This window comes from Streptomyces scopuliridis RB72, assembly GCF_000718095.1.
Taxonomy (GTDB): Bacteria; Actinomycetota; Actinomycetes; order Streptomycetales; family Streptomycetaceae; genus Streptomyces; species Streptomyces scopuliridis.
In genome coordinates this window covers 1-113,545 of record NZ_JOEI01000036.1, presented here as the reverse complement: position 1 = coordinate 113,545, position 113,545 = coordinate 1, and the positions used below count along the sequence as shown (strand labels likewise).

Sequence of the window (113,545 nt, the reverse complement as noted above, 5' to 3'; positions counted from 1 at the left end):
CGGACGCCGGGACGGTGAACCGGTCCGGGACGTCGGAGGCCATCGCGCCCACCCGGTGCACCACCGGCGTGAGCGTGCTGCCCGGCCTGCGGTAGAGGGTGAGCCGCAGCCGGTACGAGGCGAGGCGCAGCCCGCTGGCCGCGTCGTCCACCGAGAAGGTGTCGGTCCAGATACTGCTGCGCCCGTCGCTCTGGCCGTCGACGGACGTACGCCGGATGTCCCCCTCGCCGTCGCCCGCGGTCCAGCGGCCCATCACGTACCAGGGGGTCTCGGTGCCATCGGCGTACTGGCCGCGCAGTTCGATCTGGAGCCAGGTGCCGGCCGGGGTCCGTGCGTTCCAGGAGGCGATCACCTCGGTGGCGGGGACCTTCGAGCGGTGCAGCGGTGAGGTCCAGGTCCCGTATTCCCAGGTGGTGGTCGTGCCGGTATGCGGATCGGCGTAGTCGGTACGGCCCGCCGGGGCGCCGATCACCAGTGAGGGCCGGGCGCCGGGCAGCGCGCGGGTGCCCTTCGCGGTACCGGCGCGCCAGTCGGCGTACGAGGTCCAGAAGGCGTTGTCCACGAGAGGGTTCGCCCTGGTGGAAGCCGTGGAGGGGGGTGAGGCGGGGGCCGGGTCCCGCGTCGGGGCGGAAGCGGCGGCGGCCGGGACCGCGCCCGCCGCTCCGGTGCCCGCGACGGCCGCGAGTGCGGCGGCCAGCACGGTTCTGCGCGAGGTGGGGCTGGTCATGAGAACCTCCGGTCGAAGGCGGAGAGAACAGGGGAATGAGCGGGGAGAACGGTGGAGATACGGGAGAGCGCGGAGAGATGACGGCTGTTCGACAGTCGTCCACTATCGCGGTTCGCGGTGGGCCTCTGCCAGCGATTCGGCCCGCGTCGGCCCACCAATATTGGTCTTCACCAGTGGCGTGACCTGCGGCAGCGGCCACCTCCGGACGCGTGGGGCGCGGCCTCGTAGGGTGGGACGGGTGAACGACCTGACCGAATCCGCCGCGGCGCTGCGCACTCTGCCGCCCTCCTGCGGTCCCGTCCGGCTGATCGCGGTCGACGGGCACGCGGGCTCCGGCAAGAGCACCTTCGCGACGCGGCTGTCGGCGGAGCTGGCCGGGGCGCCCGTACTGCGGCTCGACGACCTGGCGACCCACGAGCAGTTCTTCGCGTGGGGGGAACGGCTCGGCGCGCAGGTCATCGAGCCGTTCTCGCGCGGCGCGAGCGCGCGCTACGCGCCGTACGACTGGACGCTGCGGCGGTTCACCGCGCCGCGTCCGCTGCCGGCCGCCCCCGTGGTGATCATCGAGGGCGTGGGGGCCGGGCGGCGGGCGCTGCGGCCGTATCTCGCCCGGCTGTTCTGGATGGACCGGGGCGCGGAGGAGTCCTGGGAGCGGGGCCGCCTGCGCGACGGGCTCGCGCTGTCCTCCTTCTGGGACGCATGGACGACGGCGGAGACACGCCATTTCGCGGCGGACCCCTCGCGGCCCTTCGCCGATGCCCTGGTAACCGAGCGGCAGATGGGGTACGTGATACGCACGGGACCTCTGACGACCGCGAGGGCGGACCGGACCGTCACACAGGGTGATCGGCTTCGGCCTCCATACTGAGCAGTCGGAAATCGACCCCCGGAGAGTGTCCAACTCGGCTTGACCGAGGGGCGGGACAGGTCTTACGTTCTTAATGTGCGGCTTTTCGGAGCCGCCGCGGACGCGAAGCCCCCGGTTGTTCCCCCGTGATCGGGGGCTTCGTTCTGCCCTTCGCACCTGCCCGCCGCCTCCCTCCCCCGCGCCGTACCCCTCCCGTGCTCACCCTGGGTCACTGGTCCGCGCACGCTCCGGTGCCCTTAGTCGCACACCCTCTGCGCAGGTACGATGCCTCTCGGTGCGGTCAATTCCCGTCCGCGACAAGGTGGTTCGGCACGCTGCCGGCGGGCGCCCGCCCGGCGGGACATTCCGGGGGCACGGTTTGTGGGGGACCTGATGGATATCGGCACGCAGGGCACGCAAGCCCCGGCCGACCTCGCCTGGGTGCGCGGTGTGGACGCCTACACGATGGGGGCCTATCCCCAGGCGGAGGAAGAGTTCAGGGCCGCCGTACGGCTCGATCCCGGGATGGCCGACGGCTGGCTCGGGCTGCACGCGCTGCGCGTCGACACCACCACCGCCCTGCTGCGGATGTACCGCCACCGCGACCGCTTCGGCGAGCAGCGCTCCCGCCACCGCCGTACCCTCAACTCCTGGTACTGGCTCGGCTGGTGGGTGCAGCCGGTGCTGGAGAGCGGGCGCGATCTGCTGCTCGCCCATGCCTCGCACTGGCTGGACGGCCGCCATGTGCCGGAGCTGGACCGGGCCCTCGCGGGGCTGCCGCCGGTGGACGCCGATCCTCAGGTGCGCTTCCTGCACGCCTGCCGCGCCTATCTGGTCAAGGACTGGGACCAGTTGGTGCGCCACACCGAACCGCTCGTCCATGATCCGCTGCTGGGGATCGAGGCCGGGCTCTTCGGCGGGATGGCGCGGGTGCGGCTGGAGATGTACGGACAGGCGGAGCCGCTGCTGTCCACCGCGCTGATGCGCTGCCGCAGCGAGCAGCCGCAGCGCAAGGAGCTGCGCTACTGGCTGGCCCGCGCCCATGAGGGCACCGGACGCAGCGCCGCCGCGCTGCCGCTCTACCGGGCCGTGCACCGGCTGGATCCGGCGTTCATGGACACCGCGGCCCGGCTCGCCGCGATCACCGATTCCGACGGGTACGAAGGACCGGACGATCCGGTGGGGATCGCCTCGGTCGCGCGGGCGGGTCTCGGCCAGGACGTGGCGGACACGGCGGGCGCGACGGAATCCGGGGGCGAGCCGGAGGGCTCGGCCGGCTCCGACGTACGGCTCGGCAACGAGGCCCAGCCCCAGGTGGGCGGTGTCACCCCGCCCCCGGCGCCCGACAGCGTACGGGAGAAGGCGCCGCCGCCCGTGTCACCCGCTCCGCCGCGCTTCCCGGACGGCCCGACGGATCCGGCGCTGCTCGCCGAGGCCCTTGCCGAGCTGGAGCGGATGGTGGGTCTGGAGCCGGTGAAACGGCAGGTCAAGGCGGCGACGGCACAGCTGCACATGGCGCGGCTGCGGGCCGGCCAGGGGCTGCCCGTCCAGCCGCCGAAACGTCACTTTGTCTTCTCGGGCCCTTCCGGCACCGGCAAGACCACCGTGGCCCGGATTCTCGGCCGGATCTTCTATGCCCTGGGGCTGCTCGGCGGGGACCATCTGGTCGAGGCCCAGCGGGCCGATCTGGTGGGCGAGTTCCTGGGCCAGACCGCCGTCAAGGCGAATGAGCTGATCGACTCGGCGATCGGCGGGGTGCTCTTCGTCGACGAGGCGTACAGCCTCTCCAACTCGGGCTACAGCAAGGGTGACGCGTACGGCGACGAGGCCCTTCAGGTGCTGCTGAAGCGCGCCGAGGACAACCGCGACCATCTCGTGGTCATCCTGGCCGGCTATCCGGAGGGCATGGACCGGCTGCTCGCCACCAATCCGGGCCTCTCCTCGCGCTTCACCAGCCGGGTCGACTTCCCCAGCTACCGGCCGCTGGAGCTGACCGCCATCGGCGGCGTGCTGGCCGCGGAGAACGGGGACGTCTGGGACGAGGAGTCCGCGGACGAGCTGCGCTCGATCAGCGGGCATGTGGTCGACCAGGGATGGATCGACGAGCTGGGCAACGGCCGGTTCGTCCGGACGCTGTACGAGAAGAGCTGCGCGTACCGCGATCTGCGGCTCTCCGGCTACAGCGGCACGCCGACCCGCGACGATCTGGCCACGCTGCGGCTGCCGGATCTGATGCAGGCGTACGGCGAGGTGCTCTCGGGCCGCGGCCCGGCGAACCGCGGCCCTCAAGACATACCCCCTCTTTGAGGGCTCGGTTCGCCGGGCGGAGCCTGAGCGTCCTGTCAGCGCGCCAGGACCTGATCCGCCTGGTCCGTACGCTGTTCACCCACCAGGGCCGCCTTGGGCGCCGTCGCGCGGTGGGACGGGTCGCGTACCTCACCGACCAGCATTTCCAGTACGTCCTCCAGCGCCACCAGCCCGAGCACCCGGCCGGACGCGTCCGCGACCTGCGCCAAGTGCGTGGCCGCGCGGCGCATCACGGTGAGCGCGTCGTCCAGCGGGAGTTCCGCCCGCAGCGTCGCCATCGGCCGCCAGACATGCTGCGGCACGGCCCGCTCACCGGCTTCCAGATCGAGGACGTCCTTGACGTGCAGATAGCCCATGAAGGCGCCGCCGCCCTCCGCGCAGACCGGGAAGCGGGAGTAGCCGGTGCGTACCGTCAGCTCCTCGATCTCGCGCGGGGTGACCGCGGGGGTCACCGTCACCAGGGAGGCGCGGGTCAGGAGCACGTCCGTGACCGGGCGGCTGCCCAGCTCCAGGGCGTCCTCCAGCCGTTCCTGCGCCTCCGGTTCGAGCAGTCCCGCCTGGCCCGAGTCCTCGACGAGCCGGTTGAGCTGCTCGCTGGTGAAGACCGCCTCCACCTCGTCCTTGGGCTCGACATGGAAGGCCCGCAGCACCAGCCGGGCGCAGGCGCCCAGTCCGGCCGTCACCGGGCGGCACAGCCGGGCGAAGCCGACCAGACCGGGGCTGAACCAGAGCGCGGTCTTCTCGGGCGCGGCCATGGCGAGGTTCTTCGGGACCATCTCGCCGATGACCAGATGCAGGAAGACGACCAGCGCGAGGGCTATGACGTAGCCCAGTGGATGGATCAGCCCCTCGGGCATATGGGCGGCGTGGAAGACGGGCTCCAGCAGATGCGCCACCGTGGGCTCGGCGACCGCGCCGAGGGTCAGCGAGCAGATGGTGATGCCGAACTGCGCGGCCGCCATCATCTGCGGCAGATTCTCCAGACCGTGCAGCACCTGTCTGGCCCGCGCGGAGCCGCGCGCGGCGTGCGGTTCGATCTGGCTGCGGCGTACGGAGACGAGGGCGAACTCGGCGCCGACGAAGAAGCCGTTGGCCAGGACGAGCAGCAGGGCGAAGACGAGTTGCAGGGCGCTCATCGGGGGCCCTCCGCCATCGCCGGCACGCCGGTCCGCTGCTCGGCCGGGGCGCCGGCCGGAAGCTCGGCGGTGCGTACTAGCCGGACCCGTTCGGCCCGGTAGCGGTCCACCTGGCGTACGGAGAGCCGCCAGCCCGGCAGCTCCGCCCGGTCGCCGGGGGCCGGGATACGGCCCAGCAGATCGGCGACGAGGCCCGCGAGGGTCTCGTACGGCCCCTCGGGTACGTCGAGTCCGATCCGCCGCAGGGTGAGGACCCGGGCGCTGCCGTCCGCGTCCCACGCGGGGCGGCCGTCCTCGGACGCGACGGGGGCCAGTTCGGGCCGTCCGTCGCCCTCGGCGTCGTGCTCGTCGCGTACCTCGCCGACCAGCTCCTCGATGATGTCCTCCAGCGTGACGACGCCGGCCGTACCGCCGTACTCGTCGACCACGATGGCTATCGGCTGCTCGCTGCGCAGCCGCTCAAGGAGCTGCTGCACGGGCAGGGTCTCGGGGACCAGCAGGGCCGGCACGGCGATCCGTCCGGCCGGGGTGCGCAGCCGCCGCTCCACCGGCACCGCGAGCGCGTCCTTGAGATGCACCATGCCCACGATCTCGTCGATGCGCTCCCGGTAGACGGGGAAGCGGGACAGACCGGTGGCGCGGGTGAGGTTGAGGACGTCCGCGGCGGTCGCGTCGGACTGGAGGGCGCTCACCTTCACCCGGGGGGTCATCACATGCTGCGCGGTGAGCCGGCCGAGCGAGAGGGTCCGTACGAACAGATCGGCGGTGTCCTGTTCGAGGGTGCCCGCGCGGGCGGAGTGGCGGGCCAGGGAGACCAGTTCGCCGGGGGTACGGGCCGAGGCGAGTTCATCGGTCGGCTCGACGCCCAGCAGCCGGACGAGCCGGTTGGCGACGGTGTTGAGCAGGGAGATCACCGGCCGGAACACGCTGGCGAAGAGATGCTGGGGGCCCGCCACGAACCGCGCGACCTGGAGCGGCCGGGAGACCGCCCAGTTCTTCGGGACGAGTTCGCCGATCACCATCTGGACGGCGGAGGCGAGCAGCATGCCGATCACCACCGCGATCCCGGAGACGGCCCCTTCGGGCAGTCCGGTCGCGGAGAGCGGGGCGTCCAGCAGCTGGGCGAGCGCGGGCTCGGCGAGCATGCCGACGACCAGCGAGGTGATGGTGATGCCCAGCTGGGTGCCGGAGAGCTGGAAGGACAGTTCCCGCAGGGACTTGACGACCGTACGGGCGCGGCGGTCACCCGCGGCGGCGGCGCGTTCGGCGTCGGGACGGTCCACGGTCACGAGGCCGAACTCGGCGGCCACGAAGAATCCGTTGGCGAGGATCAGAAGGAATGCCGCGGCGAGCAGCAGAAGGGGGATGGTCATGCCGCCGCCTCTTCGAAGGGGGCGGCGCAGGTACTACCGGACGATCCGTCCATTGCTGGAGGGAGTCACTCCTCGGGTCGCAGGTGCCCCGCGGGCCGGATACGGCCGTCTGATGCGGAGCGGGGCGCACTCGGCGCCTCCGGCACCAGAGTAATCAAGACAGCGGCGAAGAGGGCAGTGCTGTACGGCGGTGGATGGAGCGCCGTACGGTCAGCCGTGGCCGGCGGCGGTGGAGCGGGAGTCGGCGAGCGCGCGCAGGGCGCGGGCGTCACGAATGGCGTGTGCCCTGGCGATTCCGGGCTGGATGGCCAGAACGGGCAGGCTGCTGCCGTCGCTGAGGTCGAGGAAGACCCAGGGGTCACCGGGCCGCAGATTGACGCGCAGGATCTCGGCCCACTCCAGCCGGCGGCTGCGCGTGATATTGACGACAGTCACTCCTGTGTCATCGGCCACGACCTTGGGGCGGCTGAGCAGCGCCAGCACCCCGAGGAACAGCAGGGCCGTGAAGATGAAGCTCATCCGCTCCCCCGCGCTCAGCTGGTCCAGTGCCAGGCCGATGGCCGTGATGACGGCGAACATGACCACCCCGACGGTCAGCAGCACGGCCCGGGTACGGTTCGGCCGGAAGGTGACGGGAAGGGCGGGCGGACCGGGCTGACCGGACGGACCGGGCTGGGGCGCGGGGTCGGACATACGTTCTCGGACTTCCGGGAGTGGGTGCGGGGCCGGGTGACCGGCGGGGGATCAGAGGCGGCAGGCGTGGATGGCCGTGGTGAGGATGGCGCGGGCGCCCAGCTCGTACAGATCGTCCATGATCCGCTGTGCCTCCCTGGCCGGGACCATCGCGCGGACGGCGACCCAGCCCTCGTTGTGCAGCGGGGAGATGGTCGGCGACTCCAGGCCCGGGGTGAGGGCAACGGCGCGCTCCAGGTGTTCGGCGCGGCAGTCGTAGTCCATCATCACGTACGTGCGGGCCACGAGAACGCCCTGGAGCCTGCGCAGGAACTGCTGCACCTTGGGCTCCTCGCCGTCGGCGCCGCTGCGGCGGATGACGACCGCCTCCGAGGTCATGATCGGCTCGCCGATCACTTCCAGGCCCGCGTTGCGCAGCGAGGTGCCGGTCTCCACCACATCGGCGATGACCTGCGCGACGCCCAGCTCGATGGCGGTCTCGACGGCGCCGTCCAGGTGGACGACGGAGGCGTCGACGCCGTTGTCGGCGAGGTGCTTGGCGACGATGCCCTCGTACGAGGTGGCGACGGTCATGCCGCCGAAGTCTGCGACGCCGCCTGCGGTGCCGGGCTTGGTGGCGTAGCGGAAGGTGGAGCGCGCGAAGCCGAGCGGAAGGATCTCCTCCGCGTTGGCGCCGGAGTCCAGCAGCAGATCGCGGCCGGTGATGCCGATATCGAGCCGGCCCGAGCTCACATAGATCGCGATGTCGCGCGGACGGAGGTAGAAGAACTCCACCTCGTTGTCCGGGTCGACCAGGACGAGTTCCTTGGACTCCTTGCGCTGCTGGTAGCCGGCCTCATGGAGCATCGCCGACGCAGGTCCTGAGAGTGAACCCTTGTTGGGAACGGCGATGCGCAGCATGAGGTCGGATTCCTTTGTGCGAAGGGGTTGTTGTACGGAACGGGGCGATACGGGACGAAACGGAACGCGTGTGCTGACTGGAAGTGGGCGTATCAGAGATGGGCGTACACGTCGTCGAGGGAGATTCCGCGCGCGACCATCATCACCTGGACGTGGTAGAGGAGCTGGGAGATCTCCTCGGCGGCGGCTTCCTTGCCCTCGTACTCGGCGGCCATCCACACTTCGGCCGCCTCTTCGACGACCTTCTTGCCGATGGCATGGACACCCTTGCCCACCAGTTCGGCGGTGCGGGAGGTGGCGGGGTCGCCCTCGGCGGCCTTCTGCTGGAGCTCGGTGAAGAGCTCCTCGAACGTCTTCTTGGACATGGTGAGGGTCACTTTACGCGGCCGGAGGCGGCCCCCTGGCGCCAGGGTTCGGCGATGGTGCGCAGGGTGGTCGCGGTGGCGACGGCGGCGGTGACCGCCTCGTGCCCCTTGTCCTCGTGGGAGCCCTCCAGACCGGCCCGGTCGAGCGCCTGCTCCTCGGTGTCGCAGGTCAGCACGCCGAAACCGATCGGGACGCCCGTGTCGACGGAGACCTGGGTGAGGCCCTGCGTGACGCCCTGGCACACATACTCGAAGTGCGGGGTGCCGCCCCTGATGACGACGCCGAGGGCGACGACCGCGTCATAGCCGCGGCCGGCCAGCACCTTGGCGACGACCGGCAGCTCGAAGCTGCCCGGCACACGGAGCAGGGTCGGCTCGTCGATGCCGAGGTCCCGCAGGGCCCGCAGGGCGCCGTCGACGAGACCGTCCATGACCTGCTCGTGCCACTGCGCCGCGATCACGGCTACCCGGAGGTCTCCGCAGTTCTTCACACTCAGTTCGGGTGCGCCCTTGCCGCTCACGTGTCTCCTCGAAGCTGTTCTCTGCTGGTGTTCTCTGCTGGTGTTCGCTTGTGGTTACTGGTTGTCGCAGGTGGACGCGGTGGCCGCGTCCAGCCAGGGCAGGTCGTGCCCCATCCGGTCGCGCTTGGTGCGCAGATAGCGGAGGTTGTGCTCCCCCGCCTGGACGGGCATCGGCTCGCGTCCGGTGACCCGCAGGCCGTGCCGGACGAGCGCCGTCGTCTTCTCGGGGTTGTTGGTCATCAGCCGCAGCCCGCGGACTCCGAGGTCATCGAGGATCCGCGCGCCCGCCGCGTAGTCGCGGGCGTCGGCGGGCAGGCCGAGTTCGAGATTGGCGTCCAGCGTGTCGTGGCCGCGCTCCTGGAGCTCGTACGCGCGCAGCTTGGACAGCAGCCCGATGCCCCGGCCCTCGTGACCGCGCAGATAGACGACGACGCCGCGGCCCTCCTTGGTGATCCGCTCCATGGACGCCTGGAGCTGGGGGCCGCAGTCGCAGCGCAGCGAGCCGAAGATATCGCCGGTGAGGCACTCGGAGTGGACCCGTACGAGCAGGTCCTCGCCGTCACCGATGTCGCCGTGGACGAGGGCGACATGTTCGACGCCGTCGACCGTGGAGCGATAGCCGTACGCGGTGAACTCACCGTGGGCGGTGGGGAGGCGTACCTCCGCTTCGCGGCGGACCGTGGGCTCGGAGGTTCGGCGGTAGGCGATCAGGTCCTCGATGGAGATGATCGTGAGGCCGTGCTTACGGGCGAACGGGATCAGCTCGGGCAGCCGCAGCATCACCCCGTCCTCGCCCGCGATCTCCACGATCGCGCCGGCCGGACGCAGACCGGCGAGGCGCGCCAGATCGACGGCGGCCTCGGTGTGACCGTTGCGTACGAGCACGCCGCCTGTCTTGGCGCGCAGCGGGAAGACATGGCCCGGCCTGACGAAGTCGCCGGGCTCCGCGTCTCCCGCGGCGAGCAGCCGGAGGGTGGTGGCCCGGTCGGCGGCAGAGATACCGGTGGTGACGCCGTGGGCGCCCGACGCGTCGACGGAGACGGTGAAGGCCGTCCGCATCGATTCGGTGTTGTGGCCGACCATCTGCGGCAGTTCGAGCCGGTCCAGCTCCGCGCCCTCCATGGGGGCGCAGATCAGTCCGCGGCACTCGCTCATCATGAAGGCGATGATCTCGGGGGTCGCCATCTCGGCCGCGATGACGAGATCGCCCTCGTTCTCGCGGTCCTCGTCGTCGACCACCACGACCGGGCGGCCGGCGGCGATATCGCGTACGGCCTGCTCCACGGGGTCGAGCGAGAGGTCCTCGACATTGTCGGTGGAGTACCAGGTGGGCTGGGTCGGCAGTGCGGTCATGCTGCTGCTCCTTCCAGAGCCGGGGTGTGTGCGCGGGAGCGGAGCCACCAGTCGCGCATCCCCCAGAGGACGAGGGCGAGGTAGATGACGTACACGAGTCCGGAGAAGGCGAGTCCGCTGCTGAAGGCGAGCGGTACGCCGACGATGTCCACGAGCAGCCAGGCGAACCAGAACTCGACCAGACCACGGGCCTGGGCGACCATCGCGGCGAGCGTGCCGACGAAGATGTACGCGTCGGGCCAGGGGTTCCAGGACAGTTCGGGGACGGCGACGAAGAGGCCGCCCACGGCGAGGGTGCCCAGCGCCGTACCGCCGAGCAGCACCCCGCGCTCGCGCCAGGTGGCGAACCGTACGGCGATCGAGCCGTCCTGCGCCTGCTGCCTGCCGCGCTGCCACTGGCGCCAGCCCCACAGGGCCACCCCGATGACCAGCAGTTGCTTGCCGACACCGCCGCTGAGGTGGGCGGAGGCATACGCGCCGACGAGGATGACGCCGGACAGGAACTGGGCGGGCCAGGTCCAGATCGAGCGCCGCCAGCCGAGCGCGAGGGCGGCCAGCCCGATGGTGTTGCCGATCATGTCGGACCACAGGATGTGCTGACCGAAGGCCGTGAAGGCCTCGCCGTTCAGCCAGGACAGGGTGTTCACCGGTCGGACTCCTCGGTCTGCTCCGTCTTCGGGGCCGCCTCGGGCCGCGCCGCGTCGGCGCCCAGCAGCCGCTCCACGTATTTCGCGAGGACGTCGACTTCGAGGTTGACCGGGTCGCCGGGGCCCTTGATGCCGAGCGTGGTCAGGGCGAGGGTGGTGGGGATGAGGCTGATGGTGAAGTAGTCGGGCCCGGCGTCCACGACCGTGAGGCTGACGCCGTCGACGGTGATCGAGCCCTTCTCGACGACATAGCGCGACAGGCCGGCCGGGAGCGCGATCCTGACCAGCTCCCAGTGCTCGGACGGGGTGCGCTCGACGACGGTGCCGGTGCCGTCCACATGGCCCTGGACGATATGTCCGCCGAGCCGGCCGCCGACGGCCACGGGCCGCTCCAGATTGACGCGGGAGCCGGTCGCCAGCGCGCCGAGGCTGGAGCGTTTCAGTGTCTCGGCCATCACATCGGCGGTGAACTCGCCGTCCTCGAAGTCCACGACCGTGAGACAGACACCGTTGACGGCGATCGAGTCGCCGTGCTTGGCGTTCTCGGTGACGACGGGCCCGCGGAGGCGGAAGCGGGAGGAGTCACCGAGGTTCTCGATGGCGGTGACCTCACCCAGTTCTTCGACGATTCCGGTGAACACTCAACGCTCCTTCGTGGTGGGGACTTTGGTGGGGACATTCATGGCGGGTTCCGACGCCGGTCCCGGTCCGGGCTCGGGGATCGCGGTGATCCGCAGGTCGGGGCCGATCCGTACGGTCTCCGTCATCCGGAGTCGCAACGCCTCGCCGAGGGTGCTGATTCCGGCGTCACCCAGGGCGGTACGGCCGGCGCCGAGCAGGACGGGGGCGAGATAGCCGACGACCTTGTCGACGGCTCCCGCGGCGACGAAGGAGCCGGCCAGGGCCGGGCCGCCTTCGAGAAGTACGGAGCGGACGCCGCGCTCGTGCAGGGCGGCCAGCAGGGCGGGGATGTCCAGACCGCGGCCCGCCCGCGGCAGCCGTACGACCTCGGGCAGTTCGCCCGCGTCGGCGTCCTCGGCGATCGCGATCAGGGTGGGCGCCGCGCCGTCGAGCACCCGGGCGCCGGGCTTCACGGCGGTCGCTTCGGTGTCGATGACGACCCGCAGCGGCTGGACGGCGCCCTCGATGCCGCGTACGGCGAGATGCGGATCGTCGGCGCGCGCGGTGCCCGAGCCGACCACCACCGCGTCGGACTCGGCGCGCAGCCGGTGGACATCAGCGCGCGCTTCGGCGGAGGTGATCCAGCGGCTGGTGGAGTCGGCGGCGGCGATCCGGCCGTCGAGCGTGGCCGCGTACTTCCACAGGACGTGGGGGCGGCCGTGCCGTACGGAGGTGAGCCAGGCGGCGTTACCCGCCTCGGCCTCCTCGCCGAGGAGCCCGTGGCTGACGGTGAGTCCGGCCGCGCGCAAAGTGTCGGCGCCGCCCGCCGCCTGGGGGTTGGGGTCGGCTACCGCGTAGCTGACCCGGGCGACACCGGCGTCGATCAGCGCTTGGGCGCAGGGTCCGGTGCGGCCGGTGTGGGCGCAGGGTTCGAGGGTGACGTAGGCCGTACCGCCGCGGGCCCGCTCACCGGCCGCGCGCAGGGCGTGGATCTCGGCGTGCGGGCCGCCCGCGCGCCGGTGGAATCCCTCGCCGGCGAGGTGTCCCGAGGCGTCGAGGATCACGCATCCGACGACCGGATTGGGGCTGGTGGAACCGAGTCCACGAGCGGCGAGCGCGATGGCGCGACGCATGGCGTCGGCGTCGCTCACGACGTCGGTTTCCGTGGCCACCGGGTCCTCCTGCCTCTTCGGGCACGGACTCCGGGGCCTGTCGATGACGACAGAGAAACGGGAACGCACAGGGGACCGCCGAGGCCGAAGATCCGGCTCGTCCAAGGACGAACCGCCAACGACGGCGTACCTGTGAGGGCCCGCCGCGCACTGCCTCCCATCCGGACTTTCACCGTCGGTCCAGGAATCTCACCTGGTCAACCGGCCGCTGGATGCGGACGGGTCGCGGACTATAACCGCCGGTTCGGAATTACACCGACCCCGGAGTGCGCTGCTTCTGGTACCCGACCAGTGTGCCATGACCGCTCGCGGGGCAACCGGGCGAGGGTTGTGGGCTGACTCACAGGACGGACCGCCGGGACTCCTCGTGGGGGGCGAACAGCACGTCCTGCGCCGCGTCCCGGGCCGTCAGCAGGGCGCCGCGCAGGACGGCCGCGCCGCCGAGCGCCCCGGCTCTGACCTCCGTACGCAGCGGGGACATCGCGGCCAGCCGGTCCTCGACCCGGACAGCCAGCGCCTCGCCGCCCGCGTGGCCCGCCTCGCCGGCCAGCACGATCCGGCCGGGGTCGAGTACGGCACTGACCGCCGCCGCGCCGAGCGCGAGCCGGTCGGCGAGGTCGTCGAGAAACGCCGCCGCGGATCTCACCTCATCCGGCGACGCGCCCCCGACGGCTCCCACCGCGGTGCGCACCAGCGCGGCGGAGGGCGGTTCCTGTGGTGCGGGGACGGCCGAGATGCCGTACCGCTCGGCGAGTTCGGTGACGCCCGCCGACCCCGCGAGGGTGTGGAAACCGCCGTCACACGCGACCGCCGAGGGCAGTCGCGACGTACCGGGCACGGGCAGGAAGCCGATTTCGCCCGCTCCCCCGGAAGCGCCCCTGCGCAGCTTGCCGTCGAGTACGACGGCCGCGCCCACCCCGTGGCCGAGCCAGAGCAGGACGAAGGTGTCCTGGCCACGGGCCGCGCCGAGGCGCTGTTCCGCGAGCGCGGCGAGATTGGTCTCGTTCTCGACCAGGACGGTGGCGGGCAGCCGTTCCTGGAGCGCGGCGACGAGCCTGCGGTGCCAGGCGGGCAGTCCGCTGGTGTCGCGGAGTTCGCCGGTGACCGGGTCGACCAGGCCCGGGGCGCCGATGCCCACGCTGTGCAGGGGGACGGTGCCCGCCTTCCCGGCCGTACGCTCCAGCAGAGCCACGGCCCGTTCGACGGCGGCCTCCGTGGCGGTGTCGCTGCCGATGGGCAGGACCGCCTCGGCGAGGGTCTCGCCGAGCAGATCGGCGACCACGACGGAGACGCTGTGGGTCCGTACGTCGAGGGCCGCGAGATGGGCGCGGTCCGCGACGATCCCGTACAGCCGCGCGTTCGGGCCACGACGCCGGTCGCCCGTCTCGCCAACCACCCTGACCAGTCCGGAGTCCTGGAGCCGCTCGACCAGATCGGCGACGGTGGGCCGGGAGAGCCCGGTCAGCGTCTTCAGCTGTCCCGCCGTCAACGGGCCTTCCTGCTGGAGCAGTCGCAGGGCGAGCCGGTCGTTGATGGCTCGGGCGGTGCTCGGGGACGCGGCCATGCCGGAATCCTTCCAGATCGCCGGGGCGGCCCGTGCGCGCCCAGCTCATTAAGGCCTATTTATCAGGCAGGGTTCCTGATAATTTACTCCGGCACCGACGAAGGTGCGTCACCGGGTGGTCGGGGTACGGGCACCTCTCAGGGGAGGAACAGGACGCTGATGCCGGCTGAAGTGGTCTACGACAAACAGAGGTTGCGGCGGGCCAGGTTCGCCGTCGCCGCGGTCTTCTGCGTACACGGAGCCGTCACCGGCAGCTTCGCCACCCGTATCCCGTGGATCCAGGATCACGCCGGGATCAGCGCGGGACAGCTCGGGCTCGCGCTCGCCTTCCCCGCGATCGGCGCGTCCGTCGCGATGCCGCTGGCGAGCGGGATCAGCCACCGCTTCGGCTCGCGCAACGCGCTGCGCGTCCTGCTCGCCCTGTGGACCCTCGCGCTGACCCTGCCGTCGCTGGCGCCGAATCTCGTCGCGCTGTGCGCGGCCCTGTTCGTGTACGGCGCCGCCTCGGGCCTGTCCGACGTGGTGATGAACGCCCTCGGGGTGGAGGTCGAGAACCGGCTCGACAAGTCGATCATGTCGAGTCTGCACGGTATGTGGAGCACGGGTGCGCTGATCGGCTCCGCCGCCGGCACCCTCGCGGCCCATCTGGGCAGTGACGCAAGGCTGCACCATCTGCTCGCCGCCACCGTGCTCACGGTGCTGGGCCTGCTGGCCTGCCAGGCCGTACTCGACCTGCGCAGCGCGCCCGAGGAGGACCCGCCGCCGCGGTTCGCGCTGCCGCCGAAGTCCGCGCTGCTGATCGGCGCTATCGGGTTCTGCGCGGTCTTCGCCGAGGGCGCGAGCCTCGACTGGTCGGCGGTCTATCTCCGGGACGTGCTGGACACCTCACCGGGTGTCGCGGCGGCGTCGACCACGGCCTTCGCGCTCACCATGGCGGTGGCGCGGCTCGCGGGCGATCGGGTGATCGACCGGTTCGGCGCGGTACGGACGGTGCGGACGGGCGGCGCGCTGGCCGTGGTGGGCGGCCTCCTGGTGGTCACCGCGCCGCAACCGGTGGTCGCCATGGGCGGGTTCGCGTTCCTCGGGCTCGGCGTGGCCGTGGTCGTCCCGCTCGCTTTCGCGGCGGCGGGCCGTGCGGGGCCCAATCCGAGCCAGGCCATCGCGGGTGTCGCCACCATCACGTACACCTCGGGCCTGATCGCGCCCTCGGCGATCGGCGCGGTCGCGGACGCGACGTCGCTCGTGGTCTCGTTCGGCCTGGTGACGCTGCTCGCCTGCGGCCTGATGGTGGGCGCGGGCGTGCTCCGCACGGGCGACCGCCGCACCGTAGCGACCGCCACCGACCCCACCACCACACCCGCACCGGCCCCGACACCCGAGGCGTAGCCCCCCGGGTGCTCCAGCCATTCCGGCCGCAGACGTCCGCCCCCGGGGTGCCCATACGTTCCGGGTGCCGTCTTTCCGGCGGCGAACCGAGCCCCAGAAAAAGAGGGGCAATCAGCCTGCGATCGAGTCCAGTTGTTCGGCTGCGGGCCGCAGCGCCCAGAGGTCACCCCCCGGCGGCGTCTCCAGGCGCGGGACCGCCGCGCGGGCCTCGCGGTCACCCGCGTCGGCCGCCGCGTGGACGATGTCGCTCGCCGCGAAGCGTTTGAACTCCAGCTCGGGGTGCGGCCAGGGGGCGGCGCCAGTCGCGGCCGGCAGCAGATAGTCGACGGCCTTGAACAGGCTCTGCCCCTGCGGCCCTTCGTACGCCCAGAGGTTCACCCCGACCTGTTCACCGATGGCGGCCAGGCGCGTGTAGGCGACCAGGTCGAACGTCGAGTAGTGCCAGCTGCGCGTACGCGTCAGTTCCTGGGGCTGGCTGCCGTCCGCCGCGATCTGCGGGTCGATTCGCTTCGTACGGGCATCGAGGACGGTCTTCCGCGCGAGGCTCCGGTCACCGGTGGCGAGCGCGAGACCGGCGACCTGCATGTCCATGAACGTGCCGTGGTTATTCTTGGCGGCCGACTCCTCCTTGCCGAAGGGCGAGTTGACCAGCCAGTCCAGGAAGTCCTTGTTCCAGGTCCGCATCCCCGCGCGGTCACCGCTGGTCCAGCCCGGGGCTCCGGTGCCGAGGATCGCGAGGGCGTCGAGGACGCTGGTGTACTGCTGCGAGAAGTCGATGATCCCGATGGCACGGCCCTCGTACTTGCAGGGGATGAACTGCCCGTGGTTGAGGTTCGGGTTCATCCGGGTCGCGGGGTCGACGAACCAGGTCCGCAGAATCCGCGCCGCGTGCTCCGCGTACTCCTTCTTGCCCGTGTAGTACCAGGCCAGGCTGAGCGTGGTGGTGGAGTTGAAGACCTTCCCGATGTCGGGACGGTCGGTGCCGGTGTCGACCTCGGGATTCCGCTCGCCGTCGCGCTGGACGTACGGGCAGCCCCAGGGGTTGGCGTCGGTCTTCGGCTGTGACGGCCACCAGTACGGGGCCTGGCTGAGGTAGTCGTGCGGGTCACCGCTGGGGGCCGGTTTCGGCTTGTCGGTGACGGTCCAGGGCCCCTTGCCGAGCCAGGAATCCGCTTGCGCGGTCAGGGACTTGACCGTCGCGCGGAGGGCGGGGTCACCGCGGTCGAGGGCGATACGGGCCTGCCGCATCCGCTTGCCGTCGATCACCACGGTCTGGGGAGCCACGGGAGCCGCGCGGTGGTGGCCGGAGGGCTGGGCAGAGGACGCGGCGGAGGACGCGGCCGGGACGAGTACGGCGGCGACGGTGGCCAGGACGGCGATCAGGACGGCTGGACGCCGTCGGGTGGTTCCACTCACTGGGCGCTCCTGTCATGTACGTGAACGTCATTCATGAACGAGGCCGTGCGAGCGTAGAGGCGGCCGGTATCGCTGACAATGGTGTGCGCATGATTCATGGATGAGGACGATGGTCGCCATGAACGCGACAGCTGCCCCCGCGATCCGATCCGGCCCAGGCCCTGTCAAATAGCGCCGTCCGACGCGTGCGATCGCAAGGCGGAGGGTCGGCGTTATGGATGGCCCGGCCGCACTTGGACGAGCCCGGCAACGCGGCGAGCGTGCGCGCCAGGTGCCGCGAGCCAGGCGGGATTCCGTTCGCCCGTTCCGGGGAAGCCCCGCCCGGACCGCGCCCCCGGGACCCGGCGACTGGGACCCTTCCCCCATGACACAGACCGAGCTGACGCAGACGGAGCGGTTCGCCGCCCGCACCGGAGCCGGCCCACCCTCCCCCGACCCGGCGCTGGAACTGACGCTTCGACGGATGCGGGCCGTCCGCTCCGCCTGGCCGGCCGGCGACGGGGTCACGGTCTTCCACCGGGTCTTTCTCGCGGTCCTGGAGTCGGCCGGCCCGGCCGTCCCTCCGCCGAACCCCTTGGGGATCCGCCTCACCGAGCGCTATCTCTCGGCGGTCGAGACCGCGGCCGACGGCGGCCGGGCCCCCGCCTGCTGGCGCCCGCTGTTCCACTACCGGCGGCATCCGGACGTACGACCGCGGCAGTTCGCCCTGGCCGCTATCCACGCGCTCACCGCGCACGATCTCGCGCCGGCCGTGGTGGACATCTGCCGTACGGCGGGCTGTGAACCACCCTCCCTGGAAGGTGAGTTCGACCGGGTGGGCGACCTGCTCACGCTCCTGGAGGAGCGCATCCGCGAGGAAGTGGCGCCGGGCCCCGAGCTGCTGAGGGTCACCGATCCGCTCACCCATCTGCTCGGCAGCTGGAATCTGGAGCGGGCGCGCGAGGCGGCCTGGTCGTCGGCCCGGGTGCTCTGGGCGCTACGGGACGCCCCGCCACTGGCCGAGGAGTTCAGGGAGCGGATGGACGAGGCCGCCGGACTGGCGGCGCGCTGCATGCTGACTCCCTGGCGGCCGGAAACAGACCGTACGGAGCCCCAAAAGTTGAGCGCTCAACAAGGTAGTGGCCTACGGTAGTTGTCCCATCGTCCGCACGAAGGAGTGCACATGCCGGTCACCCTCGGTCTCAGCCTTCCGCAGATGAAGCAGTACGACATCGGCCGCGATGTGGCCACCGTGGCGCGGGCCGCGGAGGAGGCCGGATACGAGAGTCTCTGGGTCTTCGAACGCGTTCTCTTCCCCGAGCCCGCCACCCAGGGGCTGTACGGCGTACCTGGACTGCCCTGGCCCGACACGTACCGGAGCGTCGCCGACCCGCTGATCACCCTCACGCTGGCCGCCGCCGCCACCGAGCGGGCCCGGCTCGGCACGAGCGTCCTGATCGCGCCGCTGCACGTACCGTTCCAGCTGGCCCGTTCGCTGGCCTCGCTCGATGTCGCGAGCGGTGGCCGGGTGATCGCCGGTCTCGGCACGGGCTGGTCGCTCGACGAGTACGCCGCCTCCTCCGTCGCCCCCTTCGAGAAGCGCGGCGCGGTCCTGGACGAGGTGCTCGATGTCTTCGCGGCCGTCTGGGGCCCGGACCCGGTCTCGTACGAGGGCGAGCTGACCACCATCGCGCCGTCCGAGGTCGGCCCCAAGCCGGTCCGCCCCATCCCGGTCTATCTGCCCGCGAACAGCCCGCGCGCCACCCGGCGCCTGGTGGACCGGGCGGACGGCTGGGTGCCCGTGGCCATGGGCGCGGCGCAGCTGACCGAGCAGTGGCGGCAGCTGCGGGAACTGGCCGCCGAGCGCGGCCGGGAGCGTCCGCTCGACGCCTGCGCCCGTGCCAACGCGCTCTACAGCGCCAAGCCGTTCGAGGGCGAGGGCCGGCAGCCCTTCCAGGGCAGCGTGGCGCAGATCGTCGAGGACCTGGTGGCGCACGCCGAGTCGGGCGTACCGGAGATCATGCTGGACCTCCAGAGCACGACGCGTGACGCGGCGGAGCTGGCCGATGTGGCGGCCGAGGTGTACGCGGAGGCGCGCGCGGCGGGCGTCTGACAGACACACGACAGGAGCCTGTCGGAGACGACGACAGGGCCCGTTCCTCCCCTCCCGGAGCGGGCCCCGTCGCCGTCAGTCCTCCGGCAGTTCGACCGGCGCCAGCTCGTCGTACAGATCACCGGGCCCCGGGTTCGTGGCGTCCGTGGCACCCCCGAAGTGGCTCATCACGCCCCACACCGCGTTGAGCGCGGTCTGTACGGCGCCCTCCGCCCACCCCGCGGTCCACGAGATGTCGTCGCCCGCCAGGAAGATCCCCCGCTTGTCGGCGGGCAGCCGGTCCTGCATGAAGTGGGTGAACAGCCGCCGCTGATAGCGGTAGTGCCCCGGCAGATTGGCCTTGAACGCGCCCATGAAGTACGGCTCGTTCTCCCACGAGACGGTCACGGGGCTGCCGATGAGGTGCTTGCGGATGTCCACCTTGGGATAGATCTCGCGCAGCGAGTTCAGCATGACCTCCATCCGCTCCTCGGCGGAGAGCGGCAGCCACTTGAGGCTGTCGTCGCACCAGGTGTACGAGAGGCAGATGACGGCGGGCCGGTCGGGGCCGTTGTCCAGCAGATACGTGCCCCGGGTCATCCGGTCGGTGAGCGTCATGGACATCGTGTCGCGCCCGGTCGGCACGCCCCGGTCGTCCACGGCCGGATCCAGCCAGAACGGCCGGTCGACCGGCACGAACAGCTTGGACGACTCCATGTAGTGGGTGCGCTCCATCGCCGTCCAGTGGTCGATCGGGAAGAGCGAGTCGTCGCAGGCGATCTTGGAGAGCAGCAGCCAGGACTGCGCGGTGAAGATCGCGGCGCGGTAGGTACGGATGCGGCCGGAGGCGTCCGTGACGGTGATCCGGTTGCCCGAGGTGCGGTGCAGCCGGGTCACGGCCGGCAGCGGCGCCCCCTCGTGCAGGGACGACAGCGAGGTCCCGGCCGGCCAGTGCGTGATCTTCCGCGGCTCGTCCTCCCACAGCCGCAGCGGGAGCTGCTGGCTGCCGCCGACGATGGAGCGGTGGTGGTCGTCGGCCTCGGTGTAGACGACCCGCAGGATCTCCAGGATGGAGTTGGGGAAGTCGGTGTCCCAGCCGCCGGTGCCGAAGCCGACCTGGCCGAAGATCTCCCGGTGGCGGAAGGACTTGAAGGCCGGGGAGTCGCAGAGGAACCCGTAGAAGGTCTGGTTGTCGAGCTTCTCGACCAGCCGCGCCCAGATCTCCCGGATCCGCGGCACATCGCGCTCGCGCAGGGCGCGGTTCATGTCGGAGAAGTCCGCGCCCTCCTCCAGACAGCTGGTCCAGGCGTCCATCACCTCGCGGTAGACCGGCGGCAGATCGTCCACGGTCTTCGCGTAGTGGGACTCGCCCTTGAGATCGACGACGGTCGACGGGGTGCCCGGGGCCAGTGGATTGGGGAACGGCCGGGTCTCCAGACCCACCAGATCGATGTAGTGCCGCAGCGCGGTGGAGGAGGGCGGGAAGCGCATCGCGCCCATCTCGGCGGTCAGTTCCGGGTCGCAGCCCTCGAAACCGACCGTACGCAGCCGGCCGCCGATCCGGTCGGCCTCGTACACGACGGGCTTCAGGCCCATCTTCATCAGCTCGTACGCGGCGACGATGCCGGAGAGCCCGCCGCCGATGACGGCGACCTCGGCGCCGTGCTCGGTCGCGGGTATCTGGCCGAGGCCGGCGGGGTGCGCCAGATAGTCGTCGTACGCGTAGGGGAAGTCCGGTCCGAACATGGTGATCGGCGGCTGTACGCCGGCGGGCTGCGCGTCGGCGTGCGGGACGGCGGTGGGCACCGTGGACGTCATGGGGTACGGACTCCTTGCGGATACGGCGGGTACGAGGGCGGGCGCGGGAGGGTTGACCGAGATCGGCTCAGGAGTGGCCGGCTCAGGAGTGGCCGGCTCGGACGAGCGAGGTGTACAGCCCGGGACGGCGGTCCCGCAGATACGGATTGGCCGCGCGGGAGGCGCTCAGCAGCTCCCCGTCGACCTCTCCGAACACCAGCTCCTCGCTCCGTCCCGCCCGGGCCCTGGCAGCCCCGTCGGGTCCGGCGAGACAGCTCAGCCCGACGAACTCGAACTCGCCCTCCTGGCCGGTCCGGTTCACATACGCCACGTACATCTGGTTCTCGAAGGCGCGGACCGGCACGACGGATTCGGGGACGAACTGGAACGGATGCATCTGGGCGGTGGGCACCAGCAGCAGATCGGTACCGGCCAGGGCGTGCGACCGTACGTTCTCGGGGAACTCGACGTCGTAACAGATCATGATCCCGATCCGCAGCCCGGCCAGCTCGGCCTGGACGACGGGCCGCTCCCCAGGGGTGAACCACTCGCGCTCGAAGCCGCCGAAGAGATGGGTCTTGCGGTAGTTGGCGAGCCGCGCGCCGTCGGGGCCGATCAGCTGCGCGGCGTTGTAGATCCGCTCGCGGTCGCGCCCGGGTCCGTCCCCAGGTCCGTCCCCGGAGTCGGGGTCGGAGTCGGGGTCGGAGTCGGGGTCGGAGTCGCGTTCCGGGTAGCCGTACAGCACCGCGAGCCCATGGCGTACGGCGATCTCGGCCACGGCCGCGGCCCCCGGACCGTCCGCCGGCTCGGCGAGCCGGGGCACCTGGTCGCCAAGGGCATAGCCGGTCAGAAACATCTCGGGACAGACCAGCAGCCCCGCGCCCGCGTCGCCGGCACGGGCCGCAGCCTCGTCGAGCACCTTGAGATTCCCGGCGACGGAACCGGGTCGGCCGGAGCTCTGGAGCAGGGCGGTACGCAGCGGCGGCATGGCTGACCTCGGACGGTGCGAAGGGGGTGGGAGTGACGGCATTGACGCTACGGTCCGGCCGCCGCCCCGGACAAGACGCGACCGTTGCGCGCCGACCACCGATCCATTGCGCGCTCGTCGGCTCCCTCGGCGATTCGTTGCGCTCAGCGGCGGGCGCCGCTCCCGGTCTCCGCAAGCCCCGAGTAGCGCCTCAGCAGCGGGGACAGCACGAGCACGGACTTCGTGCGTTCCACATAGGGCTCGCCCGCGATGCGTTCGAGCACCTGCTCGAAGTGGCGCATGTCGGCGGCGAAGACCTGGGCGATCGCGTCCGCCTCTCCGGTGACGGTGGAGGCGGACACCACCTCCGGCAGCCGTTCGAGGCCCCGTTGGATCGCTTCGGGCGAGGTCTTGCGGCGGCAGTAGATCTCGATGAACCCCTCGGTCTCCCAGCCGAGTGCCGCCGGGTCCACCCGTACGGTGAAGCCGGTGATCGCGCCCTCGGCGCGCAGCCGGTCGACGCGCCGCTTCACCGCGGGCGCGGACAAGCCGACGACGGAGCCGATATCGGCGTAGGAGCGGCGGGCGTCCGCGGCGAGGGCATGGACGATGCGTTCGTCGAGATCGTTGAGTCGCACGGCTGGTGGTTCACTTCTCTGCGGTGGCCGGAGGGGCGGCGGGGGGCCGTCACCGAAGTAGAACACGGGCCCGCGGGACCCGGTGACGTGTGTCCGTCGGGCCGGGCTCACAATGAGGCCGATGCCGGTGAAAGACCGACAACGGGGTAGATGAGGCCAGTGATGAGCAACGAGGCGCGTGTGGTGGTCGTGGACTCGCCGTACCGGGACAGCGCGGCGGCCCGCGGCGCCGCAGCCGAATTCCTTCAGCTGCACTGTCCGTGGGCCGATCTGGACGCGGTGCTGCTCGTCGTCTCGGAACTCGTCACGAACGCCGTCCGGCACACCCCGGGGTGGTGGCGGCTCCATCTCACGGCGGAGGACGAGACGTTGACGGTGGAGATGGACGACTCCAGTCCGGAACCGCCGGTCGCGCGCACGCCCGACTTCTCCGGGGGCGGCGGGTTCGGCTGGCACATGGTGCTGAGGCTCGCGGGCCATGTCGAGGTCCGGCCGCTGCCGGACGGCAAGCGTGTCCAGGCGGTCTGGCAGCGGCCGGCGGTCACCGCCCCCGTCTGACCGGGCACTGGCACCACACCAGGCGATATACGAGGGGGCGCTCCGCGCCTGCGGAACGCCCCTCGTATATCGCCTACGCGCGACTCACTCCACCACCAGCAGACCCGCCCTCAGCCGCCCGGTGATCCGCGACAGCAGCCGGGACACATGCATCTGGGAGACGCCCAGTTCGGCGCCGATCTCCGACTGGGTCATCTCGTCGCCGAAGCGCATGCGCAGGATGCGCCGCTCCCGCTCGTCGAGCTCCTCGATCAGCGGCTTGAGCGCCTGGACGTTCTCCGCCGCCTCCATCCCGGCGTCCGGTGCGCCGATCCGGTCCGAGAGCGGGGCCGGGGAGCCCGACGCGTCATCCGTCGGCATGTCGATGGAACCGGCCGTATAGCCGTTGCTCGCGACGACGCCCTCGATGACCTCGTCCTCGTCCAGGCCGAGATGCTCGGCCAGTTCGGGCGTGGTGGGCGCGCGGTCGAGCTGCTGGGACAGCTCGTCGGTCGCCTTGGCCAGATCGATCCGCAGCTCCTGGAGGCGGCGCGGAACGTGCACGGCCCAGCTGGTGTCCCGGAAGAACCGCTTGATCTCGCCGACGATGTACGGCACGGCGAAGGTCGCGAACTCCACCTCGCGGCTGAGCTCGAAGCGGTCGATCGCCTTGATCAGGCCGATGGTGCCGACCTGGACGATGTCCTCCATCTGGTCCGCGCGATTGCGGAACCGGGTGGCCGCGTAGCGGACCAGCGCGAGGTTCAGCTCGATCAGCGTGTTGCGTACGTACTGGAATTCATGGGTGCCTTCTTCCAGCTCCGCCAGCCGGACGAAGAAGAGTTTCGAGATTTCGCGCGCGTCCTTGGGTGCCACTTCCGCCGGGCACTCCACGTAGGGAAGTTCCAGCTCCGCCGCCTCCGTGCGCTGCTGGGTTCCGTACTGCGTGCTTCCGGTCGGGACCGTGCTCGCCGTGGACACTTTGTCCTCCCCTGCTCCGTGGTCAGTGCACAGCGCGTGTACCCGCTCCCGACGCACTCATGCCTGTCCGCTGTCGGATCGGGAAAAGCGGCGTCCGGCCGCCGCACACAGCGACGGCCGGACGATGAGCCGCTACGAGCCGACCGGAGCCGGACGCGACCTAACTCCAACTGGCGTGCAGCGGCTTGCCCTCGGCGTATCCGGCGGCACTCTGCACGCCGACGATCGCCTTCCGCGCGAACTCCTCCAGCGAGTCGGCACCGGCGTAGGTGCACGAGGAGCGCACGCCCGCGATGATCGAGTCGATCAGGTCCTCCACACCGGGGCGGGACGGGTCGAGGAACATCCGCGAGGTGGAGATGCCCTCCTCGAACAGCGCCTTGCGCGCCCGGTCGTACGCCGACTCCTCGCTCGTACGGTTGCGTACGGCGCGGGCGGAGGCCATGCCGAAGGACTCCTTGTAGAGCCGTCCGTCGGCGGCCTGCTGAAGGTCGCCCGGGGACTCGTACGTCCCGGCGAACCAGGAGCCGATCATGACGTTCGAGGCGCCGGCGGCGAGCGCCATGGCGACATCGCGCGGATGCCTGACCCCGCCGTCGGCCCAGACGTGCTTGCCGAACTTCTTGGCCTCGGCCGCGCACTCCATGACGGCGGAGAACTGGGGCCGGCCCACACCCGTCATCATGCGGGTGGTGCACATGGCGCCGGGCCCGACACCGACCTTGATGATGTCCGCGCCGGCCTCGATCAGATCCCGTACGCCCTCGGCGGCGACGATATTGCCCGCGACGACCGGCACCTTCGGGTCGAGCGCGCGGACGGCCCTGATCGCGGCGAGCATCGACTCCTGGTGGCCGTGCGCCGTATCGACGACCAGCGTGTCGACGCCCGCGTCGAGCAGCTGCCGGGCCTTGCCCGCGACATTGCCGTTGACCCCGACGGCGGCGGCGATCCGCAGCTTGCCTTCGGCGTCGGTCGCGGGCGTGTAGAGGGTCGCGCGCAGAGCGCCCTTGCGGGTGAGGACACCGGCCAGCCTGCCGTCCGCGTCGATGGCGGGGGCGATCTTGCGGTTGGCGTTGTCGAGGGTGTTGAACGCCTCGCGCGGGTCCATGTCCGCCGAGATCAGCAGCAGGTCCTTCGACATCACCTCGGACAGCTGGGTGAAGCGGTCGACACCGGTCAGATCGTGCTCGGTGACGACACCGACGGGCCGCCCCTCGCCGTCGACCACGACGCCCGCGCCGTGCGCCCGCTTGGGCAGCAGGGACAGGGCGTCGCCCACGGTCTGGAGGGGTGCGAGCACGATCGGGGTGTCGAGTACGAGATGGCGCGTCTTGACCCATGAGATGACGTCGGTGACGACCTCGATGGGGATGTCCTGCGGGATGACGACGAGACCGCCGCGCCGGGCGACGGTCTCGGCCATCCGGCGGCCCGCGATCGCGGTCATGTTCGCCACGACGAGGGGGATGGTGGTGCCGGTGCCGTCCGGGGCGGAGAGATCCACCGCCAGGCGGGAACCCACGGCCGAACGGCTCGGCACCATGAACACGTCGTCGTACGTCAGGTCATACGGCGGCTGCAGGTCATTGAGGAAACGCACGTGCAGAACATCCCAGTCGATCGGAGTTGGCCCCGGTCGGTGGAGCCGGGGAAAACGCACGTACTTGATTCTCCCATGCCGGACCGGCTACCCGGCCGGGGAGGAACGTCCAGCTCAGAAGGGGTGCCCTCATACGATGATCCAAAATTCCCCGGCACCGGACACCGTCCAGGAGAGGTCGGTTCGGGTCAGGTCTCGTCCGGGTCGACGCGCTCCAGCGCGGGCCGCGGCCCCGGAGTGAACTCCGTCAGCAGGAAGTCCGCCGCGGCCGTGTCCGTGACCAGGCTGGTGACCAGCCCGGAACGGAGGACGGCCCCGATCGCCTCCGCCTTGCGCAGCCCGCCCGCGATCGCCACGACTTCCGGGATCCGGCGCAGCCGGTCGGCCTCGACCGTGATGCAGCGCTCGCCCAGATCGCGGCCGACCCGCCGGCCCTCCGCGTCGAAGAGATGCGCGGACATCTCCGCGGCGACACCGAGCGAGGCGTAGTGGGTCCGCTCCTCCTCGGTGATCATGTCGTGCACCGTCGAGATACCCGGCTCCCAGGAGCCGATGGAGACGGCGGCGACGGTCACCTTGTCGAAGTACTCGAAGGCGCGCGCGATACCGGTCTGACTGCGCAGCGCGGCCGCCGTCGCCGGGTCGGGAAGCAGCATCGGCGCGTAGATGGGGTGCGCCTCTCCCCCGGACACCTGGGCGGCCCGCCGTACGGCCTCGACCGAGCCGCGCTCGGCGGTGCCCGCGTCGTACACGCCCGTCAGCTGGACGACCGTGCACGGCGGCAGCCGGTCGAGCGCGGCGGCCATGTGGATGGTGGACCGGCCCCAGGCCAGGCCCAGCACATCGCCCTCGACGACCAGCTCGCCGAGCAGATCGGCGGCGACCTCGCCGAGGTTCTCCGGGTCGGGCGACTCGTCCTCGGCCTCCGTGGGCGACTCGACCACCACCGCGTGCCGCAGTCCGTAGCGGGCGCGCAGCGCGTCGGAGCGCTCGGCGTCCAGCTCGGACGGGACGCGGATCTCGATCCTGACGAGGTCGCGCTCCAGCGCGGTCTCCAGGACCCGGGCCACCTTGAAGCGGCTGACGCCGAACTCCTCGGCGATCTGGATCTTGGACTTGCCCTCCAGGTAGAAGCGGCGGGCCATGGCCGCCGCCTGCACCAGTTCCGCGGGTCCCATCCGCAGGGCTGGCCGACCCGCCGACATACCAGACACCGCGATCTCCTCACTGCTGTTCACACTCTGGACTCGCTGTTCATCCTGTCAGATCCAGCGATCCTTGATCAGCCCCAAAGGGCGCCGTTCATTTTCCCGTGGCGCACTGGTCCACCGGATTCCGGCCCGCTCGGCACGGGTCAGTGACCGCATGTCCAAGAGGCGGCGGCGGTGGCCTCGGCCGCCTGCTCCCGGAGCATCCGTACCGCCGCGGCCGGATCATCCGCCCCGTACACCGCGGAGCCCGCGACGAAGACATCGGCGCCCGCCTCGGCGCAGCGTTCGATGGTGGTGGCCGAGACCCCGCCGTCGACCTGGAGCCACAGTTCAAGACCGTGCTTGGAGATCAGCTCACGGGTACGGCGGATCTTGGGCAGCATGATGTCCAGGAACGCCTGGCCGCCGAAGCCCGGCTCCACCGTCATGATCAGCAGCATGTCCAGCTCGGGGAGCAGATCCTCGTACGGCTCGATGGCCGTCGCTGGCTTGAGCGCCATGGACGCCCTGGCGCCCTTGGCGCGGATCTCGCGCGCCAGCCGTACGGGTGCGGCGGCGGCCTCCACATGGAAGGTCACCGAACCGGCGCCGGCCTCGACGTACTGCGGAGCCCAGCGGTCGGGCTCCTCGATCATCAGATGGCAGTCCAGCGGGGTGTCCGTCGCCCGTCCGAGCGCTTCGACCACCGGCACGCCCAGGGTCAGATTGGGCACGAAGTGGTTGTCCATGACATCGACATGAAGCCAGTCGGCGCCTTCCACCGCCTTCGCCTCATCGGCGAGTCGGGAGAAGTCGGCGGACAGGATGCTGGGGTTGATCTGGGCCATGTGCCAAGCCTGCCATGTTCCGGACCACTTCCGGACCGCACGGCGAACCTCGGTACGGACCAACGACTCGCGACGCGGTGCGAGAACGGCACAGTCCACGCAATCCGCACGTCCTGCCCCGCCGACAGCGGCCCGGTCGGCCGCCCCGCACCAGCGTCAGCCGGTACGCCGCAGCAGCGCCAGGTACATGGCGTCCGTCCCGTGCAGATGCGGCCACAGCTGAACATCCGGACCGTCCCCCAGCGCCGGCACGCCCGGCATGAGCGGCCTGGCGTCGACCCACTCGGCCTCCACCGCCGGGCCGCCGCGCCCCCTGAGGACGTCCTCGACGACCGCCTTGGTCTCGGCGGGGTGCGGGGAGCAGGTCGCGTACCCGACGACGCCGCCGACCCGTACCGCGTGGAACGCCTCGCGCAGCAGTCCGCGCTGGAGCGGCGCGAAGCCCTCCAAGTCCTCCGGACGGCGCCGCCAGCGCGCCTCCGGCCTGCGCCGCAGGGCACCGAGGCCCGTGCACGGCACATCGACCAGGACCCGGTCGAAGGAGCCGGGGACCCAGGGCGGCCGCGTGCCGTCGGCGGCGAGCACCTGATAGGGGCCGGGGTTCCCGGCGAGCGCGCGGGCGACGAGCCTGGCGCGGTGCGGCTGCTTCTCGGCGGCCAGCAGCGAGGCGCCGCGCCCGGCGGCCAGCGCGGCCAGCAGCGCCGCCTTGCCGCCGGGACCGGCACACCCGTCCAGCCAGCGCGCGTCGGCCCCCTCCAGCGGTGCGTCGGCCAGGGCGATCGCGACCAGCTGACTGCCCTCGTCCTGAACGCCGGCCCGCCCCTCCCGTACGGCGTCGAGCGCGCCCGGTTCACCGCCCTCGGTGAGCCGTACGGCATACGGCGACCAGCGGCCGGGCAGTCCGGAGTCCTCGCCGAGCACATCGAGCAGTTCCTCGGCGGTCGAGCGGCCGGGCCGGGCCACCAGCGTCACCTCGGGCCGTTCGTTGTCGGCCTCCAGGAGATCCTCGATCCCTGCGCGGCCACCGCCCAGCGCGTCCCAGAGCGCGGAGACCACCCAGCGGGGATGCGAGTGGACGACCGCGAGATGGTCCTCGGCGTCCTCGTCGTACGGCGGAGCGACCCGCTGCAGCCAGGTGTCCAGATCGTCCCGGGAGATCTTGCGCAGTACGGCGTTGACGAACTTGGCGCGGCCGTCGCCGAGCACCACCCGGGCCAGCTCCACACTCGCGGAGACGGCGGCGTGCGTCGGGATCCGCGTCCCGAGCAGCTGGTGCGCCCCGAGGGCGAGCACATCCAGGACGGGCGGGTCGACCTCACGCAGCGGCCGGTCGATGCACGCCGAGATGATCGCGTCGTACGTGCCCTGGCGCCGGAGCGTCCCGTACACCAGCTCGGTGGCCAGCGCCGCGTCCCGCGCCTCGAATCCGCTGTTCTCACGCGCCTTCTTGAGCAGCGGCGGCAGGACGAGATTCGCGTACGCGGCCCGCTCGTCGACGGCCCTGAGCGCCTCGAAGGCGAGGAGCCGCACGGGGTCCTTCTTGGGGCGGCGGTAGGGCTTGGAGGGGCGGCGAGGGGCCTGCTCGTTCAAAGGTGCTCCGCGGTGAGAAGAATTGATCCCTCCCAGACTAATGCTCCTGCCCGAGCCGCTCGCCCGGGGCGATCCGCACCCCGCGCGCCCAGTCGGCGGCGCGCATCGGCTTCTTGCCCTGCGGCTGGACCCAGAGCAGCTCGGCGTCGTGCGATCCGGTGCCCACGTACACATGGTTCTTGCCGACGGCGAGCACCCCGGGCGCCAGCTCCGTACGCCCGGGCTCCAGCCCCACGTGGATCAGCTTGAGCCGCTCCCCGCGGAAGACCGTCCAGGCGCCGGGCGCCGGGGTGCAGGCGCGCACGACCCGGTCCACGCGCAGCGCGGGCGCGGACCACTCCACCCGCGCGTCCTCGACCGTGATCTTGGGCGCGAGCGTGATGCCCTCGGCGGGCTGCGGTACGGGCTTGAGCGAGCCGTCCTCGATCCCGTCCATGGTCGCCGCGAGCAGCCCGGAGCCCGCGAAGGCCAGCCGGGTCAGCAAATCACCACTGGTGTCGGTGGGCCGTACATGCTCCGTGATCACGCCGTACACCGGCCCGGAGTCCAGCCCCTCCTCGATCTGGAAGGTGGACGCGCCGGTCATCTCGTCACCCGCCATGACGGAGTGCTGCACAGGCGCGGCACCGCGCCAGGCGGGCAGCAGCGAGAAGTGCAGATTCACCCAGCCGTGGACCGGCACTTCGAGGGCGGTCTTCGGCAGCAGCGCACCATACGCGACGACCGGACAGCAGTCCGGCCCGATCTCACGCAGCCGCGCCAGGAAGTCCTCGTCGCGCGGCCTCGCCGGCTTGAGCACCTCGATGCCGGCCTCCTCCGCGCGCTCGGCGACGGGACTGGCGACAAGCCTGCGACCGCGCCCGGCCGGGGCGTCGGGCCGGGTCACGACGGCGACGACCTCATGCCGTTCGGAGGCGATGAGTGCGTCCAGGGCGGGTACGGCGACCTCGGGGGTGCCGGCGAAGACGAGCTTCATCGGTGGCTGACTGCCTCTCGGGCTGAAAGTGCGGTGATCGAGCGGCGCACCAGTCTAGGCGCCAGGGGGCGTACGACGGCCCACGCGCCCCGCGCATACGCGCATACGCCCCCCGCAGCGTGACCACAACGACAGGTGGCGCGTTGTCAAGAGAGATTGACCACACGGGCCGCACCTGTGCGGCCCGGATCCTTTTCAACGCCGGTTCGAGAGGCTTGTTCATGGCCGACCACGCAACCCACGACGCACAAGCCCGAGCAAGTCTGCACCTGTTGGTGCGGGACATCGAGCGGGTCCGGCGGCAGGTGGACGCATTGCGCACCCTCACCGCCCAGTTGGGCAATGTCTACCGCCCGCGACGATCGGGTCCTTCCACGGGCTTCGTGGTGTACGGCAGGGCACCCGCGCCGACCGTACGGCTCGCGCAGGAGCTGAGGGACAGCGTAGAGACCCTGGTGACCGCCGCGGTGGACTTCGACCGCTCGCTGGGCTTCTCCTGGGACGCGGTGGGTTCGGCGCTCGGCGTCACCAAGCAGGCGGTGCACCGCCGTTACGGCACGCGCCGCACCACCCAGCAGCCGAGCACCCCCGAGGCGGACAGCACAACGCCCCGCCCCGCGGTACCGGCCGCGGTCCCCGCGGCCCGATCGATGCCACCGCAGCCGACGGCAAGCACCCAATCCCTCCGCGAGGACCCCCGCCCGAACGTCTTCCCGGGCCCAAGGGGCGGCTGATCACGGGCTCACCGGGACGGCAAACCAACAATGCCGTCCCGCACCCGCCCCAACCGCCACCGGGGCGACGAGTACCCGGAACCCACCCGGGCCCGCACCCACCCCCCACCAGGTGCGTGTCCGGACGTAAAGCGTCGCAGCTCGCGCGAAGCGCGGTGAGGAAAGCAGTCCGGACACGGACCTCCGGAGGCCCCGGCACCCGGCACCACCCACCGCGCCCCGCACCACAACGCACCCCGCCGGAGGCGCACCGCACCCCGCACCCACGCCCCCGCCGGAAGACGCACCGCAACCTCACCCAATATCCGGCGGATCAATCCGCACCCGCACCGGATCCCCCCCACCCCGCGCCAACCTAGCCGCCTGCGCCCCCTTCAACGCCCCGGCAAGCGCCGCCCCACTCCCCGGCGGCACCCGCACCAACGCCCTCTCCCACCGCTCCCCCGCCGGCGCATCCCCCGCCCGACGCGGCCTGCCCGGATCCGTGACCGGCATCGGCACAGGTCCCAGCACCTCCGCGTCGGCCGGCAGCTCCGCAGCCGCCGCCGCCAGAAACGCGGCCACCACCTCCCCCCGCCCCAGCACCGCCGCCATCCGCGACACCGGCGGAAACCCCAGCTCGGCCCGTTCCGCCAGCTCGCGCTGCGCGTGCCCCACCGGATCCCACCGCACCAGCGCCTGCACGGGCCGTAGCGTCGGCTCGGCGACCACGACCACCGTGCCGCCCTCGCTCTGTCCGCGTACCAGCGACCCCGCCTGTATCCAGCGGCGCAGCGCCTCCTCCCCCGCCCGCAGATCGGGCCGTCCGAGCATCGCCCAGCCGTCGAGGAGCAGCGCCGCCGCGTAACCGCCCTCCGCCACCGGCTCGGCGCCGGGGGTGCTGACCACGAGGGCGGGACGGCCGGGGACGGAATCGAGCACGTGGTCGCGTCCCGACGTACGGACGGGGACGGCCGGGAACGCCCGCCCCAGCTCCTCAGCCGTACGCCGCGCCCCCACGATCTGCGCGCGCAGCCGGGTGTTTCCGCACTCCACGCAGTGCCACGCCGGTTCGTCCCGGCCGCACCAGCCGCAGTGCAACTCCCGCTCCCGCGGCGCCTCCAGCGGCCCCGCGCAGTGCCGGCAGCGGGCGGGCGTACGGCACCGTTCGCACGCGAGCCGGGGCACATAGCCGCGCCGGGGCACCTGCACCAGCACCGGCCCGGTCTTCAGTCCTTCCCTGACGGCCTGCCAGGCGAGGCTGGGCAGCCGCGCGGCGCGCGCCGCCTCGTCCCGCGCCAGCTCGCCGTCGCCGATGGTGCGCACGAGCGGCGCGGCCGTACGCACCTGCTCGCGGCCGGCCGCGAGGGGCAACGCCCAGCCGGTGCCGACCAGTTGGGCCGCCTCGACGGTGCAGGACGTACCGCCCAGCAGGAAGCCGCACTTGTCGTGCGCGGCCCGCAGCAGCAGTACCTCGCGGGCGTGCGGCTGGGGTGCGTGCTGTTCGCTGTGGCTGCCGTCGCCGTCGTCCCAGATGACCACGAGCCCCAGATCCCGCACCGGCGCGAACATGGCCGCGCGGGTCCCGACGACCGCTCGTACCGCTCCGCGCCGTACGGCGAGCCACTCCCGGTAACGCTTCTCGGGCCCCGCCTCGGCCGTGAGGAGCGCATGCCGCCCTTCTCCCAGCAGAGCCGTCAGCGCCGTATCGACCCGCGCGGCGACCCGCCCGTCCGGTACGACAACGAGCGCGCCCCGCCCCGAGGCCAGCGTCGCCACCACGGCGCGCGCCAGCTCGTCGGCCCAGTGCGGTCCCGGCAGGGCGGTCCACACGGCCCGAGGCGCCCCGCCCCCGGCGAGCGCGGCGAGGAACGCGGGCCCGTTGACGTACCGATCCCAGGTCCCGGCCTCCGGCGCGGCGGGCGGTGGCAGCGGCTCCGGAGAGGCCTTCGACTCGGCCCGCGCGTTCCGCGGCGGGATGGCGAGCTGGAGCACATCCGCCAGGCTGCCCGCGTACCGGTCGGCGACGGCACGGGCCAGCCCCAGCAGCTCCGCACTGAGCACGGGCTCGGGCGACACCACATCGGCGAGCGCGGCGAGCGGCCCGGAGTAGTCCGACTCGGCCCGCCGCTCGACCACGAACCCGTCGATCAGCCGCCCGCCCTCACGCCGCCCGCCCCGCACCTGATGCGCCCCGGCCCCGAACCGCACCCGCACCCGCACCCCGGGCTGCGCCGCCTCGTCCAGCTCCTCCGGCACGGCATAGTCGAAGAACTGATCAAGATGCAGCACGCCCTTGTTCACCACCACCCGCGCGACAGGCAGCTCCCCGGCCAGCGCGGCCCCCCGCCACGTCCGCGGCTTCGCCCGCGGCACCTTGGCCTTCCGCACACTCTCCCGAATCAGCGCAAGCTGCTCAGGCCCACCACCCTCGGCGGAACCCTCGGCCTGCTTGTCGTCGCTGCTCACAGCTTCATACCTACCAGACAGCACCGACACCCCCGCCCTTCGAGCCGTCCGAGGTGGACCGGGCACACGCGAAAGCCCCGGACCGTCATGCGGTCCGGGGCCTCGACGTCAAGCCTGAAGGGTCAGACCCCCGCGGCCTTGCGCAGGGCGTCCACGCGGTCCGTGCGCTCCCAGGTGAATTCGGGCAGCTCGCGGCCGAAGTGGCCGTACGCCGCCGTCTGGGCGTAGATCGGGCGGAGCAGGTCGAGGTCGCGGATGATCGCGGCCGGGCGGAGGTCGAAGACCTGCGCGATGGCCTGCTCGATCTTTTCCGTGTCGACCGTGGCCGTGCCGAAGGTCTCCACGAAGAGGCCGACCGGCTCGGCCTTGCCGATCGCGTAGGCGACCTGGACCTCGCAGCGCGCAGCCAGGCCCGCCGCGACGACGTTCTTCGCGACCCAGCGCATCGCGTACGCCGCCGAGCGGTCGACCTTGGACGGGTCCTTCCCGGAGAAGGCACCGCCGCCGTGGCGGGCCATGCCGCCGTACGTGTCGATGATGATCTTGCGGCCGGTCAGGCCCGCGTCACCCATCGGACCGCCGATCTCGAACCGGCCCGTCGGGTTGACCAGCAGACGGTAGCCCTCGGTGTCCAGCTTGATGCCGTCGTCGACGAGCTCCTTGAGGACGTGCTCGACGACGAACTCGCGTACGTCCGGGGCGAGCAGCGAGTCCAGGTCGATGTCCGAGGCGTGCTGCGAGGAGACGACGACCGTGTCGAGACGGACGGCCTTGTCGCCGTCGTACTCGATGGTGACCTGCGTCTTGCCGTCCGGGCGCAGGTACGGGATGGTCCCGTTCTTGCGGACCTCGGAGAGACGGCGCGAGAGCCGGTGCGCGAGGTGGATCGGGAGCGGCATCAGCTCGGGCGTCTCGTCGCAGGCGTAGCCGAACATCAGGCCCTGGTCGCCGGCGCCCTGCTTGTCCAGCTCGTCCTCGTCGCCCTCGACGCGCTTCTCGTACGCCGTGTCGACGCCCTGCGCGATGTCGGGCGACTGCGCGCCGATGGACACCGAGACGCCACAGGAGGCGCCGTCGAAGCCCTTCTTCGAGGAGTCGTAACCGATCTCCAGGATCTTGTTCCGCACCAGCTGGGCGATCGGCGCGTAGGCCTTGGTGGTCACCTCGCCGGCCACGTGCACCAGACCGGTGGTGATCAAGGTCTCCACGGCGACCCGGGAGGACGGGTCCTCCTGCAGGAGCGCGTCAAGGATGGTGTCGCTGATCTGGTCAGCGATCTTGTCGGGGTGACCTTCGGTCACTGACTCCGAGGTGAACAGACGGCGGGACACATCGCTCCCTGTGGTTGCAGCGGCTGCTGGCTGATCATTGGCGGACCGGCGGAGGGCTGCAGCCCCGCGACGGTCCACGACCACTTTATCGGTCGTATCGGGCCACGGGGGCAAGTGTCTCGATCTGTGGGAGTCCCGCCGCCCGCGGCTCTGCATTATGCGATACGCCGATCGACCCTGGCCAGGGGGTGCTACGCCGGGATTCTTCGGTTTTCTGCTCTCCACCGCTGCGATTCCCCGGAAACGGGACGGCGGCGGTGCAACAAAGAATTCACGCGCACCACGGTTCACGTTCAGCTCGCGGGCTCACGGCCACGGCCGGGCCCCCCGCCCCCAGAACCTCGCCCCCAGCCCTCAGGTCCCCAGCCTCGGCGCCACCAGGTCCCAGACGACATCCGCCAGCGCCTCCTTCAGCCCGTACGGCACCGCCGTCTCGCCGCCGTCCGCCGCGAGAACGACCGCCTCGTTCTCCTCGGCGCCGAAGGTCTTCCGCTCCCCGACCTCATTGACCACCAGCAGGTCGCACCCCTTGCGCCGGAGCTTCTTCCTGCCATTGGCCAGCACGTCGTCCGTCTCCGCCGCGAAGCCCACGATCACCTGTCCGGGGCGGGCCCGCTCGGCCGAGATCTCGGCGAGGATGTCCGGATTACGGACGAGCGCCACCGGCGCGGGCTCCTCGCCGTCCTTCTTCTTGATCTTGCCCTCGGCGTAGGACGCGGGCCGGAAGTCGGCCACGGCCGCCGCCATGACCACGGCGTCGGCCTCCGCGGCCGCCTTCAGTACCGCCTCACGCAGCTGTACGGCCGTCCCGACATGGACCACCTCCACGCCCGCGGGGTCCGCGAACCCGGTATTGGCCTCGATCAGGGTGACCCGCGCGCCCCGCGCCGCCGCCGTACGGGCCAGGGCGTACCCCTGCTTCCCGGAGGAGCGGTTCCCCAGATACCGCACCGGGTCGAGCGGCTCGCGCGTACCGCCCGCGCTGATCACGACATGGTGTCCCGCCAGGTCGGGCACGGAGTCGGGTACGGACACGCCGCGCGCCAGTACGCGCCGGCAGAGCTCGAAGATCTCTCCCGGGTCCGGCAGCCGCCCCTTGCCCGTGTCGACTCCGGTGAGGCGGCCGACGGCGGGCTCGATGACGATGGCGCCGCGCCGGCGGAGTGTCGCGACGTTCTCCTGCGTGGCGGGGTGCTCCCACATCTCCGTGTGCATGGCCGGCGCGAAGACGACCGGACAGCGCGCGGTCAGGAGCGTATTGGTCAGCAGATCGTCGGCGAGTCCGTGCGCCGCCTTGGCGAGCAGATCGGCGGTGGCCGGGGCGACGACGACCAGATCGGCGGACTGCCCGATCCGCACATGCGGCACCTCGTGGACATCGCTCCAGACCTCGGTGGAGACGGGGTGGCCGGAGAGGGCCGACCAGGTGGCCGCCCCGACGAAGTGCAGCGCCGAGTCGGTCGGTACGACCCGTACGTCATGGCCCGATTCGGTCAGCCGTCGCAGCAGCTCGCACGCCTTGTACGCGGCGATCCCGCCCGCGACCCCCAGAACGACCTTCGGCTTGTCCACCGTGTCTCCCCTCTCTCGTCCGTCCCCGGCTCTCTCGTCCGTCTCCGGCCCTACGGACATGACACACCACAGGCCCGGCGGTCGTACCGCCGGGCCTGTGCTGAAGAGCTTGTGCTGAGAACCTGTGCCGAAGAGCGCGTACGCCTACTGGGCGGGGCCGTCGATGGCCTCGGAGGTCAGCAGACCCGCGTTGATCTCACGCAGGGCGATCGAGAGCGGCTTCTCGTGGACGTGGGTGTCCACCAGCGGACCGACGTACTCCAGCAGGCCCTCACCGAGCTGCGAGTAGTACGCGTTGATCTGGCGCGCGCGCTTGGCCGCGTAGATCACGAGGCTGTACTTCGAGTCCGTGGCCTCAAGCAGCTCATCGATCGGCGGGTTGATGATGCCCTCGGGCGTGGTGATGGAAGAGGACACTCTCTAGCCTTCCGAAGAAAATTCAGGGAGAAACCGGTAATTGCGGGATTCACGATGGAAGGAAAGCCCACAAAAGATCATGCAACTGCCATCAAGGCTAGCAGCTCGCGCGCGACGTCCTCGACCGAGGTGTTGACCAGCGTCGTATCGAACTCCGACTCGGCGGCCAGCTCCACCTTGGCGGCCGCCAGACGGCGCTCGATCACCTCGGGCGATTCCGTGCCCCGGCCGGTGAGCCGGCGTACCAGCTCGTCCCAGCTCGGGGGCGCCAGGAAGATCAGCCGGGAGTCGGGCATCGACTCCTTGACCTGCCGCGCGCCCTGGAGATCGATCTCCAGCAGTACGGGCTCGCCGGCGCCCAGCCGGTCGAGGACCGCCTGGCGCGGTGTGCCGTAGCGGTTGCCCGCGAACTCCGCCCATTCCAGCAACTCACCATTGGCGACCAGCTTGTCGAATTCATCGTCGGTGACGAAGAAATACTGGACGCCATGGCGCTCGCCGGGGCGCGGCTTTCTGGTGGTGGCCGACACCGAGAGCCATACCTCGGGGTGGACCTTGCGCATATGGGCGACGACCGTGCTCTTGCCGACCCCGGAGGGGCCGGAGAGCACGGTCAGCCGCGGTCGTACCTCTGCTGCCATGCAGCGATTATCCAGGTTCCCGGGGGTGCCCGGGAACGTCAGGCGGCCTTGCCGCCGAACTCGCGCTCCAGGGAGGCGATCTGGTTGGAGCCAAGACCACGCACTCGGCGGCTCTCGGAGATCCCGAGCCGCTCCATGATCTGCTTGGCGCGGACCTTGCCCACGCCGGGCAGGGACTCAAGCAGTGCGGAGACCTTCATCTTCCCGATGACGTCGTTCTCCTGACCCTGCTTGATGACGTCATGGAGGGAGGCGCCGGAGTGCTTGAGTCGATTCTTGACCTCGGCCCGCTCCCGGCGAGCCGCGGCGGCCTTTTCGAGCGCGGCTGCGCGCTGTTCAGGGGTAAGGGGCGGAAGAGCCACGCCTACGTCACCTCGGATGTCGAACTGTCGGATACGGACCGGTGAGGAACCTAATCGCCCCACACCAGGCGAGCAACGGGCAACGCACTGCACGTTGGCTCTCGACGGAGACTAGCGGCCATGGCCGCCGGAGTCAGCGAGAACAGACGAAAAGTCCTGGTCAACGTCGATCGGGCCGTACATTTCAGGCATATTGCCCAGCTTTTCGGCCAAGAACCTCTTCATCGGCGTCCCAGCGGCGTCCCATCCGCGTCCCAGCGATGTTCCCCTGGTGTTCAGGGTCACCTCCTCAAGCCTCCCGACACGCCCCCGGCGCACGCCCTACGCGCCCCCGATAGCCGCCCTCACCTCATCGGCGAAACGGTCCGCCGCCTCCCTCAGCGCGCCGAGGTCCGGACCGTGCCGCAATACGCCCCGGCTGACGCTCGGAACCACATTGCCGACCGCCGCGCCGAACACGCCGGGCAGATCCGCCGGGGTCGCGCCCTGCGCGCCGATGCCGGGCGCGAGGAGCGGCCCGTTGATCGCGAGATCGACCCCCGCGTCCCCCAGGGTGGCGCCGACGACCGCGCCGACGGAGCCGAGCGGGGTCGCGCCCGCGTTCTCCGCGGCCATGTGGTCCAGCATCAGCTGCGCGACCGGCCGGCCGTCGGCGGCGGTGGCGCGCTGCACCTCCGCGCCCTCGGGGTTGGACGTCAGGGCGAGTACGAAGACACCCGAGCCGGAGAGCGCCGCCGCGTCCAGCGCGGGACGCAGCGATCCGAAGCCGAGATACGGGGAGACCGTGACCGCGTCCGAGAAGAGCGGCGAGTCCTTGTCCAGATAGGTCGCCGCGTACGCGCCCATGGTCGAGCCGATGTCGCCGCGCTTGGCGTCCATCAGGACCAGCGCCCCGGCCGCGCGCGCCTCCGCGACGGTCTTCTCCAGGACGGCGATCCCGCGCGACCCGAAGCGCTCGAAGAACGCCGACTGCGGTTTGAGTACGGCCACCCGGTCCGCCAGGGCCTCCACCGTCGTACGGGCGAAGCGCTCCAGGCCGACGAGGTCGTCGCCCAGGCCCCAGTCCGTGAGCAGCGAGCCGTGCGGGTCGATGCCGACGCAGAGCGGTCCGCGGGCGTCCATGGCGCGCCGCAGCCGCGCCCCGAAGGGCTCTTCCGGGGTCGGGGCGGAAGTGGTGGGGGTCATGCGGTCACCTTCCGGGTGTCGGCGCCGACGGCCTCGGCGAGCGTGGCGTACGGGCTGACGGCCAGCCGGGCGGCGAGCCCCTTGTGGATCGCGCGGCTCCAGAACGGGCCCTCGTAGATGAAGGCGCTGTAGCCCTGGACGAGCGTGGCGCCCGCGAGGATGCGCTGCCAGGCGTCCTCGGCGTTCTCGATGCCGCCGACCCCGACCAGCGTGATCCGGTCGCCCACGCGCGCGTACAGCCGGCGCAGCACCTCAAGCGAGCGTGCCTTCAGCGGCGCGCCGGACAGTCCGCCCGTCTCCGCGACCAGGGCCGGGTCCGAGACCAGGCCGAGCCCCTCGCGCGCGATGGTCGTGTTGGTGGCGATGATGCCGTCGAGGCCCAGTTCCACGGCCAGGTCGGCGACGGCGTCGATGTCCTCGTCGGCGAGATCGGGCGCGATCTTGACCAGGAGCGGCACCCGGCGGTGCGTGACAGTACGGTCGGCGGCCTCGCGTACGGCGGTGAGCAGCGGCCGCAGCTGGTCGACGGCCTGGAGGCTGCGGAGCCCGGGGGTATTGGGCGAGCTGACGTTGACCACGAGATAGTCGGCGTGTCCGGCCAGCCGCTCCGTCGAGAGCACGTAGTCGCCGATCGCCTCACTCTCGGGGACGACCTTGGTCTTGCCGATGTTGACGCCGACGGTGGTCCTGAAGACCGGCCTGCGCGCCGCCAGCCGGGCGGCGACGGCGGCGGAGCCCTCGTTGTTGAAGCCCATCCGGTTGATCAGCGCGCGGTCGGCGACGAGCCGGAAGAGCCGTGTCTTCGGGTTGCCGGGCTGCGGCTCGCCGGTGACCGTACCGATCTCGATGTGGTCGAAGCCGAGCATCGTCATGCCGTCGATGGCCACGGCGTTCTTGTCGAAGCCCGCGGCGAGCCCGAAGGGGCCGTGCATCCGCAGTCCGAACGCCTCGGTGCGCAGTGCGCGGTGGCGCGGTGCCAGGGCGGCGGCGACGAACGTACGCAGGACGGGGATACGGGCGGCGAGCCGGATCCAGCGGAACGCCAGGTAGTGGGCGCGCTCCGGATCCATCCGGCGGAAGACCAGCCTGAAGAAAATCTTGTACATGGAGTGGTGTGTCCTCGAAGAGACCTCATGAAGAGGGGGACACCGGATTCGGTGTCCCCCGTCCTCGGACCGGCTAGTTGTCTCGCGCCGCGGTCAGATGTTCCGCGTGTTCCTGGAGGGAGCGGACGCCGACCTCGCCGTGTTTGAGGGCGTCGATGCCCTGGACGGCGGCGGCCAGCGCCTGGACCGTCGTCAGACAGGGAACGCCGCGCGCCACGGCCGCCGTGCGGATGTCGTAGCCGTCGAGCCGGCCGCCGGTGCCGTACGGGGTGTTGACGATCAGGTCGACACCTCCGTCGTGGATCAGCTGGACGATGGTCCTCTCGCCGTCCGGGCCCTCGCCCTCGCTCTGCTTGCGTACGACGGTGGCGTTGATGCCGTTGCGCTTGAGCACCTCGGCGGTGCCGGAGGTCGCGAGCAGCTCGAAGCCGTGGGCGACCAGCTCACGCGCCGGGAAGATCATCGAGCGCTTGTCGCGGTTGGCGACGGAGATGAAGGCGCGCCCCTTCGTGGGCAGCGGGCCGTACGCGCCGGCCTGCGACTTGGCGTACGCCGTGCCGAAGACGGAGTCGATGCCCATGACCTCACCGGTCGAACGCATCTCCGGGCCGAGGACGGTGTCCACCCCGCGCCCGTGGATGTCGCGGAAGCGCGACCACGGCATCACGGCCTCCTTGACGGAGATCGGCGCGTCGAGCGGCAGCGTGCCGCCGTCGCCCTGGGCCGGCAGCAGTCCCTCGGCGCGCAGTCCTGCGATGGTGGCGCCGAGCGAGATACGGGCCGCCGCCTTGGCGAGCGGTACGGCCGTCGCCTTGGAGGTGAAGGGGACCGTACGGGAGGCGCGCGGGTTGGCCTCCAGGACGTACAGGATGTCGCCGGCCATCGCGAACTGGATGTTGATCAGCCCGCGGACCCCGACCCCCTTGGCGATGGCCTCGGTCGAGGCGCGCAGCCGCTTGATGTCGAAGCCGCCCAGGGTGATGGGGGGCAGCGCGCACGCCGAGTCGCCGGAGTGGATCCCGGCCTCCTCGATGTGCTCCATGACGCCGCCGAGGTACAGCTCCGTACCGTCGTAGAGCGCGTCCACGTCGATCTCGATGGCGTCGTCGAGGAAGCGGTCCACCAGGACCGGCCGGGTGGGGCTGATCTCGGTGGACTCGGCGATGTACGAGGAGAGCCTGGTCTCGTCGTAGACGATCTCCATGCCGCGCCCGCCGAGGACGTACGAGGGGCGGACCAGCACGGGGTAGCCGATCTCGTCGGCGATGGCCTTGGCCTCGGCGAAGGTGGTGGCGGTGCCGTGCTTGGGCGCCGGCAGCCCCGCCTCGGCAAGGACCCGGCCGAAGGCGCCGCGGTCCTCGGCGGCGTGGATCGCCTCGGGGGGCGTGCCGACGACCGGTACGCCGTTGTCCTTGAGCGCCTGGGCGAGGCCGAGCGGGGTCTGCCCGCCGAGCTGGACGATGACGCCCGCGATGGGCCCGGCCAGCGTCTCGGCGTGCACGATCTCCAGGACGTCCTCCAGGGTGAGCGGCTCGAAGTAGAGCCGGTCGGAGGTGTCGTAGTCGGTGGAGACGGTCTCCGGGTTGCAGTTGACCATCACGGTCTCGTAGCCCCCCACAGGATTCGGCGCCGTGCTGAGCGCGAAGGAGGCGTGGACACAGGAGTAGTCGAACTCGATGCCCTGGCCGATCCGGTTGGGGCCGGAGCCGAGGATGATCACGGCGGGCCTCTCGCGCGGCGCGACCTCGCTCTCCTCGTCGTACGAGGAGTAGAAGTACGGGGTCTTCGCGGCGAACTCGGCGGCGCAGGTGTCGACCGTCTTGTAGACCGGGCGGATCCCGAGCGCGTGCCTGACCTCGCGGACCACGTCCTCGCGCAGCCCGCGGATCCCGGCGATCTGGGCGTCGGAGAAGCCGTGCCGCTTCGCCTCGGCGAGCAGCTCGGGGTCGAGCTTCGGGGCCGAGGCCAGCTCGTCCGCGTACTCCTTGATCAGGAACAGCTGGTCGACGAACCACGGGTCGATCTTCGTCGCGTCGAAGACCTCCTCGGGCGTGGCACCGGCCCGGATGGCGCGCATGACGGTGTTGATCCGGCCGTCCGTGGGAACCTTGGCGGTCTCCAGCAGCGCGTCCTTCTCGGCGGGACCGCCCGCCTCGCCGGTGAAGTCGAACTGGCTGCCCGCCTTCTCCAGCGAGCGCAGCGCCTTCTGGAGCGCCTCGGTGAAGTTACGGCCGATGGCCATCGCCTCGCCGACCGACTTCATGGTGGTGGTGAGGCTGGCGTCGGCCGCCGGGAACTTCTCGAAGGCGAAGCGCGGCACCTTCACGACGACATAGTCGAGCGTGGGCTCGAAGGACGCCGGGGTCTTCTCGGTGATGTCGTTGGGGATCTCGTCCAGCGTGTAGCCGACGGCGAGCCGGGCGGCGATCTTCGCGATCGGGAAGCCGGTGGCCTTGGAGGCGAGCGCGGAGGAGCGGGAGACGCGCGGGTTCATCTCGATGACGATGACCCGGCCGTCCTCGGGGTTGATCGCGAACTGGATGTTGCAGCCGCCGGTGTCGACCCCGACCTCGCGGATCACGGCGATGCCGATGTCCCGCAGGATCTGGTACTCGCGGTCGGTGAGCGTCATCGCGGGCGCGACGGTGATCGAGTCGCCGGTGTGCACGCCCATCGGGTCGAAGTTCTCGATGGAGCAGACGACCACGACGTTGTCGTGCTTGTCGCGCATCAGCTCCAGCTCGTACTCCTTCCAGCCGAGGATGGACTCCTCAAGGAGCACCTCGGTGGTCGGGGAGAGCATCAGGCCCTGTCCGGCGATCCGGCGCAGGTCCTCCTCGGTGTGCGCGAAGCCGGAGCCGGCGCCGCCCATGGTGAAGGAGGGACGTACGACGACGGGGTAGCCGCCGAGTTCGTCGACACCCTTGAGCACGTCGTCCATGGAGTGGCAGATGACCGAGCGCGCGGACTCGCCGTGGCCGATCTTGGCGTGGACGGCGTTGACGACGTCCTTGAAGAGGTCGCGGTCCTCGCCCTTGTTGATCGCCTCGACATTGGCGCCGATCAGCTCGACGCCGTACTTGTCGAGCGTGCCCGCGTCATGGAGCGAGATCGCGGTGTTGAGCGCGGTCTGCCCGCCGAGGGTGGGCAGCAGCGCGTCGGGGCGCTCCTTGGCGATGATCTTCTCGACGAAGTCGGGGGTGATCGGCTCGACATAGGTGGCGTCGGCGATCTCCGGGTCCGTCATGATCGTGGCGGGGTTGGAGTTGACCAGGATGACGCGCAGGCCCTCGGACTTGAGGACGCGGCACGCCTGGGTACCGGAGTAGTCGAACTCAGCGGCCTGGCCGATGACGATCGGTCCTGAACCGATGACCAGGACGGACTGGATATCGGTGCGCTTAGGCACGCTGGCCCTCCATGAGCTCTGTGAAGCGGTCGAACAGGTACGCGGCGTCGTGCGGGCCCGCGGCCGCCTCGGGGTGGTACTGGACGCTGAAGACCGGCCGGTCGAGCAGCCGGAGCCCCTCGACCACGTTGTCGTTGAGACAGACGTGGGAGACCTCGGCGCGGCCGTAGGGGGTGTCGGAGACCCGGTCGAGCGGTGCGTCGACGGCGAATCCATGGTTGTGGGCGGTGACCTCGACCTTGCCCGTCGTACGGTCCTGCACGGGCTGGTTGATGCCCCGGTGCCCGTACTTCAGCTTGTACGTGCCGAACCCGAGCGCGCGGCCGAGCAGCTGGTTGCCGAAGCAGATGCCGAAGAGCGGGGTGCCGCGCTCCAGCACGCCCTTGACGACGGTGAGGTCGGCGGTGGCCGGGTCGCCGGGGCCGTTGGAGAGGAAGACTCCGTCGGGCCCGGTCGCGTACACCTCGTCGAGGGTGGCGGTGGCGGGCAGGACATGCACCTCGATGCCGCGCTCGGCCATCCGGTGCGGGGTCATGCCCTTGATGCCGAGGTCGAGCGCGGCGACGGTGAAGCGCTTCGTCCCCTGCGCGGGGACGACGTACGTCCGCTCGGTGGCGACCTCGGCGGACAGGTTGGCACCCGTCATCTCGGGGGCCTCCTGGACGCGGGCGAGCAGCGTCGCCTCGTCGGCCAGGGAGGCGCCGGAGAAGATGCCGACACGCATCGCGCCGCGCTCGCGCAGATGTCGGGTGAGCGCGCGGGTGTCGATCCCGCTGATGCCGACGACGCCCTGGGCGACCAGTTCGTCGTCGAGGGAGCGCCGGGAACGCCAGTTGGAGGGGGTGCGCGCGGGGTCGCGTACGACATAGCCGGAGACCCAGATCCGCCGCGATTCGGCGTCCTCGTCATTGACGCCGGTGTTGCCGATGTGCGGCGCGGTCATCACGACGACCTGGCGGTGGTACGACGGGTCGGTCAGGGTCTCCTGGTAGCCGGTCATGCCGGTGGAGAACACCGCCTCGCCGAAGGTCTCCCCCACGGCCCCGTAGGCACGGCCGCGGAAGCTGCGGCCGTCCTCCAGGACGAGTACGGCGGGAGTCGCCTTGTCGCGGGCGGTTCCCGGGGTGGAGGTGGTCATCGTGCGGGGCCTTCCGTCGTCGTGAACTGGTTGGTGAGGTTGATGGCCTCGACCCATGCGGTGTGCTCGGCGGAGCGGTCGGAGCGGAAGCCGGAGTCGATCAGCTTGTCGCCGTGCTGCCAGGTGACGATCAGCAGCCCGCCCTCGGCCAGGACCTTGCCCGCGATGCCCTTGTCGAGCCGGGCCTCGCGCAGCTGGGCGGCCGGGATGAAGAAGTCGTTCGCCCCGGGGCGTACGACATCCAGCCCCGCGTCCGTGAGCGTCAGCTCGACGCGGCTGCGGGAGCCCAGGCCATGGGCCACGATCCGGTCGAGCCACTGCCCGGCGGTCGTGGAGCCGTGGTAGCGGCCGCTCATGCTCAGCTTGGCCTCACCGGGCGTCTCCGGCGCGCCGGGCAGCTCCGGCAGATCGGACTGGAGGCTGCCGCGCCACTTCCAGCCCTGGCGCATCAGCCAGTACACGAAGGCGATGAAGAGCAGCAGACCGAGGACCCAGCCGATGCGGGCGGCCCAGTCGGTCACCTCCGCCGATTTCTGTTCGGCGGCCAGAGGAAGCAGAAGGTTCGCAGTTGTCACGCCAGATTCCCGTCGACGACCGTGGCACGGCCCCGCAGGAAGGTGTGGGTCACCCGCCCCGGCAGCTCACGCCCCTCGTAGGGGGTGTTACGGCTGCGGGAGGCGAACCCCGCGGGGTCCACGGCACCACGGTATGCCGGATCCACCAGCGTCAGGTTGGCCGGCTCACCCGCCGAGACGGGACGGCCGTGGCCGTCGAGCCTGCCGATACGGGCCGGCCGGAACGACATCCGGTCGGCGACCCCGGCCCAGTCGAGCAGCCCGGTCTCGACCATCGTCTCCTGGACCACCGACAGCGCCGTCTCCAGCCCCACCATGCCCATGGCCGCGGCGGCCCACTCGCAGTCCTTGTCCTCGTGCGGATGCGGCGCGTGGTCGGTGGCGACGCAGTCGATCGTGCCGTCCGCGAGCGCCTCGCGCAGGGCCCTCACATCGGCCTCGGTGCGCAGCGGCGGGTTCACCTTGTAGACCGGGTTGTACGACCGTACGAGTTCGTCGGTGAGCAGCAGATGGTGCGGGGTGACCTCGGCGGTGACGTTCCAGCCCTTGGACTTCGCCCAGCGGACCAGCTCCACCGATCCGGCGGTGGAGAGATGGCAGATGTGAACGCGGGAGCCGACATGGGCGGCGAGGAGGACATCGCGGGCGATGATGGACTCCTCGGCCACGGCGGGCCAGCCGCCGAGCCCCAGCTCGGCCGAGACGATGCCCTCGTTCATCTGGGCGCCCTCGGTCAGCCGCGGCTCCTGGGCGTGCTGGGCGATGACCCCGTCGAAGGCCTTCACGTACTCCAGCGCGCGGCGCATGATCACCGCGTCGTCCACGCACTTGCCGTCGTCGGAGAAGACCCGGACGGCGGCGGCCGAGTCGTGCATCGCGCCGAGCTCGGCGAGGTGCTTGCCCTCCAGGCCGACCGTGACGGCGCCGACGGGCTGGACGTCGCAGTAGCCCGACTCCTTGCCCAGCCGCCAGACCTGCTCGACCACACCGGCGGTGTCGGCCACCGGGAAGGTGTTCGCCATGGCATGGACGGCGGTGAAACCGCCCACGGCCGCGGCCTTCGTACCGGTCAGTACGGTCTCGGAGTCCTCGCGGCCGGGCTCGCGCAGATGGGTGTGCAGATCGACCAGACCGGGCAGCAGGATCCGGCCCTCGGCCTCGATGACGGTCGTCGCGCCGTCGGCGGGCAGTCCGGTGCCCACCTGGGCGATCGTCTCGCCGTCGATCAGTACGTCCTGTGCCTCGCCGCCGAGTACCCGCGCGCCCCGGATCAGAATCTTGCTCATGGTTACTTGTTCTCCTCGGCGTTCAGGCGGGAATGGGTGACGGCGGGCTCGTTGCCGCCCAGCAGCAGATAGAGCACGGCCATCCGGATCGAGACACCGTTGGCGACCTGCTCGACGGCCGTGCAGCGGTCGGAGTCGGCGACCTCGGCGGTGATCTCCATGCCGCGGTTCATCGGCCCCGGGTGCATCACGATCGACTTCCCGGGCATCCGGCCCATCCGCTCACCGTTCAGCCCGTAGCGGCGGGAGTACTCCCGCTCGGTCGGGAAGAAGGCGGCGTTCATCCGCTCGCGCTGCACGCGCAGCATCATCACGGCGTCGGATTCCGGCAGCACCCGGTCCAGATCGTACGAGACCTCGCACGGCCACCGCTCGACCCCGATCGGTACGAGCGTGGGCGGGGCGACCACGGTGACGTGGGCGCCGAGCGTGTGCAGCAGCAGGACATTGGAGCGGGCCACCCTGCTGTGCAGCACATCACCGACGATGGTGACGCGCCGCCCGTCGAGATCACGCCCTATGCCCGCGTCCGCGCCGACCAGCCGGCGCCGCAGGGTGAAGGCGTCGAGCAGCGCCTGGGTGGGGTGTTCGTGCGTACCGTCGCCCGCGTTGACGACCACGCCGTCGATCCACCCGGAGGTGGCGAGGCGGTACGGGGCGCCGGAGGCGCCGTGCCGGATGACGACGGCGTCGGCGCCCATCGCCTCCAGGGTCAGCGCGGTGTCCTTGAGCGACTCGCCCTTGGAGACGGACGAGCCCTTGGCGGAGAAGTTGATGACATCGGCCGACAGGCGCTTGGCGGCGGCCTCGAAGGAGATCCGGGTGCGGGTCGAGTCCTCGAAGAAGAGATTCACCACGGTGCGGCCGCGCAGGGTCGGCAGCTTCTTGATGGGCCGGTCGGCGACCCGCGCCATCTCCTCGGCGGTGTCGAGGATCAGCACGGCCTCGTCGCGGCTGAGGTCGGCGGCGGAGATGAGATGGCCGGGTGTGCGGGGGCCGGCCCCCGGGAGGCGCAGCATCTGGAGAGTGCTCCGTTGTCTGGGTGTGCGGGCGTGCGGGCGCGCGAAGGCATCCGTACGGGATGGGTGGCGTACGGAGGCGGGCTAGTGCCGCGACCGGCAATGTCCGCGACGGGGCAAACATGGCCGGGAGGGGCACTAGCGCTCGCCGGACGCGGCGGGCTGTTTGAGGCCGAGCAGCACGGTGTCCCGGCCGTCTTCCTCAGCGAGCTGGACCTTGACCGTCTCGCGCAGTGAGGTGGGCAGGTTCTTGCCCACGTAGTCGGCGCGGATCGGCAGCTCGCGGTGGCCCCGGTCGACGAGGACGGCGAGCTGGACGGCGCGCGGGCGCCCGATGTCGCCGAGCGCGTCGAGGGCGGCCCGGATCGTACGGCCGGAGAAGAGCACGTCGTCGACGAGGACGACCAGCCGTCCGTCGACGCCGTCACCGGGGATGTCGGTACGGGCCAGCGCGCGGGCGGGCCGCAGGCGCAGGTCGTCGCGGTACATCGTGATGTCGAGGGAGCCGACGGGGATCGAGCGGCCGGTGATCTCGGCGAGCTTTCCGGCCAGCCGGCGGGCCAGGAAGACTCCGCGGGTCGGAATGCCGAGCAGCACCACATCGTCGGCGCCCTTGGCGCGTTCGACGATCTCGTGGGCGATACGGGTCAGGGCCCGTGCGATGTCGGGGGCCTCCAGGACGGGGCGTGCCGCCTCGCCCGCGCCTTCTGTCCGGCCGGTCTCGCCGATACGGCCGGTCTCGCTGGTGTCACTGGTGTCCATATGAAACGGACCTCCTTCTCCGCCTCACGGGACGGATCTTAAAGGACGTCGAAATTACGCCACCCAGGCTAGCAGGAGGCCCGCGCCCTACCTGGTCGCACCCCTGTCGTGGCACGGCGGAAAGCCCGTTGCGGACGGAGGGGCGACTCCTTCGGCTTGACGCATCCAAGTAACGCTGCGTAACCTCACAGTGAGTTACCAGACTTCGTCCGGGGAGCTATATGTCCAGCGAATACGCAAAGCAGCTCGGGGCCAAACTCCGCGCCATCCGCACCCAGCAGGGCCTCTCGCTCCATGGCGTGGAGGAGAAGTCCCAGGGCCGTTGGAAGGCAGTGGTGGTCGGTTCGTACGAGCGGGGCGACCGTGCCGTCACGGTGCAGCGCCTCGCCGAGCTGGCGGATTTCTACGGGGTCCCCGTGCAGGAGCTTCTTCCCGGCACGACCCCCGGCGGAGCCGCCGAGCCGCCGCCGAAGCTCGTCCTCGACCTGGAGCGGCTGGCCCATGTGCCGCAGGAGAAGGCGGGCCCCCTCCAGCGCTACGCGGCGACGATCCAGAGCCAGCGCGGCGACTACAACGGCAAGGTGCTGTCGATCCGCCAGGACGACCTGCGCACGCTCGCCGTGATCTACGACCAGTCGCCCTCGGTCCTGACCGAGCAGTTGATCAGCTGGGGCGTTCTGGACGCCGACGCGCGCCGTGCGGTCGCCCACGAGGAGGGCTGACCGAACCCGTCACAAACCAGCAGAAACGTCACCTCCGGAGGGCGGTCCCGTATGCCTACGGGACCGCCCTCCGGCGCGTTGCCAGAGGCCCGTCCACGCCCCGGGAAGCGGCGCCCCGAAGCGGCAAAGCGCCGGACAGAGCTGGGACAGCCCGTCCGGCGCTTTCGCGGTACGCCGGCCATGTCCGTGATCCGGAGCATTTCCGTGACCCGGAGGCCGCTCAGACGCGGCGCAGGCTCGGCTTGAGGTCCTTGAAGCGGCCGAGCAAACCGTTCACGAAGGACGGGGAGTCGTCGGTGGAGAACTCCTTGGCGAGCTGTACCGCCTCGTCGATCACCACCGCGTCCGGGGTCTCGTCCACCCACACCAGCTCGTACGCGCCGAGCCGCACGATGTTCCGGTCGACGACCGGCATCCGGTCGAGCGTCCAGCCCACCGAGTAGGTCGAGATGAGCTCGTCGATGCGGTCCGCGTACTCCGCGTACCCCTCGACCAGCTCCATCGTGTACTCGCCCACCGGCGGCTGGCGGTCGTCGGTCCGGGCATGCCGTATCCAGTCCGCGAGGACCGTCTGCACGGACGCCCCGCGCTGGTCGGCCTCGAAGAGAATCTGGAAGGCGCGCTTACGGGCCTTGTTCCGGGCAGCCACGGTTAGCTGTTCACCCGGCCGAGGTACTCACCGGAGCGCGTGTCGACCTTGATCTTCTCACCGGTGGTGATGAAGAGCGGGACACCGATCTCGTAGCCGGTCTCCAGCGTGGCGGGCTTGGTGCCGCCGGTGGAGCGGTCGCCCTGGACGCCGGGGTCGGTGTGCTGGATCGTCAGCTCGACGGCGGCGGGCAGCTCGACATAGAGCACCTCGCCCTCGTGGGCGGCGACGGTGGCCGTGAAGCCCTCGATCAGATAGTTGGCGGCGTCCCCGACCGACTTGCGGTCGACCATCAGCTGGTCGTAGGTCTGCATGTCCATGAAGACGAAGTACTCGCCGTCCATGTACGAGAACTGCATGTCGCGGCGGTCAACGGTGGCCGTCTCGACCTTCACGCCGGCGTTGAAGGTCTTGTCGACGACCTTGCCGGAGAGCACGTTCTTCAGCTTGGTGCGCACGAAGGCCGGGCCCTTGCCGGGCTTGACGTGCTGGAACTCGACGACGGACCAGAGCTGGCCCCCGTCGAGCTTGAGCACCAGGCCGTTCTTGAGGTCGTTCGTGGAAGCCACGGTTGCGGAATCTCCTGGACTGAAGCTGGTGGACGACCGAGGGTGCGCGCTAGAGCGCGAGCAGCTCCTTGGTCGTGATGGTGAGTAGCTCGGGTCCGCCGTCCGCCTCGGGGCGGACGACGAGCGTGTCATCGATCCGGACACCGCCCCGGCCCGGGAGGTGGACCCCCGGTCCGACGGTGACCGGCACACAAGCGTCCAGTTTACCCATGGCCGCGGGGGCGAGCTGCGGGTCCTCGTCGATTTCGAGTCCGACACCATGTCCCGTACGGGGTGCGAGCCCCTCGCCGTGCCCCGCGGCCTCCAGGGGGTGCCGGGTGGCATGGTCCACCTCGCGGTAGCCGGCGCTCGGCACAAGGGCCTCCCGACCTGCCCGTTGTGCCGCGAAGACCAGCTCGTACAGCTCGATCTGCCAGTCGGCCGGGGAGGTCCCGATGACGAACGTGCGGCCGATCAGACACCGGTAGCCGCGGTAGTCGGCACCGAGGCTGACGGAGAGGAAATCGCCCTCCTCGACCCGGCGGTCCGAGGGATGGTGCCCGCAGCGGCCGGAGTTGGGGCCGGTGGCGACGGCGGTCGGGAAGGCGGGGCCGTCCGCGCCATGGTCGACGAGGCGCCGCTCCAGCTCCAGCGCGAGATGGCGTTCGGTGCGGCCCACCAGGATCGACTCCAGCAGCTCGCCCAGCGCCTGGTCGGCGATCTCGGCCGCGATCCGCAGGCAGGCGATCTCCTCCTCGTCCTTGACGATCCGCTGCTGCTCGACGGCGCCGCCCAGATCGGTCAGCCGCAGCCGTGGCGCCACGGAGCCGATCGCGCGGTGGCGGGCGACGGTCAGATGGTGCTCCTCCACGGCGAGGGTCCCGGCGGCCGACGAGCCGAAGGTTCCGGCGGCGGCGATCGCAGGGTCGCCGGTGGTGTGGGACAGGACGGTGAGCCGGAGGTGTTCGTCGATCCGGCGCCCCCCGGCGTCGTCGTCGGCGGGGGGACGCGGGCAGTACAGCATGTCCCCGTCGGGGCCGGGGCCGAGCAGCAGTACGGCGCCGGGGGGCGTCCCGCCCGCGAGGTAACGCACGTTGGCGGGGCGGGAGACCAGGGCCGCCGCGTCGCCCGCCGCCGAGCACCGGTCACGCAGCCGCGCGCGGCGGGCCGCATACACGTCTGACATGACCCGAGCGTATGAGCGAGGACGTCACCCGGCCGGTTCAGCGCGTCCGACCGGGGGGCGCGGCTCACGGCCGGGGGCGCCGCTCATGCCGGGGGGCGCGGCTCGCGTCCACGCGCGCGCCGCTGTCGGCCGCCGGCCGTCACCAGCTGGGCGGGCTCGTGAGGGAACGGGCGAGCGCGTCGTCCAGGACCCGGGCCGTGGTCTCCACGTCGTACTTGGAGTTGTCGATGATCGGCAGTCCCGAGCCGTACCAGCCGGCCATCCGGCCGTGGATGCTGGCCACCTCCTCGTCGGAGAGCCGGCGGTTGCCGCTGCGCTCGGCATTGCGCTCCAGCACGATCTCCAGACCCGGCAGCAGCACCACCGGCAGCAGGCCGGGGCCGACATGGCGCTTCCAGCCGCCGAGGCCGACGACCGGCCGGTCGGGGAAGACCGCGTCGTCCAGGATGCAGGAGATGCCGTTGGCCAGGAAGTTGCGCGCGGCGAAGCCGCAGGTGCGGCGGGCCAGCCGGTACTGCGCCTCGGAGTGGTCGTTCCATCCGGACTGCGGATCCGCGAAGCCGGAGCAGACCCATTCGCGGACGTCATCGAGGCTGATGTGCGCGGTGGGCACGCGGCGGCTCATCGCCCAGTGCCTGGCCACGGTCGTCTTGCCCGCGCCGGCCGGGCCGATCAGCAGGACGGCGAGGGTCGCCGCGCCGGTGCCGCCGTCGGGGGCGGGGGGCGTGGCGGGTATGGGCACCGGGCCACCGGGCGGCAGCTGGATGTGCCCGGTGGAGTCCGCGGGGGGCGGCCCGGCGGGCGGCCCCTGCGGCGGTACGGGCGCACCGTGCGGCGCGTGCGCCGGATGCGGGCCGGGTGGCTGGTGCGGGCCGGGCGACTGGTGCTGCGTGGGCACGTGGTGAGGCCCCGGAGGCTGATGGGGCACGGGCGGTTGCCGCGGCCCCTGGTGCGCCCATCCGCCGGATCCGTACCCCGGTCGCTGGGGAGGCGGCAACGGAGCCCCCGCTGAGTGCTGCATCCGGTGCCACTCCGTCTCGTGCGACTGACGCTGGTCGGCGGCTCCCTGCCCTGTCGGCCGCGCGCTACCGAACGGTACCGCCCCCGGCCGCCACACTGGCAACGGCCGGGGTGCGGCAACAGTGCCCGGTCAGCCGGACACTTCCTCCGCGAGCGCCCGCAGGGCGAGCCGGTACGAGCCGATGCCGAAGCCCGCGACCGTACCGCTGGCGATGGCCGCGACCACCGACGTGTGGCGGAATTCCTCCCGTGCGTACGGATTCGAGATATGCACCTCGATGAGCGGCGCGGTGCGCTGAGCCGCCGCGTCCCGCATTCCGTACGAGTAGTGGGTGAACGCGCCGGGGTTGAGAACGACCGGAATCGAACCGTCCGCGGCCTCGTGCAGCCAGCGGATCATCTCCCCCTCGTCGTTCGTCTCACGGACGTCGACCTCGAAGCCGAGCTCCTTGCCGAGCTCACGGCAGGCGTCCACCAGACCCGCGTACGAGGTCGCGCCATAGACATCGGGCTCACGCGAGCCGAGCCGGCCGAGGTTGGGGCCGTTGAGGACGAGGACCCGTCGGGTCACGCCGACACCTCCCCGTACGCGGCGAGCAGCACCGCCGGGTCGGGGCCCTCCAGGACAGTCGGCTTGGCGAGCCCGTCCAGCACGATGAAGCGCAGCAGATCGCCGCGGGACTTCTTGTCGACCTTCATCGTCTCCAGCAGCTTGGGCCACTGGTCACCGCGGTAGGTCAGCGGCAGCCCGACGGACTCCAGCACGGAGCGGTGCCGGTCCGCGGTCGCGTCGTCCAGCCGCCCAGCGAGCCGGCCCAGTTCGGCGGCGAAGACCATGCCGACGGAGACGGCGGCGCCGTGCCGCCACTTGTAGCGCTCGTTCTTCTCGATCGCGTGGGCGAGGGTGTGGCCGTAGTTCAAGATCTCGCGCAGCCCGGACTCCTTGAGGTCGTTGGAGACGACCTCGGCCTTGACCCGGATCGAGCGCTCGATCAGCTCGGCGGTGTGCGGGCCGGAGGGCGTACGGGCGCCCTCGGGATCGGACTCGACGAGATCGAGGATGGCCGGGTCCGCGATGAAGCCCGCCTTGATGATCTCGGCCATGCCGCTGACGTAGTCGTGGACGCCCAGCGAGTCCAGCGCGGCGAGGTCGCAGAGCACCCCGGCGGGCGGGTGGAAGGCGCCGACGAGGTTCTTGCCCTCGGCGGTGTTGATACCGGTCTTGCCGCCCACCGCCGCGTCGACCATGGCGAGGACGGTCGTCGGTACGGCGATCCAGCGCACCCCGCGCAGCCAGGTCGCCGCGACGAACCCGGCCAGGTCGGTGGTGGCCCCACCGCCGACACCGATGATCACATCGGTACGGGTGAAGCCGGTCTGTCCGAGCGCCTTCCAGCAGTACGCGGCGACCTCGACGGTCTTGGCCTCCTCGGCGTTGGGCACCTGGATCGCGACGGCCTCGTACCCCTGGTCCGCGAGGTCCTGGCGCAGCGCCTCGCCCGTACCCTCCAGCGCCTCCGGGTGCAGGACCGCGACCCGCTTGGCCTTCGGGCCGACGAGCGCGGGCAGCTCCCCCAGCAGCTGCCGGCCGACCAGCACCTCGTACGGGTCGTGCCCGGCGGTGCCGCCGACCTGGATACGGGTGACTGTCTGGTCCGTCATGCGGGGTTCTCCTTGCCGGGGGTCCGGAGTTCTTCTGCCGGGAGGTGCTTGAGCTCCAGCGCGTCGAGGACGGCCTCGGCGACCTCTTCGGGGGTGCGGTCGTCGGTCGGGACCACCACCCGGGCCACATCCGTGTAGTGATGGCGGCGGGCCTCCATCAGCGTCTTCCACTGCTGGCGGGGGTTGACGGCCAGCAGCGGGCGGGCGACGTTCAGCCCGACCCGCTTGACGGCCTCACCGACCTCCATCGAGAGATAGACGACGGGGAGCCCGGCGAGCAGTTCACGCGTGGCGTCGTCGAGGACGGCGCCGCCGCCGAGGGCCAGTACGCCCCGGTGCTCGGCGACCGCACGCCGTACCGCCTCGCGCTCCAGCTCACGGAAGCGCGGCTCGCCCTCGTCCACGAAGATGTCCGCGATCGACCGTCCCTGGGTGGCGACGATATCGGCGTCGCTGTCGCGGAAGCCGGTGCCCAGACGCTCGGCGAGCAGCCCGCCGACGGTGGACTTGCCGACCCCCATCGGCCCGACCAGCACGATGACCGGTGCGCTCACCCGTTCTGCCTCCTTCACCGGATCTGCCTTCTCCACCGGATCCGGCCCGCTCACCGGAACCGCAGATTGTCGAGGTACGAGCGGACATTGCGGCGCGTCTCGGGCACGCTGTCGCCGCCGAACTTCTCGGCGACGGCGTCCGCGAGGGTCAGCGCGACCATGGCCTCGGCGACGATGCCGGCGGCCGGCACGGCACACACGTCGGAGCGCTGGTGGTGCGCCTTCGTGGCCTCGCCGGTGACCACGTCGACGGTGGCCAGCGCGCGCGGCACGGTCGCGATGGGTTTCATCGCGGCCCGTACCCGCAGCAGTTCACCGGTCGTCAGCCCGCCCTCGGTGCCGCCGGAGCGGCCGGACGCGCGCCTGATGCCGTCGTCGGTCGCCACGATCTCGTCGTGCGCCTGCGACCCCGGCACCCGCGCCAGGCCGAAGCCGTCGCCGACCTCGACGCCCTTGATCGCCTGAATGCCCATCAGAGCGGCGGCGAGGCGCGCGTCGAGCCTGCGGTCCCAGTGCACATGCGAGCCGAGCCCCACGGGCACTCCGTACGCCAGCACCTCGACCACGCCGCCGAGGGTGTCGCCGTCCTTGTGGGCCTGGTCGATCTCCGCCACCATCGCCTCGCTCGCGTCCGCGTCGAGGCAGCGCACGGGGTCCGCGTCCAGCTTCGCCACATCGGACGGGACTGGGTACACCCCGTACGGAGCCTTGGCCGCGGCCAGCTCGACGACATGGGACACGATCTCGATCCCGGCCGTCTCCTTCAGATACGAACGCGCCACCGCGCCGAGCGCGACCCGCGCGGCGGTCTCGCGCGCGCTGGCCCGCTCCAGGACCGGCCGGGCCTCGTCGAAGCCGTACTTCTGCATCCCGGCGAGATCGGCGTGGCCGGGCCGGGGGCGGGTCAGCGGCTCGTTACGGGCGAGTCCCGCCAGCACGTCGGGGTCGACCGGATCGGCCGCCATGACCTGTTCCCACTTGGGCCACTCGGTATTGCCCACCATGATCGCGACGGGCGATCCCATGGTCAGACCGTGCCGTACACCGCCGAGGAAGGTGACCTCGTCGCGCTCGAACTTCATCCGGGCACCGCGCCCATAGCCGAGGCGCCGCCGGGCCAGGTGGTCCGCCACCATCTCCGTGGTGATGGGCACGCCGGCGGGAAGTCCCTCCAGCGTCGCCACGAGTGCGGGGCCGTGGGACTCCCCCGCGGTCAGCCAGCGCAACCTGCTCAACGGTGCTCCTCATGCTCGCGCCCTCGACTGCTAGTGGCGCGACCGGTGCGCGGCCCTGGCCCGCCATGTCCGATCCTCCCACGGCCGGGAGGCCGACCGCCGACACGGTCCGATACGCGGACAAAGACGCACGGACAAAGACGCGCGGAGAGGGCCTGCCGGTGGGGCCGCCCGCCGTCAGGACGAGAACGAGGACGAGCCGGCGGCGTCCGCGTTCCCGCCGATCGCGGCGATTCCCGCCGCCCGCATGACGGCGAGCGGTGCGGGCGAGCGGCCCGTCATCAGTTCCACCTGGAGCACCGCCTGGTGCACCAGCAGATCGAGCCCGCTGATGACCGCCCCGTCGCGCTCCGCCCAGGCCGCCGCCAGCGGTGTCGGCCAGGGCTCGTACAGCACGTCGAAGAGCGTCCCCGCCCCGGCGGGGACGGCCGCGGTCAGTTCGTCGGTGGCCCCGGCCGGGGTGGTGGCGATCACCAGAGGGGCGCGCAGAGCCCGGCCCGCCTCCGCCCAGTCGGCGATCCGGACGTCGACGGCGAGCCGCTCGGCCCAGCCGCGCATCTCGGCCGCGCGGGTCTCGCTGCGTACGTACGCGGTGACCGGGCCCGTACAGATCAGGGCGAGCGCCGCGACGGCGGACGAGGCGGTCGCGCCCGCGCCGAGGATCGCCGCGGACTCCACCTTCTCCACACCACGCTCACGCAGCGCGGCGATCATGCCGGGGATATCGGTGTTGTCGCCGGTACGCCGGCCGTCGTCACCGAAGACCACGGTGTTGACCGCCTCCACGGACGCGGCGGTGTCGGTGATCTCGTCCAGCAGCGGGATGACGGCCCGCTTGAGCGGCATGGTCAGCGAGAGACCGGCCCAGGTCGGATCGTCCCGCAGCGTCTCGAAGAAATCGGGCAGCCCGGCCTCTCCGACCTCGAACCGGTCGTACGACCAGCCGTCGAGGCCCAGCGCGTCGTACGCGGCGCGATGCAGCACCGGGGACAGGGAGTGGGCGATGGGCGATCCGAGGACCGCCGCCCGCCGACGTCGGGTCACGGTTTCTTGTTTTCCTTCTCGTACTGCTGGCGGTTCTCTTCGTGCTCCTCATTCGTGACGGCGAAGAGCGTCTTGTCCGAGGTCACCGAGACGAAGTAGTACCACGGACCCTCTGCCGGGTTGATCGCCGAATTCAGGGCGTCCGCACCCGGATTTCCGATCGGTCCCGGGGGCAGACCCTTGATGTCGTACGTGTTGTACGGATCCTTGATCTTCCGGAGATTGTCGACCGCACCGAGATCCAGTCTGCTCTGGCTCTTGATGTAGTTGACCGTGGAGTCGAACTCAAGACGTCCGACCGTCTCCGTGTTGTCCGGCTGAAGGCGGTTGTAGACGACTCGCGAGACCTTGTCGAAGTCGTGCTTGTACTTGCCCTCCGCCTGGACGAGGCTCGCGACCGCGATCAGCTGGAGCGGTGATTTCAGTCCGAGCTTCTCGGCCTCGGCCTTGAGGTCCTGCTTGCCGTATTCGGCGTTCGCGCGGGCAACCATCTTCTTGAGGACGGCCTCGGGCTTCATGCCCTTGGCGACCGGATAGCTCGCGGGGAAGAGGAAGCCCTCCAGCGGGTCCTTGATCTCCCTGTTGTCATTCGCCCACTTCGGCAGACCGAGATTCTTCGCCTCGGCCTTCGCGACAGCGGCGGTCTCGCCCTTCTTGAGTTCGAGCCGCTTGTCGATCTCCTCGTAGACCCAGACATTGCGCCTGCCCTCGGGAATGACGAGCGCATTACGGCTGCTCGGGCTGAGCATGGTCTTCACCGCGTTCGCCGCGGACATTTTCTTGCTGAGCCGGTAGACGCCCGCCTGGATGGTATTGCCCTTGGGATTCGCCTGCTGCGCGGAGACAAAGGCGCGCTGGCTCTTCACCACGCCCTTCTTCACCAGGAGTGCGGCGATCTCATAACCGCCCGCACCCTGCGGGATCTCCACCTCCACCGTGCCCGATCCGGTGCCGACGAAGTCCGGCGGGGGGCCGAATTTCTGCTGCCAGTACTGGTAGCCGACATAGCCGACGCCACCGACACCGCCGACCAGCACCACGGCCACGACCATGCAGGCGACGCCGTTGCGGCCCTTCTTCTTCGTCTTGCCGCGCCGGTCCCGGCCGCCACCGCCCCGGCGGCCCTCGCCCGGTTCGGCGTCCCCGTCGTCGCCGTCACCGGTGAAGAAGGGGTGGGTCTCCTTCTGCTGCTCGTCCTCCCAGCCGTTTCCCTGATCGGGCGCGGGCTCCGGCTCGGCGCGTCGCTGAGCGGGCGGCTGGGGTGGCGGATACGCGTCGGGGGTGGCGTAGTAATCCTGGTTGTCGCCGTAGCCGGCGAGCTGCTGGGCGTCGTAGGACGTCCCGGGCTGTCCGCCGTACGGCATGGTGGCCTGCTGGCCGTTGTCCCAACTACCGTTGTACTGCGGGTCGTTGTACTGCGGCTGTGGATGCTGCTGGGGGTGCTGTTGCTGCTGATGGGGCTGGGGCTGCTGCTGTTGGCCGCCGTACTGCTGGGCCTGGTGCGACTGCTGCGGGTCGCCGTACTGGGGGTTGTGGTACTGCTGCCCGTCGTACTGCGGCTGCTGTGCCACGTAGTGCGGCTGCCCACCCTGCTGCTGCGGGTGGTACTGCTGCTGGTACGGGTCCTGACCGCCCCCGTACTGGGCCTGCCCCTGCGAGTGCGGCTGCTGCGCGTACTGCTGCTGAGGCTGCCCGGCATAGGGAGCGCTGCCGTCGGTGGCCTGCTGTGCCGCCCACCCCTGGTCCCCGTACAAGGGGTCCTCGGGGTGCCACGGTTCGGAGCCGGGGCCCCGGCCATAGTCAGTCATCGATCCCCTAGAGCCGCGAGGAGATGGCCGCGGAGCGCCGTGGCGCCGCGTCCGTTTCGCCTCTTTGCTGTGCGGCAGCTGTTCGAACACTGCCGCATCGCGCGGAACGTTACCGTATCGCGATCAGATGACCACTTCGACGCCCTCGCCGGGAGGATTACCTGATACCCGTTCGGCCTCAAGCGCGCTCTGGAGGATGACGACCGCCGCCACTTGGTCGATCACGGACCGGCCCTTCTTCGCCTTCACGCCCGAGGCCCGCAAGCCCTGACTGGCCGTCACTGTGCTCATCCGCTCATCGACCAGTCGTACGGGCAGCGGCGCGATGGACCGCGCCATCTCCTCGGCGAACGTACGTACCTTCGCCGCGGCCGGTCCCTCGCCCCCGTTGAGGGAGCGCGGGAGCCCGATCAGCACCTCGATCGGTTCGTACTCCTCGACGATCTGGCGCAGCCGCCGGTGGGCGGCCGGGACATCGCGTCCCGGCACGGTCTCCACCGGCGTGGCGAGGATCCCGTCGGGGTCGCACGAGGCGACCCCGATCCGGGCGTCCCCGACGTCGATCGCGAGCCGGCGTCCGCGTCGCATACGGCGTCAGGCCGTTTCGGCGACGAGGCGTTCCACGGCGGCGACGGCGTCCCCGATGGCGTCCGGGTTCTGGCCGCCGCCCTGGGCGACGTCCGGCTTGCCGCCACCGCCGCCGCCGAGGGTCTTGGCGGCGGTACGGACCAGGTCACCGGCCTTGAGACCGCGTCCACGGGCGGCCTCGTTGGTGGCGATGACCGTCAGCGGGCGTCCGTTGGCCGTGGTGAACAGGGCCACGACGACCGGCCGGTCGCCCTGGATACGGCCCCGGACATCGAGGACCAGCTTGCGCAGATCGTCGGCCGAGGTGCCGTCCGGGACCTGTCCGGTGACCAGCGCCGTGCCCCGTACGTCCTTGGCGCTCTCGGCGAGTCCGGCGGCGGCGGCGAGCACCTTCTCCGCGCGGAACTTCTCGATCTCCTTCTCGGCGTCCTTCAGCTTGGCGAGCATGCCGGAGATCTTCTCGGGCAGTTCCTCGGAACGGCCCTTGACCAGCTCCTGGAGCTGGGCGACGACGGTGTGCTCCTTGGCGAGGAAGTTGTAGGCGTCCACGCCCACCAGAGCCTCGATACGCCGCACCCCGGAGCCGATCGACGACTCGCCGAGCAGCTTCACCAGACCGAGCTGGGCGGTGTTGTGGACATGCGTGCCGCCGCACAGCTCCTTGGAGAAGTCGCCGATGGTGACGACGCGGACCCGCTCGCCGTACTTCTCGCCGAACTCGGCGATGGCGCCCTGCTTCTTGGCCTCGTCGATCGACATGACCTCGGCCTGCACATCCAGCTCGCGGGCCAGGACCTCGTTGATCTTCTGCTCGACGTCGAGGAGGACCGTGCCGGGTACGGCGGCGGGCGAGCCGAAGTCGAAGCGGAAGCGGCCCGGCGAGTTCTCCGAGCCGGCCTGGGCGGCCGTCGGACCGAGGGCGTCACGCAGCGCCTGGTGCGTGAGGTGCGTGGCGCTGTGGGCGCGGGCGATGGCGCGGCGGCGGTTGATGTCGATGGCGGCGTAGGCCGAGGAGCCCACGGTCACCTCGCCGACCTGCACGGATCCCTTGTGCACGGAGACCCCGGGGACCGGCTGCTGGACATCGCGGACCTGGATGACGGCGCCGGTGTCGAGCTTGATCCGGCCCTGGTCGGCGAGCTGGCCGCCGCCCTCGGCGTAGAAGGGCGTGCGGTCGAGGACGATCTCGACCTCGTCGCCCTCGGTGGCGGCGGGCGACGGCACCCCGTCGACGAGGAGGCCGACGATGGTCGACTCGCCCGCGGTGGAGGTGTAGCCGGTGAACTCGGTGGAGCCGCTGTTGTCGGCGACGGCGCGGTAGGCGGAGAGGTCGGCGTGGCCGGACTTCTTGGCCTTGGCGTCGGCCTTGGCCCGCTCCCGCTGCTCCTTCATCAGCCGCCGGAAGCCGTCCTCGTCCACGGAGAGGCCCTGTTCGGCGGCCATCTCCAGGGTGAGGTCGATCGGGAAGCCCCAGGTGTCGTGGAGCAGGAACGCCTTGTCGCCGGAGAGGACCTGACCGCCGGCGGACTTGGTCTCGGTGACGGCGGTGTCGAGGATGTTCGTACCGCCCTTGAGGGCCTTGAGGAAGGCGGCCTCCTCGGCGAGGGCCACGGTCTCGATGCGCTTGCGGTCGGTCTCCAGCTCCGGGTACTGCTCGCCCATGGTCTTGATGACCACATCGATCAGATCGGCGACGACCGGCTCGGTGGCGCCGAGGAGCCGCATATTGCGGATGGCGCGGCGCATGATGCGGCGCAGCACATAGCCGCGGCCCTCGTTGCCCGGGGTGACGCCGTCGCCGATGAGCATGGCGGACGTACGGATGTGGTCGGCCACCACACGCAGGGAGACGTCCGAGCCGTGGTCGGCGCCGTAGCGCACGCCGGTCAGCTCGGTGGCCTTGTCCATGACGACGCGCAGGGTGTCGGTCTCGTACATGTTCTGTACGCCCTGGAGGATCATGGCGAGACGTTCGAGGCCGAGGCCGGTGTCGATGTTCTTGGACGGCAGCTCGCCGAGGATCTCGAAGTCCTCCTTGCCCGTCCCCTCACCGCGCTCGAACTCCATGAAGACCAGGTTCCAGATCTCCACATAGCGCTCGTCGTTGACGGCGGGGCCGCCCTCGACGCCGAACTCCGGGCCGCGGTCGTAGTTGATCTCCGAGCAGGGACCGCAGGGGCCCGGCACGCCCATCGACCAGTAGTTGTCCTTCTTGCCCAGCCGCTGGATGCGCTCGGCCGGTACGCCGATCTTCTCGCGCCAGATCTGCTCGGCCTCGTCGTCGTCGAGGTAGACGGTGATCCACAGGCGCTCCGGGTCGAGCCCGTAACCGCCGTCCGCCACGGAGCTGGTCAGCAGCTCCCAGGCGTAGGTGATGGCGCCTTCCTTGAAGTAGTCGCCGAACGAGAAGTTGCCGCACATCTGGAAGAACGTGCCGTGCCGGGTGGTCTTGCCGACCTCTTCGATGTCCGGTGTGCGCACGCACTTCTGCACGCTGGTGGCGCGCTGGTACGGCGGCTTGACCTCGCCGAGGAAGTACGGCTTGAAGGGCACCATGCCCGCCGGGACCAGCAGCAGAGTCGGGTCGTCCGCGATGAGCGACGCCGAAGGGACGACGGTGTGACCGCGCTCCTCGAAGAAGCTCAGCCAGCGGCGACGAATTTCAGCCGACTCCATCAGTGGTCCTCATTCCGGTTGTGCGGGTCGTAGTGACGCGGGTGGTGGTTCTGCGGGTGGGCGGAGTACACGGTCCGGGGCTGTTCGGTGTACTCGATGGCGGCGAGGCGCCGGGGGGCGGGAAGCGCGGGATCGGCCGGCGCTTCGAGGCCGAGCGCCTCGCCGAGCTCCGCCTCGCGCCGTACCATCCCCGCCTTGACGTCAACGGCGAATTCCCTGACTTTGTGCCCGGCGTCGATCGCCTTGTTCGCGGCCTGGGCCGCGAGGCTCTCCGGGGTCAGCTGCTTGAGCTTGCGGTGGACCTTGGTGGTGGCCCAGACACCGGCGGCCGCGCCCGCGGTGAACCAGAACGTACGGCGGAACATCGCTGCGTCAGCCCTTCTTCTTCCTGCGCCGGGCGGACGGCAGCGTGCGCCCGGCGATGACCGTGCGCCGGACGGCCGGCTCGGGCGCCGCGCCGGCGTCCGGTGCTCCTCTGCGCCCGAGCGCCTGGCGTACGCCGTAGCCGAATGCCGCGACCTTGACCAGCGGTCCGCCGAAGGTCGAGGCGACCGTCGTGGAGAGCGCCGAGGCGTTGGAGGTGACTTCCTGGACGTCGGTCGCGATGGCGTCCACCCGGTCGAGCTGGGTCTGCGCGGAGCGGACCGTCGCCGACGCGTCCGCCAGCAGCGGCACGGCCTGTTCGGTCACCTCCGCCACCAGTCTGGTGGTCGCCTTCAGGGTCTGGGCCAGCCTCACCAGCACCACGGCCAGGAAGGAGACCAAGATGGCCCAGAACACGGCCACCAGGATCCCGGCAACCTCTCCACCGGTCACGCCGCACCGCTCCCTGATCGTCGACGGTCATCTGGAAAGCGACTGGAAAGTCGTCCTCCGACCCTATCGCGCCGGGGGTCGCGTCCCGTACCGGATTAGCGGGGGCCGGGGCGGCGGTCAGCGAGAAAGATTGTACGGAGTGCGTCCGGTTGAGTACTCTGCGTGTCCCATGCGACGCCCCTTTCGCTCCGGCCCTCCGTCGGCCGTACCCGCCCCGGCTCCGGGCAATCTCCCCGCCGAGCTGAACCGCTTCGTGGGGCGCGACGACGAACTGGCCGCCCTGACGCACCATCTCGGGGAATCCCGGCTGGTCACGGTGGTGGGCGTGGGCGGAGTCGGCAAGACCCGGCTGGCCCTGAAGGCTGCGGATGCCCTGAAGAAACGCTACTGCGACGGCATCTGGGTCGCCGAACTCGCCGCGCTCCGCGACCCCGAGCTGCTCGAACACGCGCTGGTGGAGGCGCTCGGACTGACGGACCACAGCAGCAGGCTCACGCGTCAGGTGCTCGTCGGCCAGCTCGCCACGCGCCAACTGCTGCTGGTCATCGACGGGTTCGAGCAGCTCGTCGACGCCTGCGCCACGCTCGTACGGGAACTGCTGTGCCGGGCACCGGAGTTGCGGGTGCTCGCCGTCGGCAGGCGACCGCTCAGGGTGGACGGTGAACTGACCTTCTCGCTCGCCCCGATGACGGAGACGGACGCGGTCCGGCTCTTCACCGAGCGGGCCGCCGCCGTGTTGCCCGGCCCGCCCGTGACTTCAACATCCCCCGGCCCGGCGCCGGCCGACGCCCGGTCCGCCGCCGTACAGGAGCTGTGCCGGCGCCTCGACGGGATCCCGCTCGCGCTGGAACTGGCGGCCGGACGGCTCCATGTCCTCTCCATCGAGCAGATCCTCGACCGCGTCGGGGACCGCTTCCGGGTACTGACCGACGGCAGACGGGGTGCGCCACCGCGCCATCAGACGCTCAGGACCGCGATCGGCTGGAGCCATGAGCTGTGCACCCCGGCCGAACGGCTGCTGTGGGCGCGGCTGTCGGTCTTCGCCGGACCGTTCGATCTGGAAGCCGCCGAGTATGTGTGCGGCGGCCCCGAACTGCCGGACGAGGAAGTCCTGGACGTGCTCGCCGAGCTGATCTCGCAGTCCCTCGTCGTCCGCGAGGAGACCCCGGCGGGGACGCGCTACCGAATGCTGGACACCGTCAGGGCGTACGGCGCCGAGTGGCTGGAGGCGCTGGAGGACACCGAGCGGATGCGCCGCCGGCACCGCGACTGGTACATGGGGCTGGCCACCTGGTACGAGCTGGACTGGTTCAGCCCGCGCCAGGCCGATGTGGCGGCCGGTACGGAGAGCGCGCTGCCCAATCTCCGCGCCGCGCTCGAACTGTGTCTGGAGAGTCCCGAGGAAGCGCATCTGGGCCAGCATCTGGCCGGCACGCTCTGGTTCTACTGGGCGGGATGCGGCCGGCTGACCGAGGGGCGGCACTGGCTGGGCCGGGCCCTCGCGCTGGACACCCCGTATGACGAGTCGCGGCTCAAGGCCCTGTGGGTGCTCGGCTATGTCGCCGTTCTCCAGGGGGACAGCACGGCCGCGGTGGGCGCCCTGCACGAGTGCCGGGAGGAGGCCGCGCGTACCGGCAACGCGCTGGCGCGCGCCTATGCCGTGCACCGGCTGGGCTGTCAGGCGCTGCTCACCGACGACATGCCGCGCGCCGAACGGCTGCTGCGCTCGGCGCTCGACGCGTACCGGGAACTCGGCGAGCTGAACAGCAATGTGCTGATGGGCCAGGTCGAGCTGGCCATGGCACTGGTCTTCCAGGGCGATCTGGAGGCGGCCGTCGCCCTGTGCGAGGAGGTCCGTGAGATCTGCGAGGACAGCGGCGAGCGCTGGACCAGGGCGTACGCGTTGTATGTGCTGGCCTACGCGGCCTGGACGCGCGACGCGCACGCCGAGGCGCGCGCGCTGACCGCGGAGTCGATCACCATCCACCATGGGTTCAACGATCTGGTGGGTCTGGTGCTGGCCGTCGAGCTGATGGCGCTGGTGACGGCGAGCGAGGGCGATCCGGCGGAGGCCGCGGTGCTCCAGGGGGCCGCGACCCGGATATGGGAGTCGGTCGGCCCGCCGCTGTTCGGCTCCGGTTTCTTCGGTGCGCCGCGCGCGCTGTGCGAGCGGCGCGCGAGCGAGGCGCTCGGTACGGAGCGGTACGCGGCGTACGAGGGCGAGGGGCTCGGGCTGTCGATGAGCGCGGCCGCGGCGCGGGCGCTCGCCGAGCGCCGGCCGGCCGCCGCGCTGCCGCACCAGCAGCCGGAGGCGTCCCGGCCGGTCCGGAAAACGCGGAAGCCCGCCGGCTCCCCCACCGCGCGGGGCGGGGAAGCGGCGGGCTGAGGCCTCGTGTCCGCGTCAGCGGGCGTAGTACTCGACGACCAGCTGCTCGTCACAGATGACCGGGATCTCCTTGCGCTGCGGGTCACGGTCCAGGCGGAACGCCAGGGCCTTCAGGTTGACCTGCAGGTAGCGCGGGGTCTCGCCGTCCGTGTCGTAGCCACCCTCGCGCGCGACCTGGAAGGGGACCTTCTCGCGGCTGCGCTCGCGGACCATCACGACGTCGTCGGGACGGACGCGGAACGACGGCTTGTCGACCTTGCCACCGTTGACCTCGATGTGGCCGTGGACGACCATCTGGCGGGCCTGGTAGATGGTGCGGGCGATGCCCGACCGCAGGACCAGCGCGTCGAGGCGGCGCTCCAGCTCGACGACCAGGGCCTCGCCCGTCTTGCCCTCGGCCTTGCGGGCGCGGTCGTAGGCGCGGGCCATCTGGCGCTCGCTGATGTCGTACTGGGCGCGCAGGCGCTGCTTCTCCAGCAGACGGACCTTGTAGTCACTGTTCTGCTTGCGTCCACGGCCGTGCTCGCCCGGCGGGTAGGGACGGGCCTCGAAGTACTTGACAGCCTTCGGCGTCAGCGCGATACCGAGCGCGCGTGACTTCTTGACCTTGGGACGCGACTGGTTAGGCACGTTCTCCAGACCTCCGTTGTAGGTTAGGTTAGGCTCACCTTACTTAAGGAGATCGCATGTCTCGCCCTGGGAACACCACGCGCATCACAGACAGCCTCGGCGCACAGAGCGACGATTCGACGGAGGTCCGATCAGCTCATGGTCAGCCGCGTCCCAGCGGGCTTGAAATCGATCGGATGCCGTCAGCAGCCGAGCGCACACGAACTCTCGTACAGAGTACATGCTCGGCGGTACTGATCATCCCGGGCCTGGACGGCGCCAAGCCCTACCAGCTGATGCCCGACACACGGAGCGTCGGACCGGACGGTGAGGTGTTCCTCGCGTTCCCCGCCGACTCCCCCGCCGTACGCGCCGCGGCGCACGCGCAGCACGACGAGCTGAACGCGGTGCTGGAGATCACGGACGTCGCGCCCGTGTCCGTACCCCACCGTATCCGGGGCCGGGCCTGGCTCTCCGGCTGGCTCACCCGCACACCGGGCGGGGCGGAGCCCGGGCGGATGACGCTGCGGCTGGAGGTCGGCGAGGCGTGCGTGGACGATCTCTGGGGCGCGGAATCGGTGGAGCCGGAGGACTTCGCGACGGCCGCGGCCGATCCGCTGGTGGAACACGAGGCGGAACTGCTCCAGCATCTGCACTCCGCCCACAGCGCGGAGGTCCAGTCGCTGGGCGGGCTTCTCGGCGAGCGGGCCATGGGCTCCTCGGAAGCCGGGACCGCCGCCGGAACCGCCGCGGGGGCCGTCGCCGTACCTGTCGCGCTCGACCGTTTCGGGCTACGGGTGCGCTTCACCGGAGTGCGGTGCTTCGACGCCCGCTTCGACTTTCCCGAGCCGGTGCGGAACGTCAACGAGCTGCGGTACGCGATGCACACGCTCTTCGACGCGGCCGCGGGATAACGGGCTCAGGCGCCGTCCCCGCGCAGCCGTTCACGCACCTTGTCGACCACATCGGCGTACCGCGCCTCCGCGCCGTACCGCGTGGGCTCGTAGTAGCGCCTGCCCCGCACCTCGTCCGGGGCGTACTGCTGGGCCGCGATCCCGCCCGGCACATCGTGCGGATAGATATAGCCCTGGGCATGGCCCAGCTTGGCCGCGCCCTTGTAGTGGCCGTCGCGCAGATGCGCCGGGACCGGCCCCGCCAGCCCCTTCTTCACATCCTCCAGGGCGGCGGAGATGGCGGTCGTGGCCGCGTTCGACTTGGGGGCCAGTGCCAGCGCGATGGTGGCATGGCTCAAGGTGAGGGCGGCCTCCGGGAAACCGATCATGGCCACGGCCTGGGCGGCGGCGACCGCTATCGGCAGGGTGGTGGGATCGGCGAGACCGATGTCCTCGCTCGCCGAGATCATCAGCCGTCTGGCGATGAACCGGGGGTCTTCCCCCGCTTCGATCATCCGGGCCAGATAGTGCAACGCCGCGTCCACGTCGGAGCCCCGGATGGACTTGATGAGCGCGCTCGCCACGTCGTAGTGCTGATCGCCGTCACGGTCGTAGGCCACCGCCGCCCGGTCGACGGTCTCCTCCACCGTCCGGAGGCTGATCTCCTTCTCGCTCTTGTCGATCGCGGCGCCGGCCGCCGCCTCCAGGGCCGTCAGCGCGCGCCGGGCGTCACCGCCCGCGATCCGCAGCAGATGCGCCTCGGCGTCGTCGGGGAGCGTGACCGCGCCGCCGAGACCGCGCTCCTCGGTGAGCGCCCGCCGCAGCAGACCGCGCAGATCGCCATCGGTGAGCGGCTCCAGCGTCAGCAGCAGGGAGCGGGAGAGCAGCGGGGAGATCACCGAGAAGTACGGATTCTCGGTGGTGGCGGCGATGAGCGTGACCCAGCGGTTCTCGACCGCGGGCAGCAGGGAGTCCTGCTGGGCCTTGCTGAAGCGGTGGATCTCGTCGAGGAAGAGGACGGTCTCCTTGCCGAAGCCCCCGGAGGCGCGGCGGGCCCCGTCGATGACGGCCCTGACCTCCTTGACGCCCGCGGTGATCGCGGAGAGCTCCACGAAGCGCTTGTTGGTCGCCTTGGAGACGACATACGCGAGGGTCGTCTTGCCCGTGCCCGGCGGGCCCCAGAGAATCACGGACGAAGGGCCGGCGGGGCCTCCGTTGCCCTCGCCCACCAGTCTCCGCAGCGGGGATCCGGGCTTCAGCAGATGGCTCTGGCCGACGACTTCGTCGAGGACGCGCGGGCGCATCCGTACGGCCAGGGGGCTGCTGGACGGGTCCTTCTCCTGGCGGTCTTCCGCCGCTGCGGTAAAGAGGTCGGGCTCCACGCGTGAAGCCTATGCCAGACCACTGACAACGCCGGTCCTGTCAGGGATCCCCGGTCGCCGACGCGGTCCTCAGCCGGTCCAGAAGTCCCACCAGCGGGTCAGGATGAGCATCCCGATGATCCCGATGTGCAGCACCGGCAGCACCCAGGTGAACTCGCTCAGGAAGCCGCGCAGCCAGGACGGCGCGGGCAGCACGCCCTCGCGGATGTTGTGGGACGTGACGTACCAGAACATCAGGATCGTGGCGACCCAGGCCAGGCAGCACCACAGGCAGAGCGAGTTGATGCTGTAGAGCGACTGGTACTGGAGCCAGGTGCAGAAGCCGACGCCGAAGAGCGTGCCCGCGTTCAGCCCGAGCCAGAACCAGCGCCGGTAGCGCGCCCCGGCGAGCAGTCCGACCCCGATGAAGATCACCACGGCGTACGTGACGAGCCCGAGCATCGGATTCGGGAACCCGAAGGCCGACGCCTGGTCGCTCTTCATGATGTTGCCGCAGGAGACCACCGGGTTGAGGCTGCATCCGGGGGTGAAGTTCGGGTCCTCCAGCAGCTTGAACTTGTCGAGGGTGATCACCCAGGCCGCCAGCAGGCCCGCCGCGCCCGTGATGACCAGCAGGAGCGCGAACGCCCGGCTGCCGCCGACCGTGCCCGTAGCCGTCCCCTCCTCCCGGTCGGAGGAGACGTCGTCCACCACTGCTCTCGTCATCATCGCCGTTCCATCACTCAGGGAGATCACTCAGGGAGTTCCCGTGTTCGGGGACCCGAGGGGCAGGCTCATTGTGCCGCACGGGCCCCGGGGTCCACCGTTCGCCCGGCATAAGGAAAGCGGGGCCCGGACGGTCTCCGTCCAGGCCCCGCACCGTCTCCGCGCGGTCAGCCGAGCCGCTGTGTAAGCTCCGTCACCAGATCGTCGAGAGCCACCGCCGACTGCTCGCCGCTCTCCATGTCCTTGAGCTGCGCGACACCCTCCGCGAGATCGCGCTCGCCCGCGACGATCGTGTAGCGGGCACCGGACCGGTTCGCGTTCTTCATGGCGCCCTTGAGGCCCTTCGCGCCGTACGAGAAGTCCGCGGGGATCCCGGCCCTGCGCAGCTCCGTGACGACGGCGAACAGCCGCCGCCGCGCCTCCTCGCCGAGCGGCACCGCGAAGACGCTGGTGGCGTTCGGGAGGTCGAGCTGGATCCCCTCGGCCTCCAGCGCCAGCACCGTACGGTCCACGCCGAGCGCCCAGCCGACCGACGGGAGCGCCGGGCCGCCGATCATCTCGGAGAGCCCGTCGTAACGGCCGCCGCCGCCCACCGCGGACTGCGCGCCGAGCCCGTCGTGGACGAACTCGAAGGTGGTCCTGGTGTAGTAGTCGAGGCCGCGTACGAGCTTCTCGTCGTCCTCGTACGCCACCCCGGCGGCCGCCAGCAGCTCGCGCACCTCCTCGTGGTACGCCTTGCACGCGTCGCACAGATAGTCGCGCAGCATCGGCGCGCCGACGAGCTGCTTCTGTACGTCGGCGCGCTTGTCGTCGAGCACCCGCAGCGGGTTGATCTCGATGCGCCGGCGGGTGTCCTCGTCCAGGTCGAGCCCGCGCAGGAAGCCCTGGAGCGCCTCGCGGTAGACGGGGCGGCACTCCTTGTCACCCAGCGAGTTGAGCAGGATGCGGAAGTCGCGCAGCCCCAGGGAGCGGTACGCCTGGTCGGCCAGGATGATCAGTTCGGCGTCGAGCGCGGGGTCCTCCGTGCCGATCGCCTCGGCCCCGACCTGCGAGAAGTGGCGGTAGCGGCCCTTCTGCGGACGCTCGTAGCGGTAGTACGAGCCGGAGTACCAGAGCTTGACCGGCAGATTCCCGGCCTTGTGCAGATTGGCCTCCAGCGCGGCGCGCAGTACGGAGGCGGTGCCCTCGGGGCGCAGCGCCAGCTTGTCGCCGCCCTTGGTCTCGAAGGCGTACATCTCCTTGGAGACGATGTCGGTGGACTCGCCGACACCGCGGGCGAACAGCTCGACGTTCTCGAAACCGGGCGTCTCGACATAGCCGTAGCCGGAGTTCTTGAGCGGCGCGGAGATGGCCTCGCGCACCGCGAGATAGACCGCCGAGGCGGGCGGGATCAGATCGTAGGTGCCCTTGGGGGCCTGGAAGGTGCTCATGGAGATCGGTGCTTCACATTCCTCGTCGCGGAGCGGCGGCAGGGCCGCTTCCGTGGCCGGCGGCCAGTTCCCTGAGATAGGGGTTGGTGGCGCGCTCGCGGCCGATGGTCGTCTGGGGGCCATGTCCGGACAGCACCACGGTCGAGTCGTCGAGCGGCAGGCACACCCGTGCCAGGGACTCGATCATCTCGGCGTGGTCGCCACCGGGCAGATCGGTGCGTCCGATGGAGCCGGCGAAGAGCAGATCGCCCGAGAAGAGGACCGGCGGGATATCCGCGCCGCCGACCGCCTCGGGCGTTCCGAACGTCACCGACCCCTTGGTATGGCCCGGCGCGTGCGCGACGGTGAACTCCAGCCCCGCCAGCGTCAGTTCGGCGCCGTCGGTCAGCTCCTGGACCTCGTCCGGCTCCCCTACGGTCAGCTCGCCCATCAGCGGCATCCCGATCGAGCGGCCGAGTGCTTTCTCGGGGTCGCTCATCATGTAGCGGTCCGCGGGGTGGATCCACGCCGGTACGTCATGTGCTCCGCACACGGGGACGACCGAGGCGACATGGTCGATATGCCCATGGGTCAGGATGACGGCGACGGGCTTGAGCCGATGCTTGCGCACCGCGTCCTCGACGCCCTGTGCGGCCTGGTGGCCCGGGTCGATGATCACGCACTCCTCGCCGGCGGCGGGGGCGACCAGATAGCAATTGGTCCCCCAGGCCCCGGCGGGGAACCCGGCAATGAGCACGATCGTCCTTATATGTCGTCCGTCGGGAGAATGCAGCAGTTCAGAGACTACCGGCGGTCCTCAATCCACAGCGAACCCATATACCGTACGCGCTAGATCAGGCCGGACAGGATCACATACAGATACGAGGAGTGGACCCGGTGGTCAACAGCGATCAGCGGCGGCGGCAGCTCGCCCGGGAGAAGTTCGAGCGGCAGCAGCAGCGCCGGGCCGAGGCCCGGAAGAAGGCGAAGCGCCGCAATGTCATCATCGCGTCCGTGCTGGCCGTGGTGGTGCTCGCGGGAGCCGCGGCGTACGCCTCGGTCGGTCTGTCGGACGGCGACAGCAGCGACAAGGCCGCCACCCCGGAGTCGAGCGACTCCGCCTCGCCCTCGCCGAGCGAGAGCAGCGAGCCCGAGCCGAAGATGACCATCGACAAGAACGCCACGTACACGATGGCGCTCAAGACGAGCCAGGGCGATATCTCCATCGCGATGGACGCCAAGAAGACACCGCACACGGTGAACTCGTTCAAGGCGCTCGCGGACAAGAAGTACTTCGACAACACGAAGTGTCACCGGCTGACCACCGAGGGCATCTTCGTGCTCCAGTGCGGCGACCCGAAGGGCGACGGCACCGGCGGTCCCGGCTACACGATCGAGGACGAGAATCTGACCGCTCTGGGCAAGGCGGGCGCCGACGGCTCGGTCACGTTCCCGGCCGGGACGGTCGCGATGGCCAATACCGGCCAGCCGCACACCGGCGGCAGCCAGTTCTTCCTGGTCTACAAGGACACCAAACTCCCGCCCAGCTACACGCCGTTCGGGACCATGGACGACGCCGGCCTGAAGGCCGTGGAAGCGGTGGCGAAGGCCGGAGTGGACGGCGGCACGGGCGACGGCGCGCCCAAGAAGACCGTCACCGTGGAGAAGGGCACGGTCGACAAGGCGTGACCCTGTGAATTTCGGCCGTGCTGAGTGCGGACAGCCGGGCGGCCGGTCGCCTAGATTGGCGTTGTGCAGGGCGGGCGCAGCCCGTCCCAGGAAACTGTGGATGATGCCCGGGGGCCACACCCCTCACGGGCATCAGGTGGAGGAGGCGCTGTGAGCAGCGACCCGTGGGGCCGCGTCGATGAGACGGGCACCGTGTACGTGCGTACGGCCGAGGGCGAACAGGTCGTCGGATCGTGGCAGGCTGGCTCTCCGGAGGAGGCTCTGGCCTATTTCGAGCGCAAGTACGAGGGCCTGGTTGTCGAGATCGGCCTCCTCGAACGGCGGGTGAAGACCACCGATCTGTCCGCGAAGGATGCGACGGCGGCCATCGAGCATCTGCGCGGCCAGGTCGACGAGCACCACGCCGTGGGCGATCTCGAAGCGCTGCGCAAGCGGCTCGACGCGCTGGTGGCGACGGTCGATTCGCGTCGTGAGGAGCGCAAGGCGCAGCGGGCGAAGCAGACCGACGAGGCGCGCCACGCCAAGGAGGCGCTGGTCACCGAGGCGGAGGAGCTGGCGCAGAGCGACCAGTGGCGGTCGGCCGGTGAGCGGCTGCGGGCGCTGGTGGACACCTGGAAGGGCCTGCCGAGGCTCGACCGGAAGTCCGACGACGAGCTGTGGCACCGCTTCTCGCATGCCCGCTCGGCGTTCTCCAAGCGCCGCAAGGCCCACTTCGCGGCGCTCGACGCGCAGCGCGAGGAGGCCCGTAAGGCCAAGGAGAAGCTGGTCGCGGAGGCCGAATCGCTGTCCGGCTCCACCGACTGGGGCGGTACGGCCGCCCGCTACCGCGAGCTGATGACGGAGTGGAAGGCGGCGGGCCGAGCCCAGCGCGAGGCCGAGGACGATCTGTGGAACCGCTTCCGCGGCGCCCAGGACGTCTTCTTCGCGGCGCGCGGTGAGGTCTTCGCCGAGCGGGACGCGGAGCAGACCGAGAACCTCAAGCTCAAGGAGGAGCTCGCGGTCGAGGCCGAGCGGCTGCTGCCGGTCACGGACCTCAAGGCGGCCAGGGCGGCGTTCCGGGCGCTCAACGAGCGCTGGGAGGCCATCGGCCACGTACCGCGCGACGCCCGGCCCAAGGTCGAGGGCCGGATGCACACGGTGGAGCGGGCGCTTCAGGAGTCCGAGGAGAACGAGTGGCGCCGGACGAACCCGGAGGCGCGTGCGCGCGCCGCTGGTCTGACGGGTCAGCTCCAGGGCGCGGTCGACAAGCTGCGTACGCAGATCGACGCGGCGCGCGCGGCGGGCAACAACGCGAAGGCGGACAAGCTCGCCAAGGAGCTGGAGGGCCGCCAGGCCCTGCTGGACCAGGCGCTGAAGGGTCTCCAGGAGTTCGGCGGCTGATACCGGGCCCGGCGTCGCTGGGCATCTGATACACGAAGGGGCTCCCCGCATCCGCTGCGGGGAGCCCCTTCGTTGTCGCCCTTTACGGCCTGCGCGTTTACGGCCTGCGCGTTTACGGCCTGCGCGCCGAGGTGACCCGGTAGACGTCGTAGACGCCCTCCACGCCCCGTACCGCCTTCAGTACGTGTCCCAGGTGCTTCGGATCGCCCATCTCGAAGGTGAAGCGGGACGTGGCGACCCGGTCGCGGGAGGTCTGGACGGCCGCGGACAGGATGTTCACATGCTGGTCGGACAGGACGCGCGTGACGTCCGACAGCAGCCGCGAGCGGTCCAGCGCCTCGACCTGGATGGCCACCAGGAAGACCGACGACTGCGTCGGCGCCCACTCGACTTCGAGGATCCGCTCGGGCTGCTGGGAGAGCGAGTCGACATTGACGCAGTCGGCGCGGTGCACCGAGACGCCGCTGCCGCGCGTGACGAAGCCGATGATCGGGTCGCCCGGGACCGGCGTACAGCAGCGGGCGAGCTTGACCCAGACGTCCTCGACGCCCTTGACGACCACGCCGGGGTCGGCGTTGGCGCGGCGCTTGCTGCGGCCGCGCGAGGGCGGTGCGCTCTCGGCGATGTCCTCGTTGGCTGCCTCCTCGCCGCCGAGTGCCTGCACCAGTTTCTGTACGACGCCCTGCGCGGCCACATGGCCCTCGCCGATCGCCGCGTACAGGGACGAGATGTCGGGGTAGCGCATCTCGTGCGCGAGCGTGACCAGCGAGTCGCCGGTGAGGATGCGCTGGATCGGCAGGTTCTGCTTGCGCATGGCCCGCGCGATGGCGTCCTTGCCCTGCTCGATCGCCTCGTCGCGGCGCTCCTTGGAGAACCAGGCGCGGATCTTGTTCCTGGCCCGCGGCGACTTGACGAAGCCCAGCCAGTCGCGCGAGGGGCCCGCACCGGACGCCTTGGAGGTGAAGACCTCCACCAGATCGCCGTTGTCCAGCGTCGATTCGAGCGGTACGAGCCGCCCGTTGACCCGGGCTCCTATGGTGCGGTGGCCGACCTCGGTGTGCACGGCGTACGCGAAGTCGACAGGGGTGGCGCCGGCCGGCAGCGCTATGACATCGCCCTTGGGCGTGAAGACGAAGACCTCGTTGCGGGACAGGTCGAAGCGGAGCGACTCCAGGAACTCGCTGGGGTCCTCGGTCTCCTTCTGCCAGTCCAGCAGCTGGCGCAGCCACGCCATGTCGTTGACGGTGTCCTGGCCGGCGCCCTTGCCCGCGTTCCTGGGCACGTCCGTACGCACCTTGGAGGCGCCCGCGACGGCCTCCTGCTTGTACTTCCAGTGCGCGGCGATGCCGTACTCGGCGCGGCGGTGCATGTCGAACGTACGGATCTGGAGCTCGACGGGCTTGCCGTTGGGTCCGATGACCGTCGTGTGCAGCGACTGGTACATGTTGAACTTGGGCATCGCGATGTAGTCCTTGAACCGGCCGGGGACCGGATTCCACCGCGCGTGGACGGTGCCGAGCGCCGCGTAGCAGTCACGGACGGTGTCGACGAGGACGCGAATGCCCACCAGGTCGTAGATCTCCGCGAAGTCCCGGCCTCGGACGATCATCTTCTGGTAGACGCTGTAGTAGTGCTTCGGCCGGCCAGTGACGGTGGCCTTGATCCGGGCGGCGCGCAGATCCGACTGGACCTCGTCGGTCACTATGGCCAGATACTCGTCCCGCTTGGGGGCGCGCTCCGCGACGAGCCGGACGATCTCGTCGTACATCTTCGGGTAGAGGATCGCGAAGGCGAGGTCCTCCAGCTCCCACTTGATGGTGTTCATGCCCAGCCGGTGGGCCAGGGGCGCGTAGATCTCCAGCGTCTCGCGGGCCTTCTTCTCCTGCTTCTCCCGCTTGAGATAGCGCATGGTGCGCATGTTGTGCAGCCGGTCGGCGAGCTTGATGACCAGGACCCGCGGGTCCTTGGCCATGGCGACGACCATCTTGCGTACGGTCTCGGCCTGCGCGGCCTCACCGAACTTGACCTTGTCCAGTTTGGTGACGCCGTCGACGAGCAGCGCGACCTGGTCGCCGAAGTCGCGGCGCAGGGTGTCGAGCCCGTATTCGGTGTCCTCGACGGTGTCGTGCAGCAGACCCGCCATCAGAGTGGCCGGGTCCATGCCCAGCTCCGCGAGGATCGTCGTCACCGCGAGGGGATGGGTGATGTACGGGTCGCCGCTCTTGCGCTTCTGACCGCGGTGCCAGCGCTCGGCGACCTGGTAGGCGCGCTCGATCTGGCGGAGCGTGGCGGTCTCGATCTTGGGGTCGTTGCCCCGCACGGTCCGCAGGAGCGGTTCGAGCACCGGGTTGTACGGCGACGAGCGCTGCACCCCGAGCCGGGCGAGCCGGGCCCGTACGCGGTTGGAGGACCCACCGGAACGCGGCGCGGCCGCGGGGCCGGGCTTGGGGGCGCTGACGGGCGTGGAGGGGCGCTCCGGGGGCGCGGGGGGCAGGGGCACGGGAGGCACGGGCGCCGGGGGCGCCTCCACGGGGCGCGCGTCCGAGGTCTCCGCGGACGCGCGGGCGGCCTTCTCCTCCGCCGCGACCGCGGCCTTGTGCCGCGACACGGCCGATGCCGCCGCGGCCTGCTCGGCAGAGTGATCGGGCGTTGCGGCGGCCAGTGGCTGGACCTCTTCTGGCAAGAGCGCTCCTCGTGCGGATCCAGGTCCCCCGGTCAGGCCCGGAGGTTCCATGGTATCGACCTCGGGCGTCCCTCTCGCCCCAGGACCTAGGAGCCCAGACAACGCGGGACGGGCACCCGGTTGTTCCCGGGTGCCCGTCCGTATGCCTCGAAAGGCCGCTCAGAGCGTGATCAGAGCCTCCAGCGGGGCCCCGCGCAGGGCGGGCTCCAGCCGGGCCCGGCCGCCCAGGAAACCCAGCTCCATCAGGACCGCGACGCCCACCACCTCGGCGCCGGCCCGCCGGACCAGCTCCAGCGACGCCTCGGCCGTACCGCCGGTGGCCAGCACGTCGTCGATGACGAGGACCCGGTCGTCCTGGTCCAGGTCCTCCGCGTGGACCTCGATCTCCGCGGAGCCGTACTCCAGCTCGTACGCCTGCGACAGCGTCGCGCCGGGGAGTTTGCCCGCCTTGCGTACGGGGATGAAGCCGACGCCCGCCCGGACGGCCACAGGAGCCGCCAGGATGAAGCCGCGGGCCTCCAGGCCGACGATCTTCGTCGCGCCGTGCTTCGCGCACAGCTCCGCGAGCGCGTCGGTCAGCGCCGTGAAGGCCTTCGGGTCGGCCAGCAGCGGTGTGATGTCCTTGAAGACCACGCCCGGCTTGGGGTAGTCCGCGACATCACGGATACGGCTGAGCAGCAGCTCCCGCGTACTGGTGTCGGTCACCGACGCCTCCCCGAACCCGACGGGCGGCCTCGGCCGCCCCGGCCGCGCTGACCGGCCACCGCGGCGGCCGGCGCTCCGGGAACCACGTCCGCCGGACCGTCCTCGAAGGCGTCGTCGCTGTCCGAGGGGCCGTCGGCCGGCTCACCCTTGGCGGCAGCGGCGGCCCGCTTGGCGAGCACCCGCTTCTTCAGCGCCTTGATCTGCGGGTCGCGTTCCTTCAGGTCGGCGACGAGCGGCGTGGCGATGAAGATCGAGGAGTACGCACCGGCGGCGAGGCCGACGAAGAGCGAGAGCGAGATGTCGTTCAGCATGCCGGCGCCGAGGAAACCGCCGCCGATGAAGAGCAGACCGGCGACCGGCAGCAGCGCGACCACGGTGGTGTTGATGGAACGCACCAGCGTGCTGTTGATCGAGCGGTTGGCGACCTCGCTGTAGGTCCACCGGGTCTGCTTGGTGATCCCCTTCGACCCCTCCTTGAGACTGTCGAAGACGACGACGGTGTCATAGAGGGAGTAACCGAGGATGGTGAGCAGACCGATCACCGTACCGGGGGTGACCTCGAAGCCGACCAATGCGTACACACCGACGGTGATGGTGAGGTCATGGATCAGGGCGACCAGTGCCGCGACCGCCATACGCCATTCGAAGGCGATCGCCAGATAGATCACCACCAGGACCATGAAGATCCCCAGGCCCATCCAGGCCTTGTTGGCGATGGTCGCGCCCCAGCTCGGACCGACGAGTTCGGCGTTGATCTTCGCCTCGTCGACCTTCAGGTCCTTGGCGAGCTGCGTCCGCACGCCGTCGGCCTGCTTGGTGTCCAGTTCGGTGACCTGGATGCGCATGCCGCCGTTGCCGAGCTTCTGGACGATCGCGTCGTGGCCCGAGGCCTTTTCGGTGTCCGTCCGGGCCTGCGTCACGGAGACGCTCGTGCTCGGGATGGTGAAGACGGCACCGCCCTTGAACTCGATGCCCATGTTGAGGCCGCGCACCGCCACGCCCGCGATGGCCGTGATGGTGATCAGGATCGAGAGCGCGTACCAGAACTTGCGCTTCCCGATGAAGTCGTAGCCGACTTCACCGCGGTAGAGCCGGGCGCCGAGTGCGCCGAGTCGCGACATCTCACGCCTCCTTCGGGTCGGTGGGAGCGCTGACACGGCGGGAGCGGCGCAGCGGGGGCTTGGCGCCGAGCCGCTTCGGGTCCAGTCCGGACCAGGGATGACCGCTGGCGAAGAACTTCGTGCGGGCCAGGAGCGTCATCACCGGCTTGGTGAAGAAGAACACCACGACCACGTCGAGGAGCGTGGTCAGACCGAGGGTGAACGCGAAGCCCTGGACCTTGCCGACCGTGACGAGGAACAGCACGGCGGCGGCGAGGAACGAGACGAAGTCGGAGACCAGGATCGTGCGCCGGGCGCGCGGCCAGGCGCGCTCGACGGCGGGCCTGAGCGTGCGGCCCTCGCGGATCTCGTCGCGGATGCGCTCGAAGTAGACGATGAACGAGTCCGCAGTGATACCGATGGCGACGATCGCGCCGCACACGGCGGGCAGGTTCAGCGCGAAGCCGATACCCGGGCCGAGCAGCGACATGATCGTGTACGTCATGATGCCCGAGGCGCCGAGGCTGAGGATCGCGATGCCGGCGAGGCCGCGGTAGTAGGCCACCAGGTAGATGATCACCAGACCGAGGCCGATCGCGCCGGCGATCAGACCCGCCTGGAGCTGCTCACCGCCGAGCGCGGCGGTGACCGTCGTGACGCTCTGCTCCTGGAAGGAGAGCGGCAGCGCGCCGTACGACAGGATGTTGGCCAGGTCCTGGGCGGACTGCTGGGTGAAGCTGCCGGAGATCTCGGCGCTGCCGCCGAGAGTCTGGCTCACCGAGGGCGCCGAGACGACATTGCCGTCGAGCACGATGGCGAACTGGTTCATCGGCGGCTGCTGCTGGGAGAGCTTGCCGGTGATGGACTGGAACTTCTTCGTACCGCCACTGCTGAAGTCCATCGTGACGATCCACATGCCACGCTGCGGGTCGAGAACGCCCTTGGCGTCGTCGACGTCCGTGCCCTCCAGCTCGGCGGGGCCGAGGATGTACTTCTCCCACTCGCCGCCGGAGTTCGTGCCGCAGGCCACGATCGTGTCCTTGGGCGCGGCTCCCTGGTTGGCCTTGGTGCGCGCGGCCTGGTTGGTGCAGTCCAGCTCCGTGAACTTCTTCTCCAGCGCGGCCGTGGCCGGGTCGGCGGAGGGCGTCGCGGAGGGATCGGGGCTCGGCGTGGAGCCGGGCTTGTCCGAGGCGGACGTGCCCGGAGAGGGCGTCGCGTCCTTCTTCAGGGCGTCCGTTACGGCACGGCCCTGAGCGGTGGAGCTCGCCGAGGGGTCGGGGCTGCCGGCCGACTGGTCGCTCGACGGGGTGCCCGCGGAGGGAGAGGGGGAGCCGCTCGGAGAACCGCTCGGGGAGCCGCTGGTGGAGGGCTGCGGGGCGGCCGGGCCGCCCGCGGCCACCGTCAGTACCGGCCGGAAGTACAGCTGGGCCGTGGTGCCGACCTGATCACGGGCCTGCTTCTCGTTCGTCCCCTTGGGGATGTTGACGATGATGTTGCTGCTGCCCTGGGTCTGGACCTCGGCCTCCGAGACACCAAGACCATTGACACGCCGCTCGATGATGCTGACGGCGGTGTCCATGTTGGTCTTGTTGATCGCGTTCGGCTTGCCCGGCGTGTTCTTCGCCTGGAGCGTGATGCTCGTGCCGCCGGCGAGGTCGATTCCCAGGCGTGGCGTGACATGACCGGACCAGAACATCCCGCCCGTGAGGGCGACCATGGCAATCAGGAACAGTGCCAGGGTGCGCCCTGGTCTGCCTGGGGACCCCGCTTGCCTGCGGCCCTTATTAGGTGCTGCCACCTTCTCGTTTCTCCCTGTCCAACCGCCCCACGCCGGGTGTGCGCCGGAGCGGCCACGAAGTGTTGTGGGGACCTGCCCCCGCAGAATTCCAGCGCAACCGTACGCCGCGACGGGCCGCTGAGCGGCCCGTCTGCACGGTCGGGACTACTTCGCGCCGGCCTCGCCGTCGGCCTTGCCGTCCTTGGGCTCGGCGTCGTCGGCCTCGGGCTTCTTGCCCAGGTCGATCTTGGCGTCGTCCGGGGTGCTGTCGGTCTCGGTCAGCGAGGAGGCGTCGTCCGGGACGACCGGAGCGTCGAGGTCGCTCTTGAGGTCGTCCTCGCCGTGCACGATGCGGTTGTACTCGTCGTCGTCCAGGACGGCGCCGATGGCGTTCTTGGCGTAGACGGCGTGGACGCCGGGAGCGACCTCCAGAAGAACCATGTCGTCGTGCACCTCCTTGACGGTGGCGTACATGCCACCGATGGTGCGGATGCCGGTGCCGGGCTGCATTTCGTTGCGCATCTGCGCAGCTGCCTGCTGCTTCTTCTTGGCGGACCGGGTCATCAGGAACATGGCCCCGATGAGCACGATGAAGGGGAGGAGGGTCACGAGACTCACGGGAGGGAACTTCCTTCGCACGACCGCGCTGTCGAGCGGCCTGGTATACGGGGGTGGGCACGCCGACCCGGAAGGGCGGCATCGGCGGAGTCTAAGCGAGTCCGCTTCGTTGGAACAACGCCCAGCATCGCACCGGGGTTCCTGACCTCGCGAGTGTCGTTGCCCTCACGCCCCGAACAGACCCGGTTGTCCGCTTGCGCCGGGGGCCTGCTGAGGGGGTACGAGTCCCAGGTGGGCCCAGGCGGCGGGGGTGGCGACCCGGCCGCGCGGAGTGCGGGCGAGCAGTCCCTCCCGTACGAGAAAGGGCTCCGCGACTTCCTCCACCGTCTCACGCTCCTCCCCCACGGCCACCGCCAGGGTCGACAGACCGACGGGGCCGCCGCCGAACAGCTTGAGCAGGGCTTTCAGTACCGCGCGGTCGAGCCGGTCCAGGCCACGGGCGTCGACCTCGTAGACCCCGAGGGCCACGGCGGCCACCTCGCGGTTGATGACGCCGTCCGCCTTGACCTGCGCGTAGTCGCGTACGCGGCGCAGCAGCCGGTTGGCGATACGGGGCGTGCCGCGGGAGCGTCCCGCGATCTCCGCCGCGCCCTCGGTGTCGATCTCCAGGTCGAGGAGGTGGGCGGAGCGGTGGATCACGCGCTCCAGCTCGGCGCTCTCGTAGAACTCCATATGACCGGTGAAACCGAAGCGGTCGCGCAGCGGGGGCGGCAGCAGCCCTGCCCGGGTGGTGGCGCCCACCAGCGTGAACGGCGGCAGCTCCAGCGGGATGGCGGTGGCGCCCGGGCCCTTGCCGACGATGACGTCGACCCGGAAGTCCTCCATCGCCATGTAGAGCATCTCCTCGGCGGGCCTGGACATCCGGTGGATCTCGTCCAGGAAGAGGACCTCGCCCTCCTGGAGGGAGGAGAGGATCGCCGCGAGATCGCCGGCGTGCTGGATGGCGGGGCCCGAGGTGATCCGGATCGGGGCGTTCATCTCGGCCGCGATGATCATGGAGAGGGTGGTCTTGCCGAGCCCCGGGGCGCCGGAGAGCAGTACGTGGTCGGCGGTCGCGCCACGCGCCAGGGCCGCCTTCAGCACCAGGTCGAGCTGCTCGCGGACGCGCTCCTGGCCGACGAACTCACCCAGCGACTTGGGCCGCAGCGCCGCCTCGACGGCCTGGTCCTCGCCGTCGGCGGACGAGCCGACGAGCCGCTCGGCGATGTCGTCCGGCGGCGTCCCGCCGCTGGTGTCGTCCCAGTTCACTCTGTTTCACCTCGGGAAAGGGGCGCGTCGCTGGACGGCGCCTCGGAGTACGGCACGGAGGAGCAGCCTGCGCCGGCTCAACGCGTTCTGTTCAGGCTCTGGAGCGCGGCCCGCAGCAGCCGCGGCACGGGCGGCTGCGCTCCCTCGGCGAGCGCGGCCTCGGCCTGCGGGGTGACCAGCGCGACCGCGTCGTCGGCCTCGCGGGTGGCATAGCCGAGACCGATCAGGGCGGCGTGCAGCTGGTCGCTCCAGGAGGCGGAGACGGCGGCGCCGACGCCCTGCCGCCCGGCCGCGCCGACCGGCTCGCCCAGCCGGTCCTTCAGTTCGAGCAGCAGCTTCTGGGCGCCCTTCTTGCCGATGCCGGGAACCGCGGTCAGAGCCTTCTCGTCGCCCGTGGAGACGGCGATACGCAGCGCGTCCGGGCTGTGCACGGCGAGCATGGCCTGCGCCAGCCTCGGGCCCACCCCGCTCGCGGTCTGCAACAGCTCGAAGACCTGGCGCTCGTCGTCGTCCGCGAAGCCGTACAGGGTCAGGGAGTCCTCCCGTACGACCAGGGAGGTGGCGAGCCTCGCCTCCTGGCCGACGCGCAGCCCGGCGAGCGTGCCGGGCGTGCACTGGACGGCCATGCCGACGCCGCCGACCTCGACCACCGCCGTGGTCGGGGCGAGGGCGGCGACCGGGCCGCTGACGAAGGCGATCATCGCGTGACCTTCCGTACGGATGCGGTGGTGGGGATACGGGAGGGACGGGCCGCCGCCTGCGCCTGCTGGAGCCGGTTCAGCGCGGGGGCGCGCCAGATATGGCAGATGGCGAGCGCGAGGGCGTCGGCGGCGTCGGCCGGCTTCGGCGGGGCGTCCAGGCGCAGCAGCCGGGTCACCATCGCGCCGACCTGGGTCTTGTCCGCACGGCCGCTGCCGGTGATGGCCGCCTTGACCTCGCTGGGGGTGTGCAGGGCCACGGGGATGCCTCGGCGCGAGGCGCAGAGCATGGCGACCGCGCTTGCCTGCGCGGTGCCCATGACCGTACGCACATTGTGCTGGGCGAACACCCGCTCCACCGCGACGAGTTCGGGCCGGTGCTCGTCCAGCCAGGCGTCGATGCCCTGCTCGATGGCGACCAGCCGTTGGCCGGTCTCCGCGTCCGCGGGCGTACGGACCACGCCGACGCCGAGCATGGCCAGCGGACGGCCCGCGACCCCCTCGACGACGCCCACACCGCACCGGGTCAGCCCGGGGTCAACTCCCAGCACCCGCATGGCGCCCCCTCCCTCGGTCAAATGTTCCCGCTGATCAGCACAGTATCGGTCGTCACTGACAACGCGACGGGCCGACGGGAGGGCGTGTCCCGTCGGCCCGTCAGGTGAAGCCGTGTCAGTCGTGACCGTCAGGCGTCGACCTTCTCCATCACATCGTCCGAGACATCGAAGTTGGCGAAGACGTTCTGCACGTCGTCGCTGTCCTCCAGGGCGTCGATCAGCTTGAAGATCTTGCGCGCGCCCTCCTCGTCCAGCTCGACCTGCATGGTCGGGACGAAGTTGGCGTCGGCGGAGTCGTAGTCGATACCCGCCTCCTGGAGCGCGCTGCGGACCGCGACCAGGTCGGTCGCCTCGCTGAGCACCTCGAAGGACTCACCGAGGTCGTTGACCTCCTCGGCGCCCGCGTCGAGGACCGCGCCCAGGACGTCGTCCTCGCCCAGCTCGCCCTTGGGGACGATCACGACGCCCTTGCGGTTGAAGAGATACGAGACGGAGCCCGGGTCGGCCATCGAACCACCGTTACGGGTCATGGCCACGCGGACGTCGGAGGCGGCGCGGTTGCGGTTGTCGGTCAGGCACTCGATGAGCACCGCGACACCGTTCGGGCCGTATCCCTCGTACATGATCGTCTCGTAGTCGGCGCCACCGGCCTCCAGGCCGGCGCCGCGCTTGACGGCCGAGTCGATGTTCTTGTTCGGCACCGAGCTCTTCTTCGCCTTCTGGATGGCGTCGAAGAGGGTCGGGTTACCGTCGACATCGGCACCGCCGGTGCGGGCCGCGACCTCGATGTTCTTGATCAGCTTCGCGAAGAGCTTGCCGCGCTTGGCATCGATCACGGCCTTCTTGTGCTTCGTCGTAGCCCATTTAGAGTGGCCGGACATCTGCCTGTCTCCTTCGCGTAACCCATCCTGCTCCGTTCGGCAGCGATCCTACCGGGATCCGGTCACCGTGCGGAGCGCACCATGTCGGTGAAGAACCGGTGCAGCCTGTGGTCGCCCGTCAGCTCCGGATGGAACGAGGTCGCGAGGGCGTTGCCCTGCCGTACGGCGACGACATGGCCCCCGTACTCCGCGAGCACCCGCACTTCGGCGCCGACCGATTCGACCCAGGGGGCGCGAATGAAAACGCCCTCCACGGGACCGCCCTCGACACCGTCGACCTCGACCGCCGCCTCGAAGGACTCGTTCTGCCGGCCGAAGGCGTTCCGGCGGACGATCATGTCGATCCCGCCGACCGTCTCCTGGCCGGAGCGCGGATCCAGGATCTTCTCGGCGAGCATGATCATCCCTGCGCAGGTGCCGTATACGGGCATCCCGGCCCGTACGCGCTCCCGCAGCGGCTCCAGCATGCCGAAGAGCGCGGCCAGCTTGGACATCGTCGTGGACTCGCCGCCCGGGATCACCAGCCCCTCGACGCCGTCGAGTTCCGCCGGGCGCCTGACGGTCCTGGCCTCGGCTCCCGCCGCCGCCAGGGCCGTCAGATGTTCCCGGACGTCGCCCTGGAGCGCCAGGACGCCGATCACAGGGGTGTTCATCGCCGGTTACCAGCCACGGTTCGCATAGCGCTCGGCCTCGGGAAGGGTGTCGCAGTTGATGCCGACCATGGCCTCGCCCAGATTGCGGGACGCCTCCGCGATGACCTTCGGGTCGTCGTAGAAGGTGGTGGCCTTCACGATCGCCGCGGCGCGCTTGGCCGGGTCACCGGACTTGAAGATGCCGGACCCGACGAAGACGCCCTCTGCGCCGAGCTGGCGCATCAGCGCGGCGTCGGCGGGGGTGGCGACACCGCCCGCGGAGAACAGCACCACCGGCAGCTTGCCGAGCGCCGCGACCTCCTTGACGATCTCGTACGGGGCGCGCAGCTCCTTGGCGGCGGCGTACAGCTCGTTGTTGTCGAACCCGCGCAGCCGGGCGATCTCGTTCTTGATCTGCCGCAGATGCCGGACGGCCTCCACGACATTGCCGGTGCCCGCCTCGCCCTTGGAGCGGATCATCGCCGCGCCCTCGCCGATCCGGCGCAGCGCCTCGCCCAGGTTGGTGGCACCGCAGACGAAGGGCGTCGTGAACGCCCACTTGTCGGAGTGGTTGACCTCGTCGGCCGGGGTCAGCACCTCGGACTCATCGATGTAGTCCACGCCGAGCGACTGCAGGACCTGGGCCTCGACGAAGTGACCGATCCGGGACTTGGCCATCACCGGGATCGAGACCGCGTCGATGATGCCCTCGATCATGTCCGGGTCGGACATCCGGGCGACGCCGCCGTCCTTACGGATATCGGCGGGCACCCGCTCCAGCGCCATCACGGCGACCGCGCCGGCGTCCTCGGCGATCTTCGCCTGCTCCGGCGTGACGACGTCCATGATCACACCCCCCTTGAGCTGCTCGGCCATACCGCGCTTCACGCGCGCGGTGCCGGTCTCGGGGGACTGGGGAACGGTGGGAAGCGTGGTGGACACGGAGCGACCTCACTGGCTGAAAAGGATGGGGAAGTGACACCCCAGAAAACGCCCCGGAACCAGTCCACAGCAAGGGCCAATGAAGAGGCGGTGGCTCGTTTCGCGTGCTCAGGAACCCGGCCGGTCGGCCAGCGCGACCGGCGGCTCGTCGTCCATCTCGAACGCGAGCGGAAACGGCGCGTGGCCGGCGAGCCGGAACCAGCGGACCTTGCGGTGCCGCCGCAGTGCGCGGGCCGCGCGTACGGAGTCGTTGTGGAACCGCCGCGCCATGGGTACGCGCCGTACCGCGGCGGCCAGCTCCCCGGCGGCGTCCTCGCCCCCGGGGGCGGCCTGCACCGCCTCGACCTGCGCGGTCTCCCCGAAGACGGCCCGCAGCGCCTGACTCAACTCGCTCTCGGCGACCTCGCGCTGCTCCTCCTCGGCCTGCCGGGCGGCGTGCGCGGCCTGATACAGGACGATCGACGCGGCGGGATCGAGCACGCCGGATGAGGCCAGCTCCTGAGTGACCGAGGCGCGCCGCAGCAACTGGGCGTCGAGGGCGGCGCGGGCGGCGTCGATGCGGGCGTGGAGGCGGTCGAGGCGGCCGGCGGTCCAGCTGAGGTAGAGGCCGATCGCGACGACGGCGACGACGATCCAGATAAGGGTCTCGATCACGGCGCCACGGTATCGCCTCCCGGCTGGGGGTCGTGGTGGGGTGCGGTGCGCCTCCCGGCGGGGGGTCGTGGTGTGGGGGTGCGGTGCGCCGTCCGGCGGGGTGCGGGGTGCGTTGTGGTGCGGGTCGCGCCGTGCTGGTGTCCGGACTGCTTTCCTCACCGCGCTTCGCGCGAGCTGCGACGCTTTACGTCCGGACACGCACCTCCTCCGACCCCGACCCCCTCCCGCCGGTGGTCCCCCGCGACCCACCGCCCAGCTGGGGGCAAGGGGTTGGTGCGCACGAACGCCCGAACCCATCGTCAGGCCAGCTGCGCGCCGTAAATCATGCCGTCCCGGGCGCGAGCCCCGGAGCGCCACCCGGCAACAACCCGCACCCGGACCACCGGCCCCAGCCAAAACGCACCCAGGACCACGACCCCCCGCCGGAGGCGCACCGCGCCACCCGGCAATAACCCGCACCCGGAAACCGGGCCCCGCCGAAACGGACCCCTACCCGCCCGAGAAGAGCGCGTCGCTCGACCCCGAGGTCGGGCCACCGCTCTCGCCCCGACGCCACAGGCGGCCACGCAGCCCCGTGCGTTCGTCCGTTGCCACCGACGCCGCCCCGTCCGTCACCGTCTCGTACACCGCCAGAATGTCCGCCCCCACCGTCGACCAGTCGAAGCGCCGCACATGCGCACTCCCCCGCTCCCGCAGCTCCGCGCGCCTCTCCGCGTCGCCCAGCAGCCGTACCGCCGCCCCCGCCAGCGCGTCCGCGTCCTCGTTGGTGAACAGTTCGCCCGCCGCGCCCTGGTCCAGGACCTGGGCGAACGCGTCCAGGTCGCTCGCCAGTACCGCCGCGCCCGCCGAGAGCGCCTCGACGAGGATGATGCCGAAGCTCTCGCCGCCCGTGTTGGGGGCGACGTACAGGTCGACGCTGCGCAGCAGCCGCGCCTTGTCCTCGTCGCTGACCATCCCGAGGAACTCGACGCGCTCCCGCATCTCCTTGGGAAGCGACTCCACGGCCTCCTTCTCGTCCCCGCGCCCCGCCACCAGCAGCCGCGTCTCCGGGTAGACGGCGAGGATCTTCGGGAGGGCGTTCATCAGCACCGGCAGGCCCTTGCGCGGCTCGTCGATCCGGCCGATGAAGCCGATGGTGCGCCCCTGCCAGGCCGGATTGGCCTCGGCCTTGGCGAAGAAGTCGACGTCGACGCCGTTCGGGATGACCACGGCGTCGCCGCCCAGATGCTCCACCAGCGTCCGCCGCGCGTACTCGCTCACGGCGATCCGCGCGCTGATCTTCTCCAGTGCCGGCTGGAGGATCGGGTACGCCGCGATCATCGCCCGCGACCGCGGGTTCGACGTGTGGAACGTGGCGACGATGGGGCCCTGCGCGGCCCAGCAGGTGAGCAGCCCCAGTGACGGCGCGGTCGGCTCATGGATATGGATCACGTCGAAGGCGCCGTCGTGCAGCCAGCGCCGTACCCGCGCGGCCGAGAGGAAGCCGAAGTTCAGCCGGGCGACCGAGCCGTTGTACGGGACGGGTACGGCGCGGCCGGCCGAGACGACGTACGGCGGGAGCGGGGTCTCGTCGTCCGCGGGGGCCAGTACGGACACCTCGTGTCCGAGCCGGATCAGATGTTCCGCCAGGTCCCTGATGTGGAACTGGACGCCGCCCGGTACGTCCCACGAGTACGGGCAGACGATGCCGATCCTCACTCGGGCCCCCGCTCCAGGTCCTTGAGCCACAGCCGTTGCAGCATGTGCCAGTCCTCCGGGTGTTCGGCGATTCCGTCGGCGAAGGCGTCGGCCATCGCCTGTGTCATCACAGACGTCTTCTCGGCGCGGGTACCTGTCTCCGGCACCTCGATCGCCGGGTACACGCGTCCCCGCATGACCGTCGAATCGTCGAACCAGAGCGCCGCCGGCATCAGCAGCGCCCCGGTCTGCTGGGCGAGCAGCGCGGGTCCCGCCGGCATCCGCGTGGCGTCCCCGAAGAAGTCGACCTCGACACCGGACGACGACAGATCGCGGTCGGCGACCAGGCAGACCAGACCGCCGCTCCGCAGCCGGCGCGCGAGCCGGCCGAAGGCGGAGCCGCCGGTGTGCGGCAGGACCTCCATGCCCAGGCTCTCGCGGTAGGCGACGAACCGGTCGTACAGCGTCTCGGGCTTGAGCCGCTCGGCGACCGTCGTGAAGGGCACCCCCTGCCCGCGGGTGAGCCACGCTCCCGCCAGGTCCCAGTTGGCCATGTGCGGCAGGGCCAGCACAACGCCGCGTCCGGAGGCGAGTCCGTCCATCAGCAGGTCGATGTCCTTGATCTCGACGCCCGCGCGCACCCGTTCCTTGCTCCAGGCCGGCAGCCGGAAGGACTCCATCCAGTAGCGCATGTACGAGCGCATCCCGGCCTTGGAGAGCGCGGCGAGCCGCTCGGGCCCCGCGTCGGGCACCACACGCGCGAGATTGGATTCGAGGCGCAGCACGCTCGGCCCGCGCCGCTTCCACACGGTGTCCGCGATGGTCCGGCCGAGGGCCGTGGCCACGGGCTCCGGGAGCTTCTTGACCGTGCCCCAGCCGAGCCCGTACAGCGCGTCGGTCACGCGGTCGCGCGCCCCGCTCATGAGGTGGCCCCGCTGCCCCGTGAGCCGGCCGCGGCGTCGGCCTCGGCGGACTCGCGGCGTACCGTGACGACGCGCTGGCCGAGTGTGACCAGGCTGCCCACGGCGACGATCCACAGAGCGATCGGCAGCAGGATCTCGATGCCGGGGACCCCGAAGCCGTGCAGTCCGGCGAGACCGGCCGCGACCAGCGAGATGACCAGCCGCTCGGCGCGCTCGACCAGTCCGTTGACGGCCACCGGCAGCCCGATGGACTCGCCCCGGGCCTTGGTGTACGAGACGACCTGGCCGCTGGCCAGACAGAAGATCGCGACGGCGCACAGCGCGTTGTTGTCGCCCGTGCCCGCGTACCAGAGCGCGAAACCGGCGAAGATCGCGCCGTCCGCGACCCGGTCGAGGGTCGAGTCCAGGAAAGCGCCCCAGCGGCTGGAGATCCCGGCCTGCCTGGCCATATTGCCGTCGATGAGATCGGAGAAGACGAAGACGGTGATGACGATGGTGCCCCAGAAGAACTCCCCGCGAGGGAAGAAGACCAGCGCACCCGCCATCACTCCGGCCGTACCGATGAGCGTGACCGCATCCGGACTGACTCCGCGGCGGAGCAGAAATGCGGCGAACGGTGTGAGGACACGCGTGAAGAATGCACGCGCGTACTTGTTCAGCATGGCCTTCCCGAGGTTCGGTGGGCCGAGTGGCCCCGACGGCCACCGGCTGGGCCCTGTCCGGTGGGTCTCCGTGGGCCTTTGGACAGGACCTGGCCCATCGTAGCCAGGACCCCGGCGCCGTACTCCCGGGCACCCACACCATGCGGCCGGGTACGACGTATGGACGCACCATGGCCGGAGTGCGAAGCTCGAAGGACCACCGCGGGCCTCGCCGGAGCTGCCGCGCGGCTCACCCGGCCCGCTCCTCTCTCCATCCCCTCACCGTGGACGATCGGGAGGCAGGAATCATGGGCGACAAGGCGCATATACACCCCGGGGCCGCCGGAAGGGCGCCGGCGGCCGACCGGCCCGCGTCCGTACGGAACGTGGTGCTGGTGGGCCACAGCGGTTCGGGAAAGACCACCTTGGTCGAGGCTCTGGCGCTCACCGCGGGTGCGGTGAACCGGGCGGGCCGGGTCGAGGACGGCGCGACGGTCTCGGACTACGACGAGATCGAGCACCGCCAGCAGCGCTCCGTACAGCTCTCTCTCGTACCCCTGGAATGGGGTGGATACAAAATCAATCTGCTGGACACCCCCGGCTACGCGGATTTCGTCGGGGAGCTGAGGGCGGGGCTGCGGGCCGCGGACGCGGCCCTCTTCGTTGTGTCGGCCGCCCAGGAGGCGGAGGCCGTGGCGGGGACGACCCGTACGGTCTGGGACGAGTGCGCGGCGGTCGGGATGCCGCGCGCGATCGTCGTCACGCATCTGGACACGGCGCGCACCGGCTTCGACGAGATGACCCGGATCTGCGCGCGGATCTTCGGCGGGGACGACCCGGACGCCGTACTGCCGCTCTATCTGCCGGTGTACGGCGCCGAGGGCCCCGACGGGCACGCTCCGGCCACCGGGCTCGTGGGGCTGCTGTCGCGGAAGATCTTCGACTACGCCTCCGGGGAGCGCCGGGAGAATCCGCCCGGCCCCGGCGAGCTGCCGCGGATCGAGGAGGCCCGCAACCGGCTGATCGAGGGGATCATCGCGGAGAGCGAGGACGAGACCCTCATGGACCGCTACCTCGGTGGCGCGGACATCGACGTCAAGACGCTGATCGAGGATCTGGAGAAGGCCGTGGCGAGCGGCGCCTTCCATCCGGTGCTCGCGGCGGCCCCCGCGCCGCCCGGTGCCAGGCAGGGCCTGGGTACGGTCGAGATGCTCGATCTGATCGCCAGCGGCTTCCCGACCCCGCTGGAGCGGCCGGCCCCCGCCGTGACGACCCCGCGGGGCACCCCGCGCCCGGAGATCCACTGCGATCCGCAGGGCCCGCTGGTCGCCGAGGTGGTCAAGACCGCCTCGGACCCGTACGTCGGCAGGATCTCTCTCGTACGGGTCTTCTCCGGCACCCTGCGGCCGGACGAGATGGTCCATGTCTCGGGCCATGGCCTCACCGACCGGGGGCACGAGGATCACGACGTCGACGAGCGGATCGGCGCGCTCTCCTCCCCGTTCGGCAAGCAACAGCGCGTGCTGGCCCACTGCGTCGCGGGTGATCTGGCCTGTGTCGGGAAGCTGTCCCGCGCCGAGACCGGCGACACGCTGTCCGCTCAGGACGATCCGCTCCTGATGGAGCCCTGGACCATGCCCGATCCGCTGCTGCCGCTGGCCGTCGAGGCGCACAGCAAGGCCGACGAGGACAAGCTCTCGCAAGGGCTCGCGCGGCTGGTCGCGGAGGACCCGACCATGCGGCTCGAACAGAACCAGGACACCCATCAGGTGGTGCTCTGGTGTCTGGGCGAGGCCCATCGGGAGGTCGCGCTGGACCGGCTGCGCAGCCGGTACGGGGTGCAGGTGGACGCCGTACCGTACCGGGTCGCGCTGCGGGAGACGTTCGGCGAGAGCTCCGCGGGGCGCGGCCGGCATGTGAAGCAGTCCGGTGGCCATGGCCAGTTCGCGATCTGTGAGATCGAGGTGGAGCCGCTGCCTCCGGGGTCCGGGATCGAGTTCGTCGACAAGGTCGTGGGCGGCGCGGTGCCGCGGCAGTTCATTCCCTCCGTCGAGAAGGGCATCCGCCTCCAGGCGGCGCGCGGGGTCGCGGCGGGTCATCCGCTCGTCGATGTCCGGATCACGCTGCTGGACGGCAAGGCCCACTCGGTGGACTCCTCCGACGCCGCGTTCCAGACGGCGGGCGCCCTGGCCCTGCGCGAGGCGGCGGGCGACGCGTCCATCCATCTGCTGGAGCCGGTCGCCGAGTTGGCGGTCCTGATCCCCGACGAGTACGTGGGTCCGGTGATGAGCGATCTGTCCGGCCGGCGCGGCCGGGTGGTCGGCACCGAACAGGCCGGTCCGGGAAGGACGTTGGTGAAGGCCGAGGTCCCGGAGCTGGAGATCGGGCGGTACGCGGTGGACCTGCGGTCGGTTTCGCACGGCACGGGCCGCTTCAGCCGGTCGTACGCGCGCCACGAGCCCATGCCGCCCGCGGTCGCGGACAGGCTGCGCGCGCAGGAGGAGGCGAGCGTCTAAGTCCATTCCGGCGCTGGAGAGTTGCCCCGTTCCAGGCTTTCGGGCTCCGCGTGTGGCGAAAGAGCGCCAGGTCTCCTGACGCGGAGGGTGCGGCCCGGTTACGCTGAGGTGCCCAGCTCCAGCAGGTGTGCGGGGCACGCGCGCCGGGATGCCGGCCGCGGCAGCGGATCCTTGTGGCGAAGGGGCGTCAGTGGCGGACGACGTATTCGACTTCAGCCCGGGGGCGCAGGTCCCGCTCCTGGGTTCGGCGGGACAGACCGCGGCGACGCATGCCCTCGCCTCGGCCGCGTACCGGGACAGCCCGGTCGAGGAGATCCTCAAGGCCGACAACGAATGGCACAAGTCCACTGTCTCGAAGGGCAAGTTCTCGCTCTTCGAGCCGAATCTGGGCGAGGCGTTCTCCCGTGCCGTACAGCTCCGGATGCTCGGCGGCGGCCGTAACGCGCTGATCCAGTCCTTCGGCATGGAGCCGCAGACCGTGGTGGAGCACGCCCTCGCGGCGACGCGTATCCGTAAGGAGCGTGACTCCAAACTCACCGCCGTCACCGTGGTGTTCGGGGTGCTGTTCCTGCCCGGACTGCTGCTCTGGCTCGGGGTGTTCCAGCTGCGCCGCACACTGGCGGGGGCCAAGGACAAACGGGCCGGCATGGTGGGCGGCGCCCTGCTGCTCGCGGTGGCGGTCCTGGCCGTGATCGTTCTGGTCGCGCTGCCGTTCAACGGCATCCTCGGCTGGTATCTGCGCGGCATGATCATCGCGCCCGTCGCCGGCTGGCTGGTGGCCAGGCGGATCTGCGAGGCGACCGCGAAGGATCTGCGTACCCGCTGGGACGATCTCCTCTCGGGTGGCGGCGTGGGAGCCAAGATCCCCGAAGCCGTGCCGGGGAACCCGGGCGACGCCACCCGCGAGGCGCTCCGCCAGGGCCTGCAGAAGCTCACCGCCGAGCAGCGGTCCAATGTGGTCTTCTACGCGGGGCCCAAGGGCATATTGGGCATGGGCACCCGCTGGGGCAGCTGGCAGCTCGCCGAGGCGCTGGTCCCCAAGGACGCGGGCAAGGAGATCCACCAGTTCCGCGCCTACGACGTGATACGGGCGATCCACGACCAGATGAAGCTGCTGGAGCGCGGCCCGCTCAACTCCGGTGGTTTCCCGACGCCTTCGGTGAAGCACTGGATCGTGTCGCCGGTCGGTGAGGGCGCCGGCTCGGTCTCCAGGCCCGAGGGCCAGGACGTCGAGGCGTTCCAGGTCAAGAGCCATGAGATACAGCGCATCTGCAACCACCAGCAGTTCGGCAGTGGCAACCGGCACTATCTCGGGGTCCAGTTCACCCTGTGGGACGGCCAGTTGGTGATCACGATGATGATCACGGTCACCGTGCTCCACGAGACCTTGCGTATCGAGGTCACGGGCCATGCCCTGGGCCCGGTGCACTCCCTGTTCACCACGAAGTCGTCGCCCAAGACCGTCACGGTCGCCAAGACGGTCCGGTTCTGGGAGACCACCTCGCGGACGCTGCCGCTGGTCGAGCCGCGCGAGGTGGTGCGGCTCGCGGTCCGCGCGCCCCTGAGCTGGTATCCGCCGGTCCTGGACTTCCTCGGCGGCAAGCTGTCGCTGCCCGAGCCCTTCGGCCTGCGGCACGCCTGGGCCGATCAGCCCTGGCGCCACCGCTTCATGGCCGACGACGCGATGCGTGCCGCCACGCCCGTGCTGCGCGTGGCGCACAACGCGGCGATGCGGGTGCTTGAGGAGCACGGCGTGGACATCGAGCGCTTCAGCAGCCGCGCGTCCTCGCTCCTCGGCGCGGTGCAGGACCTGTCACCGAAGAAGGTCGACGCGTACGACGCGTAGCGGCGCCCAGGTCCTGTCCGGTCGATCTTCGCGGACCCGCAAGGATCGACCGGACAGGACCTACGGGCTGTGCGGCCAGGCGTCGGCCAGCATCGCCCGGGTGTCGGCGAGCAGCTGCGGAAGCACCTTCGTATGTCCGACGACGGGCATGAAGTTGGTGTCGCCGCCCCAGCGCGGCACGACATGCTGGTGCAGATGGGCGGCGATCCCGGCTCCGGCCACCGTGCCCTGGTTCATCCCGATATTGAAGCCGTGCGCCCCGGACGCCGTACGGAGCGCGGTCATCGCCCGCTTGGTGAACAGGCCCAGCTCGGCGGTCTCCGCCTCGTCCAGCTCCGTGTAGTCGGCGACATGACGGAACGGCACCACCATCAGATGCCCGCCGTTGTACGGATAGAGGTTGAGCACCGCGTACACCCGCTCGCCGCGCGCGATCACCAGTCCGTCCTCGTCGGACTTGGACGGGATGGAGCAGAAGGGACAGCCGTCCTCGGCGCCCGGCCCGGTGGGCTTGTTCTCACCCTGGATATAGGCCATCCGATGGGGCGTCCACAGGCGCTGGAACGCGTCCTGGGTCCCCACTCCGATCTGCTGCTCCGGCTCACTCGTCATGCTGTGCAGCATATGACTTCGGCCCCGCGGAGCGTGTCGCCGGGCCCGTGCCCGACGGGCCCCCGCGATGCTGGGGCGATGCATGTCCGAAATGGGCCCGACCGGCTGCTCGGCTGGGAGCGGCGTACGGAGTTACCGCTGCTCCTGGCCTCGATGCTGTTCCTCGTCTGCTACGCGGTGCGCGTCCTGAACCACAGTCCCGACCCGTTCTGGCGCGACCTCGCGCTGGCCCTGGCCCTGCTGATCTGGCTGCTCTTCGTGGTGGACTACGGAGTGCGGCTGGTGCTCAGCGGCGAGGGTCTCCGATTCGTGCGTACGCACTGGCTGGACACCGTCGTACTGGTGCTGCCGCTGCTGCGTCCGCTGCGGATCGTGAACACGTATGTGACGCTCCAACGGCGCCGGGACCGCCCCCGGCTCAGTCTGTACGGGCGGGTCATGGCGTACGCCGGGATCACGTCCGTCCTGCTGAGCTTCGCCGCGGCCCTCGCCGTCTATCAGCAGGAGCGTGACGCGCCGGGGGCCACGATCACCACGTTCGGCGACTCGGTCTGGTGGGCCTGCTCGGCGATCACCACCGTCGGCTACGGCGATGTGACGCCCGTGACGCCGCTCGGCCGGGTGTACGCGGTGTTCCTGATGGCGTGCGGGCTGGCGCTGCTCGGCGCGGTGACCGGTTCGTTCTCGTCCTGGCTGATCCAGGTCTTCGGCAAGGAGGACAAGGAGGGGCCCCCGGGGAGCGATCGCTCCCCGGGGGCCCCTTCCTGATGTCCCGGACCTGACCGCGGCCTCAGATCTGGGCGCGCTCGTCCACGACCTTGGCGATCTTCGCGATGGCCTCGTCGACGGGGATCCCGTTCTCCTGCGAACCGTCGCGGTAGCGGAAGGAGACGGCGCCGTTGGCCATGTCCTCGTCGCCCGCGATGATCATGAACGGAACCTTCTGCTTCTGCGCGTTCCTGATCTTCTTCTGCATACGGTCGGACGACGAGTCCACCTCGACCCGCAGCCCCCTGGCCCGCGCCGCCTTGGCGAACTCCTGGAGGTACGGGATGTGCGCGTCGCCGATCGGGATGCCCGTCGCCTGCACCGGCGCCAGCCACGCCGGGAACGCGCCCGCGTAGTGCTCAAGGAGCACCGCGAAGAAGCGCTCGATGGAGCCGAACAGCGCGCGGTGGATCATGACGGGACGCTGCTTGGACCCGTCCGGCGAGGTGTACTCCAGGTTGAAGCGCTCAGGCAGGTTGAAGTCCAGCTGCACGGTCGACATCTGCCACGTACGGCCGATGGCGTCCCGCGCCTGCACCGAGATCTTCGGACCGTAGAACGCGGCGCCGCCCGGGTCGGGGGTCAGCGGCAGGCCCTGCTTCTCGGCCACCGCGCGCAGGACCTCGGTGGCCTCTTCCCACGCCTCGTCCGTGCCGACGAACTTCTCCGGGTCCTTGGTGGACAGCTCCAGATAGAAGTCGGTCAGACCGTAGTCGCGCAGCAGGTTCAGCACGAAGGTGAGCGTCGAGTCCAGCTCGTCCGCCATCTGCTCCTTGGTGCAGTAGATGTGCGCGTCGTCCTGGGTGAAGCCGCGGGCCCGGGTCAGTCCGTGCACGACGCCCGACTTCTCGTACCGGTAGACCGTCCCGAACTCGAACAGCCGCAGCGGCAGCTCACGGTAGGACCGGCCCCGCGCGTCGAAGATCAGGTTGTGCATCGGGCAGTTCATGGGCTTGAGGTAGTAGTCCACGCCCTCGTCGAGCTGCATGGGCGGGTACATGCCGTCGGCGTACCAGTCCAGGTGCCCGGACTTCTCGAAGAGCTTCCCCTTGGTGGCGTGGGGCGTGTAGACGAACTCGTACCCTTCCTCCTCGTGCCGGCGGCGCGAGTAGTCCTCCATCGCCCGGCGGATGACGCCGCCCTTGGGGTGGAAGACCGCGAGGCCCGAGCCGACCTCGTCGGGGAAGGAGAACAGATCCAGCTCACTGCCGAGCTTGCGGTGGTCGCGCTTCTCGGCCTCGGCGAGGAACTCCAGATGCGCCTTCAGCTCCTCCTTCGACGGCCACGCGGTGCCGTAGATGCGCTGGAGCATCGGGTTCTTCTCGCTGCCCCGCCAGTACGCGGCGGCGTTCCGCATCAGCTTGAACGCCGGGATATTGCGGGTGGTGGGCAGGTGCGGGCCCCGGCAGAGGTCCTTCCAGCACAGCTCGCCGGTCTTGGCGTCCAGGTTGTCGTAGATGGTCAGCTCGCCGCCGCCCACCTCGACATCCGCGCCGTCGTCGGTGGAGGCGGCGCCCTTGATGCCGATGAGCTCCAGCTTGTACGGCTCGGCCGCCAGCTCCTCGCGGGCCGCCTCGTCGGTGACGACACGGCGCGAGAAGCGCTGCCCGCGCTTCTGGATCTCCTGCATCTTCTTCTCGATGGCCTTGAGGTCATCGGGGGTGAAGGGGGTCGCGACGTCGAAGTCGTAGTAGAAGCCGTCCTTGACCGGCGGGCCGATGCCCAGCTTGGCCTCGGGGTGCAGCTCCTGCACGGCCTGCGCCATGACATGCGCGGTGGAGTGGCGCAGGATGGCCAGGCCGTCCTCGGAGGAGATCTCGACGGGCTCGACGACCTCGCCCTCACCGATCTCGTACGCGAGGTCCTTCAGCTCGCCGCCCACGCGCGCGGCGATCACGGTGCGCTCACCAGGGAAGAGCTCGGCCGCCGTAGTGCCCGTCGTCACCACGCGCTCTTCCCGCTCGGAATCGCGTTGGATGATCACACGGACGTCTGACACCGGTCTCTCCTGACTCACGGGGCGCGACAGCGGATACTGCGCGTTCTGAATCGTACCGAGCCCGGAGGACCGCGCGCGAAACGGTTTGCCGGGAGGCCGGCGGACGGCCCGGGGCGGTCCCGTCGGCGGTCCGGTCACCGTACGGCGCCCACTGGACACGGCGCGTACCGCACGACCTGTCCGGGTATCCCCTTTTCGGGCAGAGCTGGAACATCTGCCGCTCATGCGCGAGGAGTTCGGGAATGACGTGTTGGTACGAAGGGCCGCTGGCCGCATTCGACACCGAGACGACGGGGGTGGACGTCGAGGAGGACCGGATCGTTTCGGCCGCTCTGGTCGTCCAGGACGTGGCGGGCGCCCGGCCGCGGGTGACGCGCTGGCTGATCGATCCCGGTGTGCCCGTGCCCCCGGCCGCCACCGAGGTGCACGGGCTCACCGATGACTTTCTGCATCGCAACGGCCGCTGGCCGGCGCCGGCGCTGGACGAGATGGCGCGGGCGCTGGCCGGGCAGTGCGCGTCGGGCCGGCCGCTCGTGGTGATGGACGCGCCGTTCGATCTGACGGTCCTCGACCGTGAACTGCGCCGCCACCGCGCCTCGTCCCTCGCCGAGTGTTTACAGAACGTACCGCTGTGTGTGCTGGACCCCTTGGTCCTCGACAACCATCTGGACCGTTACCGCAAGGGCGGCCGTACGCTCGCGGATCTCTGTGCCCATTACGAGATCGAGCTGGACGGGGTGCGCGACGCGACCGGTGGCGAACTGGCCGCGCAGGCGGCGCTCGACGTCGTGCGCGCGGTCGGACGGCGCTTCTCCGCGCGGATGGAGCGGCTGAGCGCCACGGAGCTGCACACGCTCCAGGCCGTCTGGCACGCGGCGCAGACCCGGGGCCAGCAGACCTGGTTCTCGCGTGGCGGCGAGGAATCGACGGATCCGGCCTGGCCCCTGCGGCCCGAACTGCCCGCCGAGGCAGCCTGATCCGGAAGGTCGTCCCCATGGAGGCCGGAACGCGCGAAGGCCGGTCCGTCATCGACGGACCGGCCTTTCCCGGTGGGCGATACTGGGTTCGAACCAGTGACCTCTTCGGTGTGAACGAAGCGCTCTCCCACTGAGCTAATCGCCCGGGAACGGACTGAACCATACAGGCCCTCGCGGGCTTCCTTCAAACCGAATGCGGCGTACTCACCCCCGTATCTGAGTACGCGCACCGATGGCGGACCGTGTGGCGCCGGACACACTCCCTGTCCATGGAGAACATTCCGCCGCCCGCCCAGGAGCTGGCGATGATCGACCAGGAGCTGGTCCGACTCGACGCGCGCAGGGGCCAGTTGCTGGCACGCAGGACGCAGCTGCTGAGTCTTCTGGCGCGGTCCGCGCCGCCGCCGTGGCCGTACGCGCCCCCGGTCCCGCCCGGCTCGGAGCCGTCACCCGCCCCGCTCCCCGCCGAGGAGATACCCCCGCCGAGTGCGCAGAATGTGCTGCTCGCGCTGGGCGGGATGCTGCTGACCGTCGCCGCGATCGCGTTCACTCTGGTCAGCTGGGGTCATCTGAGCGTGGGCGGCCGGGCGGCGGTGCTGACGGTCATCACGGTCGCGGCGCTGGCGGTTCCGGCGGTGCTGCTGCGCCGGGGGCTCGCCTCGACCGCGGAGGCGGTGGCCGCGTTCGGACTGGCGCTGATGGTGCTCGACGCGTACGCGCTCCATGAGGTGGCGCTTCCCCGGACGGACGGCCTCCGCTATACGGCGGGCGCCGGCGCCGTGCTCGCCGCGCTCTGGGCCGGGTACGGATCGGCGCTCGGCCGGCTCCGGCTGCCGCTGCCCGTAGCGGTGGTGACGGCCCAACTCCCGCTGTTCCTCGGCTCGCTGGCCATCGAGGCGTCCGCGCTGACGACGGCCTGGGCGCTGCTGACGACGGCCGCGCTCGACACGGCGCTCGCCCTGCGGCTGAAGCCGGGCGCCGTACGGACCGTCGCGGTCGTCGCCGCCTGTGTGACGGCGGGAGCGGCGCTGCTGACGGGTGGTTCGCTGTCGTTGACGGCCGGGACACCACTCGCCGCGGCCGGGCCCGGCGGGCTGCTGCTCGCGGCGTCGGCGCTCGGGCTGTTCGTGGCGTGGCGCGCGAGCGACATGGCGCCCGCGTGCGCGGTGGTGGCGGGCCTGGCGGCGGTCGCGGCGGCCGGCGGTGTGATCCGTGCGGCCGTGCCGGACGGCTGGGCCGTGCTCGGGTATCTGCTGTGCGGGGTCGCGCTGCTGACGGTCGTACGGACCCGGCTGCCGCGCGCGGTGGTACGGGGTCTGGCCGGCGCGGCGGGGGCGGTGACGGCGGCCTCGGTCCTGTGGACGCTGCCTGCGCTCGCCGTGGTGCTGCTGGGCGCGCTGAGCCGGATCAGCGCGATCTGGACGGGCGCTCCGGGCGGCGCGCGTGCGGCGTTCGGTGTGGATCTTCCCTGGCCGGAGCAGCCGACGGCCCCGCTGGTGCTGCTGATCGCGGCCGGAGTGGCGGCGACCGCGTACCGCCTGCTGCCTTCCGGCGGCGGGCGGCAGTGGCGCGTTCCGGCGGTCTGCGGTGCTGTCGCCCTCGGCTGGGCCGCCGTTCTGGTGGCGCCGCCCGCGCTGGACCTGGGGTATCCGGCGGCGGTGGCGGTGCCCCTGGTGCTGACGGCGGTCCTGCTGGCGGTCGTCGTGCGCCCGCGCGCTCCGGTGGGCAGCGTGGTGACGGTCACCGCGCTGGTCTGCGCCCTGGCGGGCTCGGTCTCCGTGGCGCTGCTGTCCCTCGCCACCCGGACCGCGACGGTGACGGCGCTCGTGGCGCTCTGCGCGCTGTTCACGGGGACGGCCGTAGCCGTGGAGACCGTACGCGCGCGAGGCGCCGCAGCGGGCACCCAGGGGGCTTCACGCCCGGTGCGCGCGCTCCTCGCCTGTGTGGCTGTCGGGTACGCGACCGCGCTGGTGGCCGCGGCCTGCTCGGCGGCCGGGCTGCCCGCCGAGCACACCGCCCTGGCACTTCTCGCCGTACCCGCCGCCGTGGCGCTGCTGGGCGCCCGGCTGCGCCGTCATCCGGTGGCGCCCCCGATCGAACTGACCGCCGCCGGTGCCGGAGTCCTCGCCGTGGTCCTCGCCTCGGGCCGGGCGCCCGTGCTGGCGCTGGTGCTCGCGCTGTGCGGGGTGATCGCGGCGGGCACGGCGGTACGGGCCGAGCGGCGGCGGGTGGCCGGGTACGCCGCGACCGCGCTCTTCGTGCTCGCCACATGGGTACGGCTGGCCTCGTCCGGCGTGTCGGCGCCCGAGGCGTACACGCTGCCGGTGACGGTGCCCGCTCTCGCCGTCGGGCTGCTGCGGCGCCGGGGCGACCCGGAAGCCTCGTCGTGGACGGCGTACGGCCCGGGGCTGGCGGCGACGCTGCTGCCGAGCCTGCTGGCGGCCTGGGGCGACCCGGACTGGCCGAGGCCGCTGCTGCTGGGTCTCGCGGCGCTGGCGCTCACCCTCGCCGGGGCCCGGCTGCGGCTCCAGGCGCCGCTGGTGCTGGGCGGTGCGGCGCTCGCCCTGGACGCGCTGCACGAGCTGGCGCCGTACGTCGCGCAGATGGTGGGCGTACTGCCGCGCTGGCTGCCGCCGGCCCTCGCCGGGCTGCTGCTCCTCGCGGTCGGGGCCACGTACGAACAGCGTCTGCGGGAGGCCCGCCGGCTGCGCAGAACGCTGGGCCGGATGCGGTGAACGGGGAAACGGCCGAGGCTCCGAAGACCTTGCCGGTCTTCGGAGCCTCGCTTCCGGGTGGGCGATACTGGGTTCGAACCAGTGACCTCTTCGGTGTGAACGAAGCGCTCTCCCACTGAGCTAATCGCCCGGACGCACCGCACACATTACCCCATGTCAGCGGCGTCCCCGGACGCGTTCCGGGTCACTGGTCGATCTTCCAGGGCATGACGATCCCGAACTTCCAGAGGTAGATCCCGACCAGCACGGCGATGATCACCAGACCGACGGTGGTGAGGATGATGTTGCGCCGCCGGACCTTCGGGTCCAGGGCCTTCTGGGCCGCCTCGGTGACCTTGCGCCGGGTCCAGCGCAGCACCAGCTGCGCCCAGACGAACTCGGTCGCCCAGATCGCCATGCCGCCGAAGATCACCAGCCAGCCGGGCCCCGGCAGCACGAGCATGAAGACGCCCGCGACCACCACCGCCAGGCCGACGACGAACACGCCGACCTGCCAGCTCAGATGGAGCGTCCGCGACGCCTTGATGAACCGGGGCGCACGGGACCCGAGCTCACGCTCCGGATCCTCCGTCACACCCTCCGCCACGTCCCCCGGCACGGGGCGCTCGGCCGTCGGCACCACGACATGCCCCCGCTCGTCACTCTGCGCATGCATGGGCCCCAACCTACCGGAATCGCCCGCATCACTGGAATGGCCGTATAACCCGAAGTCACACACCGCCGTACGAGCTACCCGAAGAATCACAAAACAGACAGAGGGGTTTACAACGGCACCGTAGGTGGCATGTCGATTTCGCCGACGTGCGAATCCCCGAGCGCACACTGAGCGAAAGGCCCTGGCGCTTATGAACACCACGGTCAGCTGCGAGCTGCACCTGCGCCTCGTTGTATCGAGCGAGTCCTCACTGCCTGTACCCGCGGGCCTCCGGTATGACACGGCCGATCCCTATGCCGTGCACGCCACCTTCCACACCGGAGCCGAAGAGACGGTCGAGTGGGTCTTCGCCCGCGACCTTCTCGCCGAGGGGCTGCACCGGCCCACCGGCACCGGCGACGTCCGAGTCTGGCCGTCCCGCAGTCACGGTCAGGGCGTCGTCTGCATCGCTCTGAGCTCCCCAGAGGGCGAAGCCCTGCTCGAGGCCCCGGCGCGGGCCCTGGAGTCGTTCCTCAAGCGGACCGACGCCGCGGTGCCACCCGGCACCGAGCATCGTCACTTCGATCTCGATACGGAGCTCTCACACATCCTGGCCGAGAGCTGAGCCAGGCAGAGAGCTGCACGGCGCCGTCCGACTCGGGGAGACGGCGCCGCGCGGACAACCGCATACGGAGGACACCGGCGCCGTCGCCGCGGAACCCACCGCGACGACGGCGCCGGTGCGTCCCGACCGTGCCCCGTCCGGCGCGGGCAGGGACTAAAGTCGGCGGGATTCGGCGGGCACCGGCCCGCGGCAGGCCAGGGAGCGGATCGTGCTGATTCCACACGACACCCGGATCGCACTCGACACGGTCGTCGATCTGGTGAACACCGCACCGCAGGAGGATTCGGGCGGCGTCGGCGGTACGGACGGGCTCGGGGACGTCGAGGCGCTGTACGGCTTCGTACGGAGCCATGACATCAGCGGGGTGGGTGATCTCGGCAACCGCGATCTGCGGGCCGTACTGAACGTACGGGCCCGGTTCGCGGAGGTCTTCGCGGCGCCGGACGCGCGCTCCGCCGCCGATCTGATCAATCAGCTGGTCGCCGCCGCGGGGACGACGCCGCAGCTGACCGATCACGACGGCTACGACTGGCATGTGCACTACTTCGCTCCGGGCGCCTCCGTGGCCGATCATCTCGCCGCCGACTGCGGCATGGCACTGGCGTTCATGGTCGTGGCCGGGGAACAGGAACGGCTGCGCCGCTGCGAGGCCCCGGACTGCGGGCACGCGTTCGTCGACCTGTCGCGGAACCGCTCGCGCCGTTACTGCGACAGCCGCACCTGCGGCAACCGACTGCATGTGGCCGCGTACCGGGCCCGCCGCAAGGAAGCGGCGGCCGGCTGACGGCGCTCACAGCAGAAAGAGATCGTGCACGGCCGCCATCAGCAGCAGCGAGCCGATCACCGCCAGGAAGATCATCAACGGCGGCTGGGAGAGCGCGTACAGACAACCGCGCTGCTCATCGGTGGGTGCGGGGGGTTCACCCCGTGAGGTATCGAGCATCTCGGGGCGATCATGACGTACCCCGAACCGGGCTGTTGACCAACACGCGTTCTCGGGGCGGGAGTTCATCATATTCCGTGGAAAACATCCCCGAAATCCCGCCGAATCCCGTCTCACCTGCGATGCTGCCCCGCACTCGCGGAAACGGGGAGAGCGCTCCGGTCGGCCGCGAGAGACGGCCGCAGGGCTCAGATGCCGTGCTTCTTGGCTCAGATGCCGTGCTTCTTGAGGATGGCCTCGATGTCGCTGAAGTCGTCGGCCGGCTTCGCCGCGGGCTGCTTGGCCTTGGGCTGAGCGGCCGGCCGGGCGCCGGGGCCCAGTGAGGGCGCGGACGCGGCGGGTTCGACCGCGGCTCCCTGGCGCGCGGCCTTCGCCGCGGCTCTGCGCTCCTTGCGCGTGCCGCCGCGCCGGCGCTCCACGGCCCGGGTGGTCATGAAGAGCAGCCACGCCACCGCGAGTACCCCGAAGCCCGCCCACGCCATCGGGCTGAACGCCGTGTTGGCGGCCCACTTCACGATGCCCGTCATCGCCAGCGCGACCGGCACCAGCGAGTAGGCGGCGATGCGCGCCGCGGCGAGGAAGCGCTTCCGGTACGCCGTGATCGCGGCGATGCCCAGGCCCGCTGCTGACACCGCGGAGCAAATGGTCTCGGCAATCATCAGGTCCTCCAGGCAGGGCGCGTCATCGGCCGAACACTTCTCGCTCTCTATCGTGCACCTCGCGACCGGGTCGGGGCCACGGTGCGGGGCGGGGCCGGGCGGATCTGGGGGAGATCTCGGGGACGGTGTCCTCCCCAGGTCCCGGTCGGCCGGGGGTACGGCGGGCTGGAAGACTGGCCCCATGAACGACTCCACCACCACCCGCCCCGTCGTCCTCGACGTCTGGTGCGACCTTGAGTGCCCCGACTGCCACCGGGCCCTGGACGATCTGCGCGCGCTGCGCGCCCGCTACGGGGACCGGCTGGAGGCGCGGCTGCGGCACTTCCCCCTGGAGAAGCACAAGCACGCGTACGCCGCCGCGCAGGCAGCCGAGGAAGCCGCGGAGCAGGGGCGCGGCTGGCCGTACATCGAAGCTGTACTGGCCAGGGCGGCAGAGCTGTCCGCCAAGGGGGAGCCGGTCCTACTGGAGGTGGCGGGCGAGCTGGGGCTGGACGCCGAGGAGTTCGACACCGCGCTGATCGACGGCCGGCATCTCCTGGCCGTCGACGCCGACCAGGCCGAGGGCAAGGCGATCGGGGTCACCGGCACCCCCACGTACGTCATCGGCGACGAGCGGCTGGACGGCGGCAAGAGCCAGGAGGGGCTGCGCGGGCGCATCGAGGAGATCGCGGACCGGCTGCTGGCGAGCGCTTAGTGTCGTCCTGGGCGGCGCTCAGAGCAGCTGTTTGAAGAAGTTGCGGCTCGTGGTGGCGTACTGGAGCGATTCGTACAGCCGGACCGCCGGGGTGTTGTTCGCGAACACATGCAGCCCCAGCAGGCTGTCCCCGGTCTCCAGCGCCGCCCGCTCGGCGAGCAGCATCAGCGCGCGGCCGTAGCCCTTGCCACGCTGGTCCTCGGCCACCGCCACGTCGTACACCCACGAACCCCACTCGCCGGGCCGCACCTCGCGCGGGGCGACCCATACATGGCCGACGACGGTTCCCGCGTGGACCAGGACGCTGATCGAGACGCCGGGGGTGGCCAGGCCCTCGGGGAGGTTCTCGCGGCGGCTGGCCTCCGCCTTGGCGCGGGCCTCCTCCGCCGACGCGCCCCGGGCCATCCAACTGCGCACGTAGTCGTCGAAGGCTTGTGCCTCCCAGGTCTCGTACTCCGCTTCGCTCATCGGACGGCCCTCGACATCCGCCGGGAGCTCCGGAGCGCGGGGCGGCACCGCCTTGTCCATGTTGCGGCTGCGCTCGGTGTAGCCGAGGGACTCCAGCAGGCGGAGCGCGGGCTCCGCGTCGGGCGGTACGGAGGCCAGCACCTGGCCGCAGCCCCAGCCGCGCAGCACCTCCTCGGCGGCGAGCGCGGCGACGGTGCCCCGGCCGCGCCTGCGGTCGGGTTCATCGATGCGCAGGGCCTGGATGATCCCGGCCCTGTGCCCGAAACCGGGGTCCGTGGCGAGCTCGATCGTGCCGACGCGGCGGCTGTTCACGCAGACCTCGTAGGAGCGTGACTTCTCGCCGTCGTCGGCCTGCTGAAGCGGCCCGGTCGGCCGCAGAGTGGTGGTCATCAGGGGAGTTGTACCCGTCGTGCGGCGCGGAGTCATCCGTTTTTCGGACCGGTCGCGCCGCCCACCGGGCCTCAGGGATCCAGGTCGGCGCCGGCCCGCTCCTCGAAGACGCGCATCGCCTTGGTGGTCACCGGCCCCGGGGCGGCGGGCAGTTGACGGTCGTCGAGACGGTGGACGGCCTGTACGTCGCGCAGCGTGGAGGTCAGGAAGATCTCGTCCGCGCGCTCCAGGACGTCCAGCGGCAGATCCGTCTCATGGGCACCGCACCACTCGGCCGTCAGGGCCCGGGTGATGCCGGCGAGACAGCCGGACGCGAGCGGCGGGGTGTGCAACTCGCCGTCGAGGACGACGAAGACGTTGGAGCCCGTGCCCTCGCAGAGCGCGCCGACCGTATTGGCGAAGAGCGCCTCGCTCGCGCCGTGCTCGCGCGCCCGCGCGAGGGCGACGACATTCTCCGCGTACGAGGTGGTCTTGAGGCCGGTCACGGCGCCGCGCTCGTTGCGCGTCCACGGGACGGTGATGGCGGCGGTGGTGTCGGGGCGGCGCTTCGTCCCGCCGACGGCGACCACCAGGGTCGGCCCCGCCTCGCCCCGGTCGGAGCCGAGCGGGGAGAGTCCGCCGGTGTAGGTGATCCGCAGCCGCCCCAGGTCCACCGGGTTGGCGTCGAGCACGGCCGCGCAGGCGCGGCGCACCTCGTCGAGATCCGGTTCGGGCAGCCCGAGCCCGCGGGCCGAGCGGCTCAGCCGGTCCAGATGGCGGGTGAGGGCGAAGGGCCGGCCGTGGACGGTCTTGACCGTCTCGAAGATGCCGTCCCCCACGGTCAGTCCATGATCGAGCACGGACACCAAGGCGCCTTCGGCCGCGTGCAGTCCACCGTTGACCCAGATCTTCATCTACCCGGTCCTTCCGCTCGCTTCGTACGCACCCGACGCTATCGCGAGCAGCCGGGCGGCCTTCAGCTCGGTCTCCGCCCACTCCCCCTCGGGATCGGATCCCCAGGTGATGCCCGCTCCGGCGCCGAAGCGCAGGACGGGTCCGGGGGCCGCGTCGCGGTCGATCCAGAAGGTACGGATCCCGACGGCCAGCGCGGCCGTGCCGCGGTCGGCGTCGACCCAGCCGATACCGCCGCAGTAGGGGCCGCGCGGGGCGGTCTCCAGCTCCTCGATGATCCGCAGGGCGCTGGACTTGGGGGCGCCGCTGACCGAGCCGGGCGGGAACGTGGCGGGCAGCAGCTCCGGCCAGCCGGCCTTCTGGGCGAGCTCGCCCCGTACGGTCGAGACGAGATGGACGAGGCCGGGGTGCGGCTCGACCGCGCAGAGCGCGGGGACCGTCACGGAACCGGTGGCGCAGACGCGGCCGAGGTCATTGCGGACGAGGTCCACGATCATCACGTTCTCGGCGTGGTCCTTCTCCAGCAGTTCGTCCTCGGTGCGGGCGGTGCCCTTGATCGGACCGGACTCGACGGTACGGCCGGCCGTGCTCAGATACAGCTCGGGCGAGGCGGTCGCGATCTCCACGCCATGCGCGGGCAGCCGGATCGTTCCGGCGTACGGGGCGGGGTTGTCGCGCGCGAGCAGCGCCGTCAGCGCGTCGACATCGGCCGCGTCCGGATCGGGCAGCGGCGCGGAGAGCACCCGGCAGAGATTGACCTGGTACACATCGCCCGCCGCGATGTACTCGCGGATCCGGCGGACACCCTTGGTGTACGCCTCGCGGTCGAGCGACGACGTCCAGTCACCGGCGGCGGGCCCACGCCACTGTCCCGGGACCGGGCCGGGCACCGGCTCGGCGCGTACGTCATCGAAGCGCGCGCAGGTGAGACGGCCCTCGAAGTCCGCGGCGACGGCCCAGAACCCGGCGGAGTCGAGCGCTTCCGGATCATGGGTGACATCCCGCAGACCCGAGGCGACAAGGCCGCCGAAGCGGGCCAAAGGAGCGAGGTCGTGCACGCTTGCGAGTCTAGAACAGCCGCCGTTGAGCCGCTCCGGGCTGAACGTACGGCGAACGCACCCCAGCACGCTGCGGAAACGCGTTTTTGTGCTGGCCCCGGAATCCGCTAGAGTTCAACACGTCGCCGGGCCGTACGGGTGGGCCCGGAAACGATACGCGGACGTAGCTCAGTTGGTAGAGCGCAACCTTGCCAAGGTTGAGGTCGCCAGTTCGAACCTGGTCGTCCGCTCGAATATGGGGGATCCTTCCCGAGCCCCCGTACTCCTGGTGGAGTGGCCGAGAGGCGAGGCAACGGCCTGCAAAGCCGTCTACACGGGTTCAAATCCCGTCTCCACCTCCAAGGACGATTAGCTCAGCGGGAGAGCGCTTCCCTGACACGGAAGAGGTCACTGGTTCAATCCCAGTATCGTCCACTGGATCCTTCTGGATTCCCGCGCGATTAGCTCAGCGGGAGAGCGCTTCCCTGACACGGAAGAGGTCACTGGTTCAATCCCAGTATCGCGCACGCAGCACACGCAGGACCCACCCGCGCGATTAGCTCAGCGGGAGAGCGCTTCCCTGACACGGAAGAGGTCACTGGTTCAATCCCAGTATCGCGCACCGCCCGAAGCCCCCGGCCGTCTCCATGGCCGGGGGCTTCGTCGTGTGCGTCAGCGGTCGTGCGCCTGAGTCGTGTCTCAGGAGGAGAAGAGCATCCGTCCGAAGCTCTTCTGGCGGTGGTGCCCGCCGTGGTGACCTCCGTAGTGGCCACCACCGTGCTGCGGCGCGCCCCAGGCGGGGGCGGGGGCGGCGGGGTACGCCTGCGGAGGCGGGGGCGGGGCCTGCTGTACGGGCGGCGCCTGCTGCGACCACTGAGACTCCAGGCGGGTCAGGGACTCCAGCTCGCCGTAGTCGAGGAAGATCCCCCGGCAGCCGCTGCACTGCTCTATCTGGACACCGTTGCGGTTGTATGTGTGCATCGCCGCGTGGCACTTGGGACACTGCATGGTCGGCTCGCTCCTCGCCATTCGTCCGGCACGCCGTAACACGCTCCCGGCGGCCGTGGGTTCGTCTGTGGCCTCACCCTACGACGACGCCCCGGGCGTGAACTCGGTTGCGAGGTCGGCGATCCGGGCGCAGGCGTCGATCATCAGCAGCTCGACGTCATCCGGATCCCGGCCCTCCGCGGTCGACTTGGCGAGGGCCAGCGCGGCGGTCTGCACGGTGAGGGCGCGGGCCGGGACATCCAGCCGGGGCCAGGGATCCGCGTCGCGGGCGGCGGGCACGGCGGGGCCGTGCGCGGACCGGTAGGCGCCGAGGAAGCGCAGCCAGGTCTCGGGCGGCAGCAGTCCGGCGGCGTACCAGGCGGCGGGGCGGCCCAAGTCCCAGGCCGGGTCGCCGAGTCCGAGGTCGTCGATGTCGATGAGCAGCCAGGGGCCGTCGGGGGCCGGGTGGCGTACGAGCTGGCCCAGATGCAGATCGCCGTGGCACAGGGCGTACGGTCCCGGCGCGCGCGCCTCGCCACGCGCCCAGGCGGGCAGGCGCTGCCAGGCGCGCTCCACGGGAACGGCGGCGGGGTGCGGTCCCGCGGCGCGCATCCGGGCGACAGCGCGGGCGGCTTTGGCGGGCCCCCGCATGTCCGGCAGCCGGGGGCCGGGACCTGCTACGGCTCTCTCCACGGCTACGGCTTCGGACAGGGCCGCGAGCGGCAGGGCGTGCAGCCGGGCGAGGAGCGTGCCGGCCTGCTCCCAGGGGGCGGCGTCGGGGTCGTTGGGGTCGACCGGGGTGCCGTACGGCCACGCGGTCACCGGCCGGCCGCTTACCTCCTCGGCGGCGGCCGGAAGCGGCGGCAGCAGAACCCCGGCGAGCAGGGGATGCGCGGCGACGGCGAGCCTGACGCGGTGCCCGGCCGGGTCCGTACCGTCGGCATGGGCCTTGGCGACGACCTCGCCGTGCCGTACGACCGTCCCGTCCGGCCGGTCGGCGAGCACGGTGCTCTCGCCGCAGGCCCGGCAGCCCGCCGGGTCCGCCGCGCGCACCGCCGGATGGGCGGTGTCACGGGCGACACGGCCCAGGGCGCGTACGACGGATGTGGTCACGGAGGCCCCCCGGATGCGTGGTGTTCCGTGGCGAGCGTACGGCGGCGGGCCCGGACAGCGCGATGGCCGGTCAGCTCCCCAGCTGACCGGCCAAACGCTGCCGTCCGCCGCACCCCCGTCCCCACGGGGTTGTTGGCCGGATGTCCCCGACCCGGGCCGCTCTCCCGGATCCGAAGCGCCGCTCAGCGCCCCAGCATCACGCCCACGGACGACGCTTGTGTCACCACTGCTTCCCAGCCGCCGAAGACGACCACCAGCAGGGCTGCCAGAGGAAGGACCATGGCGGTCGCCACCAGGGGGTGGCGGGTGCCGGACCGGCGCCCGCCGAACGCGGCGAACGCCTTGCGTCCCTGCGTGCGGATCATCGCCCGCGATGCCGTGTCCGCCATGGTCCCTCTCCTGTCCTGTTCCGAGAGCGGCGAGTGTCTGAGCTCGGGGGACGAGTGCTGCACCCGCCGCTTGACCTCAACATTAGGGATCCGCCGCCCCCCGGTCGTCATGCCCGCGTACCGATTGCCGGGCCTCCCGGAGGATGAGCCGGACGGCCGTCATGTACTCCCCTGGGTGGAGAGACGGGTCCAGGACCCGGGGTCATCCCGGAAGGGACGCTCCGCGGACCGCTGGGCGGAGCGCTCCGAGGAGTCCTCCCGGGGCACCGGCTGCTCGACCAGCGCGAGGACCCGCGTGGCCATGAACCGCGCCGTTCTGACCACCCCTCCGCCGCGGGTGACTTCGCTCACTTCCACCACTCCCCGGCGCACCGCGGTCTCCACCCTGCGGCCCGCCCGGCTCGCCACCACTTCGTAGGTCCGTGTCGTGTCCCCCGCGTCCACGACTATCTCCACCCGGTCACCCTTCACGATCCAATCCCCCTTCTGCGTCAGACCTTTGAGATCACGCACGGGCCGGAGGACCTGGGCTCCGCCACTCCCCTGACCACCACTCAAGTTTCCCACCCAGCACTGACAATCGGTCCGTGCGCGAGGGCGCGGCCTATGAGCGCGCTGAGGCGCGGGTACGTAAGCTGTGCCACGTCACACGGACGACCGGGCAGCGGGGATGGACATGGCGATGATGCGGCTCCGGCGCGAGGACCCGCGTGTCGTCGGTTCGTTCAGGATCCACCGGCGGCTGGGTGCCGGCGGGATGGGGGTCGTATATCTGGGCTCCGACCGGCGCGGTCAGCGGGTCGCGCTGAAGGTGATCCGGCCGGATCTGGCCGAGGATCAGGAGTTCCGGTCGCGGTTCGCCCGCGAGGTCTCCGCCGCGCGGCGGATCCGGGGCGGCTGTACGGCACGGCTGGTGGCCGCGGATCTCGACGCGGACCGCCCGTGGTTCGCCACCCAGTACGTGCCGGGCCCCTCGCTGCACGACAAGGTCAACGAGGAGGGCCCCCTCTCGGCGGCCGAGGTCGCCTCGGTGGGGGCCGCGCTCTCCGAGGGGCTGGTGGCCGTGCACGAGGCGGGCGTCGTGCACCGCGATCTCAAGCCGTCGAACATCCTGCTCTCGCCCAAGGGCCCGCGCATCATCGATTTCGGCATCGCCTGGGCGACGGGCGCGAGCACGCTGACGCATGTCGGTACGGCGGTCGGGTCGCCCGGCTTCCTCGCCCCGGAGCAGGTGCGCGGGGCGGCGGTCACCCCGGCCACGGACGTGTTCTCGCTGGGCGCCACGCTGGCGTACGCGGCGACCGCCGATTCCCCGTTCGGGCACGGCAGTTCCGAGGTCATGCTCTACCGGGTGGTCCACGAGGAGGCGCATCTCCACGGGATGCCGGACGCGCTCGCGCCGCTGGTGCGGGCCTGTCTGGCCAAGGACCCGGAGGAACGTCCCAGCACGCTCCAGCTCTCGATGCGGCTCAAGGAGATCGCGGCGCGCGAGGCCCAGGGGCTGTCGGACAGCCGGCCGCCCGTACAGCGGACCCGGAACGGACAGGAACTGCCGACCGGCCGGCTGACCGAGCGTTACACGGAGCGGACCGCCGACCACGGCGCGCCGAGCCGTGCGCCGGGCGGCCCGGCGTCGCGTCCCGGGCCTTCCCGGAGTTCGGGCTCCTCTCCCCGTACCGGCGGTTCCTCCCCCCGCAACGGCTCGCCGCGCCCCCCGCAGGCCCGTGGTGCCTCCCGTACGGGCAGCGGCCGGCCGAAGCCCGGTCCCCGGACGAGCTCGGGCAAGCTGCGCCCCGCCAACCCGCGCCTGCTGCGGCAGCGACTGATCGTCTTCGTCGTCGTGACCCTGATCGTCGCGCTGGGCATCGCGGCGGCCCAGCAGCTCTGAGCCGTACCCCGTGCGATCGCCGGGTCAGCTCTCCGGGCGGCCCGTCGTGACCGCGTAGAAGGCGACCGCCGCCGCCGCGCCGACGTTCAGCGAGTCCACGCCGTGCGCCATGGGGATACGGACCCAGGTGTCGGCGGCGTCGAGCGCCCGCCCGGACAGCCCCGCGCCCTCCGCGCCCAGCATCAGCGCGACACGCTCCAGCCGGTGCGGAGCGGCCTCGTCCATCGGGACCGCCCGCTCGTCGGGGGTGAGCGCCAGCAGCCGGAAGCCCGCCTTCCGTACGGAGTCCAGCGCCCGGGGCCAGCCGTCGAGCCGGGCGTACGGCACGGAGAACACCGCGCCCATCGAGACCTTCACCGAGCGGCGGTAGAGCGGGTCCGCGCAGTCCGGGGAGAGCAGGACGGCGTCCATACCGAGGGCGGCGGCGCTGCGGAAGATCGCGCCGATGTTGGTGTGGTCGTTGACCGCCTCCATGACGGCGACGCGGCGGGCCGTACGCAGCACCTCGTCCACCGTGGGCAGCGGTTTACGGGCCATGGAGGCGAGGGCGCCGCGGTGCACGTGGTAGCCGGTGACCCGTTCCGCCAGCTCGGGACTGACCGCGTACACCGGGGCCGTGACCTCGTCGATGATGTCCCGCATGGTGTCGACCCACTTGGCCGAGAGCAGCATCGACCGCATCGGGTAGCCGGCCTGCCCGGCCCGGCGGATGACCTTCTCGCCCTCGGCGATGAACAGCCCTTCGGCGGGCTCGCGCCTGCGGCGCAGCTCGACATCGGTCAGACCGGTGTAGTCGCGCAGGCGCGGGTCGTCGGGGTCGTCGACGGTGATGAGTTCAGCCACGGGGTGACACTGCCTTGTCGGGTGGTGGGTGTGCGGGACGGACGGCCAGGACAGGCCCTACGTGCCGTCCCCCAGGGCGACGACATCGCCGATGACGATGACGGCCGGGGGCCGGACCTCCTCGGTCCGCACGACCTCCGCGACCGTCGCGAGCGTGGCGTCCACCCGTCGCTGGGTCGCCGTGGTGCCCTCCTGCACCAGGGCGACCGGGGTCTCAGGGGCCTTGCCGTGCTCCACGAGCGCCCGGGCGATCGTGCCGATCTTGTCCACGGCCATCAGCAGGACGAGCGTCCCACGGAGCCGGGCGAGCGCGGCCCAGTCGACGAGCGAGCGGTCGTCGTCGGGGGCGACATGGCCGCTGACCACGGTGAACTCATGGGCGACCCCCCGGTGCGTGACGGGGATTCCGACCGCGCCCGGCACGCTGATGGAGCTGGAGATACCGGGCACGACGGTGCACGGGATACCGGCCGCGGCCAGCGCGTGCGCCTCCTCCATACCCCGCCCGAACACGAACGGGTCGCCGCCCTTCAGCCGGACCACGGCCTTGCCCGCCTTCGCGTGCTCGATCAGCGCCTCGTTGATCGCCTCCTGGGCCATGGCGCGGCCGTACGGGATCTTCGCGGCGTCGATCACCTCGACGTGCGGCGGCAGTTCGTCCAGCAGATCGCGCGGGCCGAGACGGTCGGCGATCACGACATCCGCCTCGGCGAGGAGCCTGCGGCCGCGCACGGTGATCAGGTCGGGGTCGCCGGGGCCGCCGCCGACGAGGGCGACGCCGGGGGTACGGCTGCGACGGTGCGGGGCGGCGAGCGTGCCGTCGCGCAGCCCCTCGACGATGGTGTCCCGCACGGCGGCGGAGCGACGCGGGTCGCGCCCGCTGAGCACGGCGACGGTGAGGCCCTCGCTGCGGCCCGTGGCGGGCGTCCAGGCGGTGGCGGCGTCCGCGTCGTCGCTGCGTACGCACCAGACGCGGAGGCGCTCGGCCTCGGCGGACGCGGTGCGGTTGGCGTCCTCGTCGCTGGACGCGACGAGGACGTACCAGGCATCGGCGAGGTCGCCCTCTTCGTAACGGCGGCGCTCCCACCGGATCTCGCCGGCCGCCGCCATGGCCTCGACGGAGGCTTTCGCGGAGGGCGACACCAGCACGATGTCCGCGCCGGCCGCGATGAGCGCGGGCAGCCGGCGCTGCGCGACCTGCCCGCCGCCGACGACGACAACGCGGCGCCCGGCGAGGCGGAGTCCGACGGGGTAGGCGGGGTGCGGGTGCTCGGCGTGCTCGGGCATGGGGGCGGGGGCTCCTTGGGCGGGGCGGGTGAGAAGTGGCTGGTGGGGTGCGGTGGGATTGGGCGTCCAGCTTACGGCGGGGCGCTGTCCGGCGGGGGGCGTGGGTGGGGTGCGCCTCCCGGCGGGGGGTCGTGGTGTGGTGCGCCGTCCGGCGGGGTTCGGGGTGCGGTGCGCCGTCCGGCGGGGTTCGGGGTGCGGTGCGCCGTCCGGCGGGGGCACGGGTGCGGGTGCGTCGTCGTGGTGCCGGGTGCCGGGGCCTCCGGAGGTCCGTGTCCGGACTGCTTTCCTCACCGCGCTTCGCGCGAGCTGCGACGCTTTACGTCCGGACACGCACCT

General features: G+C 71.0%; 105 protein-coding genes, 7 tRNA genes and 1 riboswitch (1 of these 113 cut by a window edge). Of the genes, 26 read left to right on the top strand and 86 right to left on the bottom strand.

All coding sequences use genetic code 11. The features are described 5' to 3' along the window. Window positions 1-727: the 5' portion of a peptidase C39 family protein gene (locus IF11_RS0133385; RefSeq protein ID WP_030355546.1), read on the bottom strand. Its footprint begins 668 nt before the window's first position; only the first 727 of its 1,395 coding nucleotides appear in the window; its start codon is at window positions 725-727; its stop codon lies off the left edge, out of view. Between the two features lie 238 nt (window positions 728-965). On the opposite strand from IF11_RS0133385, the gene IF11_RS0133380 reads away from it, so the two are divergent. Both IF11_RS0133380 and IF11_RS0133375 read left to right on the top strand, forming a co-directional pair. Next, entirely contained in the window at window positions 966-1,595 is a 630-nt protein-coding gene (locus IF11_RS0133380) for a uridine kinase family protein (protein ID WP_030355545.1), read from the top strand. A 372-nt stretch (window positions 1,596-1,967) separates the two neighbouring features. After that, window positions 1,968-3,881 carry an AAA family ATPase gene (locus tag IF11_RS0133375; RefSeq protein ID WP_030355544.1) on the top strand — a complete coding sequence of 638 codons (1,914 nt, stop codon included), beginning with the start codon at window positions 1,968-1,970 and terminating at the stop codon, window positions 3,879-3,881. A 35-nt stretch (window positions 3,882-3,916) separates the two neighbouring features. On the opposite strand, the gene IF11_RS0133370 is transcribed toward IF11_RS0133375, so the two are convergent. The 11 genes from IF11_RS0133370 to IF11_RS0133320 all read right to left on the bottom strand — a co-directional run bounded on the left by IF11_RS0133370 (window position 3,917) and on the right by IF11_RS0133320 (window position 14,226). Then, window positions 3,917-5,017: a hemolysin family protein gene (locus tag IF11_RS0133370; RefSeq protein ID WP_030355543.1), complete on the bottom strand. Its 1,101-nt coding sequence runs from the start codon at window positions 5,015-5,017 to the stop codon at window positions 3,917-3,919. Then, window positions 5,014-6,390 carry a hemolysin family protein gene (locus IF11_RS0133365; RefSeq protein ID WP_030355542.1) on the bottom strand — a complete coding sequence of 459 codons (1,377 nt, stop codon included), beginning with the start codon at window positions 6,388-6,390 and terminating at the stop codon, window positions 5,014-5,016. The genes IF11_RS0133370 and IF11_RS0133365 overlap by 4 nt, the downstream gene beginning before the upstream one ends. 210 nt (window positions 6,391-6,600) lie before the next feature. Then, window positions 6,601-7,083, bottom strand: coding sequence for a PH domain-containing protein (locus IF11_RS0133360; protein ID WP_030355541.1), 483 nt, complete (start codon window positions 7,081-7,083; stop codon window positions 6,601-6,603). A 51-nt stretch (window positions 7,084-7,134) separates the two neighbouring features. Beyond that, window positions 7,135-7,983 carry an ATP phosphoribosyltransferase gene (hisG, locus tag IF11_RS0133355; protein WP_030355540.1) on the bottom strand — a complete coding sequence of 283 codons (849 nt, stop codon included), beginning with the start codon at window positions 7,981-7,983 and terminating at the stop codon, window positions 7,135-7,137. A gap of 92 nt (window positions 7,984-8,075) precedes the next feature. Beyond that, the gene (locus IF11_RS0133350) at window positions 8,076-8,348 is read right to left on the bottom strand and encodes a phosphoribosyl-ATP diphosphatase (RefSeq protein WP_030355539.1); all 273 of its coding nucleotides are present in this window, start codon (window positions 8,346-8,348) and stop codon (window positions 8,076-8,078) included. An 8-nt stretch (window positions 8,349-8,356) separates the two neighbouring features. Then, complete coding sequence (ribH, locus tag IF11_RS0133345; RefSeq protein ID WP_030355538.1) at window positions 8,357-8,869, bottom strand: 6,7-dimethyl-8-ribityllumazine synthase; 513 nt, start codon at window positions 8,867-8,869, stop codon at window positions 8,357-8,359. A 54-nt stretch (window positions 8,870-8,923) separates the two neighbouring features. Next, window positions 8,924-10,213, bottom strand: coding sequence for a bifunctional 3,4-dihydroxy-2-butanone-4-phosphate synthase/GTP cyclohydrolase II (locus IF11_RS0133340; protein WP_420894585.1), 1,290 nt, complete (start codon window positions 10,211-10,213; stop codon window positions 8,924-8,926). Window positions 10,214-10,218: 5 nt separating this feature from the next. Next, a complete protein-coding gene (locus IF11_RS0133335; protein ID WP_420894584.1) occupies window positions 10,219-10,800 on the bottom strand; it encodes a nicotinamide mononucleotide transporter family protein in 582 nt (193 codons plus the stop codon). Window positions 10,801-10,865: 65 nt separating this feature from the next. Then, a complete protein-coding gene (locus IF11_RS0133330; RefSeq protein ID WP_030355535.1) occupies window positions 10,866-11,510 on the bottom strand; it encodes a riboflavin synthase in 645 nt (214 codons plus the stop codon). Beyond that, window positions 11,511-12,623, bottom strand: a complete 1,113-nt coding sequence (gene ribD, locus IF11_RS0133325; protein WP_051746427.1) for a bifunctional diaminohydroxyphosphoribosylaminopyrimidine deaminase/5-amino-6-(5-phosphoribosylamino)uracil reductase RibD — start codon at window positions 12,621-12,623, stop codon at window positions 11,511-11,513. 182 nt (window positions 12,624-12,805) lie between these two features. After that, a riboswitch (FMN riboswitch) is annotated at window positions 12,806-12,936 on the bottom strand. Window positions 12,937-13,002: 66 nt separating this feature from the next. After that, window positions 13,003-14,226, bottom strand: coding sequence for an ROK family transcriptional regulator (locus tag IF11_RS0133320; RefSeq protein ID WP_030355533.1), 1,224 nt, complete (start codon window positions 14,224-14,226; stop codon window positions 13,003-13,005). Between the two features lie 159 nt (window positions 14,227-14,385). Here IF11_RS0133320 and IF11_RS0133315 point away from each other — a divergent pair, with 159 nt between their 5' ends. Further along, a complete protein-coding gene (locus IF11_RS0133315) occupies window positions 14,386-15,612 on the top strand; it encodes an MFS transporter (RefSeq protein ID WP_030355532.1) in 1,227 nt (408 codons plus the stop codon). A gap of 111 nt (window positions 15,613-15,723) precedes the next feature. On the opposite strand, the gene IF11_RS0133310 is transcribed toward IF11_RS0133315, so the two are convergent. Next, window positions 15,724-17,028 (bottom strand): alginate lyase family protein, encoded by a 1,305-nt coding sequence (locus IF11_RS0133310; RefSeq protein ID WP_030355531.1) that lies wholly within the window; start codon window positions 17,026-17,028, stop codon window positions 15,724-15,726. Window positions 17,029-17,392: 364 nt separating this feature from the next. Here IF11_RS0133310 and IF11_RS0133305 point away from each other — a divergent pair, with 364 nt between their 5' ends. Further along, window positions 17,393-18,160 (top strand): DUF5995 family protein, encoded by a 768-nt coding sequence (locus tag IF11_RS0133305; protein ID WP_063759276.1) that lies wholly within the window; start codon window positions 17,393-17,395, stop codon window positions 18,158-18,160. 30 nt (window positions 18,161-18,190) lie between these two features. Next, a complete protein-coding gene (locus IF11_RS0133300) occupies window positions 18,191-19,120 on the top strand; it encodes an LLM class F420-dependent oxidoreductase (protein ID WP_030355529.1) in 930 nt (309 codons plus the stop codon). A 75-nt stretch (window positions 19,121-19,195) separates the two neighbouring features. Here IF11_RS0133300 and IF11_RS0133295 read toward each other — a convergent pair whose 3' ends face one another. The 3 genes from IF11_RS0133295 to IF11_RS0133285 all read right to left on the bottom strand — a co-directional run bounded on the left by IF11_RS0133295 (window position 19,196) and on the right by IF11_RS0133285 (window position 22,501). Continuing rightward, window positions 19,196-20,917, bottom strand: coding sequence for a flavin monoamine oxidase family protein (locus tag IF11_RS0133295; RefSeq protein ID WP_030355528.1), 1,722 nt, complete (start codon window positions 20,915-20,917; stop codon window positions 19,196-19,198). Window positions 20,918-20,999: 82 nt separating this feature from the next. Then, the gene (locus IF11_RS0133290; protein WP_030355527.1) at window positions 21,000-21,884 is read right to left on the bottom strand and encodes a carbon-nitrogen hydrolase family protein; all 885 of its coding nucleotides are present in this window, start codon (window positions 21,882-21,884) and stop codon (window positions 21,000-21,002) included. Between the two features lie 143 nt (window positions 21,885-22,027). Beyond that, window positions 22,028-22,501, bottom strand: coding sequence for an Lrp/AsnC family transcriptional regulator (locus IF11_RS0133285; protein WP_030355526.1), 474 nt, complete (start codon window positions 22,499-22,501; stop codon window positions 22,028-22,030). A gap of 162 nt (window positions 22,502-22,663) precedes the next feature. Here IF11_RS0133285 and IF11_RS0133280 point away from each other — a divergent pair, with 162 nt between their 5' ends. Next, window positions 22,664-23,059 (top strand): ATP-binding protein, encoded by a 396-nt coding sequence (locus IF11_RS0133280; RefSeq protein ID WP_030355525.1) that lies wholly within the window; start codon window positions 22,664-22,666, stop codon window positions 23,057-23,059. Between the two features lie 84 nt (window positions 23,060-23,143). Here the strand turns inward: IF11_RS0133280 and IF11_RS0133275 are convergent, their stop codons facing one another. The 6 genes from IF11_RS0133275 to fmt all read right to left on the bottom strand — a co-directional run bounded on the left by IF11_RS0133275 (window position 23,144) and on the right by fmt (window position 30,226). After that, window positions 23,144-24,019, bottom strand: a complete 876-nt coding sequence (locus tag IF11_RS0133275; RefSeq protein WP_030355524.1) for an RNA polymerase sigma factor SigF — start codon at window positions 24,017-24,019, stop codon at window positions 23,144-23,146. A gap of 160 nt (window positions 24,020-24,179) precedes the next feature. Continuing rightward, window positions 24,180-25,628 carry a GuaB1 family IMP dehydrogenase-related protein gene (locus IF11_RS0133270; RefSeq protein WP_037729211.1) on the bottom strand — a complete coding sequence of 483 codons (1,449 nt, stop codon included), beginning with the start codon at window positions 25,626-25,628 and terminating at the stop codon, window positions 24,180-24,182. 182 nt (window positions 25,629-25,810) lie between these two features. After that, the gene (locus IF11_RS0133265; RefSeq protein WP_206300635.1) at window positions 25,811-26,860 is read right to left on the bottom strand and encodes a sugar-binding transcriptional regulator; all 1,050 of its coding nucleotides are present in this window, start codon (window positions 26,858-26,860) and stop codon (window positions 25,811-25,813) included. Between the two features lie 116 nt (window positions 26,861-26,976). Then, the gene (gene rpe, locus IF11_RS0133260; RefSeq protein ID WP_030355521.1) at window positions 26,977-27,660 is read right to left on the bottom strand and encodes a ribulose-phosphate 3-epimerase; all 684 of its coding nucleotides are present in this window, start codon (window positions 27,658-27,660) and stop codon (window positions 26,977-26,979) included. Between the two features lie 156 nt (window positions 27,661-27,816). Next, window positions 27,817-29,250, bottom strand: coding sequence for an RsmB/NOP family class I SAM-dependent RNA methyltransferase (locus tag IF11_RS0133255; RefSeq protein ID WP_030355520.1), 1,434 nt, complete (start codon window positions 29,248-29,250; stop codon window positions 27,817-27,819). Between the two features lie 37 nt (window positions 29,251-29,287). After that, window positions 29,288-30,226, bottom strand: a complete 939-nt coding sequence (gene fmt / locus IF11_RS0133250) for a methionyl-tRNA formyltransferase (protein ID WP_030355519.1) — start codon at window positions 30,224-30,226, stop codon at window positions 29,288-29,290. A gap of 221 nt (window positions 30,227-30,447) precedes the next feature. On the opposite strand from fmt, the gene IF11_RS0133245 reads away from it, so the two are divergent. Next, a complete protein-coding gene (locus IF11_RS0133245) occupies window positions 30,448-30,960 on the top strand; it encodes a hypothetical protein (protein WP_030355518.1) in 513 nt (170 codons plus the stop codon). Between the two features lie 294 nt (window positions 30,961-31,254). On the opposite strand, the gene IF11_RS0133240 is transcribed toward IF11_RS0133245, so the two are convergent. From IF11_RS0133240 to pyrR, 14 genes are all read right to left on the bottom strand, one after another. Next, a complete protein-coding gene (locus tag IF11_RS0133240) occupies window positions 31,255-33,408 on the bottom strand; it encodes a primosomal protein N' (protein WP_030355517.1) in 2,154 nt (717 codons plus the stop codon). A gap of 122 nt (window positions 33,409-33,530) precedes the next feature. Beyond that, window positions 33,531-34,739 carry a methionine adenosyltransferase gene (gene metK / locus IF11_RS0133235; RefSeq protein ID WP_030355516.1) on the bottom strand — a complete coding sequence of 403 codons (1,209 nt, stop codon included), beginning with the start codon at window positions 34,737-34,739 and terminating at the stop codon, window positions 33,531-33,533. A 354-nt stretch (window positions 34,740-35,093) separates the two neighbouring features. After that, window positions 35,094-36,311: a bifunctional phosphopantothenoylcysteine decarboxylase/phosphopantothenate--cysteine ligase CoaBC gene (coaBC, locus tag IF11_RS0133230; RefSeq protein WP_030355515.1), complete on the bottom strand. Its 1,218-nt coding sequence runs from the start codon at window positions 36,309-36,311 to the stop codon at window positions 35,094-35,096. 144 nt (window positions 36,312-36,455) lie between these two features. Continuing rightward, a complete protein-coding gene (gene rpoZ, locus IF11_RS0133225) occupies window positions 36,456-36,728 on the bottom strand; it encodes a DNA-directed RNA polymerase subunit omega (protein ID WP_030355514.1) in 273 nt (90 codons plus the stop codon). Window positions 36,729-36,805: 77 nt separating this feature from the next. After that, entirely contained in the window at window positions 36,806-37,369 is a 564-nt protein-coding gene (gene gmk, locus IF11_RS0133220; RefSeq protein ID WP_030355513.1) for a guanylate kinase, read from the bottom strand. 38 nt (window positions 37,370-37,407) lie between these two features. Next, entirely contained in the window at window positions 37,408-37,731 is a 324-nt protein-coding gene (locus tag IF11_RS0133215; RefSeq protein ID WP_030355512.1) for an integration host factor, read from the bottom strand. A 321-nt stretch (window positions 37,732-38,052) separates the two neighbouring features. Further along, on the bottom strand, window positions 38,053-38,916 hold the full coding sequence (pyrF, locus tag IF11_RS0133205) for an orotidine-5'-phosphate decarboxylase (RefSeq protein ID WP_030355510.1): 864 nt from the start codon (window positions 38,914-38,916) through the stop codon (window positions 38,053-38,055). After that, a complete protein-coding gene (locus IF11_RS0133200) occupies window positions 38,913-40,022 on the bottom strand; it encodes a quinone-dependent dihydroorotate dehydrogenase (protein ID WP_030355509.1) in 1,110 nt (369 codons plus the stop codon). The genes pyrF and IF11_RS0133200 overlap by 4 nt, the downstream gene beginning before the upstream one ends. A gap of 73 nt (window positions 40,023-40,095) precedes the next feature. After that, on the bottom strand, window positions 40,096-43,431 hold the full coding sequence (carB, locus tag IF11_RS0133195) for a carbamoyl-phosphate synthase large subunit (RefSeq protein ID WP_030355508.1): 3,336 nt from the start codon (window positions 43,429-43,431) through the stop codon (window positions 40,096-40,098). Beyond that, window positions 43,424-44,569 (bottom strand): glutamine-hydrolyzing carbamoyl-phosphate synthase small subunit, encoded by a 1,146-nt coding sequence (gene carA, locus IF11_RS0133190; RefSeq protein ID WP_030355507.1) that lies wholly within the window; start codon window positions 44,567-44,569, stop codon window positions 43,424-43,426. The genes carB and carA overlap by 8 nt, the downstream gene beginning before the upstream one ends. Continuing rightward, window positions 44,566-45,144, bottom strand: coding sequence for a PH-like domain-containing protein (locus tag IF11_RS0133185; protein WP_030355506.1), 579 nt, complete (start codon window positions 45,142-45,144; stop codon window positions 44,566-44,568). Before IF11_RS0133185 ends, carA begins: the two co-directional genes overlap by 4 nt. Continuing rightward, window positions 45,141-46,430 carry a dihydroorotase gene (locus IF11_RS0133180; protein ID WP_030355505.1) on the bottom strand — a complete coding sequence of 430 codons (1,290 nt, stop codon included), beginning with the start codon at window positions 46,428-46,430 and terminating at the stop codon, window positions 45,141-45,143. The genes IF11_RS0133185 and IF11_RS0133180 overlap by 4 nt, the downstream gene beginning before the upstream one ends. A 2-nt stretch (window positions 46,431-46,432) precedes the next feature. Next, entirely contained in the window at window positions 46,433-47,449 is a 1,017-nt protein-coding gene (locus IF11_RS0133175; RefSeq protein ID WP_051746421.1) for an aspartate carbamoyltransferase catalytic subunit, read from the bottom strand. A 138-nt stretch (window positions 47,450-47,587) separates the two neighbouring features. Then, window positions 47,588-48,211, bottom strand: a complete 624-nt coding sequence (gene pyrR / locus IF11_RS0133170; RefSeq protein ID WP_051746420.1) for a bifunctional pyr operon transcriptional regulator/uracil phosphoribosyltransferase PyrR — start codon at window positions 48,209-48,211, stop codon at window positions 47,588-47,590. Window positions 48,212-48,432: 221 nt separating this feature from the next. Between pyrR and bldD the strand changes: the two genes are divergently transcribed. Next, window positions 48,433-48,933, top strand: a complete 501-nt coding sequence (gene bldD, locus IF11_RS0133165) for a transcriptional regulator BldD (RefSeq protein WP_030355502.1) — start codon at window positions 48,433-48,435, stop codon at window positions 48,931-48,933. 220 nt (window positions 48,934-49,153) lie between these two features. Here the strand turns inward: bldD and nusB are convergent, their stop codons facing one another. The 14 genes from nusB to IF11_RS0133095 form a co-directional block, all read right to left on the bottom strand. Beyond that, window positions 49,154-49,582, bottom strand: a complete 429-nt coding sequence (gene nusB, locus IF11_RS0133160) for a transcription antitermination factor NusB (protein WP_030355501.1) — start codon at window positions 49,580-49,582, stop codon at window positions 49,154-49,156. Between the two features lie 2 nt (window positions 49,583-49,584). Then, window positions 49,585-50,151 (bottom strand): elongation factor P, encoded by a 567-nt coding sequence (efp, locus tag IF11_RS0133155; protein WP_030355500.1) that lies wholly within the window; start codon window positions 50,149-50,151, stop codon window positions 49,585-49,587. 49 nt (window positions 50,152-50,200) lie between these two features. Beyond that, a complete protein-coding gene (locus IF11_RS0133150; protein ID WP_030355499.1) occupies window positions 50,201-51,316 on the bottom strand; it encodes an aminopeptidase P family protein in 1,116 nt (371 codons plus the stop codon). A 139-nt stretch (window positions 51,317-51,455) separates the two neighbouring features. Further along, window positions 51,456-52,337, bottom strand: a complete 882-nt coding sequence (locus IF11_RS0133145; RefSeq protein ID WP_063759274.1) for a Pro-rich N-terminal domain-containing protein — start codon at window positions 52,335-52,337, stop codon at window positions 51,456-51,458. A gap of 129 nt (window positions 52,338-52,466) precedes the next feature. Next, on the bottom strand, window positions 52,467-52,907 hold the full coding sequence (aroQ, locus tag IF11_RS0133140; protein ID WP_030355497.1) for a type II 3-dehydroquinate dehydratase: 441 nt from the start codon (window positions 52,905-52,907) through the stop codon (window positions 52,467-52,469). Then, entirely contained in the window at window positions 52,904-53,998 is a 1,095-nt protein-coding gene (gene aroB, locus IF11_RS0133135; RefSeq protein WP_030355496.1) for a 3-dehydroquinate synthase, read from the bottom strand. Before aroB ends, aroQ begins: the two co-directional genes overlap by 4 nt. Further along, a complete protein-coding gene (locus tag IF11_RS0133130) occupies window positions 53,995-54,552 on the bottom strand; it encodes a shikimate kinase (protein ID WP_030355495.1) in 558 nt (185 codons plus the stop codon). The genes aroB and IF11_RS0133130 overlap by 4 nt, the downstream gene beginning before the upstream one ends. Window positions 54,553-54,602: 50 nt before the next feature. Beyond that, window positions 54,603-55,787: a chorismate synthase gene (aroC, locus tag IF11_RS0133125; protein ID WP_030355494.1), complete on the bottom strand. Its 1,185-nt coding sequence runs from the start codon at window positions 55,785-55,787 to the stop codon at window positions 54,603-54,605. Between the two features lie 177 nt (window positions 55,788-55,964). Then, window positions 55,965-56,831, bottom strand: coding sequence for a shikimate dehydrogenase (locus IF11_RS0133120; RefSeq protein ID WP_051746419.1), 867 nt, complete (start codon window positions 56,829-56,831; stop codon window positions 55,965-55,967). Beyond that, window positions 56,828-58,639, bottom strand: coding sequence for an endolytic transglycosylase MltG (gene mltG / locus IF11_RS0133115; protein ID WP_030355492.1), 1,812 nt, complete (start codon window positions 58,637-58,639; stop codon window positions 56,828-56,830). Before mltG ends, IF11_RS0133120 begins: the two co-directional genes overlap by 4 nt. Window positions 58,640-58,762: 123 nt before the next feature. Next, window positions 58,763-59,227, bottom strand: coding sequence for a Holliday junction resolvase RuvX (ruvX, locus tag IF11_RS0133110; protein ID WP_030355491.1), 465 nt, complete (start codon window positions 59,225-59,227; stop codon window positions 58,763-58,765). Between the two features lie 6 nt (window positions 59,228-59,233). Then, window positions 59,234-61,903: an alanine--tRNA ligase gene (gene alaS, locus IF11_RS0133105; protein ID WP_030355490.1), complete on the bottom strand. Its 2,670-nt coding sequence runs from the start codon at window positions 61,901-61,903 to the stop codon at window positions 59,234-59,236. Continuing rightward, window positions 61,903-62,268, bottom strand: a complete 366-nt coding sequence (locus IF11_RS0133100; protein ID WP_030355489.1) for a DUF6167 family protein — start codon at window positions 62,266-62,268, stop codon at window positions 61,903-61,905. Before IF11_RS0133100 ends, alaS begins: the two co-directional genes overlap by 1 nt. Window positions 62,269-62,275: 7 nt before the next feature. Further along, a complete protein-coding gene (locus IF11_RS0133095) occupies window positions 62,276-62,719 on the bottom strand; it encodes a DUF948 domain-containing protein (RefSeq protein WP_030355488.1) in 444 nt (147 codons plus the stop codon). 169 nt (window positions 62,720-62,888) lie between these two features. On the opposite strand from IF11_RS0133095, the gene IF11_RS0133090 reads away from it, so the two are divergent. After that, on the top strand, window positions 62,889-65,105 hold the full coding sequence (locus tag IF11_RS0133090; RefSeq protein ID WP_030355487.1) for an ATP-binding protein: 2,217 nt from the start codon (window positions 62,889-62,891) through the stop codon (window positions 65,103-65,105). A gap of 15 nt (window positions 65,106-65,120) precedes the next feature. On the opposite strand, the gene rpsD is transcribed toward IF11_RS0133090, so the two are convergent. Continuing rightward, entirely contained in the window at window positions 65,121-65,735 is a 615-nt protein-coding gene (rpsD, locus tag IF11_RS0133085; RefSeq protein WP_030355486.1) for a 30S ribosomal protein S4, read from the bottom strand. Window positions 65,736-65,911: 176 nt separating this feature from the next. On the opposite strand from rpsD, the gene IF11_RS0133080 reads away from it, so the two are divergent. Beyond that, the gene (locus tag IF11_RS0133080; RefSeq protein WP_030355485.1) at window positions 65,912-66,628 is read left to right on the top strand and encodes a hypothetical protein; all 717 of its coding nucleotides are present in this window, start codon (window positions 65,912-65,914) and stop codon (window positions 66,626-66,628) included. Between the two features lie 5 nt (window positions 66,629-66,633). Here IF11_RS0133080 and IF11_RS0133075 read toward each other — a convergent pair whose 3' ends face one another. From IF11_RS0133075 to IF11_RS0133060, 4 genes are all read right to left on the bottom strand, one after another. Continuing rightward, window positions 66,634-67,989, bottom strand: a complete 1,356-nt coding sequence (locus tag IF11_RS0133075) for a replication-associated recombination protein A (RefSeq protein ID WP_030355484.1) — start codon at window positions 67,987-67,989, stop codon at window positions 66,634-66,636. Between the two features lie 69 nt (window positions 67,990-68,058). Continuing rightward, complete coding sequence (locus IF11_RS0133070; protein WP_030355483.1) at window positions 68,059-68,697, bottom strand: vitamin K epoxide reductase family protein; 639 nt, start codon at window positions 68,695-68,697, stop codon at window positions 68,059-68,061. A gap of 164 nt (window positions 68,698-68,861) precedes the next feature. Next, the gene (hisS, locus tag IF11_RS0133065) at window positions 68,862-70,124 is read right to left on the bottom strand and encodes a histidine--tRNA ligase (protein ID WP_030355482.1); all 1,263 of its coding nucleotides are present in this window, start codon (window positions 70,122-70,124) and stop codon (window positions 68,862-68,864) included. 13 nt (window positions 70,125-70,137) lie between these two features. Further along, on the bottom strand, window positions 70,138-70,860 hold the full coding sequence (locus tag IF11_RS0133060) for an MBL fold metallo-hydrolase (RefSeq protein WP_030355481.1): 723 nt from the start codon (window positions 70,858-70,860) through the stop codon (window positions 70,138-70,140). A gap of 140 nt (window positions 70,861-71,000) precedes the next feature. Here IF11_RS0133060 and IF11_RS0133055 point away from each other — a divergent pair, with 140 nt between their 5' ends. After that, a complete protein-coding gene (locus IF11_RS0133055; RefSeq protein ID WP_030355480.1) occupies window positions 71,001-71,792 on the top strand; it encodes a peptidylprolyl isomerase in 792 nt (263 codons plus the stop codon). A gap of 150 nt (window positions 71,793-71,942) precedes the next feature. Next, window positions 71,943-73,172, top strand: coding sequence for a DUF349 domain-containing protein (locus tag IF11_RS0133050; protein ID WP_030355479.1), 1,230 nt, complete (start codon window positions 71,943-71,945; stop codon window positions 73,170-73,172). A gap of 112 nt (window positions 73,173-73,284) precedes the next feature. On the opposite strand, the gene IF11_RS0133045 is transcribed toward IF11_RS0133050, so the two are convergent. From IF11_RS0133045 to pgsA, 15 genes are all read right to left on the bottom strand, one after another. After that, window positions 73,285-75,855 (bottom strand): RelA/SpoT family protein, encoded by a 2,571-nt coding sequence (locus IF11_RS0133045; protein WP_030355478.1) that lies wholly within the window; start codon window positions 75,853-75,855, stop codon window positions 73,285-73,287. 159 nt (window positions 75,856-76,014) lie between these two features. Next, window positions 76,015-76,560, bottom strand: coding sequence for an adenine phosphoribosyltransferase (locus tag IF11_RS0133040; RefSeq protein WP_030355477.1), 546 nt, complete (start codon window positions 76,558-76,560; stop codon window positions 76,015-76,017). Further along, window positions 76,557-77,681, bottom strand: coding sequence for a protein translocase subunit SecF (gene secF, locus IF11_RS0133035; RefSeq protein WP_030355476.1), 1,125 nt, complete (start codon window positions 77,679-77,681; stop codon window positions 76,557-76,559). Before secF ends, IF11_RS0133040 begins: the two co-directional genes overlap by 4 nt. A 1-nt stretch (window position 77,682) precedes the next feature. Continuing rightward, a complete protein-coding gene (secD, locus tag IF11_RS0133030; protein WP_030355475.1) occupies window positions 77,683-79,458 on the bottom strand; it encodes a protein translocase subunit SecD in 1,776 nt (591 codons plus the stop codon). 144 nt (window positions 79,459-79,602) lie between these two features. Continuing rightward, window positions 79,603-80,055, bottom strand: coding sequence for a preprotein translocase subunit YajC (gene yajC, locus IF11_RS0133025; RefSeq protein WP_030355474.1), 453 nt, complete (start codon window positions 80,053-80,055; stop codon window positions 79,603-79,605). Between the two features lie 165 nt (window positions 80,056-80,220). Beyond that, a complete protein-coding gene (gene ruvB, locus IF11_RS0133020) occupies window positions 80,221-81,303 on the bottom strand; it encodes a Holliday junction branch migration DNA helicase RuvB (RefSeq protein WP_030355473.1) in 1,083 nt (360 codons plus the stop codon). 77 nt (window positions 81,304-81,380) lie between these two features. After that, window positions 81,381-82,004 (bottom strand): Holliday junction branch migration protein RuvA, encoded by a 624-nt coding sequence (gene ruvA / locus IF11_RS0133015; RefSeq protein ID WP_030355472.1) that lies wholly within the window; start codon window positions 82,002-82,004, stop codon window positions 81,381-81,383. Further along, a complete protein-coding gene (gene ruvC, locus IF11_RS0133010) occupies window positions 82,001-82,558 on the bottom strand; it encodes a crossover junction endodeoxyribonuclease RuvC (protein ID WP_030355471.1) in 558 nt (185 codons plus the stop codon). The genes ruvA and ruvC overlap by 4 nt, the downstream gene beginning before the upstream one ends. A 128-nt stretch (window positions 82,559-82,686) precedes the next feature. Beyond that, the gene (locus tag IF11_RS0133005; protein WP_030355470.1) at window positions 82,687-83,439 is read right to left on the bottom strand and encodes a YebC/PmpR family DNA-binding transcriptional regulator; all 753 of its coding nucleotides are present in this window, start codon (window positions 83,437-83,439) and stop codon (window positions 82,687-82,689) included. A 62-nt stretch (window positions 83,440-83,501) separates the two neighbouring features. Next, window positions 83,502-84,092 (bottom strand): pyridoxal 5'-phosphate synthase glutaminase subunit PdxT, encoded by a 591-nt coding sequence (gene pdxT, locus IF11_RS0133000; protein WP_030355469.1) that lies wholly within the window; start codon window positions 84,090-84,092, stop codon window positions 83,502-83,504. A 6-nt stretch (window positions 84,093-84,098) separates the two neighbouring features. Then, on the bottom strand, window positions 84,099-85,013 hold the full coding sequence (gene pdxS, locus IF11_RS0132995) for a pyridoxal 5'-phosphate synthase lyase subunit PdxS (RefSeq protein WP_030355468.1): 915 nt from the start codon (window positions 85,011-85,013) through the stop codon (window positions 84,099-84,101). Between the two features lie 108 nt (window positions 85,014-85,121). Next, a complete protein-coding gene (locus IF11_RS0132990) occupies window positions 85,122-85,667 on the bottom strand; it encodes a membrane protein (protein WP_030355467.1) in 546 nt (181 codons plus the stop codon). 489 nt (window positions 85,668-86,156) lie between these two features. Further along, window positions 86,157-87,365, bottom strand: coding sequence for a glycosyltransferase family 4 protein (locus IF11_RS0132985; protein WP_240627876.1), 1,209 nt, complete (start codon window positions 87,363-87,365; stop codon window positions 86,157-86,159). After that, window positions 87,362-88,267 (bottom strand): phosphatidylinositol mannoside acyltransferase, encoded by a 906-nt coding sequence (locus tag IF11_RS0132980; protein ID WP_030355465.1) that lies wholly within the window; start codon window positions 88,265-88,267, stop codon window positions 87,362-87,364. The genes IF11_RS0132985 and IF11_RS0132980 overlap by 4 nt, the downstream gene beginning before the upstream one ends. Continuing rightward, window positions 88,264-88,929, bottom strand: coding sequence for a phosphatidylinositol phosphate synthase (pgsA, locus tag IF11_RS0132975; RefSeq protein WP_030355464.1), 666 nt, complete (start codon window positions 88,927-88,929; stop codon window positions 88,264-88,266). Before pgsA ends, IF11_RS0132980 begins: the two co-directional genes overlap by 4 nt. A gap of 287 nt (window positions 88,930-89,216) precedes the next feature. On the opposite strand from pgsA, the gene IF11_RS0132970 reads away from it, so the two are divergent. Together IF11_RS0132970 and IF11_RS0132965 are read left to right on the top strand one after the other, a co-directional pair. Beyond that, window positions 89,217-91,424 (top strand): elongation factor G-like protein EF-G2, encoded by a 2,208-nt coding sequence (locus IF11_RS0132970; RefSeq protein WP_030355463.1) that lies wholly within the window; start codon window positions 89,217-89,219, stop codon window positions 91,422-91,424. A gap of 190 nt (window positions 91,425-91,614) precedes the next feature. Then, a complete protein-coding gene (locus IF11_RS0132965; protein WP_030355462.1) occupies window positions 91,615-93,270 on the top strand; it encodes a hypothetical protein in 1,656 nt (551 codons plus the stop codon). Window positions 93,271-93,330: 60 nt separating this feature from the next. Here IF11_RS0132965 and IF11_RS0132960 read toward each other — a convergent pair whose 3' ends face one another. Beyond that, window positions 93,331-93,894: an HIT family protein gene (locus IF11_RS0132960; RefSeq protein WP_030355461.1), complete on the bottom strand. Its 564-nt coding sequence runs from the start codon at window positions 93,892-93,894 to the stop codon at window positions 93,331-93,333. A gap of 66 nt (window positions 93,895-93,960) precedes the next feature. Here IF11_RS0132960 and IF11_RS0132955 point away from each other — a divergent pair, with 66 nt between their 5' ends. Then, on the top strand, window positions 93,961-94,650 hold the full coding sequence (locus tag IF11_RS0132955; RefSeq protein ID WP_030355460.1) for a potassium channel family protein: 690 nt from the start codon (window positions 93,961-93,963) through the stop codon (window positions 94,648-94,650). Between the two features lie 22 nt (window positions 94,651-94,672). On the opposite strand, the gene thrS is transcribed toward IF11_RS0132955, so the two are convergent. Next, entirely contained in the window at window positions 94,673-96,649 is a 1,977-nt protein-coding gene (gene thrS / locus IF11_RS0132950; protein WP_030355459.1) for a threonine--tRNA ligase, read from the bottom strand. Between the two features lie 242 nt (window positions 96,650-96,891). On the opposite strand from thrS, the gene IF11_RS0132945 reads away from it, so the two are divergent. Next, window positions 96,892-97,626 carry a 3'-5' exonuclease gene (locus tag IF11_RS0132945; protein ID WP_030355458.1) on the top strand — a complete coding sequence of 245 codons (735 nt, stop codon included), beginning with the start codon at window positions 96,892-96,894 and terminating at the stop codon, window positions 97,624-97,626. 73 nt (window positions 97,627-97,699) lie between these two features. On the opposite strand, the gene IF11_RS0132940 is transcribed toward IF11_RS0132945, so the two are convergent. Continuing rightward, window positions 97,700-97,771 (bottom strand) — tRNA-Val (locus tag IF11_RS0132940). A gap of 124 nt (window positions 97,772-97,895) precedes the next feature. Here IF11_RS0132940 and IF11_RS0132935 point away from each other — a divergent pair. Beyond that, window positions 97,896-100,361 (top strand): SCO7613 C-terminal domain-containing membrane protein, encoded by a 2,466-nt coding sequence (locus tag IF11_RS0132935; protein ID WP_030355457.1) that lies wholly within the window; start codon window positions 97,896-97,898, stop codon window positions 100,359-100,361. A gap of 58 nt (window positions 100,362-100,419) precedes the next feature. On the opposite strand, the gene IF11_RS0132930 is transcribed toward IF11_RS0132935, so the two are convergent. Both IF11_RS0132930 and IF11_RS0132925 read right to left on the bottom strand, forming a co-directional pair. Further along, window positions 100,420-100,491 (bottom strand) — tRNA-Val (locus IF11_RS0132930). A gap of 54 nt (window positions 100,492-100,545) precedes the next feature. Beyond that, window positions 100,546-101,016, bottom strand: coding sequence for a TIGR02611 family protein (locus IF11_RS0132925; RefSeq protein WP_030355456.1), 471 nt, complete (start codon window positions 101,014-101,016; stop codon window positions 100,546-100,548). A gap of 190 nt (window positions 101,017-101,206) precedes the next feature. Here IF11_RS0132925 and IF11_RS0132920 point away from each other — a divergent pair, with 190 nt between their 5' ends. Together IF11_RS0132920 and IF11_RS0132915 are read left to right on the top strand one after the other, a co-directional pair. Further along, window positions 101,207-101,620, top strand: a complete 414-nt coding sequence (locus IF11_RS0132920; protein ID WP_003959770.1) for an SsgA family sporulation/cell division regulator — start codon at window positions 101,207-101,209, stop codon at window positions 101,618-101,620. Window positions 101,621-101,828: 208 nt separating this feature from the next. Next, complete coding sequence (locus tag IF11_RS0132915; RefSeq protein ID WP_030355455.1) at window positions 101,829-102,404, top strand: CGNR zinc finger domain-containing protein; 576 nt, start codon at window positions 101,829-101,831, stop codon at window positions 102,402-102,404. A gap of 6 nt (window positions 102,405-102,410) precedes the next feature. On the opposite strand, the gene IF11_RS41465 is transcribed toward IF11_RS0132915, so the two are convergent. Continuing rightward, complete coding sequence (locus IF11_RS41465) at window positions 102,411-102,563, bottom strand: hypothetical protein (RefSeq protein ID WP_165840699.1); 153 nt, start codon at window positions 102,561-102,563, stop codon at window positions 102,411-102,413. Between the two features lie 209 nt (window positions 102,564-102,772). After that, complete coding sequence (locus tag IF11_RS0132905; RefSeq protein ID WP_030355454.1) at window positions 102,773-103,222, bottom strand: hypothetical protein; 450 nt, start codon at window positions 103,220-103,222, stop codon at window positions 102,773-102,775. A gap of 181 nt (window positions 103,223-103,403) precedes the next feature. On the opposite strand from IF11_RS0132905, the gene IF11_RS0132900 reads away from it, so the two are divergent. After that, window positions 103,404-103,916, top strand: coding sequence for a DsbA family protein (locus IF11_RS0132900; RefSeq protein ID WP_030355453.1), 513 nt, complete (start codon window positions 103,404-103,406; stop codon window positions 103,914-103,916). A gap of 18 nt (window positions 103,917-103,934) precedes the next feature. Here the strand turns inward: IF11_RS0132900 and IF11_RS0132895 are convergent, their stop codons facing one another. From IF11_RS0132895 to IF11_RS0132885, 3 genes are all read right to left on the bottom strand, one after another. Next, a complete protein-coding gene (locus IF11_RS0132895) occupies window positions 103,935-104,774 on the bottom strand; it encodes a GNAT family N-acetyltransferase (RefSeq protein WP_030355452.1) in 840 nt (279 codons plus the stop codon). A 71-nt stretch (window positions 104,775-104,845) separates the two neighbouring features. Beyond that, a complete protein-coding gene (locus IF11_RS0132890; protein WP_030355451.1) occupies window positions 104,846-105,667 on the bottom strand; it encodes an aminotransferase class IV in 822 nt (273 codons plus the stop codon). Further along, window positions 105,668-106,723: a chorismate-binding protein gene (locus IF11_RS0132885; protein WP_037729187.1), complete on the bottom strand. Its 1,056-nt coding sequence runs from the start codon at window positions 106,721-106,723 to the stop codon at window positions 105,668-105,670. It abuts the gene before it with no gap. Window positions 106,724-106,880: 157 nt separating this feature from the next. On the opposite strand from IF11_RS0132885, the gene IF11_RS0132880 reads away from it, so the two are divergent. From IF11_RS0132880 to IF11_RS0132860, 5 genes are all read left to right on the top strand, one after another. Next, a tRNA-Gly gene (locus tag IF11_RS0132880) sits at window positions 106,881-106,953 on the top strand. A gap of 37 nt (window positions 106,954-106,990) precedes the next feature. Beyond that, a tRNA-Cys gene (locus IF11_RS0132875) sits at window positions 106,991-107,064 on the top strand. Window position 107,065: 1 nt separating this feature from the next. Next, window positions 107,066-107,137, top strand: a tRNA-Val gene (locus IF11_RS0132870). A 20-nt stretch (window positions 107,138-107,157) separates the two neighbouring features. Further along, a tRNA-Val gene (locus IF11_RS0132865) sits at window positions 107,158-107,229 on the top strand. 23 nt (window positions 107,230-107,252) lie between these two features. Further along, a tRNA-Val gene (locus tag IF11_RS0132860) sits at window positions 107,253-107,324 on the top strand. Between the two features lie 77 nt (window positions 107,325-107,401). Here the strand turns inward: IF11_RS0132860 and IF11_RS0132855 are convergent. The 4 genes from IF11_RS0132855 to IF11_RS0132840 form a co-directional block, all read right to left on the bottom strand. After that, window positions 107,402-107,710 (bottom strand): TFIIB-type zinc ribbon-containing protein, encoded by a 309-nt coding sequence (locus tag IF11_RS0132855; RefSeq protein WP_030355449.1) that lies wholly within the window; start codon window positions 107,708-107,710, stop codon window positions 107,402-107,404. A 78-nt stretch (window positions 107,711-107,788) separates the two neighbouring features. Beyond that, entirely contained in the window at window positions 107,789-108,802 is a 1,014-nt protein-coding gene (locus tag IF11_RS0132850) for an aminoglycoside phosphotransferase family protein (protein ID WP_030355448.1), read from the bottom strand. 182 nt (window positions 108,803-108,984) lie between these two features. Next, entirely contained in the window at window positions 108,985-109,191 is a 207-nt protein-coding gene (locus IF11_RS0132845; protein ID WP_030355447.1) for a hypothetical protein, read from the bottom strand. Between the two features lie 159 nt (window positions 109,192-109,350). Next, entirely contained in the window at window positions 109,351-109,662 is a 312-nt protein-coding gene (locus tag IF11_RS0132840) for a hypothetical protein (protein WP_030355446.1), read from the bottom strand. A 199-nt stretch (window positions 109,663-109,861) separates the two neighbouring features. Between IF11_RS0132840 and IF11_RS0132835 the strand changes: the two genes are divergently transcribed. After that, the gene (locus IF11_RS0132835) at window positions 109,862-111,079 is read left to right on the top strand and encodes a serine/threonine-protein kinase (protein ID WP_030355445.1); all 1,218 of its coding nucleotides are present in this window, start codon (window positions 109,862-109,864) and stop codon (window positions 111,077-111,079) included. Window positions 111,080-111,103: 24 nt separating this feature from the next. On the opposite strand, the gene IF11_RS0132830 is transcribed toward IF11_RS0132835, so the two are convergent. Beyond that, window positions 111,104-111,922 carry a TrmH family RNA methyltransferase gene (locus tag IF11_RS0132830; RefSeq protein ID WP_030355444.1) on the bottom strand — a complete coding sequence of 273 codons (819 nt, stop codon included), beginning with the start codon at window positions 111,920-111,922 and terminating at the stop codon, window positions 111,104-111,106. A gap of 57 nt (window positions 111,923-111,979) precedes the next feature. After that, a complete protein-coding gene (cobA, locus tag IF11_RS0132825; RefSeq protein ID WP_030355443.1) occupies window positions 111,980-113,209 on the bottom strand; it encodes a uroporphyrinogen-III C-methyltransferase in 1,230 nt (409 codons plus the stop codon). Window positions 113,210-113,545: the final 336 nt, after the last annotated feature.

Excerpts from the sequence above, each read along its gene's own strand:
- IF11_RS0133375 (WP_030355544.1), top strand. The coding sequence starts at position 1,968 with ATGGATATCGGCACGCAGGGCACGCAAGCCCCGGCCGACCTCGCCTGG.
- IF11_RS0133370 (WP_030355543.1), bottom strand. The coding sequence starts at position 5,017 with ATGAGCGCCCTGCAACTCGTCTTCGCCCTGCTGCTCGTCCTGGCCAAC.
- IF11_RS0133365 (WP_030355542.1), bottom strand. The coding sequence starts at position 6,390 with ATGACCATCCCCCTTCTGCTGCTCGCCGCGGCATTCCTTCTGATCCTC.
- IF11_RS0133360 (WP_030355541.1), bottom strand. The coding sequence starts at position 7,083 with ATGTCCGACCCCGCGCCCCAGCCCGGTCCGTCCGGTCAGCCCGGTCCG.
- hisG (WP_030355540.1), bottom strand. The coding sequence starts at position 7,983 with ATGCTGCGCATCGCCGTTCCCAACAAGGGTTCACTCTCAGGACCTGCG.
- IF11_RS0133350 (WP_030355539.1), bottom strand. The coding sequence starts at position 8,348 with ATGTCCAAGAAGACGTTCGAGGAGCTCTTCACCGAGCTCCAGCAGAAG.
- IF11_RS0133335 (WP_420894584.1), bottom strand. The coding sequence starts at position 10,800 with ATGATCGGCAACACCATCGGGCTGGCCGCCCTCGCGCTCGGCTGGCGG.
- ribD (WP_051746427.1), bottom strand. The coding sequence starts at position 12,623 with ATGCGTCGCGCCATCGCGCTCGCCGCTCGTGGACTCGGTTCCACCAGC.
- IF11_RS0133320 (WP_030355533.1), bottom strand. The coding sequence starts at position 14,226 with ATGGCCGCGTCCCCGAGCACCGCCCGAGCCATCAACGACCGGCTCGCC.
- IF11_RS0133315 (WP_030355532.1), top strand. The coding sequence starts at position 14,386 with ATGCCGGCTGAAGTGGTCTACGACAAACAGAGGTTGCGGCGGGCCAGG.
- IF11_RS0133305 (WP_063759276.1), top strand. The coding sequence starts at position 17,393 with ATGACACAGACCGAGCTGACGCAGACGGAGCGGTTCGCCGCCCGCACC.
- IF11_RS0133300 (WP_030355529.1), top strand. The coding sequence starts at position 18,191 with ATGCCGGTCACCCTCGGTCTCAGCCTTCCGCAGATGAAGCAGTACGAC.
- IF11_RS0133295 (WP_030355528.1), bottom strand. The coding sequence starts at position 20,917 with ATGACGTCCACGGTGCCCACCGCCGTCCCGCACGCCGACGCGCAGCCC.
- IF11_RS0133290 (WP_030355527.1), bottom strand. The coding sequence starts at position 21,884 with ATGCCGCCGCTGCGTACCGCCCTGCTCCAGAGCTCCGGCCGACCCGGT.
- IF11_RS0133280 (WP_030355525.1), top strand. The coding sequence starts at position 22,664 with ATGAGCAACGAGGCGCGTGTGGTGGTCGTGGACTCGCCGTACCGGGAC.
- rpe (WP_030355521.1), bottom strand. The coding sequence starts at position 27,660 with ATGGCCCAGATCAACCCCAGCATCCTGTCCGCCGACTTCTCCCGACTC.
- fmt (WP_030355519.1), bottom strand. The coding sequence starts at position 30,226 with ATGAAGCTCGTCTTCGCCGGCACCCCCGAGGTCGCCGTACCCGCCCTG.
- IF11_RS0133245 (WP_030355518.1), top strand. The coding sequence starts at position 30,448 with ATGGCCGACCACGCAACCCACGACGCACAAGCCCGAGCAAGTCTGCAC.
- gmk (WP_030355513.1), bottom strand. The coding sequence starts at position 37,369 with ATGGCAGCAGAGGTACGACCGCGGCTGACCGTGCTCTCCGGCCCCTCC.
- pyrF (WP_030355510.1), bottom strand. The coding sequence starts at position 38,916 with ATGACCCCCACCACTTCCGCCCCGACCCCGGAAGAGCCCTTCGGGGCG.
- IF11_RS0133200 (WP_030355509.1), bottom strand. The coding sequence starts at position 40,022 with ATGTACAAGATTTTCTTCAGGCTGGTCTTCCGCCGGATGGATCCGGAG.
- carA (WP_030355507.1), bottom strand. The coding sequence starts at position 44,569 with ATGACCACCTCCACCCCGGGAACCGCCCGCGACAAGGCGACTCCCGCC.
- IF11_RS0133180 (WP_030355505.1), bottom strand. The coding sequence starts at position 46,430 with ATGAGCAAGATTCTGATCCGGGGCGCGCGGGTACTCGGCGGCGAGGCA.
- IF11_RS0133175 (WP_051746421.1), bottom strand. The coding sequence starts at position 47,449 with ATGCTGCGCCTCCCGGGGGCCGGCCCCCGCACACCCGGCCATCTCATC.
- pyrR (WP_051746420.1), bottom strand. The coding sequence starts at position 48,211 with ATGGACACCAGTGACACCAGCGAGACCGGCCGTATCGGCGAGACCGGC.
- bldD (WP_030355502.1), top strand. The coding sequence starts at position 48,433 with ATGTCCAGCGAATACGCAAAGCAGCTCGGGGCCAAACTCCGCGCCATC.
- IF11_RS0133150 (WP_030355499.1), bottom strand. The coding sequence starts at position 51,316 with ATGTCAGACGTGTATGCGGCCCGCCGCGCGCGGCTGCGTGACCGGTGC.
- IF11_RS0133145 (WP_063759274.1), bottom strand. The coding sequence starts at position 52,337 with ATGCAGCACTCAGCGGGGGCTCCGTTGCCGCCTCCCCAGCGACCGGGG.
- aroB (WP_030355496.1), bottom strand. The coding sequence starts at position 53,998 with ATGACGGACCAGACAGTCACCCGTATCCAGGTCGGCGGCACCGCCGGG.
- mltG (WP_030355492.1), bottom strand. The coding sequence starts at position 58,639 with ATGACTGACTATGGCCGGGGCCCCGGCTCCGAACCGTGGCACCCCGAG.
- ruvX (WP_030355491.1), bottom strand. The coding sequence starts at position 59,227 with ATGCGACGCGGACGCCGGCTCGCGATCGACGTCGGGGACGCCCGGATC.
- alaS (WP_030355490.1), bottom strand. The coding sequence starts at position 61,903 with ATGGAGTCGGCTGAAATTCGTCGCCGCTGGCTGAGCTTCTTCGAGGAG.
- IF11_RS0133100 (WP_030355489.1), bottom strand. The coding sequence starts at position 62,268 with ATGTTCCGCCGTACGTTCTGGTTCACCGCGGGCGCGGCCGCCGGTGTC.
- IF11_RS0133090 (WP_030355487.1), top strand. The coding sequence starts at position 62,889 with ATGCGACGCCCCTTTCGCTCCGGCCCTCCGTCGGCCGTACCCGCCCCG.
- IF11_RS0133080 (WP_030355485.1), top strand. The coding sequence starts at position 65,912 with ATGCCGTCAGCAGCCGAGCGCACACGAACTCTCGTACAGAGTACATGC.
- IF11_RS0133070 (WP_030355483.1), bottom strand. The coding sequence starts at position 68,697 with ATGATGACGAGAGCAGTGGTGGACGACGTCTCCTCCGACCGGGAGGAG.
- hisS (WP_030355482.1), bottom strand. The coding sequence starts at position 70,124 with ATGAGCACCTTCCAGGCCCCCAAGGGCACCTACGATCTGATCCCGCCC.
- secF (WP_030355476.1), bottom strand. The coding sequence starts at position 77,681 with ATGTCGCGACTCGGCGCACTCGGCGCCCGGCTCTACCGCGGTGAAGTC.
- ruvA (WP_030355472.1), bottom strand. The coding sequence starts at position 82,004 with ATGATCGCCTTCGTCAGCGGCCCGGTCGCCGCCCTCGCCCCGACCACG.
- ruvC (WP_030355471.1), bottom strand. The coding sequence starts at position 82,558 with ATGCGGGTGCTGGGAGTTGACCCCGGGCTGACCCGGTGCGGTGTGGGC.
- IF11_RS0133005 (WP_030355470.1), bottom strand. The coding sequence starts at position 83,439 with ATGTCCGGCCACTCTAAATGGGCTACGACGAAGCACAAGAAGGCCGTG.
- pdxT (WP_030355469.1), bottom strand. The coding sequence starts at position 84,092 with ATGAACACCCCTGTGATCGGCGTCCTGGCGCTCCAGGGCGACGTCCGG.
- IF11_RS0132980 (WP_030355465.1), bottom strand. The coding sequence starts at position 88,267 with ATGAGCGGGGCGCGCGACCGCGTGACCGACGCGCTGTACGGGCTCGGC.
- pgsA (WP_030355464.1), bottom strand. The coding sequence starts at position 88,929 with ATGCTGAACAAGTACGCGCGTGCATTCTTCACGCGTGTCCTCACACCG.
- IF11_RS0132970 (WP_030355463.1), top strand. The coding sequence starts at position 89,217 with ATGGGCGACAAGGCGCATATACACCCCGGGGCCGCCGGAAGGGCGCCG.
- IF11_RS0132960 (WP_030355461.1), bottom strand. The coding sequence starts at position 93,894 with ATGCTGCACAGCATGACGAGTGAGCCGGAGCAGCAGATCGGAGTGGGG.
- IF11_RS0132955 (WP_030355460.1), top strand. The coding sequence starts at position 93,961 with ATGCATGTCCGAAATGGGCCCGACCGGCTGCTCGGCTGGGAGCGGCGT.
- IF11_RS0132945 (WP_030355458.1), top strand. The coding sequence starts at position 96,892 with ATGACGTGTTGGTACGAAGGGCCGCTGGCCGCATTCGACACCGAGACG.
- IF11_RS0132935 (WP_030355457.1), top strand. The coding sequence starts at position 97,896 with ATGGAGAACATTCCGCCGCCCGCCCAGGAGCTGGCGATGATCGACCAG.
- IF11_RS0132925 (WP_030355456.1), bottom strand. The coding sequence starts at position 101,016 with ATGCATGCGCAGAGTGACGAGCGGGGGCATGTCGTGGTGCCGACGGCC.
- IF11_RS0132920 (WP_003959770.1), top strand. The coding sequence starts at position 101,207 with ATGAACACCACGGTCAGCTGCGAGCTGCACCTGCGCCTCGTTGTATCG.
- IF11_RS41465 (WP_165840699.1), bottom strand. The coding sequence starts at position 102,563 with ATGCTCGATACCTCACGGGGTGAACCCCCCGCACCCACCGATGAGCAG.
- IF11_RS0132905 (WP_030355454.1), bottom strand. The coding sequence starts at position 103,222 with ATGATTGCCGAGACCATTTGCTCCGCGGTGTCAGCAGCGGGCCTGGGC.
- IF11_RS0132900 (WP_030355453.1), top strand. The coding sequence starts at position 103,404 with ATGAACGACTCCACCACCACCCGCCCCGTCGTCCTCGACGTCTGGTGC.
- IF11_RS0132895 (WP_030355452.1), bottom strand. The coding sequence starts at position 104,774 with ATGACCACCACTCTGCGGCCGACCGGGCCGCTTCAGCAGGCCGACGAC.
- IF11_RS0132890 (WP_030355451.1), bottom strand. The coding sequence starts at position 105,667 with ATGAAGATCTGGGTCAACGGTGGACTGCACGCGGCCGAAGGCGCCTTG.
- IF11_RS0132855 (WP_030355449.1), bottom strand. The coding sequence starts at position 107,710 with ATGCAGTGTCCCAAGTGCCACGCGGCGATGCACACATACAACCGCAAC.
- IF11_RS0132845 (WP_030355447.1), bottom strand. The coding sequence starts at position 109,191 with ATGGCGGACACGGCATCGCGGGCGATGATCCGCACGCAGGGACGCAAG.
- IF11_RS0132835 (WP_030355445.1), top strand. The coding sequence starts at position 109,862 with ATGGACATGGCGATGATGCGGCTCCGGCGCGAGGACCCGCGTGTCGTC.
- cobA (WP_030355443.1), bottom strand. The coding sequence starts at position 113,209 with ATGCCCGAGCACGCCGAGCACCCGCACCCCGCCTACCCCGTCGGACTC.